This is a genomic window from Chromohalobacter sp. 11-W, from assembly GCF_029889905.1.
Classification (GTDB): Bacteria; Pseudomonadota; Gammaproteobacteria; order Pseudomonadales; family Halomonadaceae; genus Chromohalobacter.
Genome location: NZ_JARANZ010000003.1, coordinates 57,672 through 171,596 on the forward strand (window position 1 = coordinate 57,672; position 113,925 = coordinate 171,596).

Below are 113,925 nucleotides of genomic sequence, written 5' to 3' on the forward strand. Positions count from 1 at the left end.
CCGCGCTCAACTTCGCACTGGTGGTCATCGGGGCCTTCGTGGCGTTGTTCGTCCTGCGACGTATCGCGTCACCGCTATTCCGCAAGCTCAGCCAATGGTCGTCGCAGCGTACCGAGAAAAGTGCCTTGCTGCGCACCCTCATCGCAGTCGTGCTAGCCGCCATCGTAGATGTCGTCGTGGTCATACTGGCCTATGTCGTTGGCAATCTAGTAGCGACCTTTGCTATCGGTGAAGCGGGCAGCATGGAAACGCGTTTCTCGCTGTTCCTTAACGCCTTCTTGATGATCGAGCTGTTCAAGGCCGCGCTGCGCATGCTGTTCTCGTCGCATTACGATGGCCTGCGCCTGATGCCCATCGCCTCGCCACAGGCGTCGTACTGCAATCGCTTCCTCGCTCGCCTGGCCGGCTTCATCGGTTATGGCATGCTGGTGGCCGCGCCCATCATCAATTACAACCTGTCGCCGGCGCTCGGCCAAGGGCTCGGCACGTTGATCATGCTGCTGGCGCTGATCTACGCCGCTACGGTGATCCTCAAACACCGCATACCGCTACGCGACGCCCTGATACAACGCGCCGATAATGCCGACATGAGCGCCACGCGCTTCGCGCTGCGCCTGCTGGGACGCACCTGGCATATGCTGGCCTTGGCCTATGCCTTGGTGGTATTCGCCGTCACCGTGCTGCATCCGCAGACGGCGCTGCCCTTCGTGCTGCTGGCCACGCTCAAGACCGTCATCATCATCGGCATCGGTATGTTGGTCTCGGGCGTACTTACCCAGCTTATCGGCCGCCGCATTCGCCTCTCCGAGGATATCCAGCGCCGCCTTCCCCTGCTGGAAACGCGTCTCAACGCCTACGTGCCGACCAGCCTCAAGGTGATTCGCGCGATCATTTTGATCGCCGTGGCGATGTTCGTGCTCAGCGCTTGGCAGGTCTTCGACCTCGCGGCCTGGTACGCCTCCGAGGCCGGTATACATGTCGTGGGCACCACGCTGAATGTGATCATCATCCTGCTGGTGGCCATCGCCGCCTGGATCGGCCTCGCCAGCCTAATCGAGCATCGCTTGCATGCAGATGCCGGTGCCGGTGAACCTTCGGCCCGCGCCAAGACACTGCTATCCCTGTTCCGCAATGCCCTGGCGATCGCCTTGATCACCATGACGGTAATGATCATATTGGCTGAAATCGGCATCAACATCGGCCCGCTGATCGCCGGTGCCGGGGTTCTCGGCCTCGCCATCGGTTTCGGCTCGCAGAAACTGGTGCAAGACGTCATCACCGGGGTCTTCATCCAACTGGAAAACGCCATGAACACTGGCGATGTCGTCACCGTCGGCGGCACCACCGGTACGGCGGAACGTGTCGGCATCCGCTCGGTGGGGATTCGCGATCTCTCGGGCACCTACCACATCGTGCCGTTCTCCTCGGTGGATACCGTGTCCAACTACATGCGTGAATTCGGCAACCACGTCGGCGAATACGGTATCGCCTACCGCGAGAACATCGACGATGCCATCGAGCAATTGCAGGCCGCCTTCGACGCCCTCAAGGAGAGCGAGCACGGCTACAAGCTACTTGAGCCGCTCAGCGTAGCGGGCGTGACCGCGCTGGCCGACAGTTCGGTCAACATCCGCGTGATCATCAAGACCACGCCAGGCGATCAGTGGGGCGTGGGCCGTGCCTACAACCGCTTGGTCAAGATGTACTTCGACGCTGCTGGCATCGAGATTCCGTTCCCGCACACCACGCTTTACTTCGGGCAGGAAAAGGATGGCAACGCACCGCCCGCCAATCTGCGCATCCTGTCCCAGAAGGGCGAAGTGGTGGACGAGAAGCCGGACTCGCGGAACGCACCGCTCACACCCGATGCGCCGGCCGACAGCAATACCAATCCGGAGCATACCAAGCCGGACCGCGACAACGACGAAGGCTCCAGCTGAGCCTGGCACGCCACCGAAAGCACAGTGGCGCTTTGCTAAAAAGGGCCGCCCCGGATGGGGCGGCCCTTTTGCGTCAGACGGCGAGCAAGCAGACAGCACTACCTCACTGCATCGTCACCAACATGATCGCGCAGAGTACCGCCGTCACCCACATGGCGGGCTTGATCTCGGCCAGACGCCCCGTACAAAGCTTGATCGCCACGAAACTCAAGAACGCGAAGGCGATGCCCAGCGTGATCGAGTAGGTCAGCGGCATGACGATGATCGCCAAAAACGCCGGAAAGGCCTGATCCATCTTCTGCCACTCGATACGTCCCACCGGTGCCAGCATGAAGACGCCGACCATGACCAATGCCGGCGCGGTAGCGATCGCCGGCACCAGCGACAGCAACGGCGACAGGAACAGGAACGGGAGAAACAGCAACCCACAGACGACCCCGACGATTCCCGTGCGCCCGCCCTGGGCAACGCCTACTCCAGACTCGATGAATGTCTGTGCGGCACTGGTCCCCAGCGGCGCGGCAATCATCGAGGCAAAGGCATCCACGGTCATCGAGCGCTTGAGATTACGCGGCTGTCCGTTGTCGTCCTTGAGGTCGGCGGCTTCCGAGAGCGCCAGGAAGCATGACAGCGCATCGAAAAAGTTGGTGAACAGCATCACGAAGATGAACGGCCAGTAAGCGACCTTGAGCGCGCCCCACAGATCCACCTGCCACATGACGCTGAAATCCGGCCATGCCGCCAGACCGCTCCATGCCACGATCACATCCGTGCCCCACAGACGTCCCATGGGTATCGCCACCAGCGTGGTGATGACGATGCCCAATACCAGCGCGCCGTTGACGCGCAATGTGACCAGAACCGCGGTCAGTAGCATCCCGGCAATGAAAGTGATCAACGCTGGGTCCAGACCCCCTAGCGATATCAGCGTAGCCGGGTCATCAACCACGAAGCCGGCGTTCTTGAAGCCGATGAAGGTAATGAACAACCCAATGCCACAGGTGATGCCATAGCGTAGCGAATCGGGAATCGCCTCGACGATCGCCTTGCGCACGTTGAAAAATGCCAGCAGCGCAAACAGTACGCCCGACCAGAACACGCAACCCAGCGCCACTTGCCAAGGCAAACCCGCCCCCTGTACCAAGGTATAGGCGAACAGCGCATTCATACCCATGCCGGGCGCGACGAGAATCGGGTTACGCGCGTACAACCCCATCGCCAGGCTGCTGAGGAAGCTGATCAAGACAGTTGCCGAGAGCCCCGCCGAGAAGGGAATGCCTGCATCGCTCAGTATCGAGGGATTGACCACGATGATGTACATCGCCGCCAGGAAGGTCGCCAAGCCAGCCAACAGCTCGGTGCGCAGGGTCGAGCCATAGCGGCGGATGCCGAAGTAACGCTCCAGGGCGCCGTCCTGTTGCGTGGTCGATGACGTGGCAGCACGTCGGTGGGGAGTCTGCGCCATGATGTCGTTCCTATATGTGTCATTGTTGTCATGAAGGACGCCCTAACGTTACCCATATCTTGACCGATTGGACAAGGGCGTAAAAACACCAACGGCCCACAGGCCACCCCGATAAGGCGCCTGCAGGCCGCGATTCGCCCTTCATGACGGACGATAAAAAAGGGCGCCCGCAGGCGCCCAGGAGAGCAAAAAACGTTGGCTAGCGCGTGCGTTCGCTAGGCTGCGGTAACGCCGGCAACGAGCGATCGAGCAGCTCCACGCTCTGGCGATAGAAGAGCTGGCTCTTCTGATGCTCGCCCAAGTTGGCGTAAAGCCGCGCCAGCTCGGCGCATACCACCCCGCTGGGGCGCTGACGCTGACTGGCTTCGAAGTATTCCTGCGCCTTGCCCCAATAAGCATTGCGCAACGATAAACGCCCCAGGCTCAGCAGTAAATCGGGATCGTTGGGGCGCTCCTGCAGCCATTTCTCGGCATATGCCAGTTGGCGCCCAGCATCCACGTTGAGCAAGCCATAACGCAGCACCAGGCGCGTGTCCCAGTGCTCCTTGAGGGAATGACGCAGCAAGCGCTCAGCCATCGCTTCCTCGCCATCCTTGACCAGCGCTTCGGTATACAAGACCACCAGCTCGACATCGCTACGCAGATAGTCAGGCATGTCGGCCCACAGGTTGCGCACGCGGTTGGCGTCGGCATTGGGCTGGCGCTGGACCGCCTGCAAGATCAACTCGCGATAGGCACGCTGCTCCAGCTCACGGCGCTCTTCCTCGGTGATCAGCTGCTGCTTGTCGAGCTTGGGCAGCAAATGACGCAGCCCTTCCCAGTCGTTGACGCTGAGATAGGCCTGACGCAGCAGCTTGAGCACCTGCGGATGATTGGGCAGTTGCTTTTCGAGGCGCGTCAGCGTCGCCAACGCCTCTTCGAATTGCTGGCGATCGAGCATCAGCTGCGCTTGCACCATGCCCACCGCGTTATCGGCCCCCTCGGTACTGTGATGGGCCCGCTTGAGTAGCGTATCGGCATGCTCGAAACGCCCTTGATAATGCGCCGCCAGCGCCGCGGAAAGGTAATTGACCAGCGGCGTGCTGGAATCGTCAGCTGCCTTGACCAGATCCTTCTCGGCACGCTTCCAGCGGCCTTCGGCGAGCGCCACCAAGCCTCGCACGGTACGCTTCATGGCATTGCGATTGCGCGTACGACTATTCCAGACCTTGAGCCGGCTTACCGGACGGCGCAGACGGTGGAGGACGCGCAGCAGGAAATGCAGGGCCAGAAATACCGCCAGCAATATCACCAGGCCCAGCCAGAACGAGGTCTGGATCGAGGTATCGCCCACGCGCACCAGCCAGTAACCGGGCATCGACTGCATCAACTGGCCGAATAGCGCACCGACGGCCAGCCCCACGACGATGAGAAGAATCAGTTTTCTCATTCACTGTCTCCTTCATCGTTCTGACGTTGCTCGCCACCACCGTCATCGTTGCCATTCTGGAAACGCTTCTCGATGAAGGCCTTGAGCGTCTGCTGCGACTCGCTGATATCCGGCAGCTCGGGCCGAATGGTCTTGTCACGCAGCGACTCGAGACGCTCGAGGGAATTTTTCACCGCATCGCGCTCGGTGTCGTAGTAGCGATCGATCAGCGTAATCGCCTTGTCGAGGCTGGCTTGGTAAAGCTTGGGCTCGGTCTTGAGCAAAGCCAATTGAGCCTGCTCGAGCAAGAGACGCACGTTCTGGCGCAGGTAGGACTCCTGCTCGGGCGTCACCAAGGCCTCCAGCGCTTCATCGTGACGGCGTATGACGACGAGATCCTTGAGCTCGCCGCCCAGGCGAGAGAGCTGTTGTTGCCAGCCACCCTCGAGCGAGGAATCGTCGTCGTTGTGAGCAGCCATTTCTTCCACATCCTGCTTGAGTGGCAGCCCCGCCAGTTGTTCCTGCTGCGCCATCAACGCCAGATACAGCCCGGTGCGATCCACCGTGGGCACCGAATCAAGCGCCGCCAGCTCGGACTGAATCGCCCGGCGCACCGGAATCAAGGCCGGGTTGTCGGCATCGGTCAAACGCTCATCAGCGGCCTTGAGCAATGCCTTGGCGCCCTTGACGTCTCGCTCGAGCTGCAAGCGCTGGTTGGCCAGGCGCAGCAGATACTCGGCCTCGGCGTGCAACCACTCGCGCGGGTCGGCCTCCTGCTCGTCGGCCAGCTCGGCGAGTACCTTGTCGAGATTTTTGTCGATGTCTTGACGATAGTCCTGAAAATCGCCTTTAAGCGATTCGAACGCTTGCTGCCGCTGGTCGAGACGCTCGCGCAACGTGGCGAGGGTCTGCGCGTTCTCATCGCTGGCGCTGGCCAGTTCGGCCTGTTGCGTCTGCAGGCGTTTCCAGCCGTATCCCAGCCCCAGCGCCACGACGATGGCTACGATCACGGCGATGATCAGCGCCACGATGGCCAAGCCACGCCCGTTGCCACCGCCGCCACCGTGCGACGCTTGAGTGGAGGAAGGCGAGGTGCCGTTGCCGGCGCCGCCGGCTTTACTCGACGTCGTCTTGTCATGCGCGGCCGTCTTGTCGTGCGCGGTAGTGCCCGCCGATGTCCCACCGGCCGACGATGCGCGCGTGCCGCCGGTCCGGGTCTTGCCCGTGTCCTTGGCCGGGGTGTCCGTCGCTTTTTGCTGGGACTTGGTGCTTTGCTGGGACTTGGTGCTTTGCTGGGACTTGGTGCTCTGTTGGGACTTAGCGTCACGCTTGGCGGTGGACGTCGATGCGCCGGCCCCGGACGTCGTTGCGCTCGCCTTGCGCGACGCAGCGTCCGCCTTTTCATCCGTCTTCGGCGTCGCATCGGAAGAGGTCTGTGACGCCGCGGCGCCGGTCGTCGATGCCTTGGACGACGCGGCGTCCGCCGCCTTGTCCGAGGCACCGCGCGTCTCGTCGGCTACCTCGCCGCTGGCGTCGGTGTCGGCCTTGTGAGTCTCGGAGGAGGCCGGCGACTGAGGCGTCTCGTCGGCGGACGTCGACGCATCGGTGGGCGTGTTCTTGTCATCCTGATCCTGTCGTTTGCTCATGTGTCGCTAGCCCTTTTCAAACTCATCGTGATCAACGTCGGCGCGTCACGTGTCGCCTACTTCCTGTACGGCGGTCACCAAGGCTTCGGGGGTCGCACCCTGCGCCACGTGTAGCGAAGCGAAGCCCATCGTGTCTGCCAGTGTAGCCAAACGCTGACTGGAAACGATTAGCGGTTTGTTCAACGCCGCCTGTCCGCACCAGATAACCAGATGCTCGAGCAATTCGCCACTGGTCACGGTCATGGCCGTGAAATCGCCCGTGGCGAGCCAGCCGGCAGCGGTCGTGTCCGGCGCCGTATAAACGCGCCGATAGAGTGCCAGCTTGGTGGCCCGGGCGCCACGTGCCTCGAGCGTCTGAGCAAGCGCCTGGCGCCCGCCCACTCCGCCGACGACCAGCGCACGCTGACCGTCGAGCCGGGCCAGCGAGCGCATCGCCAACAGCGCCTCGCTGGTCATGCCCAGGCCGGGGTCGGGCACACTCGCCTTGACGCCCAGGCCGCGGTAAAGCGTCGCCGCCGTTGCCACACCCAGCGCATAGAAACGCGGCCCCTGCGGCAATTGCGGCCAATAGCGATCGAGCCACTCGACCAGGCACTCGGCAGCGAAAGGGCTGGTCACGACCACCACGTCGTACTGATCGACATCCAGCAGGGGCGTGCGCTTGACCTCGTCGATGTCGAGCGGCTGCAAGTGAATCAACGCCGGGCGGGCGGGCGCGAACCCCGCCTCCGACAAGGCCTTGACTAGGCGTTCGCCGCCCTCGCCGGGGCGCGTCACCAGGATGCGTGACGCGGCGCTCATTCACCTTGGCCGTAGATATCCGCGAGAATCTCGCCGGCCCCCTGCTCGAGCAGCGACTCGGCGATACGCACACCCAAGGCCTCGGGTTCGGAAGCCGAACCACGCCCCTCGGCACGCAACACATGCGAGCCATCCGGATCACCGACCAGCGCCCGTAGCCATAGCGTGCGGTCGCCATCCTCGAGCACAGCGTAGCCGCCGATGGGCACCTGGCAACCGCCGTCCAGGCGCGTGTTCATGGCACGTTCGGCGCGCACACGGGTGGCCGTCTGCGAATGATCGAGCGGCGCCAGGATCTCGAGCAGCGTTTCATCGTCATAGCGACATTCGATGCCCAGGGCGCCCTGGCCGCAAGCCGGCAGGCTGACTTCCGGCGGCAGCTCTTGGGTGATGCGATGGCCAAGCTCGAGACGTTCGAGCCCCGAGGTCGCCAGAATGATCGCCTCGAACTCGCCGCCGTCCAGCTTGCCCAGGCGAGTCTGCACGTTGCCACGCAGATTGAGCACCTCTAGATCGGGGCGCGCCTCCTTGACCTGCAGGCCCCGGCGCAGGCTCGAAGTACCCACACGCACGCCCTCGGGCAAGGCGTCCAAGGTCGCGTAATCGTTGGAGACGAAGGCATCCGTGGGTGCGCCGCTCTCCAGAATCACCGATAGCCCCAGCCCTTCGGGGAAGTGCATCGGCACATCCTTCATCGAGTGCACGGCGATATCGGCACGCCCGTCCAGCAGCGCCTCCTCCAATTCTTTGACGAACAGCCCCTTGCCGCCGACCTTGGACAGCGGCGAATCGAGAATCTTGTCGCCACGCGTCGTCAGGGCGACCAGCTCCACCTCGAGTCCAGGATGTAGCGCCATCAGACGAGCCTTGACGTGCTCGGCTTGCCATAACGCAAGGCGGCTCTGTCGGGTGGCGATGCGCAGTGTCTGCATGGCGGGCATTGAACTCTCCTAAATGGGCGCACACCGATTCGGCGGCGGGATAACTATCATCATAAAGCAGTCCCCGGTCGAGGAAAAATCCCGCCCCCAGCGTTCCCGTGCCCTGTCCCACCTCGCCAGCGGCGCCGACTCTGGTACACTCAGGGCATCACCATCTCGACCAAGCAGGACGCCACGCCCGATGAGCAATACGACCAACCAATCCTGGGGCGGACGCTTCAGCGAACCCACCGACGCCTTCGTCGCGCGCTTCACGGCGTCGGTGGACTTCGACCGGCGCCTCTATCATCACGACATTCGCGGCTCCATCGCGCATGCCACCATGCTCGAACGCGTCGGCGTACTCACCTCTGATGAGCGCGAGACCATCGTGCAAGGCCTCGGTGAAGTCGAGCGGGAAATCGAGGCCGGGCAGTTTCCCTGGTCGGTGGAACTCGAAGACGTCCACATGAACATCGAGGCCCGGCTGACCGAAAAAATCGGCATCACCGGCAAGAAGCTGCATACCGGGCGCTCGCGCAACGACCAGATCGCCACCGATATCCGGCTTTATCTGCGCGACGAGATCGATGTCGTCGCGGCCGAGATCGCCCGCCTGCGTGAAGGGCTAATCGAGCTGGCCACGCGCGAGGCCGATACCATCATGCCCGGCTTCACGCACCTGCAGACCGCCCAGCCGGTAACCTTCGGCCACCACCTGCTGGCCTGGCAGGAAATGCTCGCCCGCGACCACGAACGCCTGCTGGACTGCCGCAAGCGCGTCAACGTGATGCCGCTGGGTGCCGCCGCGCTGGCCGGCACCACCTATCCCATCGACCGCCACGTCACCGCCGAGCTGCTGGGCTTCGAACGCCCCGCCGAGAACAGCCTCGACGCGGTCAGCGATCGCGACTTCGCCATCGAATTCGGCGCCTTCGCCAGCGTACTGTTGATGCACCTGTCACGCATGAGCGAGGAGCTGGTGCTGTGGACCAGCGCCCAATTCGACTTCATCGACCTGCCCGACCGTTTCTGCACCGGCTCGTCGATCATGCCACAGAAGAAGAACCCAGACGTGCCAGAGCTGGTGCGCGGCAAGACCGGGCGCGTCTACGGCCACCTGATGGGGCTTTTGACGCTGATGAAGTCGCAGCCGCTGGCTTACAACAAGGATAATCAGGAAGACAAGGAACCGCTTTTCGATACCCTCGACACCGTGCAGGGCTGCCTCAAGGCGTTCGCCGACATGGTGCCGGCCATCGAGGCCAAGACGGACAACATGTTCGAGGCCGCGCGCAAGGGCTTCTCCACCGCCACCGATCTAGCGGACTACCTCGTGCGCGCCGGTGTGGCCTTTCGCGATGCCCACGAAATCGTCGGCCAAGCCGTGGCGTTGGGCCTGCGCGAGCAGAAAGACCTTTCAGAGATGTCCCTCGACGAGTTGCGCCAGTTCTCCGATGCCATCCAGGCCGACGTCTTCGAAGTACTGACGCTGGAAGGTTCGGTGGCAGCGCGCAATCACATCGGCGGCACCGCGCCGGATCAGGTCCGCGCCGCTGCCCAACGCGCCCGCGATGCGCTCGCTACGCTGCAACAGGAGGCATGATGCGCTTACTTCCCATGCTGGCCATTCTCGGCATAGCTGCGTTCACGCTCGCCGGTTGCGGCCAAAAGGGGCCGCTTTACATGCCCGATGACGAACAGGCCAGCGAGCAGTACGATCCGGCGAACGCCTATGAAGACGACGCCGACCAAGGCGAAGAAGGCGCCGCAGACGACGCTTCTTCTCAATCCGACAGCGACGCAGACTGACGATGGATCATTTCAACTACCGCGACGGTCAACTCTACGCTGAAGACGTCCCAGTGGCCGACATCGCCGAGCGTTTCGGCACGCCCTGTTACGTGTATTCACGGGCGACCTTCACGCGCCACTTCAAGGCCTATAGTGACGCGTTGGGCGAGCATCCGCACCTGATCTGCTACGCGGTGAAGGCCAATGCCAACCTTGCCGTGCTCGACCTGTTGGCGCGCCTCGGCGCGGGGTTCGATATCGTCTCCCAAGGCGAGCTCGAGCGTGTGCTGGCCGCTGGCGGCGACCCCGCCAAGGTGGTATTTTCCGGCGTCGCCAAGCAGGCCAGCGAAATGGCACGCGCACTGGAAGTGGGCATCAAGTGCTTCAACGTGGAATCGCTGCCGGAACTCGAGCGCCTGAGCCAGGTAGCAGGCGAATGCAGCCAGGTGGCGCGGGTCTCGCTGCGCGTCAATCCCGACGTCGATGCCCGGACGCATCCCTACATTTCCACCGGCCTCAAGGCCAACAAGTTCGGCATCGCCGTCGATGACGCCTTCGAGGTCTATCAGCGGGCCGCCGAACTGCCGAACCTTGAGGTCGTCGGTCTGGATTGCCACATCGGTTCGCAGCTCACCGAGCTTTCGCCCTTCCTCGACGCACTGGATCGCCTACTGGTGCTACTCGACCGCCTGCACGAGGCAGGTATTACCATCGAGCATCTCGACCTCGGCGGCGGCCTCGGCGTGCCCTATCAAGACGAGCAACCGCCCGCGCCCTATGATTACGCTCGCGCTCTGCTCGAGCGTCTCGGTGGCCGCAACCTGACACTGCTCTTCGAACCGGGCCGCTCGATTGCCGCCAACGCCGGTGTGCTCGTGACGCGCGTCGAGTACCTGAAGCCCGGCGAGACTCAGCATTTCGCCATCGTCGACGCCGGCATGAACGACCTGATTCGCCCCGCGCTGTATCAAGCATGGCAGCGCATCGTCCCGGTCGATACCCGCAAGTCCCGCGAAACGGCACTCTACGACGTGGTCGGCCCAGTCTGTGAAACCGGTGATTTTCTGGGTAAGGCGCGTGAACTGGCCATCGCGCCGGGCGACCTGCTCGCAGTCCGTTCGGCGGGTGCCTACGGCTTCGTGATGGCCTCCAACTACAATAGCCGGCCGCGTCCCGCCGAGATCATGGTCGACGGCGATAGCGCGCAGGTCGTGCGCGAACGCGAGACGCTCGCCGACTTGTGGGCCGGCGAGCACCGCCTGGCGGAGACTTCCTGATGCTGCTGCATTTCACCAAGATGCACGGGCTCGGCAACGACTTCATGGTGGTCGACCTAGTCACCCAGCGGGCGCGGCTCGACACCGAACGCATACGGCAGTTGGCCGACCGTCATCTCGGCATCGGTTTCGATCAGTTGCTGCTGGTCGAACCGCCGCGCGACCCCGAAATGGATTTCCGCTACCGCATCTTCAACGCCGATGGCCACGAGGTGGAAAATTGCGGTAACGGCGCCCGCTGCTTCGCGCGTTTCGTGCGCGAAGCGCGCCTGACCCACAAGCGCGAGATTCGTGTCGAAACCCAGGCCGGGCCTCTGACCCTTCGCGTCGAGGAAGACGAGCGAGTTCGCGTGAACATGGGCGTGCCGCGTTTCGCGCCCGAAGCCGTGCCCTTCGACGCCCCGACCGATGCGCCCACGCATACCCTGGAAGTCGACGACGCACGCTGGGAGATCGGCGTGGTCTCGATGGGCAACCCCCATGCCGTGCTCGTGGTCGACGATGTCGCTACCGCGCCGGTGGCACGCCTGGGTCCGCTCATCGAACGCCACGTGCGCTTCCCCCGGCGCGTCAATGTGGGCTTCTTGCAGGTCGTCTCGCGTCACGAGGCGCGCCTACGGGTTTTCGAACGCGGCAGCGGCGAAACGCTGGCCTGCGGCACCGGCGCCTGCGCGGCGGTGGCCAACGGCATCCGGCGCGGGTTGTTCGAAAGCCCTGTCGATGTTCATCTACCCGGTGGCACGCTAACCTTGGAATGGCCCGCCGAGGATGCCCCCATGGTGATGATCGGCCCCGCCACCAGCGTCTTCGAGGGGCGCATCGCGCTACCTTAGCAGCATTGCCGAGTGCCCGGAGAACCTTCAAACAACGACACGGCACGCAAGACGGAAACACAGGAGAACATACGCATGTCCCAAGCCCAGGCGCCCGAGCCGCGCACTACGCTCGACCCAGAGCGTGTCGCGCATTGGCTGGCCCGTCATCCCGACTTCTTCGTCGGCCGAGAGGGACTGCTCCAACAGCTAAAGGTGCCGCACCCCCAGACTCAGGGCGCGATTTCGCTGCTCGAACGCCTCGTGCACGACCTGCGCGAGCGCGCCGAGACCGCCGAATGGCGCCTCGAGCATCTGTTGGAGACGGCGCGCCACAACGAGGCGCAGTACCAACGCACACGCGCGCTGATCCTGGCGTTGCTCGAGGCGGAAAACGTCGACGCGCTGGGCGAGGCCCTCTCGACCCAACTCAGCGAGCAATTTCGCACCCAGGCGGTCGCGTTGTGGCTGGACTCGCCCCACGACGACAGCGCCGTACAGCCACCCCAATTGCGTCTCGATGACGCCGCGCGCGCGACACTGGAAGAGCTTCTCGACGGCCACAACAGCCGCTGCACCCAGCTCTCGCGAGAAGCGTGGTGTAAGCTCCTCCCGCATTCCGAGCCACCCGAGAACAGCGGTTCATGCGCCGTGACGCGCCTCACCATGGGCGAGCCGCTCGGCTACCTGCTGCTTGCCAGCCAGGAGAGCGAGCACTTTCGTGCCACGCTCGACACCCTGTTCACCGATTACCTCGGCGAAATCGTCGGGCGCTTGCTGATCCGGCTGGATACCGAACATGCACGCCGCGATTGAAGATTTTCTGCGCGGGCTGGCAGGGCATGCCAGCCCCGCGACGCTGGATGCCTATCGGCGCGACTTGGCCGCGCTGGCGCATTTCCTCGAGGCGCATGACATCGACGACTGGTCCACGCTGGATGTCGCCCTGGTGCGTCGCTTCTTGGGCGCCGAGCGCACCCGTGGCCTGGCCCCACGCAGTCTCGCCCGGCGCCGCGCCGCGCTATCGCGCTTCGCCGATCATCTGGTGCGCAATGGCGTGCTCGCTCACAATCCCGTGGCCTTGACTCAGACCCCGCGTCAGCCTCGGCACCTGCCGCGCCCGGTGGATGTCGATCAGTTATCGCGCTTTCTGGACACCCCGCACGACGACACCCCGCTCGCCGTGCGCGATCAGGCCATGCTGGAACTGTTCTATTCCTGCGGGCTGCGTCTAGCGGAGTTGACGGCACTGGACGTCACGGACCTGGAGGCTCGGCGTGTGCGGGTCATAGGCAAGGGTAGCAAGCCGCGCCAGATGCCCCTCGGCAGCCGTGCCGAAGCGGCGCTGGCGGCATGGTTCAAGGTCCGTGGCCAACTCGCCGACGCGGAAGAACACGCGCTGTTCGTCGGTCAACGCGGCGTAAGGCTCGGACATCGCGCGGTGCAAAAGCGCCTCGTGCATCTTGCCCGCGAGCGCGGCCTGCCCGAACACCTGCACCCGCATCGCTTGCGTCACTCCTTCGCTAGCCATCTGCTCGAATCGAGCCAGGACCTGCGCGCCGTGCAGGAGTTGCTGGGGCATGCCAATCTGTCCACCACGCAGATCTATACACGCCTCGACTGGCAGCATCTCGCCGATGCCTACGATCAGGCACACCCGCGTGCCCGGCGTCACGAGACGTCCGATGATCGCTGACAAACCCGGCTCTGGAGACAACCCACATGGCGATAACCGCGCTGACCTTCGACCTTGACGACACGCTGTGGAACAACCGCCCGGTCCTCGAGCGTGCCGAAGCCGGTCATTATCAATGGCTCAGCGACGCACTCGCCGCCGCCTCGCCAGACACCGACAGCGCGTTCATGACGCACTATCCTTTGAGCGCATATCAGAAGCACCGCGCCGATGTGGCGCAGCGTTTTCCGCTCAAGCGCGGCGATTTCACTTGGATTCGCGAACGTGCGTTGTTCGAGATGGTGGAAGCCTACGGGCTGCCTCGCCTTCGGGCGCGCCTGTGGGCGGCACACGCCATTGCGCATTTCCTCGACCTGCGTCATGACCTAACGCCCTACCCCGAGGTAGCGGCCATGCTCGACACGCTACGCCGGCACTATCGGATCGCCGCGATCACCAACGGCAACGCCGATCTCAAGCGCCTGGAGCTGGCCGACCATTTCAGCGTCATGATCGCCGCGGGCGAGCTGCACGCCCCCAAACCCGACCCGCGCGCCTTCCTCGCGGCGCTGGCAAGGCTCGGTGCCCAGCCGGCGCAGGGGCTGCATGTCGGCGACTCCTGGCGCGAGGATGTACTACCCGCGCAGCGCCTGGGCATGCAGGTGGCCTGGATCGACGCCAAGAACGAAGGCCCGTGCGAGCTGCCACCCGGCGTGCATCGCCTCACGCATGTGCGTGAACTGCCCACCCTACTCGCTAGGTTGGCGGGCTAGGTTTACGCGTCATCCCTCTCGCATAGCCAGGCATCCATGCGCGCGCATGCCTCGTCGACACCTTGCCGTTTGAGCGCAGAGAAGAGCTGCACACTGACCAGGTCTTCCCACTCGGCGAGTTGGCGGCGCACCGCCAGAAGCGAAGACTTGGCCGCCCCGGGCTTGAGCTTGTCGGCCTTGGTCAACAGGATGTGCACGGGCATCGCTTTCTCGTCGGCCCAGCCCAGCATCATCTGGTCGAACTCGCTCAGCGGGTGCCGCACGTCCATGACCAACATCAAGCCCCTGAGCGCCTCACGCTGGTACAGATACTCGCTCAAGTGGCGCTGCCACTCCAGCTTGACCTGATCCGGCACCTTGGCGAAGCCGTAACCGGGCAGATCCACCAACCGGTACGCCTCGTCGTTAGCGAGGGTGAAGAAGTTGATCAGCTGCGTGCGCCCCGGCGTCTTGGAGGTACGCGCCAGTGCCTTCTGCTGTGTCAGCGCATTGATCGCACTGGACTTGCCGGCATTGGAGCGCCCGGCGAACGCCACTTCCGCGCCCGTGTCAGAAGGGCACAAGGCCAAGCGCGGCGCACTGATCAAAAAACGCGCGGTCTGATAGTTGATCTTGCCATCTTGCATGTTGGTTCTCGACTGAGCTGCCGCCCATGAGCGGCGAATGATCCATGAAGGACGTTTGCGCCACAGTGTATCATTGCGTGGACGCCGCGCATGCGGGCAAAGCCGCCACCGATAGTCCTCGCACCCTTTCCATGGCGATGCTTGGAGTGGTATCACTAAAGCATGTGTTCACATTGGCCGTTCGGGAACCCTGGTTGCCGTCGCGGTTCAAACGTTCATCAGGGTGGGCAACGAACGCTCACCGTCTGTTTTTCTGCTGTTTATGCAAGGCAAGGAGAGATGCATGTTGAAGTCGTTGTTAGTACTGGTCGCCGGTCTGGGTATGTCAACGCTGGTCATGGCCGCCGGCCCGGTCGCGGGAGAAGATTACAATGTGCTCGACGAACCCGTGAAGACCGAAGTCCCGGATGGCAAGATCGAGGTCAACGAGGTGTTCTGGTACGGTTGCCCGCATTGCTACGCCCTTGAAGAGCCGCTCAATGCCTGGGTCGACGAACTGCCCGACGACGTTGCCTTTCAGCGCATTCCAGCCACCATGGGCGATACCTGGACCAAGCATGCGCGCGCCTTCTACGCCGCCAAGGCGTTGGGCATCCAGCAAGAAATGCACAGTGACTTCTTCGATGCCATCCACGAGAAAGGCCAGCGCCTCACCGAACCGGACGCCATTGCCGAATTCTTCACTCACTACGGCGTCAGCAAGGACGATGCGCTCGAGGCCCTCGAGTCCTTCGGCGTGAAGAGCCAGATCAATCGCGCCAACGCCAAGATGCGTAGCTACAAGATCATGGGAGTTCCCGCCCTGATCGTCGACGGTCATTACGTGATCACGCCCAGCAGCGCCGGCTCGCTGGAGAACATGCCCAAGATCGCCGATGCCCTGATCGACAAGGTACGCAGCGAACGCAATGAGTAACGCCACCGCCGCGGCGCCTGCTTCCCAGGCGCCCCGCTCGCTACGCCTGCTGACCTGCAACCTGCAGGTCGGTATTCATACCTCGGCCTACCATCACTACCTGACGCGCAGTTGGCAGCACCTGTTGCCGCATCCCAAGCGTCAGGGACGCCTCGATCTGATCGGCGATACACTACGCGACTACGATATCGTCGGCCTTCAGGAGGTCGATGGGGGCAGTTTCCGCTCGGGGCACGTCAATCAGGTCGAGTATCTCGCCATGCGGGCCGAGTTTCCTCACTACTACCAGCAGCTCAACCGCAACCTGGGGCGTGTCGCCCAGCACAGCAACGGCCTGCTGTCGCGCCTGACGCCGCGCCAAATAGACGAGTATCGCCTGCCCGGCACGTTACCGGGACGCGGCGCCATTCACGCGCGCTTCGGCGACGGCCCCGATGCCTTGCATCTGGTCGTGGCGCACCTGGCTCTGGGACATCGCGCGCGTACCCGGCAACTCGACTACTTGAGCGAACTCATTCAGCCGCTACGCCACGTGGTCGTGATGGGCGATCTCAACTGCACGCCGGATCAGATCAATGCCCACCAGCGCTTCTGCCATGCGCTGCCGCTGCACCCCGTGGCGATGCCGTTGTCATATCCCGCCTGGCAGCCGCGCCGCGCGCTCGATCACATCTTGATCTCCGACGCCTTGCACGCCGAACGCTTCGAGGTACTCGACCGGCTGTTTTCCGACCATCTGCCGGTGGCGGTGGACATTCAACTGCCCACCGCCTGCCTACGCAGCATGCCCGACGACAATGCCGCCTCATGAGCGACCGGCACCACGCTGGTAAGACCGCGACGCTTACGTCGCGGCCATGAGACGTATCCAGTCGATCATCGGCGCAGGATAGACCCCCAACAGCACGACCAAGGCCGCCAGCGCCAGCACCACCACACCGCCGGCGCGTTGCGCCCAATCGGTGGTAGCGTCACGGCGCTGCATGCCCGGCTCGGGCAAAAAGAGCGTCACCATCACGCGGAGATAGTAGAAAAGCCCGATGGCGCTCCCGGCCACCACGCCGCCGACCAGCCACCAACGACTGGCTTCGACCCCCACCGCGACGATGTAGAACTTGCCGATGAAGCCCGCGGTCAGGGGAATGCCGGCCAGCGACAGCATCATCACCGTCAGCACCGCCGTCAGGTAGGGCCGCCGCCAGAACAAGCCTCGATAATGGTGCAAACGGCTGGCATCGGCGCCACCGTAAGGGCTCGACAGAAGCGTCACCACACCGAACGCGCCCAGCGTCGTCAGCACATAGGTCACCAGATAGATACCTGCGGTTTCCACCGCCAGCCCCTCGTTGATCACCAGCGCCACCAGCAAATAGCCGAAATGCGCGATCGAGGAATAGCCCAGCAGGCGCTTGAGATCTTGCTGCATCAACGCCAGCAGGTTACCGGCCAGCATCGTCACGAAGGCGAGTACGGCGAGCAGGCTGTGAAACCAGGCATCCTGGGTCACCGGGGCGGATTGTAGCAGGCGCAGCAAGACGATCAGCACCGCCACCTTGCTGGCCGAGGCCAGAAAGGTGGCCGCCGGCGCGGGGCTTCCTTCATAGACGTCCGGCGTCCACAGATGGAACGGCACGATGGAGAGTTTGAAGCCCAGCCCGATGAGCATCATGCCTATGCCGGCCAGCAGCCATCCATCGCCTCCTGCCGACGCCAATGCCCCACCCAATCCGGCGAAATCGAGATGTCCGGTGCGCGCGTATAGAAGTGCCATGCCGAATAGCAAGAAGGCCGAGGCTGCCGCGGAGAGCACCATGTACTTGATCCCCGCTTCCAAGGCACCACGCTCGCGATAGGTGTAGGCCAGCATGCCGTAAAGCGGCATCGACAACAGTTCCAGGCTGAAGAACAGCGAAGCCAAGTGGCGACTGCTCACCAGCGCAATCCCACCAGCGGCAGCACACAACAACAGCAGGTAATATTCCTCGCGTGGACCGCGCGCGCCTTCGAGGTAAGCATGCCCCAGCGTGGCGCAGGCCAGCGTCGCGACGAGAATCAATACACCGCCGAAGATCGACAGGCCGTCCACCGTCATCAGCGACGTCACGTCGAGCGGCGCCTGCCACCAGGCCAAAAGCTGTGCCGCCAGCGCCAGATTGAGACCAATCACGGTCAGCGTGGCCGTCAGGTCATAACACCGACGCCACGCAATGGTCAGCATTACGACGATGGCCGTAGCGCAGACGAGAATCAGTGGTGAAAGAGCAAGCAACGACGTCATGGCGTCTCCTCAGGCATGGCAGGCGTTTCTTCCAGCGTCATGATGTGCTCAACGTTTTGCATCGCCGCCTCCGAGGTATCCAGCAACGGACCAGGGTAGAGCCCGACCCACAACACCAGGGCCAGCAGGCCGAGCATCATCACGATTTCGCGGCCATCGAGCCCACCCAGAGGCGTGTCTTCTTTGGCCGGACCGAAGTAGACGCGTTGCATGATGAAGAGCGAATAGATCGCCGCCAGTACGAAGCCGCCACTGGCGACCACGACCACCCAGGGCCAGGTATCGAAGGTGCCGAACAATACCAGGAACTCACCCACGAAATTGGCCGTCCCCGGAATGCCCATCGAGGCTGCCACGAAGCACAGCGCAATGCCCGGCAGCCCCTTGATGCGTCCCCATAGGCCACCCATCAGGCGCATGTCGCGGGTATGCAGACGCTCGTAGAGCTGGCCACTGATAATGAAGAGTCCCGAGGCCGAGAAGGCATGCGCGACCATCAGCACCACCACGCCCTGCAGCGCCAGCTCGGTGCCACTGTAGATGCCGATCAGTACGAAACCCATGTGGGAAATGCTGGAATAGGCCACTAAGCGTTTCAGATCATGCTGGCCGCAAGCCAGGATCGCGCCGTAGAAGATCCCCAGGATGCCAAGCCCCATCGCGACCGGCGCGAAAGCCTGGGAGGCCTCGGGAAACAGCGGCAAGGCGAAACGCAACATACCGTAAGCGGCCGTCTTGAGCAGAATCCCTGCCAGGTCGACGCTCCCCGCGGTCGGCGCCTGGGCGTGCGCGTCGGGCAGCCACCCATGCAGCGGCACCACCGGCATCTTGACCGCGAAAGCGATGAAGAAGCCCAGCATCAACCACCATGCCATCTGAGGGGAAAGCTCGTTCTGGGCAGTATGGCGCAGCGCCTCGTAGCTGAAGCTGTATTCCCCGGTGGCGGCGTGATGTGCGAACACCAGGCCGAGAATGGCCACCAGCATCAGAAGCCCGCTGGCCTGGGTGTAGATGAAAAACTTCGTCGCCGCCTGAATGCGCGTGTTGCCTGTGGAACCGCTATGCCCCCACAGCGCGATCAGGAAGTACATGGGGACCAGCATCATCTCCCAGAAGAAGAAGAACAGGAACAAATCGATGGCCAGGAAGACGCCGACCACGCCACCCAGAATCCATAACAGGTTGAGATGGAAAAAACCGATGCGGCGCGAGATCTCGTGCCATGAGCACACCACCGCCAGCACGCCAAGCAGCCCGGTGAGCGCGATCATGATCAACGACAGGCCATCCAGCGCCAGGTGGACCTCGATGCCGAAACGCGGGATCCAAGCGGCGCGCCACTCGAGGACCCAGTCCGAGGCCCCCTGCGCGGAGTTCAAGCCGTAATCGCCATGCCACCACACGCCCAAGACCAGCGCCAATTCGAGCAGCATGGTGCCCAGGGCAATCCAGCGCGGCGGTTGCTCGCCGAAACGCTCGGCTTGCCAACACAGCAACCCGCCGATGAAGGGAATCAGAATCAAACAGACAAGAATCATCAGCGCTGCGCCCCCTCAGCTTGCCACGTTAGCCTTCTATCCCCGCCACCGGTGTCTTTCTTCAAGTCGTACATCGCTTACCCCAAAGCCAGGAAGATCAGCACCACGGTCGCGCCCAGCGTCATCGAAACGGCATAGTGGCGCAGCCGCCCCGTCTGGGAACGCGTCAACAACCAGCGCAGGCCGCGCGCCAGCAACGGCACTAGATTGCACAATCCATTGATCCAGTCGCTACGCCACAGCCACACCAGGCCACGGAACGGCTTGACCAGCACTGCGTCGAACAGGGCATCGAAGCCCCAAGCGTGATGCCACAAGCGCCACAGGCGGGCGCCTTCGGGCAGGGCGACCAGGCGCGCCACCAACTCGCGGCGCCACGCGAACAGCCACAGCGCCACGGCCACACCGCCCACGGCGACCAGCATGGCCCCGATCTCCAGCGCATGGCGTCCGGCTTCCTTCGCCGCGCCGGGGCTCGCCGGCAGCACTTCGTCGAGCGGTGGGTGAATCCAGGCGCCGACCAGGGTCGAGAGTACGATCAGCACGACCAGTGGCAGGCCATGCACCAGACCGCGCCCGCCCTCGGCATGGCGGCTATGATCGCTTCCCGGTGTGCCGTGGAAAGTGCCGACGATCAAGCGCACGGTATACAGCGAGGTCAGCAGCGCGCCGACCAGGCCCGCCATCAGCAAACCGATATGCCCGGACGCCAGCGCTTCCCAGAGAATTTCGTCCTTGCTGTAGAAGCCAGCCGTCACCAGCGGCAATGCCGCCAGCGCCGAGCCACCGACCACGAACCCGGCATAGGCCAGTGGCAACTTGCGCCACAGCCCACCGAGGCGCCGCATATCCTGTTCGTGGTGACAGGAGACGATCACCGAGCCGGCCGAGAGGAACAACAACGCCTTGAAGAAGGCGTGAATCATCAGATGGAAAATGGCCGCATCGAAGGCCCCCACGCCCAGGGCCAGGAACATGTAGCCGATCTGGCTCATCGTCGAATAGGCCAGCACGCGTTTGATATCGGTCTGCGCCAGGGCGGCGAATCCGGCCATCAGTAGCGTCGCCGCGCCGATCCAGCCCACCAGCGTCAGAACATCCGGCGCCAGCAGGAACAGGCCATGCATACGCGCGATCAGATACACCCCGGCGGTGACCATGGTGGCCGCGTGGATCAGCGCCGAGACCGGCGTGGGGCCGGCCATGGCATCGGCCAGCCAGGTGTGGAGCGGCAACTGTGCGGACTTGCCCAGCGCCCCGCCCAGCAGCATCAACGTGGCCAGCTCGACCATCAGATCGCCGCGCGCCCAGACCTCCGGCGCCCGCGCCAACAGCGTCTGGATATTCAGCGTGCCCAGCTCGACGAACAGGATGAATAGCCCGATCGCCATCAGCACATCGCCGATACGCGTCACCAGGAAGGCCTTGAACGCCGCCCAGCCATTGGCTGATTCATGGTAGTAGTAGCCGATCAACAAATAGCTACAAAGACCGACGCCCTCCCAACCGAGATACAGCAGCAGCAGGTTGTCGCCCAGCACCAGCAGCACCATGCTGAACACGAACAGGTTCATGTAGGCATAGAACCGGCGGACACCGGTGTCGCCGCGCATGTACCAGGCCGCAAACAGATGGATCAAAAAGCCCACGCCGGTGATCACGCCGAGCATCGTCAGCGACAGCCCATCGACCAGCAGTCCCATCGACGACTGGAAATCGCCCACGTCGATCCAGGTCCAAAGCTCCATGACCTGCGCCGCCGAGCCATGCTCGAGGAAGTCGAGGCCCACCCACACGGTCGTGGCCGCCGCCAGTCCCAGCACGGTGACCCCCACCGTCGCCGCGCCACGCAACGACAGTCGATCACCGCTCAGCGCCAGGACGAGACACCCCAATAGGGGAAACAAGAATGTCAGAGTGAGTAGATTCATCCGCGCAACCTGCTTGCCGCATCGATATCAAGGGTCTTGAAGCGCCGATAGAGCTGCAACAACAGCGCCAGTCCCACGCTTGCCTCGGCCGCTGCCAGAGTAATCACCAGCAGGAACATTACCTGGCCGTCGGGCTGCCCCCAGCGCGTCCCCGCGACGATGAAGGCGAGCCCCGCCGCGTTCATCATGACTTCCAGGCTCATCAGCACGAACAGCATGTTGCGGCGCATCATCAGCCCCACCAGCCCCAGCGCGAAGAGGATCGACGCCAGGATCAGGCCGTGTTCCATGGGAACGCCATTCATCGTGAATTCTCCTCGCTTGAGGTGTCGTCACCGAGCGCTCGCTCGCTGGCGGCGCGCCCGCGGCCATCTGCGGTGCGCTTGCTCGGCACTTGGCGTACTGCATGTGACTCGTCATGCGCCTCGCTGCGCCCCAGATGAGACGCCGCCACCAGCGCCGCCAGCAGCAGCATAGCGGCGAGCTCGACGACGATCAGATAAGGCCCGAACAACAACGTACCCACCGCCTTGGCGGTCAAGGTCTCGCCCCCGATACGGCCGCCCACATCGGCGCCGATCAAGGTCACCAACAGCACCAGCAGCAAGACCCCGCTGAGTATCGCCGGCCCTAGCCAGGTGCTCAGACGCAACCAGGCGCGCTCCTGCTGCGCGGCGGCCTCACCCAGGTTGAGCATCATCACCACGAACACGAACAGCACCATGATCGCGCCGGCGTAGACGATGATCTCCAGCGCCCCGGCGAAGGGCGCACCCAGCGCAAAGAACACCATCGCCACCGCGATCAGCGAGACGATCAGGTAAAGCAAGGCATGTACCGGGTGCCGCCCGGTGACCACCCCAAGCGTCGCGAGCACGGCGACCACGGCGCTGAGATAGAAGGCGATTTCCATGGTGTCTCCCTATCCTAGTAAGGGCATCCCTGATCAGGGCATCAACGACTTGACGTTGATCGGCTCGGCTTCGTTCTGCGCCTCACCCTTGTCTTTTCCGGCGATCGACAGCCCCGCCACGCGATAGAAGTTGTAGTTATGGTCCTTGCCCGGCCCGGAGATCAGCAGGTCCTCCTTCTCGTAGACCAGTTCCTGGCGCCGAAACTCGCTCATCTCGAAATCCGGCGTGAGCTGGATCGCCGAGGTCGGGCAGGCTTCTTCGCACAACCCGCAAAATATGCAGCGCGAAAAATTGATGCGGAAGAATTCCGGGTACCAGCGGCCATCGTCGCGCTCGTCTTTCTGCAACGAGATGCACGCTACCGGGCACGCCACCGCACATAGATTGCACGCCACGCAGCGCTCCTCGCCGTCGGGATCGCGGGTCAGCACGATGCGCCCGCGATAGCGCGGCGACAGATAGACCGGTTCTTCCGGGTACTGCAGGGTCTCGCGCTTGCGGAAGGCGTGCATGAACACCATGCCCAGCGTCCGCAGCTGCGACCATGTTCCCGCGAGCAGTGATTTAATCGTCACGGTCTCCTCCAGTCTCGACGCTTAGCCACCGGCAGGGCTGAATATGAGAATCAGCGCGCCGGTCAACAGTAGATTGATCAGGGTCAGTGGCAGGCAGATCTTCCACCCGAAGCTCATCACCGCGTCATAACGGGGACGCGGCAGTGCCGCGCGCAGCAGCACGAAGAAGCCCACGAATATGGTGGTCTTGAGCAGGAACCACACGATAGGCGGCAGCCACGGGCCGTGCCAGCCACCCAGGAACAGCGTCACCATCAGCGCCGATACCAGCACGATGCCCACGTACTCGCCGATGAAGAACATGCCCCATTTCATGCCCGAGTACTCGACGTGATAACCGTCGGCCAGTTCCTGCTCGGCCTCGGGCTGGTCGAACGGGTGACGGTGCGTCACGGCAATGCCGGCGACCAGAAAGGTACAGAAGCCGAAGAACTGCGGCACGATGAACCATATCGTGTCCTGGGCGGCGACGATCTCGCGCATGTTGAACGAACCGGCCATGGCCACCACGCCCATCAGCGACAAGCCCATGAAGACTTCGTAGGACAGCGTCTGTGCCGAGGCGCGCATCGCCCCCAGCAAGGCGTACTTGTTGCCGCTCGACCATCCGCCGAAGAGCACCGCATAGACGTTGATACCCGCCATGGCGAAGAAGAACAGCAAACCGATGTGCAGATCGGCCACCCCCCAACTGGGCGTGATGGGGATGATCATGAAGCTCAACAACAATGACGCCATGGCGATCGCCGGCGCCAGCACGAAGAAGGTACGATCGGCGAACGGCGGGATCCAGTCCTCCTTGAAGAGGATCTTGAGCATGTCGGCGAGGATCTGCAGCACCCCAAACGGCCCGACGCGGTTGGGACCGTAACGATCCTGCCATAGGCCCAAAAGACGCCTTTCCACCATGGTCAGTAGCGCCCCTGCGCCCACCGCAGCGATCAGGATCACCAATGCTTGAAAAAGCGCGAACGCGATCGCCTCGACCTGTGGCGTCCACCAGCTCATGCGCTCACCTCCTGGGGTTCGAGATGAGCCCACTCAGGCGCAGCCAAGGGCAGCCCCGACTGATCCGGCACGCCGATCACACCATCGGGCCACGCATCGCTGATCGCCACCGGTAATGTGAGCCGCCGCTCCCCTAGGTTGAGCGTCAGTGGAGCGTCCGGCGACATCCGCAACCGCTCGGCGGCACCGCGCGACACGGTAAAGCGCGTCGCGTCCATACGTGCCTGGATCGGCTCGGCCCGCGCCGAGGTTTCGTCGCCTCCAAACAACCGCGCCTGAGGCACCGCCAGCCATTGATCGTCACGCGCAGCGAAGCGTGCCGGCAACGTTCGTGCATAGTCGTAATCCCCGGGCAGCGGTCCCAATAACCGCACGCCGGGATCGCCAGCCCGCAGATGCCCACCGACCTCATCCTGGAACTTGTTCCAGGCTTGCGGCGAGTTCCATCCCGGCGCCCAGGCGAAAGCCACTTCGCGACGCGGTTCGGCGTAACCGGCATAGCCCTCCATGGAGAACGCGAACGGTGTGTCGGGATCCTGCGGTGCGCGGGGTTCACTGACATCGAGGTTGGCGCGCATCGCCGTGCGACCGCTATAACGGTGAGGCTCGCGCGCCAAACGTAGCCCATGTACGCGATAGGCGGCGCTCAAACCGGCATCGCCGGCCGGCGCCAGGGCGGGGTACGTCATGGCCATGTCACGCGTCACCTCATCGAGCGTGAGCGGTGTCATCGCCTGACGTTCGACGCTGACCTTGAGCGCGTTGAGCCACCGCCAGCTTTCGCGGATGCGCGTTTCGGGGCGGATATAGCTGGGCTCGAAGACCTGATAGAAACGCTGGGCCCGGCCCTCCAGGCTGACCAAGGTGCCATCGCTTTCGGCGAAGCTCGCCGCCGGGAGTCCGATATCCGCCTTGTCCCAGGTCGCGGTGCGCTGATGATCGAGCGTGACGATGCAGTCGGCACGCTGCAGGGCGGCATCGACCTGACCCGCATCGGCACGTACGTACAGGTCGTTTTCGAGAATCACCACGCCATCGGCCTCACCGCTGGTCAAGCATTCCAGGGCCCAATCCAGCGATTGCCCGCCGAGTAGCGACAGGCCGGTGCTGTTGGCCTCACGGCGCACCAACGACAACGCTCCGGGCCGTGTCCGACGCGCCAGGGCGCGCGCCACGTTGCCGGCCGCCTCGAGCACCGCCGGTGTTCCCAGCGAGCCACCCGAGACCACCAGCGGACGCTGAGCCGTCATCAAGGCCTCGGCGATACGGCTTGCCAGCGCTGTGGTCACATCGTCAAGCGCGTCCGGGCACGGCGCCTCGGGATCGATATAGTGCGCCACGGCGAAGCCCAGCCGCGCGATATCGTCCGGCGCGGCGTTGTAGGTCTGCTCCGCCAATGCGTCCAGCTCGGTCGCATCCGGCGTGGCCTGGAAAAAGGGATGATGCGCTTCTTGCGCCAGCGTTTTCACCGCCTCGGCGTTCCAGGACGGGATACCGCGCTCGGCGGCCAGCGCCTCGCCTTTGGCGTTGACCGCCTGGCGAATGGCCAGCGCCATGCGCGCGGCACTGTTGATGAGATCTTCGCCGAGCACGAACACCGCGTCACAACTTTCGATCTCGCGCAGGCTCGGCGACGGCAGGCCACAGCGAGTATTGAGCTCGTTCATGCGTACCAGCAACTCGAGCTCACGGGCGGCGATGCCTGTGGAGAAGTTGGCGTCCCCCACCAGCGTGCGCAGCATATGATTGCTTTCCAGGCTCGCCCGTGGCGAACCGATGCCGATCACGCGGCGCGCGTTGCGCAGTCCATCGGCGGCACGGTCCAGCGCATCGTCGATTTCCAGGCTGATGGTGCCGGCGACCACGCCCGTTTCACCGGACTCGGCGCCGACACGTTGGCGCTCGCGCCATTCGGGAACGCGCGGGCGGTCCTCGCGGTTCACGTAGCCATAGCCGAAACGCCCGCGGTCACACAGGAAGTAGTGATTCACTTCACCGTTGTAGCGATTCTCGATCCGTCGGATATCGCCGTAGCGCTCGCCGGGGCTGATATTGCAACCCACCGCGCATTGATGGCAGACGCTGGGCGCGAACTGCAGGTCCCACTTGCGCGTGTATTGCTCGGAGTGGGTCTGGTCGGTGAATACCCCGGTCGGGCACACCTCGGTGAGGTTGCCAGAGAAAGGACTCTCCAGCGTGCCTTCTTGAAAGCGCCCGAAATAGACGTTGTCGTGCGCCCCGAAGGCGCCCAGATCACCGCCGCCGGCATAATCCTGATAGAAGCGCACGCAGCGGTAACAAGTGATGCAGCGGTTCATCTCATGTCCGATGAACGGCCCCAGGTCCTGGTTCTGGTGGGTACGCTTACGGAACCGGTAACGGCGGCTGTCATGGCCGGTCATCACCGTCATGTCCTGCAAATGGCAGTGACCGCCTTCCTCGCATACAGGACAATCATGCGGGTGGTTGATCATCAACCATTCGATGACGTTGGCGCGAAACGCCTTGGCCTCATCGTCCTCGATGGAGATATAGGCATCGTCCTGCACCGGCGCCATGCACGACATGACCAGCATGCCCTGAGTGTCGTCGGCATTCTTGTACTGCTTGACCGCGCACTGGCGACACGCACCGACACTGCCCATGGCCGGGTGCCAGCAGAAATACGGAATATCCAGCCCTAGCGACAGGCACGCGTGCAGCAGATTGTCGGCGCCGTCGACCTCGTAATCCCGGCCATCCACGTGAATCGTTGCCATTATCGCTCCTCGCCCGTCGTCATCGTCACGTCGTTCATACGCTACCCACCGGGATCGGGTCGGCATGCGCCTTGCCCTGGCCACGCGTGACGCCACGCTCGAACTCATCGCGGAAATAGTGAATCGCCGACGCCATTGGCATGGCCGCGCCTGGCGCATGCGCGCAGAAAGTTCGTCCCGGCCCCAGGTCCACCGCCAGCGATTCCAGCAAGTCGATGTCCCCTCGCTCGCCCTCGCCGGCCTCCAAGGCCTGCAGGAGCTTGACGCTCCACGGCAGCCCATCGCGGCACGGCGTACACCAGCCACAGGACTCGCGGGAGAAGAATTCCTCCAGGTTGCGCGCCAGCGATACCACGCTTTGATCGTCGGCCACCACCGCGATCAGCCCGGTGCCCAGACGGCTGCCGGCATTGCCGATGGTGTCGAAATCCAGCGCCAACTCGAGATGCTCGGGCAGCAGAAAGCCGGTACTCCCGCCACCGGGTAGCCAGGTCTTGAGCGTATGGCCATCGCGCATGCCGCCAGCGCGCTCCATCAGCTCGTTGCCCGTGGTGCCCATCGGCAACTCCCACAGGCCGGGCCGCTTGACCTTGCCGGAGACGCCGTACAGCTTGGTGCCGCCATCGCCGCTCTTGCCCTGAGACAAACCTTGATACCAATCCGCCCCGTGCAGCACGACGGACGGCACATTGCACAGCGTCTCGACGTTGTTGACGACGGTGGGCTTGCCCCAGGCCCCGCTTTGCCCCGGAAAGGGCGGCTTGGCCCGGGGATTGGCACGCTTGCCTTCCAGCGAGTTGATGAGCGCGGTTTCCTCACCGCAGATATATCGCCCAGCCCCCGTATGCAGGGCGATATCGAAGTCCCAGCCACTGCCGGCCACATCACGGCCCAGCCAGCCGGCAGCACGCGCTTCTTCCAGCGCGCGCTGGACCGTCCGCGCGGCATCGACGTATTCGCCGCGCATGAAGATGTAGCCCTGGTACGCATTGTTGGCGAAGCCGGCGAGAATCATGCCCTCGATGAGCAGGTGTGGCTGCTGCTCGAGCAACAGGCGATCCTTGAAGGTGCCGGGCTCCATTTCATCGGCGTTGCAGACGATATAACCGCGCGGGATGCCCTCACCCTGCATGGTCAGGCTCCACTTGAGCCCGGCGGAGAACCCGCCGCCACCGCGTCCGCGCAGATTGGCGGTCTTGAGCTCGTCGATCAGCGTCTTCGACGTCAGGTCACTAAAGGCCCGCTCGACGCTGGCGTAACCCTGCTGCTCGCGATAGGCGTCGAGCATCACCGGCGTGCCGTCGTCGTTGAGCCGAAAGGTCAGCGGATGCGTTTCAGGGCGGCGTTCGTCGCGGTCTTGCAGAATCCGGCTCATGCCTCGTTCTCCCAGTTCATGCATACCCCTCCAGCAGCGTGGGGATCTCCTCGGGCGTCACCGGCCCGTAGGTATCGTCACCGATCATCAGCGCCGGACCACGGTCACAGGCACCGAGACAGCACACCGGTAGCAGCGTGAACCGATCATCCGGCGTGGTCTGCCCGAAACCGATGCCGAGATGCGCGAAGAAGGCATCACGCAGGGCTTCGTAATCGGTGAGAAAGCACGAGCTGCTGTCACATATCAGGATCACGTGGCGCCCCACCGGCTGGCGGAAGATCAAGCTATAGAAGGTCGCCACGCCCTCAACGCTCGCCGGCGGCACACCGAGTTCACGCGCGATGGCCTCGATAGCGGCGTCCGGCACCCAACCATGGCGTTTCTGAACGATCTTGAGCGCCTCGATGCTAGCCGCCTGCGGATGTGGGTAATGCTTGCGCTCATGGGCGATGGCCGCCCGGTCCTCGTCGTGCAGCACGAAACCGTCGGTGGCGATGGGCGCGGAGGTAGAAGTCGAAGCGTGTGTCATGTCAGCGGTCCACGTCGGCCATCACGAAATCGATACTCCCCAGATGAGCGATCAAATCCGGCACCAAGGAACCGCGCACCGCTGCTGGGATCTGCTGAAGATGCGGAAAACTGGGCGTGCGGATGCGCGTGCGATAGCTCATGGTGTTGCCATCCGAGGTCAGGTAATAGCTGTTGATGCCCTTGGTCGCCTCGATCATCGACAGCGACTCGTTAGGCTTGAGCACGGGGCCCCAGGAGACCTGCAGGAAGTGCGTGATCAGGGTTTCGATGTGCTGGAGCATCTTCTCGCGCGGCGGCGGCGTGGTCAGCGGATGATCGGCCTTGTAGTCGCCGGCCGGCATATGATCGACGCATTGCTGGATGATGCGCAGGCTCTGGCGCATCTCGTCGATGCGCAGTTGGCCCCGATCGAAGGCATCGCCATTGGCACCCAGCGGCACCTCGAAATCGAAGTTCTCGTAGCCGGAATAAGGGCGCTTCTTGCGTAGGTCGAAGTCGCAGCCGGTGGCACGCAGATTGGGCCCGGTCACCCCCCATTCGAGCGCCTCGCGGGTAGTGAAGGCAGCCACCTGTTTGGTGCGCTCGCGAATGACGGCGTTTTCCATCATCGCGCGCTCGTATTCGACGAGTCGCTTGGGCATCCAGTCGAGAAAACCCTGAACCAGCTTATCCCAGCCATTGGGGAGGTCGTGCGCGGTGCCGCCGATGCGATACCACGCCGGGTGCATGCGAAAGCCGGTGATGCCCTCGATGACCTCATAGGCTTTCTGACGATCGGTGAAGGTGAAGAATACCGGCGTCATCGCCCCCAGATCTTGCAGATAGGTGCCCAGGAACAGCAAGTGGCTGTTGATGCGGAACATTTCCGCCATCATCACACGAATGGTCTTGGCGCGATCGGTGACCTGAATACCCGCCAGTTTTTCCACCGCCATCACATACGGCAGGTTGTTCATTACCCCGCCGGTGTAGTCGATACGATCGGTATAGGGAATGTAGCTGTGCCAGGACTGGCGCTCGGCCATCTTCTCGGCGCCGCGATGGTGATAGCCGATATCGGGGACGCAATCGACCACGACCTCACCGTCGAGCTGCAGGACAATGCGGAAGGCACCATGCGCGGAGGGGTGATTGGGCCCCAGGTTGAGAAACATGTAGTCCGTGTTCTCGTCCTTGCGCTTCATGCCCCAGGATTCAGGATCGAAACGCAGCGCTTCCTGCTCGGTATCCTGACCTTCCACGGTCAGCGTATAAGGGTCGAACTCGGTGGCGCGCGCCGGGTAATCCTTGCGCAGCGGATGCCCGTGCCAGGTCGGCGGCATCAGCAGACGCGTCAGGTGTGGATGCCCGCGGAAGTCGATGCCGAACATGTCCCAGACTTCGCGCTCGTACCAATTGGCATTGGGATAAAGGCTCGCGACGCTGGGCACCTCGAGATCGCGCTCGGAAAGCGCCACCTTGAGCATGATATCTCGGTTTCGCGACACCGACATCAGCTGGTAAAAGACCGTGAAATCCGCAGGGGGCAAATCCGCGCGATGGCTACGCAGACGCTCGTCGATGGCATTCAGATCGAAGAGCATCTCGAAGGGTTCGGGCATGTCCCGCAGGAAGCCGAGCACCTCGAGCAGGTGCTCGCGATCGATCCACAGGACCGGCATGCCGGTGTACGTCGCTTGCTCGACGAACACATGGTTGCCGAAGCGCGCGAATAACGCCTGGACCACCGGGTCATCGGCGTGCGAGTGATTGGCGTATGGCGATTGAACTGCGCTCATGATCGGTTTTCATTCCCCGGCAAGGTGGATCGACTTCGAATAACAGGCGACGGCATCAGGCACGCAGCCTACACCTCATCCGGGGAGCGCAGTTCCGTCACGGCGATACGCCGATCGCGATTCGCCTCGCGTTGCGAAGGCATTTCGGCTTGATACACCCCCTGGTCACCAACCACCCAGGAAAGCGGACGACGCTCTTGCTGGATGGAGTCCTGAAGCAGTTGCAACCCTTGTAGAAACGCCTCGGGACGCGGCGGGCAGCCAGGCACATAGACGTCCACCGGGAGAAACTTGTCGACGCCCTGCACCACTGAGTAGATGTCGTACATGCCCCCGGAATTGGCACAGGAGCCCATCGAGATCACCCACTTGGGTTCGAGCATCTGATCGTAAAGCTGCTGGATGACCGGCGCCATCTTGATGAAGCAAGTGCCAGCGATGACCATGAAATCGGCCTGACGCGGGGAAGCGCGGATGACCTCGGCCCCGAAACGCGCCACGTCATGCGGCGCGGTAAAGGCCGTGGTCATTTCCACATAGCAGCAGGAGAGGCCGAAGTTGTACGGCCACAGGGAGTGTTTGCGCCCCCAGTTGACACTATCGTTGAGTACATCTTCCAGCTTGCCGGTGAAGACGTTGCGATGAACCTGTTCCTTCATCGGGTCATCGGTGGTTTCACGCTTGTCCAGCGGATAGCTTGCGCTACCCGGCGCCGGCTCACTATCCGCTCGCGTCAGGGTATATTGCATGATGCGCCTCGAAGCTCTGAAAAAGAAAATTCGGGTATCTGGCGCTATGCCGGTCGGTGCCGGCTCAAAACCGCCTCTAAGGCGGTACGCTCATCGATCCGTCACGATATCGGGCGATTGACCGCGCTTGCGTGGCGCCCACTCCAGGGCACCGACACGACTATCGTAGATCAACCCCGCCAACAGGATGAAAATGAAAACGGCGGCGCCCGCAAAGCCCTCCCAGCCCACCTCGCGGACCGATACGGCCCAGGCGAACAGGAACACGGCCTCGATATCGAAGATCACGAACAGCATCGCAACCAGATAGAACTTGACGGAAAAGCGTTGGCGGGCATTGCCGGTGCCGACAATGCCAGATTCGAAGGGGAGGGACTTGCTACGACCACGGCTACGACCACCGAGCAGACTCGCGGCACCGATCATCAGGGCACATAACGTGAACACGGCTATTATAAATAGCCCCACGGCCCAATATTCGGCGATCAGCGCGGTTGCCTCATCGGTCATTGCCATGCCTCACAAGCAGCGGATAGCGCGGTAGGGCGCTATCCCAATATTCGTTATCATCGAGGTGCGCACACCTCGTAGCGCCATTCACGTTGCCTGCGTGTGGCGAGTCCCTACGATTCTAGGGGATTTAGCAGCGCCTGTCAGGAAGACCAACGATAAAGTTAGTAAGTTAACGCCATGTCGAGCACCATGATCACCACTCATCGGACTTAGTCCGTAAGTCATCACTTACGTCGGAAGCGTTATTCAGTAAAGATTGTTTTAATTAAGCACGATCCTACGGGGGAGTCTCGCCTCTCGCCAGGCGTCAACGAAAGTCTAAGTTACCCAGGCACATCCCGAGTTGCTGCATCACATGCCCTGTTCGCCGAACGTTTTGCCGGTATCCTACGCACCACGCCAGAATACTGAAGGTTAGCCCATGTCCACCGCTCAGACACCGCCCAATGTCCTCACCATCGCCGGCTCTGACCCTTCTGGTGGCGCCGGGTTGCAGGGAGATATCAAGACGTTTTCAGCGCTGGGCACCTACGCCACCAACGTCATCACGGCGGTCATCGCCCAGAACACGCAAGGCGTACGCGCCGTGCACCCGGTCCCCGCCGAGATGATCGCCGAACAACTCGACAATCTGCTCGGCGATGTGCGCATCGACGCGGTCAAGATCGGCATGGTGGCGAGCATGGACGTCGCCACGACGATTCGCGACGCCCTGACCCGCTACCGGCCACGCTGGATCGTGCTCGATCCGGTGATGGTCGCCAAGAGCGGTGACATCCTGGTCGATCATGCCGGCATTCGCGCGGTGCGTGACGTCCTGGTTCCCCTGGCCGACGTGATCACGCCCAATCTGCCGGAGGCTGCAGTGCTACTGGGCACCGACACCCCGCGCTCCACGCAGGCGATGGCCACATTACTGCCCGAACTGGCGCGTCTCGGCGCCCCGTATGTGGTGCTCAAGGGCGGGCATCTCAGCGGCGAGCACTGCCCCGACCTGCTCGCGACACCGCAGGGTGTAGAATGGCTCGAGGCACCGCGCATCGCCACCCAGAACCTACATGGCACCGGTTGTGCGCTGTCCTCGGCGGTGACCGCCTATCTCGCCCGCCTGCCGGCCGAGGCCAGCGCCCACGCCGATATCCACGCGGCCATCGGCGACGCCAAACGCTGGCTGCATACCGCGCTGGATGCCAGCGTGCATCTCGATGTCGGCCAGGGACGGGGGCCGGTGCATCATTTTCACGCCTGGTGGTGAGAACGCAGAGGCGTACGCTGTGCTTAGCGTCACCCCGTACTTGCAGCCCGTACTTGCAGAGAGCGCCGAGGGCAACCATGCTTTGCTTCACCGCAATGCCCCCATGGCGTCGCGGTCACGACCATCCGGCTCGACGTCAGCGCGGTGTCGCCTGCATTCGCACGCCGCCTTCTCGTAGGAGGGACGTATCATGCCTCAGACCTTATTGCTGGCTTGCGACCTGTCCGCCGAAAACCGTGCCGCTTTCGCACGTGCCGTGAAACTGGCCCATGCCAGTGGCTGCCGCTTGGACATCCTCCACGTCCTCGATCCCTATCTGCCGCATCAGGCGCTGCACGATCTGGAGGCCGGCGTCGTCCACGAGCTCGAGCGTCAGTTGACCGACATTCGCGAGGATTATGCGCTTACCGCACCTGAAACCTTGATACAGACGGTCACCGGGGCACCCTATGCCGAGATAATTCGCGAAGCGCATGATCGCGATGCCACCATGATCGTGCTCGGTACCCACCGTAAACGCGGCCAACACGCACTGGTCGGCGGCACGACCCTGGCCCGCGTGCTGAGCCGCGCGCCGTGCCCGGTACTCACCGTGAGCCACAGCCCCGAGCAAGCGTGGCAAGACGTGCTGGTGCCGGTGGATTTTTCGTTGGCCAGCCGCCATACCTTGCGCGACGTCCTGACCCACTTCCCACAGGCACGCCTGACGCTACTGCATGCCTGGCACTTACCCGGCGACGATGAAATGGGCTCCGACAGCGGCTATGCCCGCTGGCGCGAGCGTGAACTCGCCGCACGGCGCATCCGCTTGGAAGCGGAAATCGACAAACTAATGGAAGAAGTGGGCGATGTACCGGAGCTCGAGCTGGTCCTCGAACAAGGCGATCCCGGAGAGGTCCTGATGGATTATCTGCGTCGCCAACCGCCCGACCTGTTAGCACTCGGCCATCAGGATTTGGCGCTCTTCGGCCGGCATCAACCGGCGCCCTTGATCGAACGACTGCTTGCCGAAGCGCATGTGGACATGATGGTATGCCGGGCCTGGTAGCCACCCACGCCCACAAGGATCCTCATCATGCGAGCCGTCATTCAACGTGTCAGCCATGCCAGCGTCGGTGTCGGCGACCGCACCACGGGCGCCATCGAGCAAGGCGTAATGGCCTTGATCGGCGTGGCGCCCGAGGATACCCAGGCCCACGCTGACAAGATGCTGCATAAACTGCTCAAGCTGCGCATATTCGGCGACGAGGCAGGCAAGATGAACCTCAACGTGCAGCAGGTAGAAGGCGGCTTGCTGCTGGTGCCGCAATTCACCCTCATGGCCAACACCGCCAAGGGCTTGCGACCAGGTTTCGATGGCGCCGCGACACCCGCCCATGGCGAGGCGATATTCGATTACTTGGTGGCGCGAGCGCAGCAGGCTTGGTCACGCGTCGCCACCGGCGAATTCGGCGCCGACATGCAGGTCTCGCTGCTTAACGACGGCCCCGTGACCTTTATCGTCGAGACATAAAGGCCGGTGGCTGGCGGCAGACGTCACTCTCCACGTATCAGGCGTCGTCCGTTAACGCCGCTTCGCGCTCCTCGATCGCCTCTTCGGCCTCCAGCCAGCGCTGTTCGAGCGTCTCGAGACGGCTCTGCGTATCGCCTTGGCGCCCCAGCAAGTCAGTCAACTCTTCCTTGCGCGCGCTGTCCTGGTACAGGCCTTCATCGGCCAGGGCGGCCTCCAGATTCTCCAACTCAGCCTGGGCTTTGCTCATGTCACGTTCGATCTTGTCGCGCTCATGCTTGAGCGGTCGCAACTTGTCACGCAGCTCGGCGGCGGCGCGGCGCGAGGCTTTACGGTCGCCCTTGGGTGCTTCCGCAGTCACCTGGCGCTCGGCCTTTTCCTGGCGCGCATCGCGCCGCTCGCCCTCGAGACGTGCCTTGAGCCAGGCGCGGTAGTCGTCCAGATCGCCATCGAAGGCAGTGACACCGCCATCCACCACATGCCAGAACTCATCGACGCTGGCGCGCAGCAGGTGGCGGTCGTGGGAGACGATGATCACCGCCCCCTCGAACCCGGCCAAGGCCTGCGTCAAGGATTCGCGCATTTCCAGGTCGAGGTGGTTGGTCGGTTCGTCGAGCAACAACAGGTTGGGTTTTTGCCAAGCGATCAACGATAGCGCCAAGCGTGCCTTCTCGCCCCCGGAGAAATTCCCTACGCTGGCGAAGACGTCATTGCCATGAAACCCGAAGCCACCCAGGAAGTTGCGAATCTCCTGTTCGCTGGCCGTGGGCGACAGCCGCTGGATGTGCACGAACGGCGTGGAACTCACGTCGAGATGCTCGAGCTGATGCTGGGCGAAGTAGCCGATCGCCAGGTTATCACCCGGCACGCGCTTGCCCTCCAGCAACGGTTGCTGCGCCGTTAGCGCCTTGATGAGCGTCGACTTGCCCGCCCCGTTGGCGCCCAGCAGCCCGATCCGCTGTCCCGGCAAGATGCTTACGCTGACGTGCTCGAGCAACGGCGTTTGACCATATCCCAGCGTGGCGTCATCGAGCACCAGCAGCGGCGAGGAGGTCTTGTCGGCACTGGGCAGGGTGAAATGAAACGGCGAATCGGCATGCGCGACGGCAATGGTTTCCATGCGCTCCAGCATCTTCAAGCGACTCTGCGCCTGACGCGCTTTATTGGCCTGGGCGCGAAAGCGCGCCACAAAGCGCTCGATTTCCTCGCGGCGAGCTTGCTGCTTGGCCGCCTCGGCCTGGGCACGCGCCTGACGTTCGGCCCGTGTCCGCTCGAACGTCGAATAGTTGCCGCGATACAGCATCAACTGGCGTTGCTCGAAGTGCACGATGTGATCGCACACCGCGTCTAGGAAGTCGCGGTCGTGGGAAATCAGCAACAGCGTGCCGGGATAGCGTGTCAGCCACTGTTCGAGCCATAACAAGGCATCGAGATCGAGGTGGTTGGTGGGCTCGTCGAGCAGCATCAGATCAGACGGCATGAACAGCGTTTGCGCCAAGCTGACACGCATCCGCCAGCCACCCGAGAAGTCCGACAGCGGGCGATACAGGTCATCCTGCGTGAAGCCCAGTCCTACCAGCATCTGCTCGGCGCGCGGGCGCGCGGTATAACCCTCGAGCGCTTCGATTTCGCCATGTAACTCGGCCTCGCGGTGAACCGCTCCGCTCGCCTGAGCCTCGGCCAGGGCACGTTCCGTGGCACGTAACTCGGTGTGACCATCGAGGACATGCTCGACCAGTGCCCGGTCGAGCGCTTCCACCTCCTGCGCCATATGCGCAATGCGCTGCCCACCGGAAAGCTCCACCGTGCCGCGCTCCGGGGTCAGCTCTCCCAGCAACAGCTTGAACAGACTCGACTTGCCCGAGCCGTTGGCGCCCACGACACCCGCCTTGGTACGGTCGTGTAACGTGAGGTCGGCGTTCTCGATCAGCGGCTGGATCCCGCGTTGCAGCGCGAGTTGGCGAAATGCGATCATGCCCGCTCCGGTGGTGATTCGGTGAGTTCCGCCGCCATGCCTGCCAGGACGGCTGGAGATTGCCCATGCATTCTACCCAATTGTGCGATGTCCTGCGGAATCCACCGCTTTGGGATTATGCCTTGGCGTTGTACCAGCGCCCCGGGGTCGCCGACGCCTGCTTGCAGCTACAAGATACGGCAGGGGCGGATGTCTGCGAATTGTTGTGGCGCTGCTGGCTCGATCATCACGCTCTCGTGCCCACCGAGCAGACGTACAGCACGCTGGATGAGATCCGTGCCTGGCAAGCCGAGGTCACACAGCCGATCCGCTACCTACGCCGCATGCTCAAGCCGCGGGCGCGACATGCACATGACGTGGCGACGCTGCGCGATCATCTCAAGGAAGCCGAGCTACTCGCCGAACGCGAAACACTGCGCCAGTTTCAGGCACTCAGCGAGACGTTGCATGCCGTCCGCAAGCGCCGGGCGGACGACGCCAGCCTGACAATGCAGCTAACACGCTGCTTGACCATACACGAGCCAGCGCAAGAAGCCGCGCTGGCAACGCTGACCACCCAAAACACGGCTCACCATCCATAATACGTTATCGCTTCGCCATCAGCTCAACGCTCGAAAAGCGTATATCACGCATGTGCGGACACGCCATTGACGAGTGGCGCTCACCCCGCAAACTCTGTAGGTTTTATAGAAGCCAGTCCGATTGATCGCGACACCTTCACGGCGCGGTACGGACGTCGAGATCCATGCCATTCGCACGACGAATCGGCCATCACAAAAAGGACTCTACGACATGACACCTTCACAGCCTGGCAATAGCGATGAAAAGGCTGAATCACGCAGTGCCTTGCTTCGTGTACTGGGAACTATCGATCATGGCCTAGGCATCATCGAGCGCGTGATCATCGCGGGGGGCGTACTCGCCATGGCCGTGCTCATGAGCGGTCACGTCGTCGGCAATCTGCTATTCGATCAAGGCATCCCCGGCACCTATGAAGTCACCGAGATGCTCATCGTGGTGATTACCTTCGTCGGTGTCGGCTATGCAGCTCGTAATGCCCGCCATATCAGCATGTCGGCGATCTATGACCAGCTCAGCGGCCGCTGGCGCAAGGCACTCCTCATCCTGATTTGTCTGGGCACTGCGGTATTGATGTTCTATTTCGCCGACAAGTCCATCGACTATGTCATGGCCATTCACGATCGCGGTCGTAACAGTGCTTCATTGAACATCCCGCTATGGATCGTCTATCTCGCCCTCCCTGTCGGCTTCATTCTCGCCGGCGTGCAATACCTGCTCACCGCCGTGCGCAACCTGGTCAGTGACGATATCTATCGTGCCTTCAACGAAAAAGAGGAATACGACGAAGTGCCCCCGGAAGCGGAAGAAGGCAATGGCAATGATGCACGCCGCGATGCCTGAACTGCCTCTCCGAAACACGACCGCCATCAACGCGAGGACGTAAAACAATGCTAACTTGGCTAGCCGTGATCATGCTGGTGCTGCTGCTGCTCGGATTCCCCATGATGGTCCCTCTGGCGGCGGGCACGCTGTTCATGATGTTCACCGATATGACGTTTTTCGGGCCCGACCAAGCCGTGAGTTGGATGATCAATGGCATCGGCAGTTGGGTACTCGCCGCCGTGCCCATGTTCATCTTCGCTGCCGACATTCTCACCAAAGGCCATACTGCCAACCGCCTGCTCGATGTCGTCGATGTCTTCACCCGTCATGTCCGTGGGGGGTTGCCCATCACTACCGCCGCCTCGTGCGCCTTGTTCGGGGCTGTATCGGGCTCTACGCAGGCCACCGTGGTCGCCATGGGTGGACCGATGCGTCCTCGTCTCCTGGCGCGGGGCTACCCTGACAGTTTCGCTCTGGCCCTGATCATCAACGCCAGCGATATTGCGCTGCTGATTCCACCCAGCATCGGCTTCATCGTCTACGGCGTGGTCATGAAGACTTCGATCGGCGACTTGTTCCTCGCCGGCATTCTCCCCGGCCTTCTGATCCTGGCCATGTTCGCCGTGTACTGCTATATCGGTGCACGCCTGAAAGGGATCGAACCCGAGCCACGCGCCACCTGGGCGGAACGCTTCAAGGCGGTTCGCAGAGTCATTCTGCCGTTGGGTTTCCCGGTGCTGGTGGTCGGCGGTATCTACGGCGGCTTCTTCAGCGCCGTCGAGGCCTCGGCAGTCGCGGTGGCCTATGCCTTTCTCCTCGAGGTCGTCATCTACCGTCAGGTATCGATCCGTGACCTCGGTAGCCTGGCACTCTCTACCGGCATGATCACCGCCGTGGTCTTCATCCTCGTCGCCATCGGCGCGGCGTTCTCACAGACCCTAGGCACCGCCGGCGTACCGGAGCAAATTCTCGGCCCCATCATCGAGGGTATCGGCGACAACCAGTTTCTGGCACTGCTGCTGATCGCTGCAGCCTTCTTCGTGGGCTGCATGTTCGTCGACCCGATCGTGGTCATTCTGATTCTGGTGCCGATCTTCAAGCCACTGGTCGAAGCCACCGGGTTGGACCCGGTGCATGTGGGCGTGATCGTCACCCTGCAGGCGGCCATCGGCTCGGCCACCCCACCGTTCGGTTGCGATATCTTCACCGCCATCGCGGTATTCCGCCGCCCTTACATGGACGTCATTCGCGGCACGCCGCCCTTCATTGCCATCCTGGCCTTGGCAACGATCATCTTGATCATGTTCCCCCAGATATCGCTGCTCCTCCCCTCGCTCGGCGGCGACTGAGTGCGCCCGGCCCGGCCTTCGCCGGGCTAGTACGTCGTGGCGCGACATTACTGACTCACCACTATCCGCTAGGCACATAAAAACCCCGGAAGCTTGCGCTTCCGGGGTTTTGCATGCGGCATGTCAGTACTTCAGACGCTGACAGTCAGGCTTACTCCGCCTTGTCGCCGGACTGATTGACATGATCCAGCACGATGTCCAGCGCTTTCTGACCACGTTCGCCGACCATGTCGACGTAGGTCTGACGCACCGGCTCGGCCAGCTTACGGAAGGCATCACGCTCATTTTCGTCCAGATGGACGATGTTGATGTCGCTTTTTTCCTTGATGGTCTCGAGACGCTCGGAGTTGAACTGAGTCTGGATGTCGTGGCCCTTCTGAACCATCTCGTCGAGCGTCGACTCGAGCATCTCGCGCTGATCGTCAGACAGGTCGTCGTACCACTCTTCGTTGCCGATGAAGTTGGCGATGAACTGCGACTGATCGGCGAAGATCATGTAGTCCTGTACTTCGTAGAAGCCCATGTTCTCATGAGCGAAGACCGGCTGAATGTTACCTTCCGCCTGACCTTGCTGCAGGGCGCTATAGAGCTCGCCGTAAGCGATGGTGATCGGCGAAGCACCATAGGCTTCATAGGTCGAACGTAGCAGGCTGTTATCCATGACACGGATCTGCAGGTTATCCATGTCCTCCGGCGTACGGACCTCCTTGTTCGCAGTCCAGACCTGATACCCTTCGGGCAAGGTGGCCAGCGGTACCAGTCCGCGCTCGCGGAACGAATCCTGCCACGCATCACTCTTGAGGAAGTCGTCGGAGTTGAGAATCTCGGCCGTCTCCAACTGATCGTTCGGCATGACGAAGTTGAGACTCATCAACTGGCTTTCCGGCACGGTACCGCCCAAAAAGCCCGAGCCGAAGCCAAGCGGAATGGCGCCGCTCTGGATGGCGTCATACAACGCCGAATAGCTCGACCCCCATTTGCCATACGGCAGCAACTCGACCGTGATGTCGCCGTCGCTCTTTTCCTCGATCAACTTCTTGAACTCTTCCGCATAGCCGTACTGCACGCTACCTTCAGTCTCCTCGAGACCGAAACGCCAGGTATCGGCGGACGCCGTGGAAGCGACACCGACCAAGCCTAAAGCCGTGATACTCAGAACGATATTGCGCAGTTGCATAGAGTTCCCTCTTTCTTATCAATGTAGATTCAGAGAAGAGCAAAGTCGCTTCGATGTCAAGCCGTCGCCCTTCGCGCAGGTGCGCAACGGCACCGGTGCTGGTACAGTCGAGGGGCGGTGTTTGTTTATTTTGTTAAGGAGTTTTCATGAAACGTTTGATGACGGCTGTGGCATTCGGCGGCCTCGTAGCGACGCCGCTGCTGGCCATGGCTGCCCCGCAGAGCGACGAAGCCAAACTCAGCTATAGCATTGGCGCAACGCTCGGCCAGAGCATTAAGCAGGACATCTCGGATCTCGATACCGACGCCTTTACCCAAGCGGTTGAGGACGTTTACGCCGGCGGTGACCTGCAGATGAGCGATAAGGAGATCGCCGCCACGCTCTCTGACTTCCAGAAGCAGAAGATGGCTGAGCAGAAGAAGGAAAAGGCGCAGTCAGCCGAAAAGAACCGCAAGGCCAGCGAGGCATTCCTTGAAGAGAACGCCAAGAAAGACGGTGTGAAGGTCACCGACTCGGGGCTGCAGTACAAGGTTCTCGAATCCGGCGACGGCGAAACCCCAAGCGCCGACGATACCGTGAAGGTCAACTACGAGGGCAAGCTGCCCGACGGTACCGTGTTCGATAGTTCCTACGAGCGCGGCGAACCCATCACCTTCCAGGTCGGCCAGGTCATCGAGGGCTGGCAGGAAGCGCTGCAGAAGATGCAGGTCGGCGATACCTGGATGCTCTACGTGCCCGCCGATCTCGCTTACGGCCAGGGCGGCACCGGGGGCCCGATCGGTCCCAACCAGGCACTGACCTTCAAGATCGAGCTGCTGGGTATCGAAGCCGGCGACGACCAAGAAACGTCGACCGACGAGTAAGCGCTCGTCACGTTAGGCGCCTCGCGGGGCGCCTAGCATCTCTCTTCACGCTGTCCTCGTCTTTCTACGCATGGCCTTCTTGCCGGACGCTCGCGCTGTGCGTTTTCCACACCCCATCGCCACTACCGCCTGTGGATAGTTTTGTGGAGCGTCTGTGGCTTGGCGGTGAAAACCGGCTTTCCTGCCCCCGCTGCGCCCTTGCATGACGCTCGCCTGTAGTCAAGCACACCCCACCACCGCATCAAAAATTAAACATTAAGCTATTGTTTTAATTAATTTTTTAATAAACACCACTCCCTAGAGGCAAACACGGAGTAAGCGTTGGCTTACCCACAAGCCGCACGGTAAGCGCAATTGTCATAATGTGGACAAACGTCACGTGGGATGCCGTGCCTAGCGGTGAATATCGAAGTCGAACCAGCTCCCCTCTTGCCCCTCAGGGGTTGTGAGAATCACTTGTGCCCGCCACGGCATGACCGTTTCCGTGCAAGGACGGAGCTCGCCCACGCCTCGGAAGTGGCCATCACCGACCTCTTCCAGCTCGACCCGAGTAAGGCCCATATTCATGTCACGTCCGACGAACTCCACGACCGCCGACGCCACCTCGATACCGGATGTCTGCACATCCAGCGTCAACGGCTCGTACGAGGCGAAGTCGCCGTGTATCTCGAAACGCAACGTCCCACTCAAGCCGATATCGGTACGGCACGCCCCGTCGCGTAGATCGCAATGCATACGCGGGGGATACCAGGTGACGTTCTCGCGCGAATCACGCAGGTAATAGTCGGCGAGATAACCAGCCGCTACCAGAACCGTTATCAGCGTTACTAGCGTCAGTAGATTGAGCAGCGGCGATCTTACCGGATCTTCATCATGATGTTGCATATCGTTAGGTCGAATCCCATTACCCAGGGGCATCGCGCTAAGCTTACCAGTTCGTGTCCCGGCGAGCTTGGCTGCAGTCAGCGTCCGGTGTCCATGAAGTTGCTCAAGCGGAGGCACAATGAGCGGTGTCACTGGGGCCCTGGGCCCTCTGTTTTTACTGATTCTACTCGGCGCCCTGCTGGGTTGGCGGCGTTTTCCCGGAGGCGATTTCTGGCCCGCGATGGAACGGCTGATCTACTTTCTGCTGTTCCCCGCCATGCTGGTCTCGACGCTGGCTACGGCGAATGTGGCGCAGGTGCCGGTCATCCGCCTGGCCGTGGTATTGATGGGCACCATGGCACTGTTCGCGCTGGGGCTCTGGTGCGCGCGTCATCGCCTCGCGCTGGCGCCATCGGCGTTCACCTCGGTGCTACAAGGCACGCTGCGCTTCAATACTTACGTAGGAGTCGCCGGCGCCGCCGCGCTACATGGCCAAGCTGGGGCGACGGTAGCCGCAGTCGCCGTTGCATTGATGGTCCCGCTGGCCAACATTCTCTGCGTGAGCGGTTTCATCGCCGCGGGCACGCTGGGGCCTTCTAGCTTGGGGCGCAGCCTGGCTGCCCTGTTGCGTAACCCCCTGATCCTGGCCTGTGTACTCGGTATCGCCCTCAATGTCACCGGCATCGGTCTGCCGGGTTGGCTGGGCAGCACCGTCGAACTCACTGGCCGTGCCGCCCTCCCGCTAGGGTTGATTGCCGTAGGCGTGGCACTGCGACCCAGTGCCCTTGTCGGCAGCGGGCATGCGTTCTGGTACTCGGCCACGCTCAAGCTTGTCGCCACCCCCGTGATCGTACTGGCCCTAGCCTGGCTGACCGGGCTCGACCCAGTGAGCCGCGACATCGCTCTTCTGTTCGCCGCCTTACCCACCGCCACCTCGGCGTATATCCTCGCCCGCCAGCTAGGCGGTGACGCCGAGCTGATGGCGGCGCTAATTACCGGCCAGACCCTGCTGGCCATGGTGACGCTGCCAGCATGGATGGCACTGGCGAGTTGAGCCTCCCGACGAGACTAATTGAAAAATATTCTCGTTACGCTTGACGATTCAAATGAGAATGGTTTACCTTAACAACCGTGGCGCCGCCAAGCGCCACTGACCTAAGCAGCGAATGTCAGGTTCCTGCCCATGGTTATCTCCTCATCAAGCTAGTCACGGTCTTTAAGCCGCCCACCCGGGCGGCTTTTTTTAGATTCATCGCAGAGCGGCATGAAATGAACAGGACCAAGGCAGGCAGCACTTTGCCAGCGTCTTGCTCGCCGTGACGTGATTCAGATCAGCCAGAATCGAAAAAACCGCTGCAAGCAGCGGTTTTCGAGGAAATCAGCGTTCTGTGTTGAAAGTGTTCTGTGAGAGCGGTGCTGCAACGTGCGCTCATCCGTCCTCACGGGCATAGATCAAATCCCAGACCCCATGGCCAAGCTTTTCGCCACGGCTCTCGAACTTGGTCAGCGGGCGGAATTCCGGGCGCGGCACATAGGGCGCGCTCTCAGCCGACGCCGTGTTGCGATAGCCCGGCGCCGCCTCCATGACCTCGACCATGTGCTCGGCGTAGGCTTCCCAATCGGTCGCCATGTGCAGATACCCGCCAGGCGCCAGACGCGTGCGTACCAGTTCGACGAAGGCCGGCTGCACGATGCGCCGCTTGTGGTGCTTCTTCTTCGGCCAGGGGTCGGGGAAAAACAGCTGCAGCCCCGTTAGGCTCGACTCGGGTAGACACTTACCGAGCACTTCCAACGCGTCCTCGCGGTACACGCGCAGGTTGGTCAGGCCGCGCTTATCCGCTTCGTCGAGCAGCTTGCCAACACCCGGCGCATGCACCTCGATGCCGATGAAGTCGGTCTCGGGATGTGTACTTGCCTGTTCGACCAGCGACTGCCCCATGCCAAAGCCGATCTCCACGACACAAGGCGCCTGCCGGCCGAACAGCGTCTCCAGCGACTGGCGGCCATCGGCCACGTTTAGCCCCAGGCGGGGCCAGACCTCTTCGAGCCCCCGCGACTGGGCAACGGTCATGCGTCCGGCGCGCAGTACATAACTCTTGATACCGCGCGGTGGGCGCGAGGATGACGCCGAGCCCGCCTCAGGGGCGTTCTCGGGGGAAGACGATGGTGAATCACTCATGGGCAAGTCTGCGTTATCGATCAGGTAGCGAAGCAGGCCGTGCGGGCCGCGAAAGGGTTCAGGCGTTGATGCGCCCGGCGAAGGGCGACGACGGGCTCGCCGATGCCCGACGTGGCATGCGTTCGGCGAGATACGCCTCGCGCCCCGCCTCCACCGCCAGTTTCATGGCATGCGCCATGCGCACCGGTTGTCGGGCGTTGGCGATGGCCGAGTTGATCAGCACGCCGGCGCAGCCCATTTCCATGGCCAGCGCAGCATCCGAGGGCGTGCCGATACCGGCATCGACGAGGATCGGCACCTCGGCATTGCCGAGGATGATCTCAAGCGTTGCCGGATTGAGCAGGCCATGCCCCGAGCCGATCAATGAGCCCAGCGGCATCACCGCGCAACAGCCGATGCGCTCCAACTCCTTGGCGACGATAGGGTCATCGCTGGTGTAGACCATGACATCGAAACCGTCGTTGACCAGCGTCTCAGCGGCCTTGAGGGTCTCGACCACATTGGGGTAAAGCGTGCCATCGTCGCCCAGCACCTCGAGCTTGACCAGGTTGTGGCCGTCGAGCAGCTCGCGTGCCAGCTTGCAGGTCCGCACCGCGTCCTTGGCGGTATAGCAACCCGCCGTGTTGGGCAGGATCGTGTAACGGCTCGTCGGCACAGCGTCGAGCAGGTTGGGCTCATCGGGATTCTGGCCCAAGTTGGTGCGGCGCACCGCGACGGTGACGAGCTCGGTGCCACTCGCCTCGACGGCGGCGGCGGTCTCGTCGAAATCCCGGTATTTGCCGGTACCCACCAGCAGGCGTGATGAGAAGACGCGACCGGCGACGGTCAATGGGATGTCCTGGCGCTGCTCAGCGGACATGACGAACCTCCTGGCGTAAAGGGAGCCGCCGACGCGGGTGGCCGCTTAGTGGCTCCGCGCGTCGGCGAGCGAGTAACATCAGCCGCCGCCGATGGCATGCACGATTTCCACACGGTCGCCCGGGGACAGGCGCGTCTCGGCATGCTGGCTGCGCGGCACGATTTCCTCGTTGACTTCGACGGCGATGCGGCGCCCGGTCAGTGCAAGCTGATCGATCAACTCACTGATCGTCAGCTGGGACGCGAGCTCGCGATGATCGCCGTTGAGCTGAATGTGCATGGCGGCCTCTCACGTTAGGTGGGGAGAGGCCGCCATTATAACGCCAAATGCCGTGTTCAAGAATCCTTGGACGGCCATACGTCGTCATCTACCTGGTCGGGGCGCTTGAGGATCTTGGGGTCGAAGCGCGGCTCCTTGACGCCTTCGCGACGCTGGCGCTCGTAGTCCTTGAGCACACGCATGGCGATCGGCGCCAGGATCAGGATCGCGATCAGGTTGGTGGTCGCCATCAGCCCCATGGACAGATCGGCGAAGTCCCATACGAAGGTCAGTTGCGACACCGAGCCGATCATCACCATGGCCAGCACGGCCAGGCGCAACGCTTGTACCGCGCCCTTGGCATGGCGCTTGAACATGTACTCGATATTGACCGTGGCGAACGAGAAGTTGGCGATGATCGAGGTGAAGGCGAACAGCAGAATCGCCACGGCGATGAAGACTTCACCGAAGCCGCCGAAGTGATCCGCCATCGCATCCTGGGTGAGCTGGATGCCGACGATGTCCTGTCCCGGCGAATTGGCCATCAACTTCTCGTAGACGCCGGAAAGCAGGATCACCACCGCCGTGCAGCTGCAGATGACCAGGGTATCGACGAACACGCCGAACGACTGCACCAAGCCCTGCGCGGCAGGATGCTTGACGTTGGCCTGGGCCGCCGCATTAGGCGCCGAGCCCATGCCGGCCTCGTTGGAAAACAGGCCACGCTTGATGCCGTTCTCCATCGCCGTCTTGATGGCATAGCCGGCCGCGCCGCCCACTGCGGGCCCATAGCCGAAGGCACTCTTGACGATCAGCGCCAGCATATCCGGCACTGCGGTGATGTTGAGCGCCAGCACCACCAGCGCCACCAGCAAGTAGGCGATGGCCATGATCGGCACGATCTTCTCCGCCGTGCGCGCGATGGACTTGAGCCCGCCATAGATGACCACGGCCACGACACCGACCAAAATCAAACCGGTGACCCAATTGGGCATGCCGAAAGCCTGGTTCATGCCCTGGGCGATGGTGTTGGCCTGGGCGCCGTTAAACGCCAGACCATAGGCCACCAGCAGAAAGAAGGCGAACAGCAGACTCATCCAACGCCAGCCGAGCGTGCGCTCGATATAGTAGGCGGGACCGCCGCGGTACACACCGTCTTCGTGGCGCTTCTTGTAGACCTGCGCCAGGGTCGACTCGACGAACGAGGTGGCGAACCCGACCAACGCGGTGATCCACATCCAGAAGATCGCCCCCGGGCCGCCGATCCACAACGCGATGGCCACACCAGCCAAGTTCCCGGTGCCCACGCGCGCCGCCAGCGACGTGGCAAATGCCTGGAACCCGCTGACGCCTTCGCCCGCGCCACGGCTATTGAAAGTCACGCGCGCCATGTGACCGAACAGCCGAAACTGCATGCCACGCGTCAGCACGGTGAACAACACCCCCGCGCCTAACAAGAGATAAACGAGAATATACGACCAGATGAAATCGCTGACAGGGGTCATCACCGCGTAGATAGCATCGTGCAGCGGTGCGACGAGACTGGCGAGAGAGTCCATGGATTAATGCTCCATTATGATTCTTGAGATCGGCAAGGCCGCGACGATACGCCATCCCGAGAGGCTTGTCATGGCGTAAGCGACGCCATAGGGTAAGCGCCAGCGCGGCGATACCGGGCCCCGGGATGACATTCCGGCGCTCACTCACCGTTTCAGCGTAGTCAGTGATAAAGGATGAGACATGCACAACTGTCGTGGCTGGATACTCGTCGCCTTGAGCGGCTTCGTGGTCGTGGTGGCGGGCGCGTTCGGCGCCCACGCGCTGGGCGGCACGCTCTCGCCCACACGACTCGACGCCTTCGACACCGGCGTGCGTTACCAAGCCTGGCACACCCTGGCCGCCATGGCGGTACTCATCTGGCGGGTACAGCAACCGCTGAAAGGGCAGCGGGCAGCGCTCTGGCTATGGAGCATGGGGATGGCGGCGTTTTCCGGCTCGCTGTATCTACTGGCCCTGACCGGCGCCCATTGGCTGGGGCCCATCACGCCGCTCGGCGGACTGTTGCTGATGGCCGGCTGGCTGACGTTGGCGGTATGCGCCTGGCGTCAGCGCCTCGCTGATTGAGCCGACGTCAGTCGTCGTCATGCTCGGGTAGCGCATAGGTCGCGGTGACGGTTGCCACCGGTTCCTCGTCGCCAGCGGGGAACAAACGCACTTCGCCTACCGCCAGGCGCTCGCCCAGCTTGACGACGTGCGCATTGGCGATGAGATCGCGGTCGCCGCGCGCGCGGCGCAGGAAGTGGCAGTTGAAGTCCGTGGTCACCGCCATCGGCTCCGGGCCGATCTGGGCCAGAATCGCCACGTACAGGCAAACATCCGCCAGCCCCATCAGCGTGGGCCCCGAGACACAACCACCGGGGCGCAAATGTTCATCCTCGATGGCCAAGCTCATGGTCGCGCGCATTTCGCCCACGCCTTCGATGGTGCCTTGTCGCTGTGGAAAGACCTCGTCGAGGAACTCCTCTATGGCGGCGGCGGTCATCACGGTCATGGCAAATTCTCCCCTGGCAATGGTGCTCGAGACGGCAGCGCAGTGATCAAGGTAGCGCAACATCATCCGAACACACACTACCGTGCGCCCCTCACCGGCTCACCGTCCCCCCAAGACGTATTTGCGCCAAAGCTCATGCACTTCCAAAACACCATCTGACATTACCCTGAATCCGCCGGAGGGCTTATAAGATTAACCTGACGCCCGCAACTACGCCGGTATCTTCGGTCCTGTCCCCACCTGCACGGGAAAAATCCGCAGTATCGCCATACTCTTTTTCCCAGTAAGCGCCCACGTAAGGCGCGACGCGGCGGGTCACCTCATAACCCAAACGCATGCCGACACGCACGGAGTTTAGCCCTTCGCCAACGCCAAATTCTTTGACTTCATTGGCGGCCATGGCGATTTCCGTGCGTGGCTGTACATAGAGTCGCTGAGTAAGTCGAAAGTCATATTCTCCCTCGAAACTAGCAGATACATCTCCTTCGTCACTCACTTGCAAGGCTACATCGGTCTCAATTTCATATGGCATAACCCCTTGCAACCCAACGACACCGTAGGTTCGCTCTTCATGATCATCAGAGAACACACCCCCTTGGTAACCCACGCCACCCTGCAGCTCCCAAAAATCGGCAATCAACCGGCTATAGAGTAGCTCCAGGGACTCAAACTCGGCGTCTTCACCGTCTCCCTGAATATTTTCACCTTCCGATTTTACGTACATACGGTTAACGTCGCTGCCGTACCACCCCTGGAAGTCCCATACCATGGCATCCTTACCATTCTCCGGAATACTATATTCAAGCCGATCAAATTGTGCCGTGCCTTGATTATGCTCCACGATAGGGGATGGCCAGCCATCAGGAGCATCGTAACCATCATCAGCTTTAGCCAAGGAAGCAAAGATGAATGCCGCACTCACACCCACGAGGTAAAGTTTTATCTTCATACTGCCTCCTCAAGAAACCTGAACAACGCGGAACATGCCAGCTTCCATGTGGTAAAGAAGGTGACAGTGAAAAGCCCAGCTTCCTTCCGCATCTGCCGTGATAAGCGCGGAGACCCGCTCACCGGGCTTCACGTTCAGGGTATGCTTGCGTGGAATTAACTCACCCTGGCCGTTTTCCAGCTCCATCCACATACCGTGAAGATGAATGGGGTGCTCCATCATGGTGTCATTGATCAAGATCAGGCGCAGACGCTCATCCTTTTCAAAGTGGATAGGGCCTGAGACTTCGCTGAATTTCTTGCCATCGAACGACCACATGTAGCGTTCCATGTTGCCGGTCAAATGCAGCTCCAGCTCGCGGCCGGGGCCGCGCCGGTCAGGCCATGGGGTGAAGGCTTTCAGGTCGCGGTAGACCAGCATACGGCGCTCGTCGGGGTCGATGCCGATGCCTGCCTCGCCATAGCGTGAGCCCGGCTGGGCCTCACCGGCCACAAGCATGCCATTCTCGCGCGTCTTGGCTTTTTCTTTCGCCATGCCGTCGCCGCTGCCGTGGTCCATGCCCTCCATGTCTCCGCCGGACATATTGGAGTGGTCCATGCCCTCCATGTCATCTCTGGACATGCCGGAATGATCCATTCCTTTCATGCCCACCATTGCGCCAGCTGCCATCCCTTCCATCCCGCGGTCGGCAATTTGGCGGCGCTTGGGGATTTCAGCCTGCATGCCATCACGTGGGGCCAGGGTGGCACGGGCGTAGCCGCTGCGATCCATTGATTCAGCAAAGATCGTATAAGCTTGATCGTCTTCGGGGGAGACCAGCACGTCGTAGGTCTCGGCCACACCAATGCGGAATTCGTCCACAGGCACGGGTTGCACTGGCTGGCCATCGGCGGCTACCACGGTCATTTTCAGGCCGGGAATGCGCACATCGAAATACGACATCGCCGAACCGTTAATCACTCGAAGGCGCACGCGCTCACCCGCCTTGAACAACGCCGTCCAGTTCTCCTCGGGGGCGCGGCCATTTAGCAGGTAAGTGTAAGTGCTGCCAGTCACATCGGCGATATCCCGCGAACTCATGCGCATTTTTGACCACATTCGGCGCATTTCCACCGTGTCTGAAAAGCCTTCACGTCGAACATCGGCAAAGAAATCAGCCATCGTGCGCTCTTGGAAGTTGTAATAGCCTTCCATGGTTTTCAAATTACGAAATACCGACGCAGGATTTTCGAAAGTCCAGTCAGTCAAAAGCAGCACATGCTCGCGGTCATAGCGGAAGGGTTCACGCTCGGCGGCATCAACAATCAGCGGCCCCACATGCCCCACCTGTTCCTGAAGGCCCGAGTGGCTGTGATACCAATAGGTGCCGTTCTGGCGTACGGGAAAGCGGTAGGTAAAGGTCTCGCCTGGCTCAATACCGGCAAAACTGACGCCCGGCACGCCGTCCATGCCGGAAGGAAGAATCAAACCGTGCCAGTGGATTGAGGTGGGTTCGTCGAGCAGGTTGGTGACGCGTAATACGGCGTCCTGGCCTTCCTTAAGGCGGATCAGCGGGCCGGGGCTGCTGCCGTTAATACTAAAGGGGCGAGCCTCTTTGCCGTCAATCGGAATGGACTCACGGCGAATGGCTAATGCCACCTCTGGCCCTTCTTCAACGCCTTTGGAATAGACGTTTGTGCGCCCCCAGGGATTGGCCCAGGCAGGACTCATGCCCATAGCGGCTGCGGAGCCCAGCCCAAGCGCAGCCCCCCCTTTCAATATCTGGCGGCGCGAGAAGGGGCGCGATACAACAGGTGAGCGTGCCATGTACAACTCCCGTTAGGTTTTACATGGCCCTATCCTGCCAGAACAAGCTGAATCAAAACTGAACGAACTGTTACCTCGCCCCCTCTGCCAAGGTCAGCGTCACCTTAGCGCGCAACCCACCAAGTGAGCTATGGGAAAATTGTGCGTATCCAGCATAGCGCGCAGCTAGCTGAGTCAAGATGGACAACCCCAAGCCATACCCCGGATGGCGCTCGTCCAAACGCTTGCCCCGCTCGCCCAACCTAGGCAAATCGCTTTCCACCACACCAGGGCCATCATCATCGACGGTTATCACTAGCATTTCTGTTAATAACCTTATATCACAGCAAATATAGTATTTCGCCCATTTACCTCCATTATCTAATAATATACCGAGCATTTCCGAAAAGTCGTGGGGCTCTATGGGTATCTGATCCCGGTCAACATTAGAATACGTTATTTGGAACTCTTTTTCCGGGTAAAGACCACGAAACATATCTATAAGGCGAGGACTATCGTTCATTAAATGAGTCACCCTCCCCATATTGGGACCCGCGATTCGAGAGCGGCGCAGCTCAGCATCAAGCTGAGCATTAATACTTTCTATCCTTACGAGCAACTTGAGGCGTCGATCATCATCAATTGGCCGATTCCCACGAAGCACCTGTGTCACGGCAGCCAATGGCGTCTTCAACGCGTGAGAAAGATTCGCCGCCGACTCACGCGAGTGCTGTAAGCGTGAATCTATATCATCCATGAAACGGTTGAGCTGCTCGACGAGGACATTCAATTCGGAAGGTACCAATACTGAGAACCGCCGACGCTGCCCCGCTTGTAGTGCATCAAGTTGTTCGCGTAGTTCCCTCAATGGCTTCAAGCCACGATTGACTGCCAACATGTTAAGCACTATCAATACTATTAACAAGGCTCCTGCGACCGCCCCCACCCACCAATGCAAGGTTGCAAGCCCAGCCTCCACTTGTGAAAAGTCTTCCCCAATAAGCAAAACACCGTTACTATCTTCCCAGCTAAAATGGCGACGATAGACCAGTAAGTGGCGCCCCCCTTCTTCTACTTCTACCAAGGAATCACGGTCACTTGCGAGCAGTGGAGAAAGTCTTGTCTGCCACTTCGGATCCGAGGCACTAACACTATCGCCAATAGACAGCACATACAGGTGGTGAAAAACCTGATAACTTTTGCTCACAGACTGTAATGACTCAGGGACCAGGGAACGTTCTTCACCCAACTGAGAAACAGCATGATCGGCCTCTCTACGCAGGCGCTCACCAAGAAAGTCCTTGGCGATACTTTCCAAAAAAAAGCCGTGCATCAACCATGTCACGACCACGACTATAAGCGCCACGCTTCCTAGCCAAGCTAGCAGGCGAAACCGCAAGCTATGCCAATCAATGCGATACAAATAAGTACCCCTGGCCGCGGCGTGTTTGTATCAACGCCTTACCTAAATACCGGCGCAGCCGGGCAACATACACTTCCACCAGATTAGACTCAGCTGCATCTTGTTCAAGCGCATAAAGTTGATCGAGCAAATGATCTTTAGAATGCACACGATCGGGATGGTGCATTAGATAACGCAACAGTCGAAATTCAGTTGCCGTTAGCGAACGCCAAGGAAGACTTTCTGTACAAACCGACTGCCCAGCCTCATCTAAGGAAACCCCGTTAACTGTCAATATTTGAGATACACTACCAGAGCGACGCCTAAGCAATGCTTTAAGTCTCGCCAATAACTCGGCCTCATGAAACGGCTTTGTCAAATAATCATCTGCGCCAGTTTCTAATCCAGACACTTTATCTTCCCAAGTATCCCTTGCCGTAAGAACCAAAATAGGCATGTCACGATTTTGCTTATGCCAATGTGCAACCAATTCAAGCCCAGAACCATCAGGCAGCCCAATATCGACAACAGCCAGTTCATAACATTCGGTTGCCGCAAGCGACGTGGCCGCCTTTATAGAGTCGGCCACGTCAACGAGGTAACCGTTGTCCTTCAAGCTTTCCGCCAGGCTTTCGGAAAGCAGATCATCATCTTCGAGAAGCAACAGTCTCATATATTCACATCATTTTACTGTAACATTACCATACATGCCTGACTCATAATGACCTGGGATGTTGCAGGCATACTCTAAGCTTTTATCACTGTCAGGAGCTGTCCAAACCAGCTCTTTGGTCTCACCGGGTTCAATGGTCACCGAAGCCATGCCATCACCACCTTCCGACATATGGTGTCCCCCATCGCCTTCACTCATTTCTTGCATCATATCACGATGTTCCTCTTGAGCAGACTCGTCTCCGATTGTGAACTCGTGTTCTATACTACCCGTGTTAGTGATCTCGAATTTAATGGTTTCCCCGGTAGAGGCCTCAATGTCCTCAGGATCAAACCACATGTCTCCCGCTTCCACCGTGATGGTGCGATCAACGTCAGCGTCACTCACCTTTTCGCTATTTCCATGCCCGGCCGAGGCCCAGGAAGCCGCCGCCAGCGTACTCAACGAGATTGCCAAAAGGCTTGATACCAGATGCTTCTTATACATCAGTGTTCTCCTACAAAAGTGGATGTCTACCCTTTATAGAGGCACAACCTGAAATGATCCTGAATACATCTACTTAGTTTGCTAACAAACAAGCCATGATCATTTCTACAGCTTGACCTTTGGGCTACACAAAGGCTGTACTCTTTACCTTAGGATAGCACTGCCAAGAGGATTTTCATGATGAATTCAGAATGTTTCGCTTTAATGGGCTCAATGGGATGGATAGGGTGGCTTATGCCACTAACATTACTTTTGCTTATTGGATTAAGCATTGCTTCTCTTATTAAGTACCTTTTCAGGGGGCCTCATGAAGGATACAGGCATTAAACAACTCCTTGCTTCACTACTGGCATGTAGTTTCTTGGCAACAGGGGCAGTGTCGGCAAACGACCTACCTGATGAAGCAATTCTTTACAAAGACCCCAGGTGCGACTGTTGTACAGCTTATGCACATTACCTTGAAACGCAAGGTGTCAGGATCACGATCGTGGATGATGTTGCGCTGGATAGCATCAAGAAGCGAGCAGAAGTGCCCAAGAATTTGGCTTCATGCCATACCCTTAAAATGGGTAAGTATTGGATCGAGGGTCACGTTCCTAAGAAAGCACTAGCAACGCTTTTCTCTAAACAACCAGATATAAATGGCATTGGCCTTGTCGGCATGCCGAAAGGATCCCCAGGCATGCCCGGGGCTCAAGAAGCACCCTTTAAAATCTATGAATTTAAAAATAATAAAGACCATTCTTTCATGACTTTTTAGAAAATATTTTCATCGCAGCCTGGCTTTTAGAGGGGGGCATCTCCCCTCCTTTTTTACACACGACAAATTCTTAACCAAAGCTATTGATTTTTCCCTATCATTTTTTCCCAAGTTCCGTCACGATGTACTAGGCGATGCAATATCGCCATAAACACATGTCCTGCAATCAACGCTGTCAGTATATAAGCAAGTGGGCCATGCAGCTCCTGAAAAATCGTATCCCATTTTGTGTCAAGACCTTTTGTCAGAAGAGTATCAAAAACTAAAACGGGATAACCTTGCAATAAGCCACTCAACGGGATAGCGATCAGAACAACGTATATACTAAAATGCCCAAACCTTACCATTATACTTCTACTTCGTGGCCTATGCTTTCTCTGCACCAACAACCAGATCATGCGGAGCAACATTACCCCCAAAATAGAAACCCCTATCGTCATATGCCACGGCTGTACATACTGACTAAAAATATTCTTGGGGTCCCAACTACGCATATATACATCGGCTAGCTGTATAATGACCAATATTGCAGTTATCCAATGCAATACGCGACTAACAACACCATAGTATTTATATGAGTCCGTTGCCTTCATTATCCACACCCCATGCTATTTTAGGATTGCACACTACAAGAAGAACCGGCCAACCCCAATCAGCCGGCCCTTAATTTACCATGCATCACTTATTGATATTGGGTGTGGAGTTGGTAGATATTCCGACTTTCATGAGCGCCTCCCATGGTAGTGCTTCCAGTAACCATAAGCTGATAATCTCCTGGCTCTAATGACCTGACAAGAGAAAAGTGCCCATCAGGATCTGACGCTGCGGCAACCATTTCTCCTGATGCGTCATAGAGCACCGCCTTCAGATAGTTTCCACGGCTAGAGCTACCAGCATAGTGCTCACTTGTTACTGTTAAAGTAGTCGGCTTATCAATAGGCACGGTGTATCGGTTTTCGTTGCCATTGCTAATCATCTGACTCGATGAAATACCATCTTCTAGCACGGGAACGCCACCGTCATGACCAACGCTCGCAACAGCAGGAATTGCTAACACGCTGGAGATAAAAGCTGTCAATGCAATCATTTTCACTTTCATGGCACACCTCATTTCATTGGGTACAAATACTTTATATCCCATAAAGCTGAAATGAGTATTAAAAACACCCTTACACTATGCGGCAACCATGTGCAGCCTGACGAGCGACGTAGCTCGCCAAACTTTTGCGTTCAAAATCGGCAAAAAGCCTGACATGACAGAAAGCGGGATGCCAGGCTCAGATGGTGAGCGCCGAGGAAAGAGTTAGCCTCGGCGCCCAGTTCAGATCAACCCAACTTGGCCTTGTGCACCGCTCGCCAATGGTGCAGCAGCGGTTCGGTGTAGCCGGCCGGTTGCTCGCGTCCCTTGACGATCAGGTCGGATGCCGCCTGGAAGGCGCTGGACTCCGCCAGGTGCGAGGTCATCGGCGTATAGTCGGGGTCGTGGGCGTTCTGGTCGTCGACCACCTTGGCCATACGCTCCAGCGTCTCGCGCACCCGCGCTTCGCTGACGATGCCGTGATGCAGCCAGTTGGCGATGTGCTGACTGGAGATACGCAACGTCGCACGATCCTCCATCAGCCCCACATCATGGATGTCCGGCACCTTGGAGCAGCCCACACCGTGCTCGACCCAGCGCACCACGTAGCCGAGGATCCCCTGGCAGTTGTTATCCAGCTCCTGCTGAATCTCGTCGTCGGCCCAGCTCGGGTTCTTGTTAGCACCCGAAGCCGCGCTTTTGACCACCGGCACGCTGAGTAGATCGTCGAGCAGGTCGTCGCTCGGCTTGGCTTCCAGTTCACGCTGAATCGTCGCGACATCGACCTGGTGATAATGCAGCGCATGCAGCACTGCCGCTGTAGGCGAGGGGACCCAAGCCGTAGTCGCACCCGCTTGGGGATGACCGATCTTCTGCTCGATCATCGCTGCCATCAGCTCCGGCATCGCCCACATGCCCTTGCCGATCTGCGCCCGACCGCGCAGACCGCATGCCAGACCGGTCTGGACATTGTTCTTTTCGTAGGCCGCAATCCACTTGGTGCCCTTCATCTCCCCCTTGCGCAGCATGGGACCGGCTTCCATGGCGGTATGCATCTCGTCGCCGGTGCGATCCAGAAAGCCCGTGTTGATGAATGCCACGCGCGAGGCGGCTTCAGCGATGCACGCCTTGAGGTTGATCGAGGTGCGACGTTCCTCGTCCATGATGCCCATCTTGAGGGTATCGCGCGGCAGGCCCAGCATGTCCTCGATGCGCATGAACAGGCTGTTGGAGAAGGCGACTTCCTTGGGCCCGTGCATCTTCGGCTTGACGATATAAACCGAGCCCGTCCTCGAGTTACTTGCGTCACCTTCGCGCTTTTTAAGGTCGTGGATCGCCAGCAGGCTGGTAATTACGCCATCCAGTATGCCCTCGGGGATCTCGTTACCCTCGCCGTCGAGCACCGCCGGGGTCGTCATCAGGTGGCCGACATTGCGCACGAACAGCAGCGAGCGCCCGGGCAGACGCACCTGGCCACCCTGCGGCGCCGTGTAGTCGCGATCCGGATTGAGACGCCGCGTCACGGTCTTGCCACCCTTGTCGAAGCGCTCTTCGAGATCGCCTTTCATCAGCCCCAGCCAGTTGCGATAGAGCAGCGTCTTATCCCCGGCATCGACTGCGGCCACGGAGTCCTCGCAATCCATGATCGTACTCACCGCCGCTTCGACCAGGACGTCCTTAACGTGCGCCGGATCGGTCTTGCCAATGGGATGCGTAGCGTCGAACTGCACTTCCAGATGCAGACCGTGGTTGGCCAGCAGTACCGCAGTGGGTGCTTCCGTCTCGCCTTGATAACCCACCAGTTGGGCGGGACGCGCCAGCGTCGTCTCGCTGCCCCCCTGCAACTGCACCACCAGCTTACCGTCGCGGATGCTGTAGCCACTCGACTCGGCGTGCGAGCCCTCGGCCAGCGGCGCGGCCTGATCGAGTACGCCACGCGCATAGGCGACGACCGCTTCACCACGCTTGGGATTGTAGTCCTGACCCTTCTCGGCGCCATCGGTCTCGGGAATCACATCGGTGCCGTAGAGCGCGTCGTACAGGCTGCCCCAGCGCGCGTTAGCGGCGTTGAGCGCGTAGCGCGCATTGCTCACCGGCACCACCAGTTGTGGCCCGGCCTGGATAGCGATCTCGTCGTCGACATGGGCGGTCGTCGCCTGCACCTTCGCCGGCGCCTCGACCAAATAGCCGATGTTTTTCAAGAAGGCGCGATAGGCGTCCATGTCTTGCACCGGGCCAGGGTGAGCCTTGTGCCACGCATCCAGCTCAGCCTGTAACCGCTCGCGTTCGGCCAGTAGCGTCTGATTGGTGGGCGTAAGGTCGTGGACCAAGGCATCGAACCCGGCCCAGAAGGCCTCGGAGTCGACACCCGTACCGGGCAAAGCTTCGTCGTTGATGAAACGATCGAGCTGGCTGGCCACCTGCAAACGATGGCGTGTCGTACGGTCTGTCATGCGGCTCTCCTCGGGTGTCGCCTCAAACGTGGAAAATAATTCCACAAATTAGACGTAAATCCTCGCGCTGTCATCTCCACCATTGGTCTGAGCGTCGTTTTTCGGCACGGAAGAAAGCGATGCCAATGCTGACAAATGCCGTGCAAGACCTGAAAAAATGGGCCCGGCAATCACTTCCCTATAGCCTCGGGGACCGCGCGGACGCTAGCATGGAACGCACCGGGAGAATTGAATGACCGACTTTACCCCCTTGAAACAGCTAGGCCTGCTGACGCCGATGGCACGCCCCGTGTCGCCGGCTATGAATGCCTATCTCGAGCACTATCGCTTAGCGTCGCTGTTGACAGAGAATACCGATCTACATGCCGGCTTCTTCGAGGCTCGGGGGTTTCAGTTGTGGGCTCAGGTATGGAGCCCGCCCAAACCGCAAGGCACGGCGTTCGTCGTGCACGGCTACTTCGATCACCTAGGGCTCTACCGCCATCTTCTCAAACTGCTGCTGGCGCGTGGCTGGCGCGTGGTGATGTGGGATCTCCCGGGGCACGGGCTCTCCAGCGGCGCGCGCGCTTCCATCGACGACTTCGGCGACTATGTCGGCTGCCTGAGCGCGCTGACTGAGGAGGTCACGCGTCTCGGCCTGGCCGATGGCCCTTGGATCGGCATCGGCCAAAGCACCGGCGCGTCGATTCTCGCCACCGACGCCCTGACCCACGGCCATCAGACACGCTGGGACGGCCTGGCGCTACTGGCACCGCTGGTGCGCCCCTGGGGCTGGCAGCAATCCAGTTGGCTGCACCGTGTGGTCAGTCCTTTCGTGCGCTCGGTGCCGCGCCGGTTTCGCCCCAACACCACCGATCTTGGCTTCGCCGATTTCCTGCGCCGCGGCGACCCCTTGCAGCCGGACCGCCTGGCCTTGACCTGGGTCAGCGCCATGCGCGACTGGATCCCCCTGCTGATGTCCATGCCGCCCAGCGAATTGCCGGTGCTGATCCTCCAGGGCGAACAAGACTTCACCGTGGACTGGCAGTGGAACCTGGAAACGCTGACGGACAAATTCCCCAATGCCGATGTCCATCGGCATCCGGAAGCCCGTCATCATCTGGTCAACGAGGCCAAGCCGATTCGCACCCCTCTCTTCCATGAACTGAGTGGTTTCCTGGCGGGTTACGAGCGCCGGCTCGACCCGCACGACGCGCTATCCAGTGCCGACCCTTGCCCGCAGGAAACACCATGAAGCATGCCCACGCCGCTGGCATCATCGCACTCTGCCTGCTGTTGGCGGGATGCGCTGGGCTCGGCGACGCCCCGCCCGAGGACATGCGCCAGGCGGTATATGGCATGAGTAGCCAGGCCGCCGAGGCACTGCTCGAATCGCCGCCCTGGTCGGGTGAAGCGCAGGATATGGTGGTGATGCTGGCACCACCGACGGTATCACCAGCGCTGGGTATCGCACCGGGACGACTCACCGAAACCTTGGGCCGCGCCCTACTGGCACAGGCAGAGGGCCCCCAAGTCCTCGATTGGACGCCGGGCATGCTGGCCGACGATGCGCCGGACAATCACTGGGTACTCGAGAGTCGGCTCCAAGGCAACGGCGTACTGCGCCTCTCCGATCGAGAGTTGCGTCCCTATCAGTGGGAAATCACCTTGCGCCGTCCCGGCCAAGACGCCCCCAGCTGGCGCGCCACGCTCTCCGGAGCCCTGGACGCCAGCGCGTTGTAATGCGTGCGTGCGAGGCATCGGACGTATGCGTGTCACGTTGTGCCCAGCGCGTCTCGGTCGCACAATGAGCCTTTTGCGTTTCAGGAGTCTCGCATGTCGCGTCACGCTCGCCACCTTGATCGTTCCGGGCCGTCCAATCCGTTCCCCGGCCTCAAAGCGCTGGAACGCAAGCTAGGCCGTGAGGTGCCGCATCGCCTGGGCTCCAACGAAGGATTGGACATGCCCCACCAGGCGCTCAAGGCGCGTTTTGGCGATGAGGTCGCCACCCTGGCCCGCGCCTACGGCGACGCCGAGGCCATGGATGTACGCCAACGCCTGAATGCCCTGCTCGGCACGCCACTGGAGGCGCTGATCATCGATGCCGGCGCCGACAGCCTGATGGCGCTCGCCCTGCGCACGCTGTGCGATCCCGACAGCACGGTCATCGCCAGCGCGGGTACCTATCCCACCTTTCGTTACTTCGCCGAGGGTCAGGGCTGTCGGCTGGTCGAAGTTGACTATCACGACGCGCCCAGCGTGCTGGCGCCGGACCTCGACGCCCTGGCCGACCGCGCGGTGCGCGATAACGCCCGCGTGGTCTACCTGGCCAATCCCGACAACCCCAGCGGCCACCTGCACAGCGACGCCGATATCCTCACGCTGCGCGATGCTCTGCCCGAGGACTGCACGCTGTTGCTCGACGAGGCCTATCACGACTTCCGTGACGATGCCGACGCTCCCGCTGCAGGCGAAGTCTGGCCCGGCGTGGTGCGCCTACGCACCTTCTCCAAGGCACACGGCTTGGCCGGCTTGCGGATCGGCTATGCCATCGCCGAACCGGCGCTGATCGAGGTGATGCACAAGGTGCGTATTCATTACGCGGTCTCATCGCTGGCACTGGCCGCCGCCGAGACTGTGCTCGACCACCCGGAGGAAACCACGCAGCACGTACGCGACGTGATCGCCCGCCGCGAAGCACTGGCCGGCCATCTACGAGTTCTCGGCGCTGACGTGCCGCCCAGTGCCACCAACTTCATCGCCGTGCGCCTGCCGGAGGCGGAGCTCGCCGCCCGCATCCATCGCGAACTGCTCGAGGCCGGCACGCTCGTGCATCGTCCCGCGCATCCCGCGCTGGGCCACGTGCTGCGCATCAGCACGCTCGAGGACGCCCTGGCGCCCGGTCGACTGGCCGCGCTGGAACGCGCGCTCGAGGCACAGCACTGATCATGGCACGTCCCGGCTGGCTTGCCTCACTATGGCACTGGCTCATCGCCGGCGTGCTGGCACTGCTCATCGTCGCCAGCAGCGGCTGGGCGGTGCTGGCGCTGTGGTATCGCCTTCCCGGTCCCACCGTGCTGCGTTACGGCGTGGCGGGGCTGTGGATCATCGCCGCGCTGGCATGCTGCATGGGGCTGTTCCTCAAGGGCTGGCCGGCACGCGCCCTACTCGGCTATCTAGCCATGTACCTCGTGCTCGGCATCTGGTGGTGGACGATCCAACCCGCCACCGAGCGCGACTGGGCGCCGGATGTCGCGCATATCGTCAGCGGCACACAAGAAGACGACAACCGCGTCACCGTCAACAACGTGCGTAACTTCCAATGGCGCACCCCGCAGGATTTCGATGAGCGCTGGGAAACCCGCCACTACGACCTGGACCAGCTACGCTCGGTCGATCTGCTGGTGTCCTACTGGATGGGGCCGGCCATCGCCCATACGCTGGTCAGCTTCGGCTTCGACGACGGGCGCTACCTGACGTTCTCGGTGGAGATACGCAAGGAGCGCGGTGAGGCCTTCTCCACCTTGGGCGGCTTCTTCAAGGAATACGAAGTCAGCATCATCGCCGCCGACGAGCGCGATATCGTGCGCGTGCGCACCAACACGCGCGGCGAGGACGTCTATCTATATCGCGTGCAGATGCCCAAGCCGGTCATGCAGGATCTGTTTCGCGCCTACCTCGACGAGGCCCACCAGTTACAACGCGAGCCGCACTACTACAACACGCTGACCTCCAACTGCACCACGCTGGTCTACGCCATGATGAAGCGCATCGTCCCCGGTCTGCCCTTCGACTACCGACTGCTGCTATCCGGCTACCTGCCCGAGTACGTGCACAGCGTCGGCGCGTTGGCACCCGGCGTTCCCTTCGCCGAACTCAAGGCCAAGGGGCATATCAACGCCCAGGCCCTGAAAACGAACGGCGCCGACGGCTTCTCCGCCCGCATTCGCGAGGGCATCCCCGGCACCGACACGCCTTCCTACGACGCCGACAACTAAGCCCCTCCATTGCCACCGATCAGCCGATCCAACTGACGATAGCCGATGGCTTCCATCAGTTGCGGCTGGCGGGGGCGGGGCTCCTCGGCAAGATCGGCGAGCGTCAGGGCGACGCGTAGCACGCGATGATAGGCGCGGGCGGAGAGGTTGAGGCGGTTGAGCACGTCGGCCAGCCAGGTGCGTTCCTGGCCATCCAGGGCGCAGAGGTCCTCCAGCGCGCTGCTGGGTAAATAAGCGTTGAGCGCGCCGCGCTGGGCTTGGCGCTGGCGCGCAGCGAGAACACGCTGGCGAACGACCTCGGAGCTTTCGCCGCTGCGTTGTTCGGTGAGTTGTGCGGCGGGCAATGCGGGGACTTCCACCTGCAGATCGATACGGTCGAGCAGTGGGCCCGAGATACGGGCCTGGTAGCGCTGCACTTGGGCCGGCGTGCACACACAGGCTTTGCGCGGGTCGCCGAGATGTCCGCACGGGCACGGATTCATTGCCGCGACGAGTTGAAAGCGAGCGGGAAAGCAGCTCTGCATCAATGCCCGCGAGACGACGATCTGGCCCGATTCCAGCGGTTCGCGTAGCACCTCCAGCACACGCCGGTCGAACTCCGGCAATTCATCCAGAAACAGCACCCCGTGATGCGCCAGTGAAATCTCCCCCGGGCGTGGCTTGCCGCCACCGCCGACCAAGGCCACACCACTGGCGGTGTGATGCGGCGTACGAAACGGCCGTTGCCCCCAGCGTTCTAGGATCGGCAGGCCGCATACCGAGCGCACGGCGGCCACTTCCAGCGCTTCATCTTCTTGGAGGGGTGGCAAAATCCCGGGTAATCGACTGGCGAGCATGGTCTTGCCGGTACCCGGCGGGCCAGCGAACAAAAGATTGTGGCCACCGCTGGCGGCAACTTCCAGCGCCCGCCGGGCCTGCTGCTGGCCACGCACCTCGGCGAGGTCGGGCTCGGCCAAGCGCGGTGCAGGCCGCTCACCAAGTTGGTGCGGCGTAATCGGCGATTGTTTGAGCAAGTGGGCGACGACTTGTGGCAGGTCGGCGGCGGGGAGAACGTCCAGGTCGCCGGCCAACGCCGCTTCATCGGCATTGCTCTCGGGCAGCAACAGAGCACGCCCGGCGCGACGCGCTTCCAGGGCCGCCGGCAGCACCCCGCGCACGGGGCGCAACTTGCCATCCAGCGCCAACTCGCCCAGGCATTCGAGATCCGCCACCGCCTCGCCGGGAATCTGCCCTGAGGCCACCAGAATGCCCAGCGCAATGGGAAGATCGAAGCGTCCGCCTTCCTTGGGGAGATCCGCCGGGGCGAGGTTGAGCGTGATGCGTCGCGTGGGAAAGTCGAAACCGGCATTAATCAGAGCGCTGCGCACCCGCTCGCGGCTCTCTTTGACCGCCGCCTCCGGCAGTCCGACGATCGCCAGCCCGGGGAGGCCGTTGGTGAGATGCACCTCGACCAGCACATCCGGCGCCTCCAGCCCCAAGCCGGCACGCGTATTGATGATGGCAAGCGCCATGCAGCCTCCTTCCGGTCACATCAAAATATGCGTATACACTAATTGATTGACTACGGTAACGCACGCGCTGCGAAAGGCGGCGAGAGGGCCTATCGGCAAGAAAGAGGCAAAAGGCGCGATGCCGTCTCGACCGAGACGGCATTCGTGATCGAGCGGCGTTCAGCTCTTGCGGGAAGTGTCGGACGCGCTCGACTCGTCGGCGTCGTCCTTGGCGTCGTGTGCGGTCGCCGGCTCGGCGCCTTCGGCGGCGGCCACCGGCGCACTCTGGCCCACGTCCAGCGCCGCTTCCAAGGCCGTGACCTGCGCCTCGAGGGATTCGACACGCGAACGCGTGCGCTGCAGCACTTCCATCAAGATATCGAAGTCCTCACGCGAGACCAGCTCCATGCGATCGAAGGCGCCGCGCATCACACCCTGGACGCTGCGCTGAATGTCTTCCGGCGCGTGCGAGGCGTCCTGGAGCCGGTCGCCGACTTGCTGTGCGAGACGTGAGAAGAGGTCGTGTGTCGCCATGAGAGTTCCCTCGGATTGAACGTTTCCTTCTCGCCACAGCATACGCAAGGCCGACGAAATACGCATGCGCCATATTGGTGCAGCCATGCCAGCGTCACGCACCAAAAGCTGGCGCGGCGTGTTCCATGTTTGGGCACCACATAATGCTACGGCTCCCCGCCCCTCTGTAACCGGCTGTTTTTAATGATACATAGCCAATATGGCATGGCTTCTGCGTACGTCCCGAGAGGCGAAAGCCGACAACGGGAGAACTGGCATGAAGCTCATTACCGCCATCATCAAACCTTTCAAGCTGGATGATGTCCGCGAGGCGCTGGCCGACAACGGCGTCCAAGGTATCACCGTCACGGAAGTGAAAGGTTTTGGGCGCCAAAAGGGTCACACGGAACTCTACCGCGGCGCCGAATACGTCGTGGACTTCCTTCCCAAGGTAAAAATAGAAATCGCCGTGGAAGAAGACCGACTGGAAAGCGTGCTGGAGGCGATCAGCAATGCCGCGAATAGCGGCAAGATCGGCGACGGCAAACTATTCGTCACGCCACTCGAAGACGTCATTCGTATCCGTACCGGTGAACGCGGAGCCGACGCCGTTTAAGGCAAGGGCTGAAGGGAGACACAATAAATGACTGAAGATATTACACAGCTATCGTACGCGCTCGACACCTTCTATTTCTTGATCGCCGGTGTGCTGGTCATGTGGATGGCCGCCGGCTTCGCCATGCTCGAAGCGGGCCTGGTCCGCTCCAAGAACACGGCGGAAATCCTGACCAAGAACGTGGTGTTGTTCGCCATCTCTTGCACCATGTATCTGCTGTTCAGCTACCACTTGATGTATTCCAGTGGCGCTGGCGGCTTCCTGCCGAGTCTGGGCTTTCTGCTCGGCGGCGAGAACTCCGTCGATCAGGTAATGGGCAGCAACGGGGATATCTATTATTCCAACCGTGCCGACTTCTTCTTCCAGGTGGTGTTCGTCGCAACCGCCATGTCGATCGTCTCCGGGGCCGTGGCAGAACGCATGAAACTCTGGGCGTTTCTGGCCTTCGCCGTGGTGATGACCGGGATCATCTATCCGACGTCCGGCTATTGGACCTGGGGCGGTGGCTGGCTCTCCGAGCTGGGCTTCTCCGACTATGCCGGTTCTGGCATCGTGCATATGGCGGGGGCATCGGCCGCATTGGCTGGGGTGCTGGTACTCGGGCCGCGCAAGGGCAAGTACGGCAAGAACGGCGCGATCTATGCCATTCCCGGTGCCAATCTGCCGCTGGCGACGCTAGGTACCTTCATTCTGTGGATGGGCTGGTTCGGCTTCAACGGCGGCAGCGAGCTGATGGTCTCCAACATCGACTCCGCCAATAACATGGCGCAGGTGCTGGTCAATACCAATGCCGCGGCTGCCGGGGGCGTAATCGCCGCGCTGATTCTCGCCAAGATCTGGTTCCGCAAGGCTGACCTGACCATGGCGCTCAACGGCGCAATCGCTGGTCTCGTCGCGATCACCGCCGATCCACTGTCGCCCAGCGGCTTGGGCGCCACCCTCATCGGTGCCGTCGGCGGGTTGCTGGTCGTCTTCTCCATCGTGGCGCTGGATAAACTGAAGATCGACGATCCGGTCGGTGCCATCTCCGCGCACGGCGTGGTGGGTCTGTGGGGTGTATTGGCAGTGCCTATCACCAATGCCAGTGCCTCCTTCGGTGTACAGATCATCGGCGCCCTCGCCATCTTCCTGTGGTGCTTCATCGCCAGCTTGATCGTGTGGCTGATCATCAAGGCTGCGATGGGTGTCCGGGTCAGCGAAGAGGAAGAATACGAAGGGGTCGACCTGGCCGAATGTGGCCTGGAAGCCTACCCCGAGTTTGCCTCCAACAAGACGTAAACCTTGTTGGAGTACCGAGTGAGCTGGCGTGCTCCCCTGGCCCCCTTCGGGGGGCTTTTTTAATCCCGCGACCAGCGGTGTATGCTTGAAAGCATGATCGTTGGGCATAATCGAGGGTGGTAAGCGCCACCCGCATATACGATGCGAGGAGAAAGACGATGAAACTGGTGACCGCCATCATCAAGCCGTTCAAGCTCGACGACGTGCGTGAGTCGTTGTCCGAGATCGGCGTTCAGGGGATTACCGTCACGGAAGTGAAGGGCTTCGGCCGTCAGAAGGGTCATACCGAGCTGTATCGCGGGGCCGAATACGTGGTCGATTTCCTGCCCAAGGTCAAGCTCGAAGTCGCCGTCGACGACGACATGATCGAGAAGGTGATCGAGGCCATCACGCAGGTAGCCAATACCGGCAAGATCGGCGACGGCAAGATATTCGTCTCGCCGCTCGAGCAGGTCATCCGTATCCGCACCGGTGAGACCGGCAAGGACGCGGTGTAAGCCACGCTCCGCCAACACGACGATGCGACGATGCCCCTCGCAGCTCCTCGATGTCAGGGGCCGCGAGGGGCGTCATCGTTTCCGGGGTCGTGTTCGAGCGGTCGTGATCAAGAAACGCTTAGACGGCATCGAGCATCGCGGGTGTGCGTGTCGCGCCCATTGCCGAGGCGAGTTCGCTGGCCGTCATGCCGCGGCTTTCGGTGGCACGCGGGTCGGCGCCTTGAGCCAGTAGGAAGTCGACGACCTCGGCGTTGTCGAACATGGCGGCAAACATCAATGCCGTCTTGTCGTCGGGAGAGCGGGCATGGACCGAGGCGCCATGCGACACCAGCAGCTCCGCCATGGCCAGGTCGCCCTTGAAGGCCGCGCCAGAGAGTGGATGATGGCCGTTGTCGTTGTACATCTCGGGATCGGCGCCCTGCTCGAGCAGCAGTTGCGTGGCTTCGAGATGCCCATGATAGCTGGCCAGCATCAACAAACTGTCGCCCTTGTCGTTGCACATATTGGGCGGCAGCCCTTGGGCCAGCCAGCCGCGTAGCTTTTCCGCCTCGCCGTTGCGCGCGCTATTGAAAATCTCCGTGGCCAGGCGAATCGTGGCCTCATCCAGCTCGGCGTTGCCGGTGTCATTATCATCCGACATCGTGTCGTGCTCCTTGTGGCATCTAGCATCGAGCGTAGCATGTCGTTTCACGCGACGCGTCACCCTCCAAGAGACCCGAGAGTCCCATGCTGGATATCAAGTATTACGTATTGATCGACGCCATTGCCACCCACGGCACCGTGCACGATGCTGCCGCCGCCATCGGCATCACCCAGCCTGCGGCGACGCATCGCATTCGGGAGATGGAACGCCGCCTGGGCGTCGCTCTTTTCCACCGCGAAGGACGCCGGCTGACGCTTTCCGCCTCGGGCGAGCGTCTGCTCGAAACCGCGCACGAAGTGCTACCCCAGCTACGCAGCGCCGAGCTCGAGGCGTGGCAATTGGCACGTCGGGCCGAACCCGCCTTGCGTTTGGGCATCGGCCCTTACGACACCTTCTCGCGGGCGATTCCGCATCTTTATGATCAGCATGCGCGCGACATCGATCTGGTCCGCCTGCCCATGGCGGACATGACCACGGCGCTACTCGCCAGCCGCGTCGACATGATCTGCATGATCGAGGTGCCCTCGCAGCGCGGCATCGCTCATCAGCTATTGTTCGAGGAACCGCTGGTGGCCGTTTTGCCGCCCGAGCATCCTTATGCACAGAGCGATGGGGTACCCGCCGAGGTTTTCGACCAGGGGCGGCATTTCACCTACAGCATCACGCCCGAATCGGGTCATGAGTTCGAGCATTTCTTCCAGCCGGCCGGCGTCTATCCTTCGCACATGGTGCAGATCGAGTCGGTGGCCTTGATCCTGGAACTCGTCGCCGCCGGCAAGGGCGTGAGCATTCTCTCGCGCTGGGCCGCGCGGGATGCGCATCAGGCAGGGCGCGTCGTCATGCGTCCCCTGGCCGGCGAGCTGCCACGCATCCCCTGGTATCTGGCTTATGCACAGACTCCTCACATCACCGCTGCTGCCGAGTCGATGGCGGCCACGCTGCGTCATCTCTACCGCACCGACGACTGAAACAAGACGCCATCCGCTGCAACGCACGCGATCGATAAGAATCTCGTCGCAGATGGCCGGACATTCTCATTAGTTTCACGCCCTCCCTCCTTTTACCGTATCGCTACTCCTTATCAAGGACTCCCAATCAACGACTCCCAACCAACGAGTCCCGATCAACGACCGCACAGGAGGGCGATCTCATGTCACAGGCCACGCTCGCAACTCAAACCACCGCGCAGGACGTCACTGCCGAGCATCATCCCCTGGCGCGTTTCATCGACCTCGAACGTTATCCGATCCTGGAGCGCGATAGCGACGCCTACCGGGCCACTGTCGAGGGTGTGCGCGATCAACTGCGCACCGACGGCTGCGCCCTGTTGTCGAAGTTCATCCGCGAGGACCTCATCGAGCCGCTGCGCGAGGAAAGCGAGGCCCTGGCACCCAAGGCGTTCTACTCGGACAACAACGTCAATCCCTACGTCACGCCGGACGATCCGTCGCTGCCCGAGGATCACCCCGCTCGCTTCTTCCAGCACTACACCAATGGCTTCGTGGCGCGCGACCTGATCCCCGAGGACGCCATCGTCCAGCAGCTCTATCGCGACCCCGACTTCCAACGCTTCGTCGCCGACTGCCTCGAAGAGCCGGTGATCTACGAGTTCGCCGACCCTATCGCGGGGCTGGTCATCAACGTGATGCCCGACGACACCGAGCTGCCCTGGCACTTCGATACCAACGAATTCATCGTCAGCCTGATGACGCGGCGCCCCAACGAAGGCGGCGAATTCCAATACGCGCCCAGCATCCGCCGTCCCGGCGAGGAGAACTTCGCGGCCGTGAAACGCGTGCTCGAGGGCGACCACACCGACGTCGAATCGCTGACGCTCAACACCGGTGACCTGCAGCTCTTCAAGGGGCGCTACTCCATGCACCGCGTCGCCGCCGCCAAGGGGCAGCGTCTGTGCACCCTGCTCGGCTACGCCAAGACGCCCGACATGATGGGTAGCCTGGAGCACACCCGGCGCATCTACGGTCGCGTCACCCAGCAACACATCGATGCTGACAATCAGCGCCGTCACGACGCGCTCATGGGCTAACACCGCCTCGCGTACGTCACCAAGCGTCTCGTTCACTCTTTACAAGGATGCCTTTCAATGGGCGATATCGTATCACTCGCCGGGTCCGTCCCCACGGGCGGCCCCTACACCGACGGCGGCTTCCGTCACGCCACGCTCGACGCCGCGCTGCTCTCGCGCGTCGAGCGCTACCGGCTGCAACGCCTGCGCCAGCAGATGAAGCATCACGAACTGGACGCGGTGATCCTGTTCGATCCCATCAACATTCGCTATGCCTGCGGCGTGCGCAACATGCAGGTTTACTCGCAGCGCAACCCGGCGCGCTACCTCTACGTCGCGGCGGACGGCCCGGTGGTGCTGTTTGAGTTCAGCGCCTGCCTGCACCTGGCGGCCAACGCCGAATTGCTCGACGAGGTGCATCCCGCCCGCGCGGTGATGCCGCAATACAGCGGCCCGCGCTGCGCGGCGCATACCCAGGCCTTCGTCGACGACATCCGCGGTCTATTCGAGCGTTCGCATACCCAGGGGCAACGCCTGGGCATCGAGTCCGCGCCCACCGGCGCCATCGAGGCACTGGGCCAGGCTGGCTTCGAGCTGACCGATGCCGCCACCGTGGTCGAGGGCGCCAAGTCGATCAAAAGTGTCGACGAGCTGGCGCTCATCCACCGCTCCGTGACCCTGACCGAAGCCGCGATGACGCGCATGGAAGCCGCCATTCGCCCCGGCATGAGCGAAAACGAGCTGTGGTCGATCTTCAACCAGCATGTGCTGGCGACCGGTGGCGAGTACGCCGAGACTCGGCTTCTCAGCTCCGGCGCGCGCACCAATCCGTGGTTCCAGGAATGCTCGGACAAGGTCATCGCCCCGGGTGAGCTAGTGGCCTTCGATACCGACATCGTCGGCTGCTTCGGCTACTACACCGACTTCTCGCGGACCTTCCACGTGCCCGGCGCAGGCGCGCCCAACGCCGAGCAGAAGGCGCTGTATCGCATGGCCGCCGACCAGCTCGAGCGCAACATCGCCTTGCTGCGCCCTGGCATGAGCTTTCGCGACTACTCGCAACAAGCGTGGCCGATCCCCGACGGCTATCGTGAAAATCGCTACTTGGACATCGTCCACGGCTGCGGCATGACCGGCGAATGGCCGCTTATCGCCCACGACATGGACTGGGACGAGGTCGGCTACGATGGCGCCATCGAGCCCGGTATGACGCTCTGCGTCGAGGCCTATATCGGCCACCGTGACGGCACCGAGGGCGTCAAGTTGGAAGAACAGGTGCTAATCACCGAAGATGGCATCGAACGCCTCTCGACCTACGGCTATTCCGACACGCTGATGGCAGAATGACGCCATAGCGCAGCACCCTTTCTCATCCCTTTCGATTCACCCACACAAAAAGGACGCGTATGAAACCGTTGACTTCCCTTTTCGTCGCCTGTGGCCTGGCCGGTATCTCGATGACCGCCACGGCCAACGACACGCTGACCATCGGCACCAACAACTGGTCGGAAAACATCGCCGTCTCGCACATGTGGCAGCAATTGCTCGAAGAGCAAGGCTACGACGTCAACCTGACGACTACCGGCAAGAGCGTGCTCTTCAGCGGACTGGCGCAGGGCGATCTGGATATCTCGTTGGAAGTCTGGCTGCCGCATGGCGACGCCCAGTACATCAAGCCCTACGAGGACAAGATCGACGTTCACGATGCCTGGTTCGACGGCGCCCAGGACGAACTGGTGGTGCCGGCTTACATGGAAGACATCGACAGCATTAGTGACCTCAAGGACAACGCCGAGCGCTTCGTCTACCAGAATGAACCGACCATCATCGGCATCGAATCGGGCTCGGCCATCTCCGGCGAGACCGAAAACGCCATCGAGAGTTACGATCTGCCGTTCCGCCAGTTGAACAGCTCCGGGCCCGCCATGCTCGCGGCCCTCGAGGAAGCCTATGCCAACGAAGAGCCCGTCGCCGTCACGCTATGGCAGCCGCACTGGGCCTACGCGCAGTACGATCTCAAAGCGCTGAAAGATCCCAAGAAGAGCTATGGCGGCGGTGACGACATCATGTGGATGTCGCCCAAGGGCTTTGGCGAGGAGCACCCCGAAGTCACCAAGATGCTCGATGCCTGGCACATGAGCCACGCCCAGTTGGCCGATCTCATGTTGACCATCGAAAACGTCGGCGACCCGACGCAAGGCGCCAAACAGTGGATCGAGGAACATCGCGATCTCATCGACGGCTGGCTCGTCGAGGACTGATCCCATTCCGGGCCGGTCGTCAGGACCGGCCCACCTCCAAGCCTTGCCTATTTTCTTCCCGCTCTCGCTGACGCGACCCGCAAGCCCTCGGCAATCGAATTTGCTATCGTGAGCGCATCGCGCGCCTCGGCGCGTCACCGTTCGCCGCCTGAGTCGCTACCGCCACGGGGGAGAGATGCGTCTACATTATGCCGGGGCGTTTCCCGAGCCCATCGGCTTTCTGCTATTGCCGCGTTTCTCGATGATGGCATTCTTCTCTGCCATCGAGCCGCTGCGCATTGCCAACCGCATCGCTGGAGAGCGCCTGTTCACCTGGCGCGTGATCGGCCTGGACGGCGCCTCGGTCACCGCCAGCAACGACATGACCCTGCTCGCCGACGACACCCTCGCCTCGGCACCGGCACTGCCCAGCATCGCCATCTGTGCCAGCTTCGAGCCCGAGGAGCGCCTGACCCACCACTTGCTGCATTGGCTGCATCAGCGTCATCAAGGCGACTGTGTGTTGGGCGGCATCGACACCGGTAGCCTGATCCTAGCCCGCGCCGGCTTGCTCGAGGGGCAGCGTGTCACTCTGCACTGGGAAAGCTTACCGGCGTTTCGCGAGCGCTTCCCCGAGATCAACGCCGTCGAGTCGCTGTTCGAAGTCGGCCCACGCGGCTTCTCCTGCGCCGGCGGCACCGCCGCGATGGACATGACACTAGACCTGATCGCCCGCCGCCATGGCGATGAGCTGGCCGCTGACGTTTCCGAGCAGTTGATTCACGCTCGCATGCGGCCTCGCCACGACCACCAGCGTCATGATCTGACTCAGCGCCTGGGGACCCACAAGCACAGCGTGATCGAGGCCGTCGCCCTGATGGAGCGCCACCTCGAGACACCGCTGACACTCGCCCAACTCGCCGCGCGTATCGGTATCTCACTGCGCCAACTACAGCGGCTCTTCGAACAGGAACTCGGCGAGCGGCCACGCGATCACTATCTGCGTCTACGCTTGCAGCATGCCCGCCAGCTATTGCGAGAAACCGACCGCGATATTCTCAGTATCGGCCTGGCCAGCGGCTTCACCTCGGCCTCCAGTTTCTCGCGGGCCTACAAGCAGCATTTCGATACCAGCCCGCGTCAGGCACGCCGTCCGCTCCCGGACGACACAACATGACGACTTGCGGCAAGAAGCCGTCGCTGCCAACTTGTCGAATACAGCTCTTTTGCACCTAATGGCCCAAGCAGTTAGCCCGATAACGCTGACTGTCGGCACCCAATGTCACTTGTTCACTGACCTTACTGTAGAAGAACACTCTGCCGCTGCCCGCCGACGATGCAAGAGCGTATTCCCCGCAGATGCCATAGCCTTTATTGACTTCATGGGTGGCCATCAGCTCGACGTTGAGCCTACCTTGGTGCTCTTCTTCGAGTGAGGCGGCGATGGCCTGCTCGATATGATCGTCGAGCTGACTGTCGGTAAAAGCCTGGTAGCCTAAAATCGTGGCAAAGGCAATGACGTAGGTAACGAGCGGGATGATCAGATTGTGCATTGGATATTTCCTGATGGTCGATACAGGACCGCTACGCTCATTTCATTACCCGCGCAACTCGGCTACCAGAGCATCAGCGAACGACTCCGTGGTACCTGTACCGCCCATGTCCGCCGTAATCATATCGCGCCGGTTTTCCAGAACGGTGCGTATGGCCGCGCGAATCTCGGCTCCCTTTTCCCTTAAGTCCAAGTGATCCAGCATGTCGGCCGCCGCCAGTAACAAGGCGCAAGGATTGGCCATGTTCTTATCGGCGATATCGGGGGCCGATCCATGTACTGCTTCGAAAATTGCCGCCTGATCACCGATATTTGCGCCCGGCGCCAGGCCCAGACCGCCAACCAACCCCGCGCACAGATCGGACAGAATATCGCCAAATAGATTGGTAGTGACCATCACATCGAACTGGTGAGGATTCATCACCAATTGCATGCAAGCGTTATCCACGATCATTTCCTGGAATTCTATCTCAGGATATTCACGGGCAATTTCTCGCGCCACATCTAGAAAAAGACCGGAGCTGGTCTTGATAATATTCGCCTTGTGAATCGCCGTGACTTTCTTGCGCCCTTTGCTGCGCGCCAATTCAAAGGCATAACGCACAATACGCTGCGAACCGCTGCGCGTCACCTTGATCTTGGCTAGTGCTGTCTCGCCATCTTCAGATACTTCCTGGCCCTCGGATAGGTAAGCACCTTCAGTGTTTTCACGGATGGTAATCAGGTCTATATCCTTGAAGCGTGAGCTTGTACCAGGAAAACTGATGGCTGGGCGCACATTGGCATACAGGTCGAAATGACGACGCAGCTGCACATTAATCGAGGAGAAGCCCTCACCGATCGGCGTTGTCAGCGGCCCTTTCAAGGCGATGCCGTGCTTGGCGATGGTGTTCAGGGAGTGTTGAGGCACAAGCAGTCCATGCGTTTCCAGGGCGCTCATCCCAACATCCACAAACTCATATTCTAGATCACACTCCAGAGCATCGAGTACTCTCAGGGTGGCATCCATGATTTCCGGGCCGATACCGTCACCTTTGATTACCGCAATGGTCTGGCTCATGTTTTTCTCCTTTCGGGTAGAGGTAAGATATTCGGCCTGGCCCAGCTCTTTTTTATCTCAGTCTTTTTGTGTGGGGGAGGCCATCTGAGTTTCGTACTCGACTCCATGACTACGGAGATAGTCCCGGATTAATTGGCGGACTACCTGCGAAGATGTCAGATCTTGGGATGCACATAGCTCTTCGAAGGCTTGCTTCTTGTGAGGATCAATCATCAAGGTAAGGCGAGCTGTCTTTTTCTCCATTGTCGGTCCTCCTTAAAATATTAACATTATATGTTAATGCTTCTACCTACCCTGAGCAATTACCGGCTCGAAAACCTTCTCTTGGCTTCCACTCCAACGCAGTGAGACGCCAACAAGCCTTGGACCACTATACCGTCTTGATTGGAATAATACTAACCGCATGTTAATGTATTTATCATTCAAGATGCATTGACTGATAAACGTTTTAACCTATGCCCATGCCGAACCCTGGGCAAGGTTGCAAGGGCCCCTGTGTATGTCTCTGAATGTTCCCAAGATTGCTACCGGTTTACGCGCAGCATGGCGAGAGGGTTACGGACTCACCGACCTGCGTAAGGATGTGATGGCAGGCCTGACCGTTGGCACTGTGGCCGTGCCACTATCGATGGCGTTGGCGATCGCCACCGGCGTGCCTCCCCAGCACGGGCTTTACACAGCCATTGTTGCCGGTGTCATCATTGCGTTGACTGGAGGGGCGCGTTTCAACGTCTCCGGGCCGACGGCAGCTTTCGTCGTTATCCTCTTTCCCATCGTTCAGCAGTACGGCCTAGGTGGCTTGTTGATTGCCTCGATGATGGCTGGTGTCATCCTGGTGGCATTGGGTGTCACACGCATGGGACGCCTCATTGAGTTCGTACCTTACCCAGTAGTGCTGGGCTTCACGGCAGGAATTGCAGTCGTGATCGCAGTCTTGCAAATACCTGATTTTCTGGGCTTGAGTGTGGGCCAGCTCAGCGAACATTTTGTCGAGAACCTGGGACGAATTGCCACCTCGCTCCACACCATCAACCCACTTGAACTGAGCATCGGGGTATTGACGCTCACCGTCATGCTGCTGTGGTCACGCCTGCATCTGCCCCTTCCGGCACCTCTGGTTGGTTTGGTCGTCGGTGCCATCACAGCTTATGGCATCAACCAATGGTTCGGTGGCCCCGGTAACGAAAGCGTTGTGGAAACAATCGCCTCACGCTTTACCTGGGAGGCGCAAGGTGAAGTCGGCAGTGGCATTCCGCCAATAGCACCGACATTCATGGCCCCTTGGCTATTGCCCGGACCGAAAGGAGAGCCGCTTGAGCTAAACTTCGAGCTCATACGGGCGCTACTGGGACCTGCCTTTGCGATTGCCATGCTGGGCGCCATAGAGTCATTGTTGTGTGCCGTGGTATCGGACGGTTTGACGAAGACTAAGCACGACCCGAATGCCGAGCTGATTGGTCAGGGCCTGGGCAACATCGTCGCACCACTCTTCGGTGGTATTACGGCCACCGCCGCCATTGCGCGAACCGCGACCAATATTCGTAGTGGCGCCCGTTCTCCCATCGCTGCCGTGGTGCATGCGGTGGTGGTGTTACTGGCCATCATTGCGCTGGCAGGGCTGCTGGGGCTGGTACCGATGGCTGCACTGGCAGCACTGCTGTTCATCGTCGCCTGGAACATGAGCGAGGTACGCCACTTCCTGCATACCCTGCGTTCAGCGCCACCGGGAGACGTGACTATCCTGGTCATCTGCTTCAGCCTCACGGTTTTCTTTAACATGGTATTAGCCGTGGCCGTGGGCATCGGTCTCGCTGCGGCACTGTTCATCCGGCGCATGGCCCAATTGACGCAAACCGAGCGCATTAATATCGAGAATGAACCTTCTATCAATGGACTTCCTGCCGAAGTGGCCGTCTACGATATCAATGGACCATTATTTTTCGGCGTTGCCGAGAAAGCACTCCAGTCACTGCACTTAGTGGATCCCAAGATTCAGACAATCATTATCGACATGCACGATGTGCCTAGTATGGATGGTACGGCTATCGTCGCTCTCCAATCCCTCATCGACGATATGCATCACGAAGGGATAGCGCTAGTGTTGGTGGGGTTACCGACAAGAATCATCGTCAAGCTACGCCGGGCAGGCATTCGGAAAATCTCGGGCAGGCTGACGTACTGTCATGATCTGAAACGAGCAACAAAAATTGTGGAGCGTTGGCAGCAATAATGCATCTAACAAACTAATGTACTTAGCCATCCGAAATAAATGATCGCGCCGCCCCACAGGCTCAGTCTCCATCGACACATCGTCTGCAACATGACGACTTGCGGCAAGAAGCCGTCGCTTGGGGTGTAAAGCTAGACGACGAGTCAGGCCATGCTAGGGCTACGTTTTGTAGCCAAGGATGCCGTCATGACCCTCTCCACGCCTGCCACCACGTCTGCGAATACGCCCAGCGACGCGCTCCCCGCGACGCCGGATTACGACGCCTGGCCGGTCGAGGTCGCCATCGCCGAGGTGTGCCCGACCCCGCGCCAGGTGGAAGTGCGCTGGGAGGACGGTCGCACCAGCCAGTACCACAGCGTTTGGCTGCGTGAGAACGCCGCCGATGCCAGTACCGTCAACCCCGATACCCGCGAGCGTATCCTCGATCTTTCACGCCTCGAAGATTGGCCCACCGTCAGCGAGGCACATCTCGACGACGCGGGCGCGCTGGTGGTCGTCTTCGCGCCGGAGCAACGCCGCTTGCGCTTCCACCCCGGCTGGCTGCGCGCACACGACTATACGCATATGGCGAAGCTCGACGCCCCGCTCCCCCCCGCCACGATATGGAAAGGCAGCGAGCGCGACGCGCCCACGACACTTGATGCGCGCGGCTGGCTCGACACCGACGCCGATCCCCTGGCGTTGGATACCTGCCTCGAACAAGCGCTGGAAGCCGTCATTGGCGAAGGCCTGGTGCGGCTACGCAACCTGCCCACCGAGCCCGGAAGTCTCGACGCCATCGCCCGTCGCATCGGTCCGCCGCGCGCCACCAACTTCGGCACGCTGTTCGACGTACGCGCCAAGCCGGACCCCGACTCCAACGCCTATACCTCGATCGCTCTGCCGCCGCACGTCGACCTGCCCACCCGCGAATATCAGCCGGGCTTGCAGTTACTGCACTGTTTGGAAAACGACACCGTCGGCGGCGAAGCAGTGATGATGGACGGTTTCGCCGTAGCCGAGGCCCTGCGCGAGCGTCATCCCGAGCACTTCGCGACGCTCGTCCGCGTGCACTGGTGCTACGCCAACACCGCCCGGACCACCGACCATGTGTGGTACGCACCGATGATCAAGCTCGATGACCACGGCGACTTCGACGAAGTGCGCATCGCCGATTTCCTGCGCGGCCCCTTGATGGCGCCGTTCGAGGATGTGGAGCCCGCCTACGCCGCCTTGATGGCCCTGCAGCGCCTGTTGCGCGAACCCGAGTTCGCGCTGCGCTTCACCTACACGCCCGGCGACCTGGTGATCTTCGACAACCGCCGCCTGCTGCATGCCCGAGACGCCTTCGATGTCGGCCAGGGCGGCCGGCGTTGGCTGCAAGGCTGCTATCTCGAGCGTGACGAAGCCCGCTCGCGATTGCGCATGCTACGCCGCGCCCACCGCCAACAACGCGTCGAGGGTCTCGGCCAAGGCTGATCCAGTCGCACAGCGACATCTGCCAATACGAACGAACCCGCCCATGGTATGCCATGGGCGTTCATTTAAAGTGTTGCCTAGTGCACATTCAGCCGTGTGATAACCCGACACGCTCCCAGCAATGGGGCCGGCGGATAGCAACTCACCCCTTGCTAACCGGCTCGGGAAGCTTCCAACCGGTCGATAATAGACTGCCGAAAACGGCCAGCTTTCAGACGTCCCGAAAATTACTATGGTCCGATAATTCTGACGTCTGGAGAGATCCATGCCACTGCCTGCCTTGACTCGCTTACTAGTACTTTCAGCACTATGGGGAGCAAGCTTTCTCTTCATGCGGATTACCGCTCCCGAACTAGGCGCTTTCTCGACGGCTTTCTTTCGAGTGTTGTTTGGGACGATCGGACTAATCGCGATTCTCGCCGCACTGAGAGTACCTTGGAACTTTCGAGGCAAAGCTGGCGCCGCGTTATTGATCGGTGTCGTCAACTCGAGGATTCCTTTTGCCATGTTCAGTCTTGCGGCTCAGGTTCTGCCCGCCGGCTACTCCGCTATGTTCAATGCAACGACACCCTTGATGGGTCTTTTGATTGGTGCGGTCCTGTTCGCCGAACCACTGACATGCGAACGCGTAATCGGCGTCGGCTTTGGTTTGGTGGGGGTCGGTGTTCTCGTTCAGATGGGGCCGGTACCATTGAGTACGTCGCTGCTGCTCGGCGCCTTAGCTTGCCTCATCGCAGCGAGCGGTTATGGCCTCGCCGGGTTTCTTGTCAAACGCTTCATCACTGATCGTGGTGGATTGGATTCTCGTCTCCTTGCTCTGGGTAGTCAGATTGGCGCGAGCCTAGCGCTGGCGCCCTGGATGTTAGCCGAAACCGCAACACGTGAGTCCCATGGAGCGTGGACCCAGCTCAACATATGGGCAGCAATGCTGGTGCTGGGACTCGCTTGCACTTCGCTCGCCTATCTCCTCTATTTCCGCTTACTTCAGGATCTGGGGCCGGTCAAACCACTCACCGTCACCATGCTGGTTCCGCTGTTCGGCGTTTTCTGGGGAGCGCTTTTCCTCGACGAGACGATAACGTTCGCTCATGCCCTTGGCGGCCTACTAATCGCCATCGCACTATGGCTAATCCTATTCAAAAAGAATTCAACACTTGATGTCTCGAAGCGGGGTCGCTAGAAGAGTTGAGCTCCCGGCCCCGCCCTGACCAACACGGACCGGGCGCTTCCGATTTCTCCCAGCTCGTCGGCGGCAATTCGACTGCCCAAGTTCTGCGAACACGTTCTGATCGTACGATCTGCCAAGAAATTCTCCGGGCGACAACACCCTCCCGCCTTTGCAGCTAGGGAGGACGTAATGGTATGCCATGACGCTCGATTCGCCGCCAGCGCCTGGTCGATAACGAGAGTGAATAGCCCTATAAACGAAGCCCCCGCCATCGAGGCGGGGGCTTGAAGGAAAGCGTCTGGGCCGAGCCCATTTATGCGGTGTAATCTCCAATGCTACCGCCACGCCCCACCAATCGCGTACGCACCATATCGAGACGCTCGATAAGCGCAGATTTGTTCTGCCACGTCGCTGGCGCGATTTCGAACTCCTGGGTCTCGTCGTCCATTTCCACGGTGAAGCGATCGAAATCTTCATTCTTGGCTTCATGAAACTTGCAAAGATAGGGATGCACTGCGCGGCTGATGATGTCCTTGGCCTGATCTTTATTGAGCGCTTCGGTTGACATGAATCCTCCTGATTACCTGTCTGGATATCTCGTCCATTGAGGCGCTCGATAACGGCCGCGACGTGATCGCGACCGGAGCACCACTTTATAAAATAGCCGTGACCCGGCCAGTTGTTAAGTCCAGTCTTTAGCTAAACCTGGCCTGAACCGCTCGAGCCCACCAGGTCCATGAACCGGCTCAACCTCGACGAATACCAATTTTGCGACCCGCAGCGCTCGGCCACGTTTCGCCAGCGGCGGGCAACGTGGCGACCGCAGCCGCGACCGGCTCGGGGAATGGCCCCGGTCGGCCGCTAGCGATATCGATGCCCATCAGCATCTGCTCGCTGGTCGCCAGCGGGTCGCCAGCGGCGTTGCGCAGGGTGAAGAAGACGTGCAACCGCTTGGCATCATGATCGAGCAGCGTCAGTTCGACCGCCAGCGCCTCGCCACGATGCGCTTGTTGTCGGTAGCAGAGATGCGTTTCCAGGGTATAGAGCGTGTAGCCATGCTCGGCGCGCCCCGCCACATCAAGGCCGATACGCGCCATCAACGCCTCGACGGCCAACGAGAACACCCGCGCGTACTCGGCATCGTTCATGTGGCCGTTGTAGTCGACCCAGGTGTCGGCCACCCGGGTTTGAAACAGTGGGTCGAACAGTGGACTGGCTGGCGTCTGGCTCATCAGATGCGCCCCTCGAGCCCTTCCGCTTCCGGCCAGTACTTGCGCGTCAACGCCAACAGCTCGGTGAGGAAGGCGTCACGCCGCGTTTCCAGTTCAGCGACACTGCGCCCGGCGGCCTGATGCTCGCAACCGTCGGCGACCTTCTCGATCAGCTCATCGGTCAGTTCCGGCGCTTCGAGCTTGGTCCACGGCAACTTCAGCGCCGGCCCGAACTGATGCAGCATGTGGCGCATGCCACCCTCGCCACCGGCCAGGTGGAAGGTCAGGAAGGTGCCCATCAGCGACCAGCGCAAGCCACAGCCATAGACCACGGCGGCATCGATTTCTTCGGTGGTGGCGACGCCGTCGTTAACCAGATGCAGCGCCTCGCGCCACAGCGCTTCCATCAGACGGTCGGCGACGTGCCCCTCGATCTCGCGGCGCACAACCAGTGGCCGCATGCCCAGCGCGGCGTACTGCGACCGGGCGCGCGCGGTGACGACTGGCGCAGTATGCTCGCCACCCACCAGTTCGACCAACGGCAGCAGATACACCGGATTGAACGGATGCGCGACGATGACGCGACCGGGGTCGCGCGTGCAGGCCGCCTGCAGCTCGCTAGGCTTGATGCCGGACGTCGAGGAGCCGATGACCACGCCCTCGGGCGCATGCGCATCCAACTCCGCCAGGACGTTATGCTTGATCTCGAGGCGTTCGGGCACGTTCTCCTGGATCAGCTCGGCGCCCTCGACGGCTTCGGCGGGCGAGGCCGCGAAACGCAGCTTGGCCGGGTCCGCCGTGTCGGCGAGCCCCATCGTCGCCACCGAATCCCAGACACGCGCGACGAACTCACGCGTCGTCGCCTCGGCGCCGGGGGCCGGGTCATAGGCGACGACCTCGCAGCCCGCCGCCAGGGCCCGCACGATCCACCCGTTGCCGATCACGCCGGTGCCGATGACCGCGACGCGTGCCGGCGTGGCACTTTGTGCGGCCGTGCTTTGTTCAGCAGTCTGTTGAGACATCACGCTCTCCTTGTCGCTCACGGTTGACGCAGATCGAGCGTCTGGCGAGTTTCGGCCGGCGTCTGGACACGCCCGCCCAGATTTTCGGCGATCGTGGCGGCACGCTCCACCAACTGCGCATTGGTGGCGAACACGCCTCGGCTGAGATAGAGGTTGTCCTCGAGCCCCACGCGTACGTGGCCGCCGAGCAGCATCGACTGCGCGACCATGGGCATCTCGCTGCGGCCGATGCCAAACGCCGACCAATGGGCGTTGGCGGGCAGCTTGTTGCGCATCGCGAGCATGGTCTCGGTGTCCGCCTCGGCGCCCCAGGGGATGCCCAGACACAGTTGAAACAGCGGATCGCCTTCGATCAGGCCTTCCTCGATCAACTGCCGCGCGAACCACACATGCCCCAGATCGAAGCACTCCAGTTCGGGTTTGACGCCGGCGTCTTTGACCAGCCGGGCATGCTCACGCAGCCAGTCGGCGGTATTGAGATAGACCATGTCGCCGAAGTTGAGGCTGCCACAATCCAGGGTGCAGATTTCCGGCAGCAGTTCACCGACCGGCGCGTGGCGCTCCGCCGGTGTCTGCAGATCGGTGCCTTCTAGGCCATGGATAACGCCATCGCGCACCTCGGGGAAGAGATCGCCCCCGCCCCCTGCGGTGATATTGATGACCGCATCGACATCCGCCTCGCGGATGCGCCCCACCGCCTCGCGGAAGTACTCGCTGGAATGGCTGACGCCGCCGGTTTCCGGATCACGCACGTGCAAGTGCACGATGCTCGCCCCGGCGCGCGAGGCCTCGATGGCGCTATCGGCGATCTGCTTGGGCGTAATGGGCAAGTCGGGATGCTTGTCGGCCGTATCACCGGCACCGGTGATGGCACAGGTGAGGATGACGTTTCGATTCATGATGTCTTCCTGAGCGTCTAAATGGCGGCGCGATGCCGTCGAACGCCCTCATTATCGAAAGTCCGGCGAAAAAGGGATTGCCATGACACGTCATGCGGTTGGCGTTTTACGTCGCAAGCCTTAGTCCCGTAGCGGTCCTGTATTGCCCGAGGTCAAAACCCACACCCAAACAATGTCCAAAAACCGGCGACGCGACATTGGTCCAAAGACGTATTGTGTCGTCACCGCGCTATTTATAATGTTGTCTGACAAATCCATCAGGGCAACACCGCCATTAGTCGGAGACGCCCCGCACCACCGATGCGAGGCTCGCACCACGCCTGGCGGCGACGAACGAAGGAGAAGGAATAGCGGTGATCACGAACCACGAGACCCAACCGACCCGTGGCGTCCAACTCTCGGAGCAGGTCGCACGACAACTGACGCACGCCATCCATACGGGCGAGATGCGTCCCGGCGAACGTCTGCCCACCGAGGCCGCACTGGGCGAACGCTATGGCATCAGTCGTTCCGTGGTACGCGAGGCCATTTCCATGCTGCGTAACGCCGGCCTGGTGACATCGCGTCGCGGCAGCGGCAGCTTCGTCGCCGAGGTGCCCACCGTGGCGTTGCGCCTGGCGATTCCCGACCCATCGCTGCAATCGGTCATCCGTCTTCTCGAACTGCGCCGGGCCCTGGAGGTCGAGGCGGCGCGTCTGGCGGCGCAGCGCCGCACGCCGTCCCAATTGCGCCGAATCCGTAATGCCATGGCCGATATCGACGAGGCCGTCGAAGTCGGTGCCGATGGTGTCGATCAGGACATGGCCTTTCACCGCGCCATCGCCGAGGCGTCGAACAACACGCACTTCACGGCAATCATCGACTTCTACAATCGCTTCCTGCATCACGCCATCACCGTGACACGGACCAACGAGTCGCTACGCGAAACGTTCATGGCGCAGGTCATCGAGGAGCACCAGGTGATCGTCGATGCTATCGCTCAAGGCGACGAAGAGGCCGCCGCCCAAGCCGCCGGGCGCCACCTTGAGCATGCCGAATGGCGCCTGCGCCAGGCGCCGACGGATCTGCTGGAACGTATCGAAGACACCGGAGCTGATACGCCGTTCTAATCAACGGCCGTTCTAACCAACGACAAGGAACGCGAGATGACACAAGCACAGCGTGCACGCGTGGGGATCATCGGCCTGGGGTCGATGGGGATGGGCATGGCGACGTCATTGGTCGATGCCGGCTTTACCACCTGGGGGTGCGATCTGCGCTCCGACGCCAGGCAAGCATTCGAGGCCCACGGTGGCCGTGCAGTCGCCACGCCCGCCGAGATGGCCGCCCACGTCGATGTGGTCATCAGCGTGGTCGTCAACGCCGAGCAGACCCGCGAGGTACTGTTCGGGCCGCACGGCATCGTCGACGGCCTGGCGTCCGGTAGCGTGGTCGTCTCGTGCGCTACCTGCGCGCCGGATGCCGTGGCCGCCTTGGGCGACGAGCTCGCCAGCCGTGGCCTGCGTCTGCTCGACGCACCGATTTCCGGCGGTGCGGCCAAGGCCGCGCAAGGCGCGCTAACGATCATGGCCTCGGGGCCTGACGATGTCTTCGACAGCGTCGAGGACGTCCTCGACGCCCTTGCTGCCAAAGTCTTCCGCCTCGGCGAGGCGATGGGGCAAGGCTCGCAGGTCAAGCTGGTCAACCAACTGCTGGCGGGGGTGCACATCGCCGCCGCCGCCGAAGCCATGGCCTACGGCATTCGCGGCGGCTGCGATCCGCAGGTGCTTTATGAAGTCATCACCCAGAGCGCCGGCAATTCATGGATGTTCGAAAACCGCGTTCCGCACATTCTCGAGGACGATTACACGCCGCGTTCGGCGGTGGACATCTTCGTCAAGGACCTGGGCCTGGTCCACGACACCGCCCACCGCGACAAGTTTCCCCTGCCGCTGACCAGTCAGGCACTCAGCATGTTTACCCAAGCCTCGGCACAAGGCCATGGCGGCGACGATGACGCCGCCGTGATCAAGACCTTCCCGGGGTTCGGGTTACCGTCTCACGCGGCCAACGATGCCAATACAGGGGAGGAGGAATGACGATGCCCATCATCGGATGCATTGCCGACGACTTCACCGGCGCCACGGACGTGGCGAGCATGCTGGTCAGTGCCGGCATGCGCACGCTGCAGACCATCGGCGTCCCCACGACGTCACTGGATGACGACGTCGATGCCGTGGTCGTCGCCCTCAAGTCGCGCACCCTGCCCGCCGACGAGGCCGTGACGCAATCGCTCGAGGCGCTGGCGTGGTTGCAGGCCCAGGGCTGCGAGCAGTTCTACTTCAAGTACTGCTCGACCTTCGACTCCACGCCCGCGGGCAACATCGGCCCGGTAACCGACGCGCTGATGGCGGCGCTCGATACCGATTTCACCGTGGCCTGCCCGGCACTGCCCGCCAATCAGCGTACCGTCTACAACGGCTACCTGTTTGCGGGTGGCGTACCACTCAATGAAAGCGGCATGCAGGACCACCCTCTCACGCCCATGACGGATGCCAATCTGATGCGCGTCCTCGGCGCCCAGACGCACCAGCGGGTCGACCTGATCGACTACGCCACGCTCAACGAGGGCGTCGAGGCCGTCGAGCGCCGCATACAGGCACTGCGCTCAGCGGGCGTGGGCATCGCCATTTGCGACGCCATCGACACCCAGCATTTGCATACGCTGGCACGCGCCTGTCGCGATCTGCCGTTGGTCACCGCCGGCTCCGGCCTGGCATTGGGGCTGCCCGCCAACCTGGCCAACCGATTGCCTGCGGCGGGACAGGCCGATGCGTTACCCACCATCGCCGGGCGAGAAGCGATCTTGAGCGGCAGTTGTTCGCGCGCCACCCTGGCGCAGCTCGAACACGCCCGCGAGCATTACCCCAGCTATCACCTCGACGCCTTGGCCTTGGCTCGCGATTACGATGGCGTCATCGCAGAAGCGCTCCATTTGGCCGAGCAGCATCTCGATAGCGGCCCGGTATTGCTATACGCCAGCGCTTCGCCGGAAAACGTCCGGAAGGCTCAAGACAGCCTCGGCGTCGCGGAGGCGGGTACCCTGGTCGAGCGCGCCCTGGCCGAGATCGCCCAGTCCCTCGTCGAGCACCATGGCGTACGACGTTTGCTCGTGGCGGGAGGCGAAACCTCCGGCGCGGTGGTCAACGCACTTAGCGTGCAAGGCTTGCGCATCGGCCCGAGCATCGACCCCGGCGTGCCCTGGACCACTACCTTTGGCACCCCGGCGCCGCTTGCCCTGACCCTCAAGTCGGGTAACTTCGGCGCTCAGGACTTCATGACCAAGGCATGGAGGATGTTGCCATGAGCCACATCAGCACCACGACCACCGAAAATCGCCTGCGCGAGGAGATCGCCGAAATCGGTCGCTCCTTTCGGCTACTGGGCATGGCGCCGGGCACTTCCGGCAACATCAGCGCCAAGCTCGATGACGGCTGGTTGATGACGCCGACCAACGCCAGCCTCGGCGCCCTCGATCCCGCCGCGATTTCCAAGCTGGACTGGGACGGCAACCTGCTCGCGGGCGAGCCGCCGACCAAGGAGTCGTTCCTGCATCGCGCCTTCTACGATCAGCGTCCCGATACCGGCGGCATCATTCACCTGCATGCCACGCACTCGGCGGCGGTCTCGTGTCTCAACGGCCTCGATGAACGTTCCTGCCTTCCTCCCATCACGCCGTATTTCGTCATGCGTGTGGGGCGTCTACCGTTGATCCCTTACTACCGCCCCGGCGACCCCGCCCTCGGCGACGCGATACGCGAGCATGCCAAAACCCATGGCGCGGTGTTGCTGGCCAACCACGGCCCCGTGGTGGCGGGCAAGACACTGGAGGCGGCCCGTAACGCCATCGAGGAACTGGAAGAAACCGCCAAGCTGTATCTCCTGCTACGCCAGCACGACGTGCGCACCTTGGGCGAAGCGGAGATCGACGAGCTTCGCCAGGCCTTCGGCGCCCGCTGGTAAGCATTTTCTGAAAGGAGCTTCTACATGCCCCGCTTTGCCGCCAACCTGTCCATGATGTTCAACGAGGTGCCCTTCATGGAGCGCTTCGCCGAGGCCGCCGCCTGCGGCTTCGAAGGGGTCGAGTTCCTGTTCCCCTATGCGTTCGAGGCCGACGCCATCGCTGCCGAACTCAAACATCATGATTTGCAGCAAGTACTGTTCAACCTGCCACCCGGCGACTGGGAAGCCGGCGAGCGCGGAATCGCCGCCCTGCCGGGGCGTGAAACCGAGTTCCGCGAAAGCGTCGAAACCGCGTTGCAATACGCGACCGCGCTCGGCTGTCCTCGCTTGCATGCCATGGCAGGGCTCGCGCCCGAGGATGTTTCACGGGAAACATTGCGTGACGTGTATTTGGAAAACCTGCGCCATGCCGCTCGTCGTCTCGCCGAACATGACATCGAGCTATTGATCGAGCCCATCAATACCCGCGACATGCCAGGGTACTTCCTCAATCATCAAGCCGAAGGCCACGCGATTGTGGCCGAACTGGGCGAGCCCAACGTCAAGGTGCAGATGGATTTCTACCACACCCAGATCATGGATGGGGATATCTGGACCACCTACCAGCGCCATCGCGGGGGCGTCGGTCATCTTCAGATCGCCGGCGTGCCCAAGCGCCATGAACCCGATACCGGTGAGGTGAATTATCCGTGGCTGTTCGAGCAGTTGAATGCAGACGGTTTCGAGGGTTGGGTCGGCTGCGAGTACAAGCCGCGCGCCGGAACGCGGGCGGGGCTGGGATGGTTCGAGGCGTGGCAGCGACGAGTCGGCTAGAGGCCGAGACGTTGGCAGGCCCCGGCATTCGCACATGCGCCGGCGCCTACCCAGCCCCCTCAGAATGCGTATGTCAGCGTGGACGTCACGCGCCGTGGCTCGCCATAGACACCGTAGGTGTCGAAATAGCTGTAGTACTTCTCGTCGAACAGGTTCTTCACGTTGACCTGTAGCGCCAGCTGCGGCGTGAACTGGTAACGCCCGAAGACATTCGCGACCGCGTAGCTACTCTGTTCGTAGTCACGCGTTCCGCCACCAGGCGCGGCCTGATCATCGATGAAGGTATCGCTCTGCCACCGGGCCCCGCCGCCAATCGTCAACTGACGCCACTGCGGCACGCGATAGCTGGCGAAGAGGTTGGCCTGAGTACGCGGGCGGTCGGTGTTGAACGAGCCTTCCGCGGACGTCGACGTGTAGTGGGTAAAGCCGACCGTCATATCGAGATCGTCGGTCACCGCGCCGGTCAGTTCGGCCTCGAAGCCTTCGCTGACCACGTCGCTGACAGGCGTCGCGGTGGTGATGAGCGAGCCGGGCGTGCTGACGATATCGGCCACGTTTTCCTGCTCGAGCCGGAACACCGAGAACGAGGCGTTGAGCAATCCATCGAACCAGGCCGCCTTGATGCCGGTCTCGTAGTTCTTGCCCACGAGGGGATCCAGATAGCCGTTACCGCTTGCCAGGCGATAGCTTTGGGGCTGGAAAATCTCGGTATAGCTCAAGTAAGTGGACCAGACATCGTTGATGTCATAGACCAGACCGCCATACGGGGTGATATCGTCTTCATCCTGCGAGTGGTGGCCCAAGCTGCTCGACCAGGTACTGCCATGCCAGTCGGTGTAGCGTGCGCCGACGATCAGCGTCAGCGGCTCGGCCAGCGAGAAGCGTGCGACGCCGTAGACGGCCTGCTGGCAGGCGCTCGCGCTTTCCGATGCCGCGAAATCCGCCCATCCCTCGTTCGGCGCCGAACCATCCCAGTGATTGAAATCGCCGGGAGCAAAACCATCGATGAAGGTGTTCTCGTAATCGTTGCTCTGGTCGCTGTAGCTCCCCCCAACCACCAGTTCATGCTCACGACCGAACAGTGCGAAGGGCCCTTTTGCGTAGCCATCGACCGAGTCCACCTGGCGCTCGCCTCGGTTCCAACCGGTATAGAAGAAAGGTCCTTGTCCCGTCACGGGGTCGGGGGACGAGAAATAGGGCTCATAGTAAGGAGCGGCCAACTTACCATCCATGTCGGTCTCTTCATGCGTCGCCGTGCCGCGCAGCTCCCAGCCGTTGTCGTAGCGATGTTCGAGCTGGGCAAAGACCTTCTTGGATTCGAAATCGTAGTAAGACCAGCCCGGTGCCACGCTGAAGGAGCGACTATAATCCGTCTCGCTGCCATCGCTGTACCAGAGTGGTAGCCCGCCCCAGGTCGGCGATGAGGTGTGTGTGTCCTGATAATCGTAGCCCACCGAGAGGGTAGTACTGTCGGTCACGTCCGCATCGATCACCGCGTAGCCGAACTTTTTGCGCTCCCCATAACGATCGAGTTCACCATCTGCAGTGTCGTAGCCACCGACGAACCGTGCCCGGACATCGCCGGACGGCGTCAGCGGCGTAGTGACATCGACCACGCCGCGACGCTGGTTCCAACTCCCCAGCGTGCCGGATACCGACCCCGTCAGCTCACGACTGTCGGCGTGCTTGCGCACGAAGTTGACCGAGGCACCGGGATTCCCCGCTCCCGTCATCAGGCCGTTGGCACCGCGCACCACTTCGACCCGATCATAGATCGCCGTGTTCTGGGAGCCCTCGCCGAAGTACCAGCGGCTATCCGTGTTGAGCGTGGGAATGCCGTCGTATTGATAGCTGTTGATTCGAAAACCGCGCGAGTAGAACGACACACGGTTGCTATCGATGCGACTGGCGGAGATGCCCGTGGTGTTGGTCAGGACGTCTTCGATGTCCTGCAGATCCTGGTCCTTGATGCGCTGCTCAGTGATGATGCTGAGCGCCTGAGGGACTTCTTTGGGGCTCAGCTCGAAACGCGTCCCGGCCGTCGTGCTGCGGCGGGTATAGCCGACGTTCTCATAGAGATTTTGCGCGGTAATGGTGACCGTCTCCAGCTCATCGGCATCGTTGGACTGGGCCAAGGCTGGCGGGGAGAGCAATACGCTGGCAGAGGAAAAAAGCGCCAGCGACAAGACATGGCGGGGGCATACGCGGGCCTGCGCCCTCCCGCACTCACGGGCCGGCACTGCCAGCCACCAGGACGTATTTTTCATTGTGTTCCCTTGATGACGCGTCATAGGCGCCAAATTTATGGATCGTTTCCAAACGGCGAAGTATGGAAACGCCCACCCCAAGAGTCAATGATTATAATAAATATTCGTATTTACAATCCGCCCTAAAACATGCCTTTACGCAGCCACCGCCACGCCAGTCGATACCTCAGTCGTCGTCTTCCAGATCATCACGCTCGCGTTCGCGGCGCTCCTCGGCCTCTTCGCGGGCATCGTCGATCACCGCCATCAGCTCCATCACATCGACGTCGAGGGTATCAGGCTCGAAATGCCCGGTGAGCCGGCTATCCGGATGCAGCTCGCCAGCCTCATAAAGCGCCCAGATTTCCTTGCCATAGTCGGTATTCAGCAGCGCCGGCTCGAAGCGCCCGAACCAGGCACGCATGTTATCGACGTCGCGCACCAGCAGCATCGGTGCGTTGTTGTTGCCCGCCGCGTCGACCGCCTGGGGCAGGTCGATGATCACCGGACCGTCTTGATCGACCAGCACGTTGAACTCGGAAAGATCGCCGTGCACCAGTCCGGCACATAGCATGCGCACCACGTCGGTGATGATCCGATCATGATACTCGCGCGCCTTTTCCGGGCTCAGCGCCACCTCGCCAAGCTGGGGCGCGACGCCGTCTTCACCGTCGCTGATCAGATCCATTAGCAGCACGCCGTCGACGAAGCCGTGCGGGCGCGGTACGCGCACATCCGCCGCCGCCAATCGATACAGCGCATCGACCTCGGAGGTGAGCCAAGCCGCTTCCTGTTCCTTCTGGCCATAGCGGGTCTTCTTGGCCATCGCCCGGGCACGTCGTGTGTTGCGCGCCTTGCGACCCTCTTGATACTGCACGGCCTGCTTGAAGCTACGCTGGCTGGCTTCCTTGAAAACCTTGGCGCAACGCAGTTCGTCGCCGCAGCGCACGACATAAACCTGGGCTTCCTTGCCACTCATCAACTGGCTGACGACCTCATCAATCAAACCGTCGTCGACCAAGGGCTGGAGTCTCTTGGGTACTTTCATATTACCTTATGTATGGTATGGGCCAATAATCAGCAAAGCATCGCATGGTCATCCATCAATGCAAGCGCCAGAAAAACAGTCTAGGGAGGAAGCGCTGACAAATAGTCGAGCGGGATAAAGCGTAAGGCGCACGGAGCACAGGAACCGGAGCCTATGGGGTATAGGTGAGGATTCCGTCCGGGCTGGCGCTCCAGCACCGCGCAACGCAGCGATTTGTCGGGGACGCCTAGTTCGCGCAGGCATTTGTCAGGGGTTCCTAGCGGGTGACACGGCGCGCCCGGAAAGACCGCCCCTTGATCCGCCCATTGGCGAGCTGATCGAGTGCAGCGCGGACGACCTCGCGCTCGACGGCGACAAAAGCGCTGCGGTCGGTGACTTGGATCTTGCCGACCTGATCGCCGGCGATACCGCCCTCGCCGGTCAACGCGCCGAGGATGTCGCCCGGGCGCACCTTCTGCTTTTTGCCAGCGCCGAGCTGCAATGTCGCCATGCGCGGCGTGAACGGCTGCGGATTACCGCGCAGCGTCGGTAGCGGTTCGCAGGCCAGCTCCTCACCGAGGAAATCGCCAAGCTTGTCGAGCCGATAATATTCGCTCTCGGCGACCAGCGTGCAGGCCACACCACGTCCGCCAGCCCGGCCGGTGCGCCCGATGCGGTGCACGTGGACCTCGAGTTCGCGCGCGATCTGAATATTGAACACCGCGTCCAGCGCGTCGATATCCAACCCGCGCGCCGCGACGTCCGTGGCTACCAGGATCGACACGCTCTTGTTGGCGAACATCGCCAGGATACGATCACGATCGGGCTGCTCCAGGTCTCCATTGAGGGCCAACGCGGAAAAGCCCGCCGCGTTCAGAGCCTCGGCAACCTGCAAGGTCTCGCGCTTGGTATTGCAGAACACCACGCTGGATTCCGGACGGATATTGAGCAACAGGCGTTCTAGTGCCGGTACGCGGGCATCTTCGTTCGCGACGCGGTAGAAATGCTGGCGGATGCTGGTGTCATCGTGCGTCGAGGCGACCTCGACGGCGAGCGGCTCACGCATCATACGCTCGGCGATGGGACGAATGCCCGCACCGTAGGTGGCGCTGAATAATAACGTCTGGCGCGAGACCGGTGTCTGGCCAACGATGGCCTCGATCGCCGCCTGAAACCCCATGTCGAGCATGCGATCGGCTTCGTCCAGCACCAGCGTGTTCAGCGCATCGAGTGTCAGCGAGCCCTTGCGCAGGTGCTCCTCGATGCGCCCCGGCGTGCCCACCACCACATGCGCGCCGTGTTCCAGCGAGTCCCGCTGCGGCTTGAGTGGCGCCCCACCGCATAGCGTCAACACCTTGACGTTGCTGAGCCCACGCGCCAACCGGCGCAACTCGCCGGCGACCTGGTCCGCCAGCTCGCGGGTTGGGCACAGCACTAACCCCTGCACGCAAAATGCCTTGGTCTCGAGCCTTGAGAGCACTCCCAGGCCGAATGCCGCCGTCTTGCCCGAGCCGGTCTGGCCCTGGCCGATCACGTCGCGCCCGGCGAGGATCGCCGGCAGACTCTCGGCCTGAATCGGCGTCATGGCGTGATAGCCCAACGATTCCAGATTAGAGAGCAGTGCGGGCGCCAGCGGCAAGGTGGCGAAATCGGATGATGGCGAATCGGACACGGCGGCAAATCCTGTCGTGAAGCTGGCCACGCCATGCGCGCGAATTAGGCGGCGCGTGAAAGCGAGTGGCAATGGCCAAGGTGGAATGGCGGCAGGATAACAGAATCGCGCCAGCAGCGTGCGCGCAAGCAAATGGTAGCGATCCAGAATCGAAGGGCAAGGAACACCATTATTCAGAAACCGGCAAGCAAGCATGCGTTACCTGGCCCAACTTTCGTCGCGCACCTTTGGTCGCATCACATACAGAAGTGTTTGTAATCGCCCGCTCTCGTTTCATCAATAACTCTTTAAGCATCAAAAACAAGAAATACATATATTAGATAGAATACCAATTAAGCGCTTACGCTTCGCAGGCTCAATAAAGAACCAGCTCTCGGGAGCCCGCGATGCGTAACGCCAAGCTCAGCGTGATGGAGAAGATAGGTTTCGGCATGGGTGACGCCGGCAACAACATGACCTTTGCCGCCGTGGTCATGTATCTCTCCTACTTCTATACCGATGTCTACGGCATCTCGCCGGCCATCGTGGGTACCATCTTCATTTCCATGCGCTTCGTGGATGCCATCACCGACCCCCTCATGGGGGCACTAGCCGACCGCACACGCAGCCGCTGGGGACGATTCCGGCCTTATATTCTGTGCGTTCCCATCCCGCTTGCCGTCGCTTGCGTACTGATGTTCACCACCCCCGACTGGTCGGAGTCGGCCAAGATCGGCTACGCCTTCGCCACTTATTTCGCGATGTCGCTCCTCTACACGGCGGTGAACATTCCCTACTGCGCGCTGGGCGGTGTGATCACCGACGATCACCGCGAGCGAGTATCGTTTCAGTCCTGGCGCTTTATTCTCGTCGGCGTGGCGTACCTGATTCTCAACAGCGGACTGATGCCGCTGGTCGAATTACTCGGTGGCGGCGACGAGGCCCAGGGCTTCCAATACAGCATGGCCATCATGTCGGTGATCGCGCTCGCCATGTTCGGCTTCTGCTTCGCCACGGTCAGAGAGCGCATCCAGCCGCCACCCAAGCAGCAGGAAAAGCTGACGGCCACGCTCAAGGCGTTGGCCAAGAACGAGAAATGGCGAATTATCCTGGGCATCACCTTTCTGCAAGCATTGCAGTTCTTCCTCCGCCAAGGCGCAGCCATCTACTTCGCCACCTATGTGTTGGGTTTGGGGGCTACCGGCATTTCCGTTTTCGTGACTTCCGGTGTCGTCGGAAAGATCGCGGGTACCGCCATTTCCAGCTGGTGCAGCAACCGCATCAGCAAACGCAGTGTCTTCCTGGCCAGCACCTGCGCGCTGATTCTCGCCTCGGTTCTGCTTTATCTGGTACCGGGCAGCCTGACGATCCTGGCCACCGTGCTGTTCGTCATCGTCAATTTCATGCATGGCATCGGCACGCCGATCTCGTGGGCGCTGATGGCTGACGCAGAGGACTACGGGGAATGGAAAACCGGAACCCGCAATACCGGGGTCTCCTTCGCGGGCAACCTGTTCTTTCTCAAGCTCGGCCTCGCCTTTGCCGGCGGAATGATCGGCTATTTGCTTGCCTGGGGGGGATACCAAGCCGGTGTCGAGCAACAAAGCGCCGACGCCCTCAACGCCATCAGCCTGATGCTGACCTTGATTCCCGCCGCCATCAGCGCATTGCTGGCCGTCGCCATCTGGTTCTTCGGACTCGATGATCGTGCCATGGATTCCATTCGCCGCGACCTGGATAACCGCAAGCACGCTAGCGACGCCACCGACCCTGATGCCCCGGCATCCCCGGCTACGGGCTCCGCCTTTTCCTGACTTCATGCCAAGGAGATCATCATGAACACTCGCGTCACCCTGCACCGCGACTTCGTCATCAGCGAGATCGACGAGCGCCTCTACGGCGCCTTCCTCGAGCACATGGGCCGGGCCATCTATAGCGGCATCTACGAGCCCGGCCACCCCAAGGCGGATGACAACGGTTTCCGTCACGACGTGCTGGACATGGTCAAGGAGCTCGCGCCGCCCATCGTGCGCTATCCGGGCGGCAACTTCGTCTCCGCCTACAATTGGGAAGATGGCATCGGTCCCCGCGAGGAGCGTCCGGTACGCCTCGACCTGGCCTGGCACAGTCGCGAATCCAACCAGGTAGGCATTCACGAATTCGCCGACTGGTGCGAGCTGGCCGGCATCGACATGATGCTGGCGGTCAATCTCGGCTCACGCGGCATCGACGCCGCCCGCAACTTCCTCGAATACGTCAATCATCCCGAGGGCAGCGCCTGGAGCGATCTGCGGATCCGCAACGGCCGCCAGGAACCCTGGAACGTCAAACTGTGGTGTCTGGGCAACGAGATGGACGGCCCTTGGCAGGTCGGTCACAAGAACGCCGACGAATACGGCCATCTCGCCAACGAGACCGGTAAGGCGCTGAAGGCCTACGACAGCAGCCTCGAACTGGTCGCTTGCGGCTCCTCCAATCCTGACATGGCCAGCTATCCCGAATGGGAAGCCACCGTGCTCGACCACTGCTACGAGACGGTCGACTACATCTCGCTGCACATGTACTTCACCAACTACGCCGACGATCTGGGCAGTTACCTGGCGCTCAGCGAAAAGCTCGACCGTTACATCGGCTCGATCGCCGGCGTGATCGACTACATCAAGGCCAAGAAGCGCTCCACCAAAGACGTGCACATCTGCTTCGACGAGTGGAACGTCTGGTATCACAGCACCGAGCGCGACAAACGCATCCTGCAGGGTAACGACTGGCCCTTCGCACCGGCGATACTCGAGGACGCCTACAACGCCGAGGACGCGCTGCTGATCGGCTGCGTGCTCAACACTTTCATTCGGCGTTCCGACCGCGTGCGCATCGCCTGCATCGCTCAGTTGGTCAACGTCATCGCCCCGATCATGACCGAGAGTGGCGGCAATGCCTGGCGTCAGACGATCTTCTACCCACTGTATTTCGCTTCTCGCTTCGGCCGTGGCAAGGCCCTGCGACTGGCCGTCGACAGCCCGACCTATCCGGTGGATGAGCTCGGCGACGTCCCCTACCTGGACGTTTCCGCCGTCCACGACGAAGCGCACGCGGCCATCACTTTGTTTATCGTCAATCGCCATCCCAGCGATGCACTCGAATTCGATGTCGACCTAGGCGGTTTCACGTCTTGCCGGATCGTGGATCATCAAAGCATCGACTATCCCGACATGAAAGCGGCCAATACCGCCGAGCGCCCAGATCATGTGCGGCCCATGCCCGGCCAGGGGCTCAGCGTCGACGGCTCCGCGCTCAAGGGCGCGCTCACACCATTGAGTTATCACATGGTGCGTCTGGAAGTAGCCGAGTGAGATACCCGCACCCCAAGCCCTGCTGCAGACACATGAAGATGGAAGCGCATAAACAGAAGGAGGTTGTTGACATTCACACCTATACTGTGATTATCCACTGACGAAATGCCAATCATGGGATCACTGTGAGGCATAAGGCTAATCGCCAGACTGGTCGTATTCCTCTCCCCCGCCCGGGGCTGCCTTTGGTGTGTGCCCCGTGGCATACGTAACGGTGGTTGCCATGAGCTAGTTTTCACAGACCCAACTAAAGGAGTTCAAGGCCAATGTCGCGGGAAGTGTGATTCTCCCCGACGATCCGCAATACGACGACGTTCGCCAAATCTGGAATGCCATGATTGATCGCAGGCCTTCCATGATCGTCCGCTGCACTTCAGCTGCAGATGTGGTCCATTGCTTGCGCTTCATTCACCAGCACGGCTTGCCCTTCTCCATACGCGGAGGCGGTCACAACATCGCAGGCAACGCTGTCTGCGAAGATGGACTGATGATCGACCTCTCGCTGATGAAGGACGTCCACATCGACCCAGAGCGTCAACACGGCTCCGTCGAGCCAGGCTGTACCCTCGCCGATTTCGACGCCGCCGCCCAAGCGTACGGCCTCGCCACACCGTTAGGCATCAACTCCACCACGGGGGTGGCCGGTCTCACTCTGGGCGGTGGCTTCGGTTGGCTCAGCCGAAAGTACGGCATGACCATAGACAACCTACTCTCCATGGAGGTGATTACAGCCGACGGTCAACAATTACACGCCAGCGAATCGGAAAACGCCGATCTTTTCTGGGGACTCCGCGGCGGAGGCGGTAATTTTGGTATCGTGACCCGTTTCGAGTACCAGTTGCATCCTGTGGGGCCGAACGTGCTATGCGGTCTTATCGTTTTCCCCTTCGACCAAGCGAAAGCGGTCATCACACAGTTTGCTCGTTTCACCGAAACGATGCCGGACGAACTCAACGTGTGGATGATCACTCGCCAGGCACCTCCCTTGCCCTTTCTGCCTGAGGAAGTCCACGGAAAAGAGATCGTCGCCCTCGCCATGTGCTACGCCGGCGACCCCGCTGAAGGCGAGAGACACATCACGCCGCTGCGCGAATTCGGCACCGCCTACGGCGAGCATATTGGTGTACAGCCATATACCGACTGGCAACAGGCTTTCGACCCACTGTTGACCCCGGGTGCTCGCAACTACTGGAAAACACATAATTTCTCGACGCTCGACGAAGGGCCGATCGATGCCATCATCGAATACGCCAGTGCCTTACCGTCTTCGCAATGCGAGATATTCATCGGCACGATCGGTGGCCAGACACGCCGAGCACTTCCCGACGCGATGGCCTACTCAAACCGTGATGCCAACTACGTACTGAACGTGCATGCGCGATGGGAAACGACTGCCGAGGACGCCCACTGCATTGCCTGGGCACGTGAATTCTTCACTCGCTCACAGCCCTTCGCCAGCAGTGGCGCCTACGTCAACTTCCTGACCGGGGATGAGAGTGATCGTGTCGCTTTCGCCTACGGTGCGAGCTATGAGCGATTGGCGAAGCTCAAGAAGAAGTTCGACCCGGCAAACATTTTCCGTATCAACCAGAACATCCGTCCGGCCTGAATGCCCTTATGCCCAAACCATTGAGGGTCGTCATCATCCCGAACTGAGGGACTCAAACGGCATCTGTATTGCCACGGCTATTCAGGAGGGGGAATAGAGAAAAGAAAAAGCCCGCGAGATGACTCGCGGGCTTTTAGATATTCTTGGCCCGCCCTGAAGGATTCGAACCTTCGACCTTTGCCTCCGGAGGGCAACGCTCTATCCAGCTGAGCTAAGGGCGGAACGCGGCATATCCTACTGCGTCAGGACAGGGGTTGTCCACCGCGAACGCAGCCAGCTACAACCCCTGGATCGTCGTATCGTGCCACTCTCCTTACACAACGGCCCTAGAAGACGGCTCTAAAAGAAAGCAATGTGTATGGCTAAGCACTCGTTCTATGCGTAACGCTCAATATGGGTCGCCTATTTGATCACACCCTGCTCACGCAGCGCCTTCAAACGCTCGGCGGGCAACCCCAACCCTTGTAGCACCTCATCGGTATGCTGGGCATATACTGGCGCTGGTTGGCGTATAGAAGGTGGCGTCAGCGACAACTTGCTGGGGAAGCCCATCATCTTCATCTTACCGATCACCGGATGCTCGACCTCCTGTACCATGCCACGCGCCTGGTAATGGGGATCTTGTACCGCCTGGGCGAAATTGTTGATAGGGCCGGCCGGGACCCCTGCTTGGTCGCATTTTTCCAACCAGACATGCATGTCATCTGTCACGAAAATTTCTTCCAGAACCGTCTCGAGAGCCTCGACATTCTGGCCACGCTGGTAGTTGGTCGTGAAGCGAGGGTCTTCCAGTAAATCAGGGCGCATGATGACCTCTTGGCATAGCCGCTCCCAAGTACGTTGGTTCGCGCAGCCGAGCATCATATAACCATCACGCGCCTGGAGTGCCTGATAAGGGGCGGATACGCGATGCCGCCAGCCAGTCGGCTGAGGGATGGTGCCATTAGTGAAGTACGCTGCTGCCTCCCAGGAGAACCAAGGCAAGCCACATTCGGCGATGGCAACATCGACCAATTGCCCCTCACCGGTATTCATCTTGTGAATGTAGGCGGCGAGAATGGAGTAGGCTGCAGTGATACCGGCGCCGATATCGTATACGGCGATTCCCGTTTTCAGCGGCCGATGCCCCGGCTCACCGGTCATCGACATCAAGCCGGTCATGCCCTGAGCCACTAGGTCAAAACCGCCTTTGTGACTGTAGGGCCCAGTCTGCCCATATCCCGATATGGAGCAATAGATGATGCCTGGATTGATGGCCTTGAGAGTTTCGTAGTCGATCTTCAGCGACTTGGTGACACCCGGACGGTAATTTTCGACGATGACATCGGCTTCTCTTGCCAGTTGATAGAAAAGCTCCTTGCCCTCGTCCTCCTTGAGATTAAGGGAAATGCTCTTCTTGTTACGATTGATCTGAGCGAAGCACGTCGACTCCTCATTGACGTAAGGACCCATCTGGCGGCTATCGTCACCACCATTGATCTTTTCGACCTTAGTCACCTCGGCGCCGAGGTCGGCAAGCACCATAGTGCAGTAAGGGCCAGCCATAATTTGCGAAATATCCAGCACCTTCATATTCGATAATGCCAGCATGTCCCAACCTCCTGTCTCTTGTTTATCTTTATTTGCCCAGCCAGGTGTGCGTCTTCTTGTGGATAAAGGCATCCACGGCGTTACGGAAATCTTGGCTGGTGTAGCAGAGCGAAATAAGATCCTCATCCATGCCCGGCGCGGGCCGCTGATTGGCTTGGACTCGCCGGATACCCTCCTTGCATGCTTTGAGGGTCAACGGTGCGAAGCTGCTTAACTTATCAGCGACGGCACGCACCTCCCCTTCGATCACTTCCGCCGCAAAGATTTGCGTGACCAGTCCGGCATTACAGCTCTCCTCTGCCTTGAGCAGCCGGGCTAGCATCAATACTTCCTTGGCGCGTGCAGCCCCTACCAACCCGACGATGCGCGCGATGTTGTTCATCGATACGCAGTTGCCCAGAGTGCGCGCGATGGGAATGCCAAACTTGAGCTCCGGCGTCGCGTAGCGAAAGTCGCAGGCCATGGCGATCGCCGCTCCTCCACCGATACAGAAGCCTTCAAGCAGAGCAATGGTCGGCTTCTGGAGTGTTTCCAGACGCTCAATGACGCGATCGATACGTCGCTCGTAGTCGATTGCATCAGCCGCATCATCGAATTGCGTGAACTGCTTGATATCGGTGCCGGCGACGAAGGCCTCCCCCCCCTTGCCGCGCAACACCACGACATCGACGCTATCGTCTTTCTCCAACTCGTCACATAACCGTTCCAGTCCGTCGTACATGCCCCAGGTCATGGCGTTTCTGACTTCGGGGCGATTGAATGTCACCCATGCCAGTCGCCCTTCTCGGGCACACTCGACTTCAGCTTGCTGCTCCATGTTCTTCTCCTTGGTTCTCGGCTGCACGGTGCAAGGCACTGCCATGGATTGACGACCTTCCCCAAGAATGAACACATAATTCATTTTTACAAAATAGACTTTCGTCTAGACGAAAAACGTATCGATAAAAGCTACTTTAAAACAGAGTATTAGCTATAAATGCACGAAAATAAATTAATATTTTGCATTCATAATTTTAAAAGGCGATGCTCAGTCTCCTGGCATCAGGCGGGCCGCGCATCGACAACGACCAGGAGTAATAGATGGCTCTCTACTCGCTAGGGGACGCATCCCCCACGTTCAAGTCAGGCGCATATGTCGCGCCGGAAGCAGTGATCATCGGTACGGTAACGCTGGGAGAGGACGCTAGTGTCTGGCCTGGTGCCGTCATCCGGGGTGACAACGAAACAATCACCGTCGGTAACGGCAGCAATATCCAGGAAAATTGCGTACTGCACGTCGACCCTGGTTTCCCCCTAACCATCGGCGATAACGCCACCGTAGGCCATCTCGTCATGCTGCACGGTTGCACTATCGGTAACGGCTGTCTGGTTGGTATGCACGCCACGGTGCTCAACGGCGCCGTGATCGGAGAAAACTGCCTGGTCGGTGCCGGTGCGATGGTCACGTCAAACAAATGTTTTCCGCCCAACTCACTGATTCTAGGCTCGCCGGCCAGGGTGGTTCGCACACTAAGCGATGAAGAAGTCGCTGGCCTGCGAGAAAGCAGCCAGCATTATGTCGACCGCAAGGAGCGTTATCGCCACGAACTCAAGCGGATCGATACTTAAACGACCTGCGGCCACGACGCACTCGCATCCGACATAACGAGGGCTTGTATCTACCTTTGGGCGCGCGCCATCTAACGGCGCCGCTCTCCTTCAGCGAGAAGGCCGATCAACTCGGGAAGCGCAGCCTCGTCATGCCCTGAACTCCTAGCATCCTCAAGCACCGCAAGAATGCCGTCTGCTGCAACCTTGTTGGCCTGCAGGTCGCCTGCCATGGTCACGTAGTAGCCTAGATCCTTGTGTGCATTGGAAATGCTGAACTGAAAGCCGGAACTGTCGCGTTCCAAGATATAGGGTTGCAGGCGCTGCAAGATAGCACCAGCTCCGCCGCCTTTGGCGAGTACCTCGACTAGCGTCTCCGACGCGACCCCCCCGAGCTGTGCACAGGCAGCGGCTTCCGCCAGAACAGTAGAAAACCCTACCGACACAAAATTGTGCAGCAGTTTAAGTTTGTGTCCTGAGCCCACCGGGCCGGCATAGGTAATGTTTTCGGCGAAGCTTTCTAGTAGCGGCTGATGAGCCTCGAACAACTCGCGCTCGCCACCGACGATAAGGTTGAGTCGGCCTTCTGCGGCCTCTTTCGGCGTACGCGTCATCGGTGCATCCAGAAAGCGCCCGCCGGCTTTCGCTACCGCGTCGGCGATACGCTCAGTGGAGCTGGGAATCGCTGTGGAGCAATCGATCACTACCCCATCCGGCTTTAAACCCTTGAGCACACCATCGTCGCGAAACAATACATCCTCGACCTGCGGCGAGCCGGTCACACAGACAATGACTACGTCACAGTGGGCGGCTAGGTCACGCCCATTGGTAAAGCTCTGGGCACCGCCTGTAACGAGTGCGTCCACCGGCTGGTTGCCGGGATGGTCCAGAAAACTCAGCGACCAGCCGTGCTTCTGAATGTTGCTGGCGATGCCGTGGCCCATTAGACCAATGCCGACCACGCCGACCCGCATACCCGCTCGATCATCATTCATTGCGTTGTCCTCAGCGAAGTTGCGTCCGGGCTCACAGCCCGCCCATGCACATGTACTTGATCTCGATGTAGTCCTCGATGCCGTACTTGGAGCCCTCGCGCCCGATACCGGACTCCTTGACGCCACCAAAGGGCGCTAACTCCGAGGAAATCAACCCCTCGTTGATGCCGACAATGCCGTATTCCAGAGCTTCGGCGATGCGCCATACGCGGCCGATGTCACGACTATAGAAGTAGCAGGCCAGGCCGAATTCAGTGTCATTGGCCTGGCGGATCACCTCGGCTTCGTCACTGAAGCGCAACAACGGCGCCACCGGGCCGAAGGTTTCCTCGTTCATCAACCGGGATTCGGCGGGAACTTCGGTGAGAATGGTGGGCATGAAGAAGGTTCCGCCCCGAGCATGACGCATGCCACCCAAATAGACCGTGGCGCCCCGGGCCCGGGCATCTTCGATATGCTGCTCTACTTTCTCGACCGCGGCCTCATCAATCAGTGGGCCGATGGTCACGTCCGGCTCCAGGCCGTCACCGAGGCGTAATGCATTGACGGCCTGAGACAGCTTGTCGGCGAAGGCGTCGTAAACTTTGTCATGGACAAAGATACGGTTGGCACACACGCAGGTCTGACCGGCGTTGCGGAATTTAGAAGCCATCACTCCAGCCACGGCTTGGTCGAGATCGGCATCATCGAAGATGATAAACGGCGCGTTGCCGCCCAACTCCATCGAGACCTTCTTAACGGTGTTGGCACATTGACCGAGCAGTACCTTGCCCACCTCTGTGGAACCCGTGAAGGAAAGCTTGCGCACGATGGGATTGTCGGTCAGCTCACCGCCCACCATGCGTGCCGAGCCAGTCACAACATTGAAAACGCCTTGAGGTACGCCGGCGCGCGCAGCCAGCTCGGCTAGCGCCAGAGCGGAGTAAGGCGTGCTCGATGCAGGTTTGACGACCACGGTGCAGCCGGCGGCCATGGCGGCGGCAGCTTTACGAGTGATCATGGCGTTGGGGAAATTCCAGGGCGTGATAGCTGCAACCACACCGATCGGCTCCTTGGTGACCACGATACGACGATCGCTAGCATGAGCCGGAATCACATCGCCGTAGATGCGCTTGGCCTCTTCGCCGAACCACTCGATAAAGGACGAGCCATAGGCAATCTCGCCCCTGGCTTCTTGCAAGGGTTTGCCCTGTTCAAGGGTGAGAATGGTAGCCAGGTCATCTTGATGCTCCATACATAGCTCATACCAACGGCGCAGGATCACGGCACGCTCTTTCGCCGTTTTGGCCCGCCAAGCTGGCTGGCTGGTGTTGGCGGCATCGACAGCAGCACGTACCTCTTCCCGGGACAAGCTAGGTACTCTGCCCAAACGCTCTTGGCTAGCGGGATTGACGACATCGATGACCGCGCCATTATCCGCCTCGGCCCAGCGACCACCGATGTAACATTGTTGTTTAAAAAGGCCCTCGTCTTGCAAGTTCATGTGGCTACCACTCCTCATTTGTTGATCTTGTTGGCGCCGATTAGACCTAATGGGGTGCTTACTTTGAGTCGGCACGTTCGCTAAGGTGACTCTCTACGATTTCCCGGAAGTCGTCGTCCCCCGGGAAGCCCAGCCGTTTTGCCTTGTCGGTGCGAAAACGAGCCGGCCAGCTGGCAACGATAGTTTCGATATCTTTATTGTGGTGGTGCTCAACCCGTGCCAAGGCCTGCTCGCCACCATGATGGCGCAACGCCTCCAGCATCTCAGCGACGCTCACTGTAAGGCCTGGTAGCATGAAGCTGCGTGAGGCGCCAAAATCATCTCCGGACACTTCTGCACCGTGGATTAGCGCGGCGACCACCTTGCCCGGGGACATCACAAACATCTCTAGTTCGGTTGAAACCGGGCAGACAGCGGTCTCGCCACCGAGCGGTTCGCGCAAGATACTAGAAGCGAAGCTAGAGGCCGCAGCATTGGGCCGACCCGGACGGATCATTATGGTTGGCAAGCGCAGCACACGACCATCGACCAGACCACGCCTGCTGTAGTCGCTGATTAGCAGCTCACACATCGCTTTTTGGGTACCATAAGAACTCTGCGGCGTTAATGCCGTCATGTCATCGAGCACTTCCGGTAACTCACCTCCGTAAACAGCTACTGAGCTCGTCATGACGAGGCGCGTAGCGGAAAGGGCATAACGACGACAACCTTCCAGCAAGGCACGAGTGGCATCGAAGTTAACCGTCATACCCAGGTCAAGATCGGACTCAGCTTCTGCGCTGACCACAGCGGCCAAATGAAAAATGACGTCGGGCCGCTCACCGAGAGATGCGTCCAAGGCACCGGGGTTGGTAATATCCAGAGCGCGACACTCGACGTCGATGTCGTCGCTCGAAAGTGACTCTGGAACGGGAGCAACTCGATCAACCAATGTCAATCGAGTCAGTGTTTGTCCATCGAGTCGCCCTCGGTCGAGCAGCGCCGTGGTCAAACGCCGCCCTAGAAAGCCAGCAGCGCCGGTTATCAGTACGTGCATAGTCCATTCCTTTCATTGTTTGTCACGCTGTCAGATTGACCAGTAGGCTGCGGCTTCTTCATGCGGCCTTAAACGGCGCCACACCTCTGTCGAAACTACGCATCAAGAGTCTTGCCCCGCTGACTGCTCGGTCCGTGTCGACTCATAAACGCGGTTAGCCAGACCCACCCGCCATTTTTGCTTTAGTCGTCCGGTAGACACTATCGAGATGGGCAAGCATGGCTCGCTCAGCAGCATCCGGATCGCCCCGCTTCAAGGCCTCAACGATGTATATGTGCTCACGATAACTGCGCTCGACCGCGCCAGGCTCGAGCAACACACGCCGTCGCACGTATAGATCAAAGCTGTAGAGTTCATCGGCATACTTAACCAAGATGGCGTTATCGGCATATTCCGAAATCAACCTATGAAACGCCTTGTCCGACATCTGAAAGGGAATCGGATAGACCTCATCACACTCAGATTGGGTCTTGAGCATCTTTTCTAGCTGCGCGATACCATGATCATCGATCTTCAAGGCCGCACGTCGGGCGATCGACGCCTCGATCACCAGCCGGCTCTCATAAACGCTATCGATGTCATAGCGAGCCTCCTGGGAAGCGTCGTCCGCCTCATCGCCCTGCATAAGCCGGTAATGCTGAAGCGCCGACTCATCGGCACACACGCGTGTCTTACTACCATGCGACACGCTAACCATTCCCAAGGCCGCCAGGTGAGACACTGCACCACGAATGGTCTCTCGACTTACGCTGAACAGCTGCGCCATCTCACGTTCGCTAGGCAATTCATCACCATCTTGAAGCAACCGATTGCGAACCATGTCGACCAGCTTATCGGCCAGCAACTCCTTCTTAGTTTTATTTCTCAGTGCCTGCTCAAACGCAAAAGCCGGATTGTCCATCGTACATAACCCCTTTCCAACTGGTCTAATTTCTAGTCCATTGAATGGTATTTAACAACACTATTGCGACCTAAGTATAACAAAAATACAGATATTTAGCCTTGTACGCTCCCATCGCGGCAACTAATCTTGTTGGCAACTGGACTGGTAATACAACCAGAAGACCAGAAAACAACACTGGCGTCATTGTGTGACGCAGGCACGAAAGGACAAATATCCATGACACCGCCCAACGACACCCACAACACTAGTGACCGTCCGCTCATTGGCATCGTTCTCGGCGACCCGGGCGGTATCGGTCCGGAGTTGATCGCCAAGCTTCTGGCAGATCCCGCCACTCAGGAAAGCGGTCATGCGGTATTGGTTGCCGACCCCTGGCTCTGGGAAGAGGGTCAGCGCGTCGCCGGCACCCGTCTCGATTTGCCTGTAGTCGAACGCTTCGCCGAGGCACGCGAACACGCGACGCCCGTGCTGATGCCCATCGATAGCGTCTCTCGCGAGGAAACCCGCTATGGTGAAGCCAATGCTGCGGGCGGACGCTCTGCTCGCCAGGCTCTCACTCAATGTCTAGACGCCGCCGTACGGGGTGATATCGAGGGGATTTGCTTTGGCCCGCTGAACAAGTACGCCATGAAGCTCGGAGGCATGAACTTCGAGGACGAATTGGGATTCTTCGCTGATTATTTGGGTGTCAATGGCTATACCTGCGAATTCAATACATTCGGCAGCACCTGGACCTCACGTATCTCATCACACATTCCCCTGAAGGACGCACCTTCCTACGTCACACGTGAACGCATCCTGAAAGCAACACGCCTCACTGATAAGTCACTACGCTTGGCCGGATTTGACGACCCACGTATCGCCGTCGCGGCATTCAACCCACATGGTGGCGAGAGCGGCACCTGCGGTCGCGAGGAAATTGACACTATTGCCCCGGCAGTGGAAGAAGCCCAAACCGAGGGACTAACGGTATCCGGCCCTCATCCCGCTGACACATTATTTCTCAAAGTACGTGATGGGGAATACGACGCCGTGGTCACTATGTTTCACGACCAAGGGCAGATCGCCATCAAGCTTCTCGGTTTTCATGAAGGGGTCACAGTTCACGGCGGCCTACCCGTGCCTATTACCACGCCAGCACACGGCACGGCCTATGACATCGCCAGCTCAGGGAAAGCCAATCTACGCCCGACCCACAACGCCTTCAAATTGGTATGCCAAATGGCGGCGAGTAACCGACTTTCCAGCTAATTCCCTTCATCACATAACTCTATATGGACAAGGTCATGAAAATCACGCGAGTCAGAGCCCGCGTCTTCGAATGGAAAGGCGAAACGGTGCCGCCGCAGCCACACTTCTGCACCAATGCTATGGACGTATTGTGGGACCGTGGCGATGCGATGGGCAGTTTTCGCTTCCACGGTTGGGCGGTAATCGAGGTCGAAACGGATGAAGGCATCGTCGGGCTTGGGAATGTGGCCTTGGCGCCACGTGTCGCCAAGACGATCATCGATCAGCATCTCGCTCCCTTGGTCATCGGCCAGGACCCGTTCGACTACGAATACCTATGGCAGCGCATGTATCGCGCAACACTGGCGTGGGGACGGCGCGGTATCGGCATGGCGGCGATCTCGGGAGTCGACATCGCCATTTGGGACGTCATGGGCAAGGCGCTCGGCAAGCCAGTATTCAAGTTGCTGGGCGGGCGGACCAAGGAGAAGATCCCGTGCTACGCCTCCAAGCTCTACAACACCGATCGCGAGACGATGCAGCACGAGGCGCAAGCCTACCTCGACCAGGGCTTCACGGCGATGAAGATGCGTTTCGGTTACGGACCCAAGGATGGGCCCAAGGGCATGCGCGAGAACCTCAAGAGCGTAGCGGCAGTACGCGAGGTGATCGGTGAGGACACCGACCTGATGGCCGATTGTTACATGGGCTGGAATCTCGACTATGCCCGACGCATGTTACCCCGCCTCGAACCCTTTGAGTTGCGTTGGTTGGAGGAACCAGTGATCGCCGATGACATCGACGGTTACGCCGAGCTCAATCGCATGGCGCCAATGCCGATTTCCGGTGGCGAGCACGAATTCACCGTGCACGGTTTCCGACAACTCTTGGAGAAGAAGGCCGTATCGGTAATTCAGTACGATACCAACCGTGTCGGCGGTATCAGCGTGGCGCGCAAGATCAATGCCATGGCGGAAGCGTTCGAAGTGCCGGTGATTCCCCATGCGGGACAAATGCACAATTACCATTTGACCATGGCGTCGCTGGCATCGCCGATGTCCGAGTTCTTCCCGGTGCATGACGTCGAGATCGGCAACGAGCTCTTCTACTACTTATTCGAGGGCGACCCGGAACCCACCGATGGGCATCTCGACTTGAGTGACGATATGCCAGGACTCGGGCTCACGCTAAATAAAACTAGTTTCGACCAGTTCCACATCGTCGAGTAATTCATTCTCGACGGTAACATTCACTCTTTCATGCAGAGAGGAGACAAGCAACTTTACGCTCATAAGAACAATCGCTTAGCTCACAGACACATTGGGAGAACCACCATGACTAACACAACAAAACGCAACAGCTTTATACAGATTAGTGGTGCCATAGCGGTAGCCTGTGCATTGGGCTCCGTCACATTCGCAAGTACCGCCCAAGCCCAAGAATCCTCATGGTCCCCATCGCAGCATGTATCGATGGTGGTGCCTTTCAAACCCGGTGGCGGTAGCGACACATTCGGTCGCGCAGCGACGTCAGGCATCAAGGAGGTCAGAAGCGATGTTGAGATCTCCGTCAACAATATTGTGGGTGGATCGGGGGCTATCGGTTATTCAACGCTCCTACAACGAAATGGCAACCCCAACTATCTCCTCGCTTCAGAGACAGGGGCAGCTATCATTCTCCCCCTCATGAACGATGTCCCATACAGTTGGGATAAGCTAACGCCAATTGCTGAAGCTGCCGAGGATCATACGATGATCATCGTCGCCGATGATTCTCCGTATAAATCCATTAGCGACCTAGTGGATGCGGCGAAGCAAGGCCAAGTGAACATCGCCATCTCCGGCAAAGGCAGCCCAGCATCACTAGCCTTCCAACTGATCGAGCAGAACAAAGACGTATCGTTCAACCGTGTCGTCTTCGAATCAGGGTCGGCAAACAACGCAGCCCTGCTCGGCGGGGATGTCGCCGCCGCCGGCGCCAACCCCGGGGAGGCTATTGAGCTTATCAAGGCCGATAAGGTCCGCGCTCTAACCATTTTCAAGGACGAGCGGTTCGGGCAGGGGCCCTTGGCCGAAGTGCCGACAATCGCCGAAGCGGGAATCGATGTCGATGTTACACCTACCCTACAGTTCCGTGGAATACTCGCTTCACCCGGCCTCAGCGAGGCACAAAAAACATATTGGGAGAATGCAATCAAGGCGTGGTCTAAAACCGAAGGTTACAAGACCTATATTGATAATAACTACCTGACACCTAAGGTTCGTACCGGTGATGAGTTCGCCGATTTCCTTGCAAAGCAGCATGACACTATTGCCCCGCTCCTCAATGGAACGGACTGAGAGGTAATGACCATGAAACCGAGAGGAGACTACGTGGGAGCGTTGACCCTCGTCGCAGTAGGGGCGGCGTTTTCCATCCTCTCGCTCGATTACGGCATCTTGGGGGAAGGAGCTCGGATTAGTCCGGGCTTCGTCCCCTTTGTAGTCGGCCTACTATTGGTCGTCTTCGGCGCCATAATCGGCTGGGAGACTTGGCGATCCCGCATTCACGCTACGATAGGGCCATCCGAAAATGACACCGAATCCAAGTCAGAAACTGGCAAAGGAGCACACTACAATACTACAAAATCCGTTGCCTTGGTCTTTGGGTTATTGCTTATAGCAGTCATCTTGGCGCCTATCCTCGGGTTCCTTATCACCTTTTCCATTCTTGTCTTCGTGATCTTGGCCGGTGTAGAGCGTGAACGCATCGGGTTCAGTTTCGCCATCAGCCTAGGTATAGGTCTGCTTGCTTGGCTGATCTTTTACCAATTCATGGGGATCCGTTTACCCCTCGGCATCAGTGCCCCGCTGCTTGGAGGCTGAATAATGGATTTCTTTTCACACCTCATAACGGGATTTGGCACCGCCCTATCCCCAATGAATTTGCTCTACTGCTTCATCGGGGTCTTACTTGGTACGGTTATCGGCTTGCTCCCCGGGCTGGGCTCGGCAACCGGCGTCGCATTACTGTTACCTCTAACACTCACCCTGAGCCCGATCACAGCTCTAATCATGCTCGCTGGCATTTACTACGGTGCGCAGTATGGTGCTACGATCACTTCGGTATTAATTGCAACACCAGGCGACTCAGCCAGCGTCGTTACTGCCATCGACGGCTACCCTATGGCTCGACAAGGCAGGGCTGGGCCAGCGTTGGCCATAGGCGCTGTCTCGAGCTTCGTGTCGGGGATTATCAGCCTGATCCTACTCATGGCGTTAGCGCCGGTCTTCGCATCTCTAGCGCTTCATTTCGGCCCCCCCGAGATCTGTGCACTAATCGTCCTTGGCTTTACAAGTATCGTTGGCTTCAGTGGCACGTCGAGAGTTAAGGGGTTAGCCATGGCAACCTTAGGCGTGGCAATCACCACTGTTGGTCTCGACCCTCAAAGTGGCAGCACGCGCTTCACCTTCGGTTTCATCAATCTTTTCGGGGGAATCGGCTTCTTGCCGGTGGTGATTGGCCTGTTCGCGGTTGCCGAAGTTCTGCACCAAGTCCGTAGCGGCAAAGTCGAGCCAATACGCACACGGTTTCGAGATATGATCCTGAAGCGGGAGGACTGGCGGAGGTGTCGAACTACAATATTCAGCAGTGGGTTACTTGGCTTTTTCATCGGAGTGCTACCGGGGGCCGGGGCCACGCTCGCATCTTTCCTAGGTTACGATCTGGCACGCCACTTCTCTAAGCACAAAAGCGAATTCGGCAAGGGCGCCATAGAAGGGGTGGCCGCACCGGAGGCCGCTAACAGTGCAGCGGTCAATGGCTCCTTCGTCCCAACCCTTACCTTGGGCATCCCCGGCTCGGGTACCACGGCAGTGCTTCTTGGCGCCTTTATTGTTTTCGGTATACAGCCTGGCCCCTTGCTTTTTACCAATGAGCCTGATTTGGTCTGGGGATTGATGGCCTCATTTTTTATTGGCAGCGTAATACTGTTGCTGTTGAATTTGCCTTTAGTACCCCTGTTTGCCTCGATCCTACGGTTCCGCTATGAGCTGATCTACCCTTGCATTTTGTTCCTTTCCTTCATCGGTGCTTACGCCATCGAAAATCGCATGTGGGGGGTCTGGATCGCGCTGGCTTTCGGGATAATCGGTTATTTCATGAAACGCTATGACTATCCCACGGCGCCTTTGGTACTCGGCATTGTCCTTGGCGGAATGTTCGAGAAGACACTAATCCAGACTTCTTCTATGGGAGGCGGCGACCTGACGATCTTCCTTAATCGCCCAATCGCCATGGTGCTTTTCGTTTTGGCCGCACTCATTCTTTACGGTCCGCGCTTGGCCAAGGTGTATAGCAAACTCCGGAGGATGAGCGCCAGAAAAGCCTAGCAGCTCCGTTTAAAACTCAAAAAGCAGGCCACACTAATCTTGAATACGGTGGCCTGCTCACACCAAAAACCAAGTCGAAAATATCACGACAAGCTTTTTGCCTCTGCCATTTCGGCCAAGTAAGACACCTCGACTTTATCACTAAGGTGACGGCGCAGAATTTGGCCCAGCGTTACGCCATCACGCCGACGGAGAGCAGTAATGATATCTTCGTGATCTTGTACCGCTTTAGCCCAGTATTCTTTGCTGAGCTCAGCGGAAAAGCGAACACGCCGCACTCTCTGATTCAGGTTTTTGTAAACATCAATCAGTACGTCATTCCGTGAAGCAACTACGATTGCTTCATGTATCTTCTGATTGGCCAATAGGTATTCGGCCATATTAGCATTCTTGTAGTAAGCCAGCATCTGATAGTGCAACGCTTCTACGCTAGCGAGCTCGGATTCGGAAATATGTGCGCAGGCTAGCTCACCGGATAGCCCCTCAAGGGCGCTCATAACTTCCAGCGTATGCTGTAAAGTATCGATGGTCAGTTTGGAGATACGCGCACCTCGGTTCGGTAGCAACTCCACGAACCCTTCCGAAGCCAATACTTTCAAAGCTTCTCGCAGGGGAGTACGCGAGACGCCAAACTGCTCACAAAGCTGTTTTTCAGGAACCCGGCTTCCCGGTGTCAACGTACCAGCGTCGATCATATCGCGAATACGTACGGCAACTTCCCCATGCAGAGTGTTCTGCTTGATCTTATCCATAGACCTATCCAATGTCCGAGTATACAGCATCGCACTACATGACAAGCAGGCGGCGATCCAGCTAGCTATATGGACACCTCAACTGCACCAGGCTAGCGTATAACGAATTTTATATTTTGAATTCAATCTTTACTGTATTCTATCAATCAAGCTTTGACCCTGCTATCCCATGGCTCTTTTTGCATCATCAATCAATAGCTAAATTGATTGATGATGCGTCGGCTGATCCGGTCCCATCAATATACGCCCGCCTCGTGCTTGGCGAGAATGCCCCGGGCACGGCTGATGACCGGCGCATCGACCATTTGGCCCGCGACGCTGAACGCGCCTGCCTCGCGGCTAGCGCCGTCGACTACTTGTCTGGCCCAGTCGACGTCGGCCTCGCTGGGCGAAAACGCTTGGTTGACCACGGGCAATTGCTGGGGGTGAATGCATAGCATGCCGGCGAAACCCATCTCTTTGGCGTGAACGGCCGTTCGCGCCACGGCATCCGTGTCGTCGATGGCCGGGTGCGGGCTTTCGAGCGGCGCGGCCAGGCTCGCAGCGCGCGAGTGGACCACCAGTTGGTAGCGTCCCTGGTCGAGCATTTGGCGCGCGCCTGGCGTCTCGGGCGTCAGCCCCAGCTCGGTGACCATATCCAGGGCCCCGAAGCTGAGTCGCTCGACACCTGCCATGCCCGCCAGGCTGGGCAACGCCAACAGGCCTTGCGCCGTTTCGATCTGCAGCCACAGCGGCTTGTCGCAGGCAGCGGCCTTTGCCAGTGCCTGGCGGGACTCGGCCTTGGGCACGAACAGGTGCGTGACGGCCGTCTGGCGCGCGCAGAGCGCTAAGTCGGATTCGTGGTGTGGGGAGCCGGGGGCATTGACGCGCACTACGAGCGAAGCCTGAGGATTATCCGCCAGGAATGCCTCGAGCGTGTCCCGGGCGTTGGCCTTGTCACTGTCGGCGACGGCGTCTTCCAGATCGACGATGACGGCATCCGCCGAACTGGCCAGGGCCTTGGCGATGCGGTCCGGCCGGGTGGCTGGCACGAACAGAAGAGAGCGCAGGGCATGCGGGTTCATAACAGGCTCCGTCGGATGACGCGGTTATCTTTTAGATGATGGCGCACTATCCCAGCAACGAACGGATGCCCGCCAGGGCGTCCTTGCCGCGCGCCTGTTTTTTCTCGGGGTCTTCCTTGTCGGCGCGGCCTTCCCATTCCAGGTCGTCCGGCGGAAGCTCCTCGAGGAAGCGGCTGGGGGTGCAATCGAGCAGCTCGCCATAAGTCTTGCGCTGACGGGCCAACGTCAGCGTCAGCGTGCGCCGCGCGCGGGTGATGCCGACATAGGCGAGGCGGCGTTCTTCTTCGATGGTGCCGGCTTCGATCGCGTTACGGTGCGGCAGCAGCTCTTCCTCCAGCCCCATCAGGTAGACATGCGGAAACTCCAGCCCCTTGGAGGCATGCATGGTGAGTAGTTGCACCCGGTCGGAGTCGTCTTCCTCGGCCTGTTGCTCGAGGATATCGCGTAGCACCAGGCGCGATATCGCCGACTGTACATCGTCGGTCTCCTCGGATGCCTCGCCGTCTTCATCGTCACGATGCATCGACTTCTCGAGCTGGTCGACCAGCGTCCACACATTGGCCATGCGACGCTCGGCGACGGTCGGGGCACTGGCGTTCTGGAACAGCCAGGCCTCGTAATCCATATCCCTCAGCATTTCGCGGATCGCCGCGATGGCGTCGCCTTGATCCATGCGCCGGCGCACACCGTCGATGAAGTGCGTGAAGCGCGACAGACGCTCCACGGCACGCGTGGGCAGCACCTGTTCGAGACCGATTTCGTGGCAGGCGGCGAACAAGGAGACATGCCGCTCGGTGGCGTAGTTGGCAAGTTTTTCCAGTGTCCCGGGGCCGACCTCGCGACGCGGCACGTTGACGATACGCAGGAAGGCGTTGTCGTCACCAGGATTGATCAGCAAGCGCAGGTAGGCCATGGCGTCCTTGATCTCGTTGCGCGAGAAGAACGACGTGCCGCCGGAAAGCTTGTAGGGAATCTGATAATGCTGGAGCTTGAGCTCCAATAACCGTGCCTGGAAGTTGCCGCGATACAGCACCGCGAAGTCACGCCACTCGGCGCGCTCCTTGATGCGCCGGGTGAGGATCTCGCTGGCCACACGCTCGGCCTCGGCCTCCTCGTGGCGATTGACGATGACACGAATGGCGTGACCCTGGCCCATCTCCGACCACAGGGTCTTTTCATAGACGTGGGGGTTGTGGCCGATCAGCGTATTCGCCGCGCGCAGGATGATCCCGGTGGAACGATAGTTCTGCTCCAGCTTGATCACGTTGAGGCGCGTGAAGTCCTCACCCAGCGTCACCAGATTCTCGGGCCGCGCCCCGCGCCAGGCGTAGATCGACTGATCGTCGTCGCCGACCACGGTAAAGGTGGCGCGCTCGGCCATCAGCAACTTGACCAGTTGATACTGGCTGACGTTGGTGTCCTGGTACTCGTCGACCAGCATGTAATGGATCTTGCGTTGCCAGCGGGCCAAGGCGTCGGGATTGTCGCGCAGCAGTACCACCGGCAGCAGGATCAGGTCGTCGAAGTCGACCGCGTTATAGGCCTTGAGATGCCGGCTATAGGCTTCATACACGCGCGCCGCGTACTGCGCGTCCTCATCCGCAGCATGGGAAATCGCCTGCCCCTGTAACACCAGGTCATTCTTCCATTGCGAGATCTGGCTCTGCACCGCGTTGATCTGCTCGGCGTCGGTATCCGCTTCCTTCTGCATCAGATCGCGCAGCAGCGCCTTGGCGTCCTCCGGGTCGAACAGCGAAAAGCCCGGCTTGTAGCCCAGCGTCTTCAATTCGCCACGAATGATATTGAGCCCCAGGGTGTGGAAGGTCGAGACCGTCAGGCCGTGGCCCTCGCGTCCCTGGAGCATCTGCCCTACGCGCTCCTTCATCTCGCGCGCCGCCTTGTTGGTAAAGGTCACCGCCGCGATCTTGCGGGCACTCATCCCGCATTCCTGCACCAGATAAGCGATCTTGGTGGTGATCACGCTGGTCTTGCCAGACCCGGCCCCCGCCAGCACCAGGCACGGGCCGTCGATATAACGCACCGCTTCCTGCTGACGCGGATTGAGGCCGGCAATGCGCTTTTGGATCGAGGTGGGAAGGCTCATGCGTGAACCGTTGCCGTCGCGTTGACGCCCGCCAAGGGGGCGGCCCCGGCGAACTCGAGCTGGCGCCAGGCTTCGAAGACCAGAATCGCGCAGGCGTTGGAGAGATTCAGGCTGCGGCTATCCGGCAGCATGGGGATGCGCAGGCGTTGCGCTTCCGGCAGCGCCTCCAGCATCGTCTGCGGGAGGCCGCGGGTTTCGGGGCCGAAGACCAGCGCATCACCTTCCTGATAGGCGACGTCGTGATACCCGGTGCGACCGCGCGTGGACACCGCCAGCACGCGCGCCGGCTGAACGCTGTCCACGAAGGCGTTCCAGTCAGCATGCACCTTGACCCGCGCCCACTCGTGGTAGTCGAGTCCGGCACGACGCAGACGTTTGTCGTCGAGCGCGAAGCCCA

Annotated in this window: 106 protein-coding genes, 1 tRNA gene and 2 pseudogenes (2 of these 109 running past the window's edge); 50 read left to right on the plus strand and 59 right to left on the minus strand. The window is 60.6% G+C overall.

All coding sequences use genetic code 11. From position 1 onward, the window contains the following. Positions 1 to 1,940 carry the 3' portion of a mechanosensitive channel protein gene (ybiO, locus tag OP494_RS05290; protein WP_280539681.1) on the plus strand. 439 nt of this gene lie to the left of the window's left edge, so only the last 1,940 of its 2,379 coding nucleotides appear in the window; its start codon lies off the left edge, out of view; its stop codon occupies positions 1,938 to 1,940. Between the two features lie 103 nt (positions 1,941 to 2,043). Here the strand turns inward: ybiO and OP494_RS05295 are convergent, their stop codons facing one another. The 5 genes from OP494_RS05295 to hemC form a co-directional block, all read right to left on the minus strand. Next, entirely contained in the window at positions 2,044 to 3,405 is a 1,362-nt protein-coding gene (locus OP494_RS05295; protein WP_280539682.1) for an NCS2 family permease, read from the minus strand. A 199-nt stretch (positions 3,406 to 3,604) separates the two neighbouring features. Further along, positions 3,605 to 4,834, minus strand: coding sequence for a heme biosynthesis HemY N-terminal domain-containing protein (locus OP494_RS05300; RefSeq protein WP_280539683.1), 1,230 nt, complete (start codon positions 4,832 to 4,834; stop codon positions 3,605 to 3,607). After that, positions 4,831 to 6,459: a uroporphyrinogen-III C-methyltransferase gene (locus OP494_RS05305; protein WP_280539685.1), complete on the minus strand. Its 1,629-nt coding sequence runs from the start codon at positions 6,457 to 6,459 to the stop codon at positions 4,831 to 4,833. The genes OP494_RS05300 and OP494_RS05305 overlap by 4 nt, the downstream gene beginning before the upstream one ends. A 45-nt stretch (positions 6,460 to 6,504) precedes the next feature. Next, positions 6,505 to 7,260, minus strand: coding sequence for a uroporphyrinogen-III synthase (locus OP494_RS05310; RefSeq protein WP_280539686.1), 756 nt, complete (start codon positions 7,258 to 7,260; stop codon positions 6,505 to 6,507). Then, positions 7,257 to 8,201, minus strand: coding sequence for a hydroxymethylbilane synthase (hemC, locus tag OP494_RS05315; protein ID WP_280539687.1), 945 nt, complete (start codon positions 8,199 to 8,201; stop codon positions 7,257 to 7,259). The genes OP494_RS05310 and hemC overlap by 4 nt, the downstream gene beginning before the upstream one ends. A 181-nt stretch (positions 8,202 to 8,382) precedes the next feature. On the opposite strand from hemC, the gene argH reads away from it, so the two are divergent. The 7 genes and pseudogenes from argH to OP494_RS05350 all read left to right on the plus strand — a co-directional run bounded on the left by argH (position 8,383) and on the right by OP494_RS05350 (position 14,511). After that, a complete protein-coding gene (gene argH, locus OP494_RS05320; RefSeq protein ID WP_280539688.1) occupies positions 8,383 to 9,786 on the plus strand; it encodes an argininosuccinate lyase in 1,404 nt (467 codons plus the stop codon). Next, positions 9,786 to 9,896, plus strand: a pseudogene (locus OP494_RS05325) (lipoprotein); the annotation flags it as partial. The gene argH and the pseudogene OP494_RS05325, both read left to right, overlap by 1 nt. A 98-nt stretch (positions 9,897 to 9,994) precedes the next feature. Next, positions 9,995 to 11,251 (plus strand): diaminopimelate decarboxylase, encoded by a 1,257-nt coding sequence (lysA, locus tag OP494_RS05330; protein WP_280539689.1) that lies wholly within the window; start codon positions 9,995 to 9,997, stop codon positions 11,249 to 11,251. Next, positions 11,251 to 12,084 carry a diaminopimelate epimerase gene (gene dapF, locus OP494_RS05335; RefSeq protein WP_280539690.1) on the plus strand — a complete coding sequence of 278 codons (834 nt, stop codon included), beginning with the start codon at positions 11,251 to 11,253 and terminating at the stop codon, positions 12,082 to 12,084. The genes lysA and dapF overlap by 1 nt, the downstream gene beginning before the upstream one ends. Positions 12,085 to 12,159: 75 nt before the next feature. Beyond that, positions 12,160 to 12,879, plus strand: a complete 720-nt coding sequence (locus OP494_RS05340; protein ID WP_280539691.1) for a DUF484 family protein — start codon at positions 12,160 to 12,162, stop codon at positions 12,877 to 12,879. After that, entirely contained in the window at positions 12,863 to 13,759 is an 897-nt protein-coding gene (locus OP494_RS05345; protein WP_280539692.1) for a tyrosine recombinase XerC, read from the plus strand. The genes OP494_RS05340 and OP494_RS05345 overlap by 17 nt, the downstream gene beginning before the upstream one ends. Before the next feature lie 26 nt (positions 13,760 to 13,785). Next, on the plus strand, positions 13,786 to 14,511 hold the full coding sequence (locus OP494_RS05350) for an HAD family hydrolase (protein WP_280539693.1): 726 nt from the start codon (positions 13,786 to 13,788) through the stop codon (positions 14,509 to 14,511). A 2-nt stretch (positions 14,512 to 14,513) separates the two neighbouring features. Here the strand turns inward: OP494_RS05350 and yihA are convergent, their stop codons facing one another. After that, the gene (gene yihA / locus OP494_RS05355; RefSeq protein ID WP_280539694.1) at positions 14,514 to 15,137 is read right to left on the minus strand and encodes a ribosome biogenesis GTP-binding protein YihA/YsxC; all 624 of its coding nucleotides are present in this window, start codon (positions 15,135 to 15,137) and stop codon (positions 14,514 to 14,516) included. Between the two features lie 283 nt (positions 15,138 to 15,420). On the opposite strand from yihA, the gene OP494_RS05360 reads away from it, so the two are divergent. Then, positions 15,421 to 16,053, plus strand: a complete 633-nt coding sequence (locus OP494_RS05360) for a thiol:disulfide interchange protein DsbA/DsbL (protein ID WP_280539696.1) — start codon at positions 15,421 to 15,423, stop codon at positions 16,051 to 16,053. Then, complete coding sequence (locus OP494_RS05365) at positions 16,046 to 16,864, plus strand: endonuclease/exonuclease/phosphatase family protein (protein WP_280539697.1); 819 nt, start codon at positions 16,046 to 16,048, stop codon at positions 16,862 to 16,864. Before OP494_RS05360 ends, OP494_RS05365 begins: the two co-directional genes overlap by 8 nt. A 33-nt stretch (positions 16,865 to 16,897) precedes the next feature. On the opposite strand, the gene nuoN is transcribed toward OP494_RS05365, so the two are convergent. The 13 genes from nuoN to OP494_RS05430 all read right to left on the minus strand — a co-directional run bounded on the left by nuoN (position 16,898) and on the right by OP494_RS05430 (position 32,002). Next, on the minus strand, positions 16,898 to 18,331 hold the full coding sequence (gene nuoN, locus OP494_RS05370) for an NADH-quinone oxidoreductase subunit NuoN (RefSeq protein ID WP_280539698.1): 1,434 nt from the start codon (positions 18,329 to 18,331) through the stop codon (positions 16,898 to 16,900). Then, entirely contained in the window at positions 18,328 to 19,869 is a 1,542-nt protein-coding gene (gene nuoM / locus OP494_RS05375; protein WP_280539699.1) for an NADH-quinone oxidoreductase subunit M, read from the minus strand. The genes nuoN and nuoM overlap by 4 nt, the downstream gene beginning before the upstream one ends. Positions 19,870 to 19,946: 77 nt before the next feature. Next, positions 19,947 to 21,800 (minus strand): NADH-quinone oxidoreductase subunit L, encoded by a 1,854-nt coding sequence (nuoL, locus tag OP494_RS05380; protein WP_280539701.1) that lies wholly within the window; start codon positions 21,798 to 21,800, stop codon positions 19,947 to 19,949. Then, on the minus strand, positions 21,797 to 22,105 hold the full coding sequence (gene nuoK, locus OP494_RS05385) for an NADH-quinone oxidoreductase subunit NuoK (protein WP_075369724.1): 309 nt from the start codon (positions 22,103 to 22,105) through the stop codon (positions 21,797 to 21,799). The genes nuoL and nuoK overlap by 4 nt, the downstream gene beginning before the upstream one ends. Continuing rightward, positions 22,102 to 22,713, minus strand: a complete 612-nt coding sequence (nuoJ, locus tag OP494_RS05390) for an NADH-quinone oxidoreductase subunit J (protein WP_280539702.1) — start codon at positions 22,711 to 22,713, stop codon at positions 22,102 to 22,104. Before nuoJ ends, nuoK begins: the two co-directional genes overlap by 4 nt. A gap of 33 nt (positions 22,714 to 22,746) precedes the next feature. After that, the gene (nuoI, locus tag OP494_RS05395; RefSeq protein ID WP_348521697.1) at positions 22,747 to 23,283 is read right to left on the minus strand and encodes an NADH-quinone oxidoreductase subunit NuoI; all 537 of its coding nucleotides are present in this window, start codon (positions 23,281 to 23,283) and stop codon (positions 22,747 to 22,749) included. Between the two features lie 27 nt (positions 23,284 to 23,310). Continuing rightward, positions 23,311 to 24,297, minus strand: coding sequence for an NADH-quinone oxidoreductase subunit NuoH (gene nuoH, locus OP494_RS05400; protein ID WP_280539704.1), 987 nt, complete (start codon positions 24,295 to 24,297; stop codon positions 23,311 to 23,313). Continuing rightward, complete coding sequence (gene nuoG / locus OP494_RS05405) at positions 24,294 to 27,056, minus strand: NADH-quinone oxidoreductase subunit NuoG (RefSeq protein ID WP_280539705.1); 2,763 nt, start codon at positions 27,054 to 27,056, stop codon at positions 24,294 to 24,296. Before nuoG ends, nuoH begins: the two co-directional genes overlap by 4 nt. Before the next feature lie 34 nt (positions 27,057 to 27,090). After that, positions 27,091 to 28,431, minus strand: a complete 1,341-nt coding sequence (gene nuoF, locus OP494_RS05410) for an NADH-quinone oxidoreductase subunit NuoF (RefSeq protein ID WP_280539706.1) — start codon at positions 28,429 to 28,431, stop codon at positions 27,091 to 27,093. 16 nt (positions 28,432 to 28,447) lie between these two features. After that, complete coding sequence (gene nuoE / locus OP494_RS05415; RefSeq protein WP_280539707.1) at positions 28,448 to 28,963, minus strand: NADH-quinone oxidoreductase subunit NuoE; 516 nt, start codon at positions 28,961 to 28,963, stop codon at positions 28,448 to 28,450. 1 nt (position 28,964) lies between these two features. Then, positions 28,965 to 30,743: an NADH-quinone oxidoreductase subunit C/D gene (nuoC, locus tag OP494_RS05420; RefSeq protein ID WP_280539709.1), complete on the minus strand. Its 1,779-nt coding sequence runs from the start codon at positions 30,741 to 30,743 to the stop codon at positions 28,965 to 28,967. A gap of 68 nt (positions 30,744 to 30,811) precedes the next feature. Then, positions 30,812 to 31,492 carry an NADH-quinone oxidoreductase subunit B family protein gene (locus OP494_RS05425; protein ID WP_280539710.1) on the minus strand — a complete coding sequence of 227 codons (681 nt, stop codon included), beginning with the start codon at positions 31,490 to 31,492 and terminating at the stop codon, positions 30,812 to 30,814. Positions 31,493 to 31,582: 90 nt separating this feature from the next. Then, positions 31,583 to 32,002, minus strand: a complete 420-nt coding sequence (locus OP494_RS05430; RefSeq protein WP_280539711.1) for an NADH-quinone oxidoreductase subunit A — start codon at positions 32,000 to 32,002, stop codon at positions 31,583 to 31,585. A gap of 424 nt (positions 32,003 to 32,426) precedes the next feature. On the opposite strand from OP494_RS05430, the gene thiD reads away from it, so the two are divergent. The 3 genes from thiD to dtd all read left to right on the plus strand — a co-directional run bounded on the left by thiD (position 32,427) and on the right by dtd (position 34,773). Then, positions 32,427 to 33,260, plus strand: a complete 834-nt coding sequence (gene thiD, locus OP494_RS05435) for a bifunctional hydroxymethylpyrimidine kinase/phosphomethylpyrimidine kinase (RefSeq protein ID WP_280539713.1) — start codon at positions 32,427 to 32,429, stop codon at positions 33,258 to 33,260. 190 nt (positions 33,261 to 33,450) lie between these two features. Beyond that, the gene (locus tag OP494_RS05440) at positions 33,451 to 34,308 is read left to right on the plus strand and encodes a universal stress protein (RefSeq protein ID WP_075369734.1); all 858 of its coding nucleotides are present in this window, start codon (positions 33,451 to 33,453) and stop codon (positions 34,306 to 34,308) included. Positions 34,309 to 34,335: 27 nt separating this feature from the next. Next, positions 34,336 to 34,773: a D-aminoacyl-tRNA deacylase gene (gene dtd, locus OP494_RS05445; RefSeq protein WP_280539715.1), complete on the plus strand. Its 438-nt coding sequence runs from the start codon at positions 34,336 to 34,338 to the stop codon at positions 34,771 to 34,773. A gap of 37 nt (positions 34,774 to 34,810) precedes the next feature. Here dtd and OP494_RS05450 read toward each other — a convergent pair whose 3' ends face one another. Further along, the gene (locus OP494_RS05450) at positions 34,811 to 36,745 is read right to left on the minus strand and encodes an ATP-binding cassette domain-containing protein (protein WP_280539716.1); all 1,935 of its coding nucleotides are present in this window, start codon (positions 36,743 to 36,745) and stop codon (positions 34,811 to 34,813) included. A 65-nt stretch (positions 36,746 to 36,810) separates the two neighbouring features. On the opposite strand from OP494_RS05450, the gene OP494_RS05455 reads away from it, so the two are divergent. The 3 genes from OP494_RS05455 (at position 36,811) to OP494_RS05465 (ending at position 39,498) form a co-directional block, all read left to right on the plus strand. Continuing rightward, positions 36,811 to 37,326: a TIGR02444 family protein gene (locus OP494_RS05455; protein WP_280539717.1), complete on the plus strand. Its 516-nt coding sequence runs from the start codon at positions 36,811 to 36,813 to the stop codon at positions 37,324 to 37,326. 211 nt (positions 37,327 to 37,537) lie between these two features. Continuing rightward, positions 37,538 to 38,167 (plus strand): TRAP transporter small permease, encoded by a 630-nt coding sequence (locus OP494_RS05460; protein WP_280539718.1) that lies wholly within the window; start codon positions 37,538 to 37,540, stop codon positions 38,165 to 38,167. A 47-nt stretch (positions 38,168 to 38,214) separates the two neighbouring features. Next, a complete protein-coding gene (locus OP494_RS05465) occupies positions 38,215 to 39,498 on the plus strand; it encodes a TRAP transporter large permease (RefSeq protein ID WP_280539719.1) in 1,284 nt (427 codons plus the stop codon). A gap of 151 nt (positions 39,499 to 39,649) precedes the next feature. On the opposite strand, the gene dctP is transcribed toward OP494_RS05465, so the two are convergent. Then, positions 39,650 to 40,675: a TRAP transporter substrate-binding protein DctP gene (gene dctP, locus OP494_RS05470; protein WP_247621041.1), complete on the minus strand. Its 1,026-nt coding sequence runs from the start codon at positions 40,673 to 40,675 to the stop codon at positions 39,650 to 39,652. A gap of 146 nt (positions 40,676 to 40,821) precedes the next feature. Here dctP and OP494_RS05475 point away from each other — a divergent pair, with 146 nt between their 5' ends. Further along, positions 40,822 to 41,538, plus strand: coding sequence for an FKBP-type peptidyl-prolyl cis-trans isomerase (locus tag OP494_RS05475; protein WP_280539722.1), 717 nt, complete (start codon positions 40,822 to 40,824; stop codon positions 41,536 to 41,538). Between the two features lie 393 nt (positions 41,539 to 41,931). Here the strand turns inward: OP494_RS05475 and OP494_RS05480 are convergent, their stop codons facing one another. Further along, the gene (locus tag OP494_RS05480) at positions 41,932 to 42,423 is read right to left on the minus strand and encodes a hypothetical protein (RefSeq protein ID WP_247621039.1); all 492 of its coding nucleotides are present in this window, start codon (positions 42,421 to 42,423) and stop codon (positions 41,932 to 41,934) included. A 118-nt stretch (positions 42,424 to 42,541) separates the two neighbouring features. Here OP494_RS05480 and OP494_RS05485 point away from each other — a divergent pair, with 118 nt between their 5' ends. Beyond that, positions 42,542 to 43,456 carry an AEC family transporter gene (locus tag OP494_RS05485; RefSeq protein WP_280539724.1) on the plus strand — a complete coding sequence of 305 codons (915 nt, stop codon included), beginning with the start codon at positions 42,542 to 42,544 and terminating at the stop codon, positions 43,454 to 43,456. Positions 43,457 to 43,831: 375 nt separating this feature from the next. Here the strand turns inward: OP494_RS05485 and trmB are convergent, their stop codons facing one another. The 4 genes from trmB to OP494_RS05505 all read right to left on the minus strand — a co-directional run bounded on the left by trmB (position 43,832) and on the right by OP494_RS05505 (position 47,257). Then, positions 43,832 to 44,581 carry a tRNA (guanosine(46)-N7)-methyltransferase TrmB gene (trmB, locus tag OP494_RS05490; protein ID WP_280539726.1) on the minus strand — a complete coding sequence of 250 codons (750 nt, stop codon included), beginning with the start codon at positions 44,579 to 44,581 and terminating at the stop codon, positions 43,832 to 43,834. Positions 44,582 to 44,639: 58 nt separating this feature from the next. Beyond that, entirely contained in the window at positions 44,640 to 45,440 is an 801-nt protein-coding gene (locus OP494_RS05495; protein ID WP_277810259.1) for a thiazole synthase, read from the minus strand. Between the two features lie 78 nt (positions 45,441 to 45,518). Next, positions 45,519 to 45,719, minus strand: a complete 201-nt coding sequence (gene thiS, locus OP494_RS05500) for a sulfur carrier protein ThiS (protein ID WP_040240072.1) — start codon at positions 45,717 to 45,719, stop codon at positions 45,519 to 45,521. A gap of 56 nt (positions 45,720 to 45,775) precedes the next feature. Continuing rightward, positions 45,776 to 47,257, minus strand: a complete 1,482-nt coding sequence (locus OP494_RS05505) for a sodium:alanine symporter family protein (RefSeq protein ID WP_246942459.1) — start codon at positions 47,255 to 47,257, stop codon at positions 45,776 to 45,778. Between the two features lie 181 nt (positions 47,258 to 47,438). On the opposite strand from OP494_RS05505, the gene OP494_RS05510 reads away from it, so the two are divergent. Next, on the plus strand, positions 47,439 to 47,822 hold the full coding sequence (locus tag OP494_RS05510) for a DUF423 domain-containing protein (protein ID WP_097021401.1): 384 nt from the start codon (positions 47,439 to 47,441) through the stop codon (positions 47,820 to 47,822). 7 nt (positions 47,823 to 47,829) lie between these two features. On the opposite strand, the gene OP494_RS05515 is transcribed toward OP494_RS05510, so the two are convergent. From OP494_RS05515 to OP494_RS05540, 6 genes are all read right to left on the minus strand, one after another. Beyond that, positions 47,830 to 48,249 (minus strand): PaaI family thioesterase, encoded by a 420-nt coding sequence (locus OP494_RS05515; RefSeq protein WP_097021402.1) that lies wholly within the window; start codon positions 48,247 to 48,249, stop codon positions 47,830 to 47,832. A gap of 184 nt (positions 48,250 to 48,433) precedes the next feature. Beyond that, positions 48,434 to 49,198 (minus strand): copper resistance protein B, encoded by a 765-nt coding sequence (locus OP494_RS05520; RefSeq protein ID WP_097021403.1) that lies wholly within the window; start codon positions 49,196 to 49,198, stop codon positions 48,434 to 48,436. A 9-nt stretch (positions 49,199 to 49,207) separates the two neighbouring features. Next, positions 49,208 to 51,004 (minus strand): copper resistance system multicopper oxidase, encoded by a 1,797-nt coding sequence (locus OP494_RS05525; protein WP_097021404.1) that lies wholly within the window; start codon positions 51,002 to 51,004, stop codon positions 49,208 to 49,210. A gap of 70 nt (positions 51,005 to 51,074) precedes the next feature. After that, positions 51,075 to 52,406 (minus strand): ATP-binding protein, encoded by a 1,332-nt coding sequence (locus OP494_RS05530; protein ID WP_245846281.1) that lies wholly within the window; start codon positions 52,404 to 52,406, stop codon positions 51,075 to 51,077. Next, positions 52,393 to 53,058 (minus strand): response regulator transcription factor, encoded by a 666-nt coding sequence (locus OP494_RS05535; protein WP_097021405.1) that lies wholly within the window; start codon positions 53,056 to 53,058, stop codon positions 52,393 to 52,395. Before OP494_RS05535 ends, OP494_RS05530 begins: the two co-directional genes overlap by 14 nt. 9 nt (positions 53,059 to 53,067) lie before the next feature. Further along, positions 53,068 to 53,544 (minus strand): plastocyanin/azurin family copper-binding protein, encoded by a 477-nt coding sequence (locus tag OP494_RS05540; RefSeq protein ID WP_097021406.1) that lies wholly within the window; start codon positions 53,542 to 53,544, stop codon positions 53,068 to 53,070. Positions 53,545 to 53,851: 307 nt separating this feature from the next. Here OP494_RS05540 and OP494_RS05545 point away from each other — a divergent pair, with 307 nt between their 5' ends. After that, positions 53,852 to 54,304: a DUF411 domain-containing protein gene (locus OP494_RS05545; protein WP_097021407.1), complete on the plus strand. Its 453-nt coding sequence runs from the start codon at positions 53,852 to 53,854 to the stop codon at positions 54,302 to 54,304. 80 nt (positions 54,305 to 54,384) lie between these two features. Here the strand turns inward: OP494_RS05545 and OP494_RS05550 are convergent, their stop codons facing one another. The 3 genes from OP494_RS05550 to OP494_RS05560 form a co-directional block, all read right to left on the minus strand. Next, positions 54,385 to 54,897, minus strand: a complete 513-nt coding sequence (locus OP494_RS05550; protein ID WP_097021408.1) for a cytochrome b — start codon at positions 54,895 to 54,897, stop codon at positions 54,385 to 54,387. Between the two features lie 89 nt (positions 54,898 to 54,986). Next, on the minus strand, positions 54,987 to 55,403 hold the full coding sequence (locus OP494_RS05555; RefSeq protein WP_143748557.1) for a hypothetical protein: 417 nt from the start codon (positions 55,401 to 55,403) through the stop codon (positions 54,987 to 54,989). A 227-nt stretch (positions 55,404 to 55,630) separates the two neighbouring features. Continuing rightward, positions 55,631 to 57,835, minus strand: a complete 2,205-nt coding sequence (locus tag OP494_RS05560; RefSeq protein WP_280539732.1) for a malate synthase G — start codon at positions 57,833 to 57,835, stop codon at positions 55,631 to 55,633. Positions 57,836 to 58,067: 232 nt separating this feature from the next. Here OP494_RS05560 and OP494_RS05565 point away from each other — a divergent pair, with 232 nt between their 5' ends. The 4 genes from OP494_RS05565 (at position 58,068) to OP494_RS05580 (ending at position 61,812) form a co-directional block, all read left to right on the plus strand. Continuing rightward, positions 58,068 to 59,069 (plus strand): alpha/beta hydrolase, encoded by a 1,002-nt coding sequence (locus OP494_RS05565; protein ID WP_097021410.1) that lies wholly within the window; start codon positions 58,068 to 58,070, stop codon positions 59,067 to 59,069. Continuing rightward, positions 59,066 to 59,557, plus strand: a complete 492-nt coding sequence (locus tag OP494_RS05570) for a hypothetical protein (protein ID WP_040240092.1) — start codon at positions 59,066 to 59,068, stop codon at positions 59,555 to 59,557. The genes OP494_RS05565 and OP494_RS05570 overlap by 4 nt, the downstream gene beginning before the upstream one ends. Before the next feature lie 93 nt (positions 59,558 to 59,650). After that, positions 59,651 to 60,760, plus strand: a complete 1,110-nt coding sequence (locus tag OP494_RS05575) for an aminotransferase class I/II-fold pyridoxal phosphate-dependent enzyme (RefSeq protein ID WP_246942472.1) — start codon at positions 59,651 to 59,653, stop codon at positions 60,758 to 60,760. Positions 60,761 to 60,762: 2 nt separating this feature from the next. After that, positions 60,763 to 61,812, plus strand: a complete 1,050-nt coding sequence (locus OP494_RS05580; protein ID WP_246942474.1) for a DUF4105 domain-containing protein — start codon at positions 60,763 to 60,765, stop codon at positions 61,810 to 61,812. Here OP494_RS05580 and OP494_RS05585 read toward each other — a convergent pair. Next, complete coding sequence (locus OP494_RS05585; RefSeq protein WP_247621029.1) at positions 61,809 to 63,323, minus strand: YifB family Mg chelatase-like AAA ATPase; 1,515 nt, start codon at positions 63,321 to 63,323, stop codon at positions 61,809 to 61,811. The two genes, OP494_RS05580 and OP494_RS05585, sit on opposite strands and share 4 nt — an antisense overlap. Positions 63,324 to 63,482: 159 nt before the next feature. Then, positions 63,483 to 63,836, minus strand: coding sequence for an accessory factor UbiK family protein (locus OP494_RS05590; protein WP_280539734.1), 354 nt, complete (start codon positions 63,834 to 63,836; stop codon positions 63,483 to 63,485). 256 nt (positions 63,837 to 64,092) lie between these two features. On the opposite strand from OP494_RS05590, the gene OP494_RS05595 reads away from it, so the two are divergent. The 3 genes from OP494_RS05595 to glnK all read left to right on the plus strand — a co-directional run bounded on the left by OP494_RS05595 (position 64,093) and on the right by glnK (position 66,206). Then, positions 64,093 to 64,431 (plus strand): P-II family nitrogen regulator, encoded by a 339-nt coding sequence (locus OP494_RS05595; RefSeq protein WP_011508451.1) that lies wholly within the window; start codon positions 64,093 to 64,095, stop codon positions 64,429 to 64,431. Between the two features lie 27 nt (positions 64,432 to 64,458). Continuing rightward, positions 64,459 to 65,709: an ammonium transporter gene (locus OP494_RS05600; RefSeq protein WP_040240105.1), complete on the plus strand. Its 1,251-nt coding sequence runs from the start codon at positions 64,459 to 64,461 to the stop codon at positions 65,707 to 65,709. Positions 65,710 to 65,867: 158 nt separating this feature from the next. Next, a complete protein-coding gene (gene glnK, locus OP494_RS05605; RefSeq protein WP_075368779.1) occupies positions 65,868 to 66,206 on the plus strand; it encodes a P-II family nitrogen regulator in 339 nt (112 codons plus the stop codon). Positions 66,207 to 66,324: 118 nt separating this feature from the next. Here the strand turns inward: glnK and OP494_RS05610 are convergent, their stop codons facing one another. Continuing rightward, positions 66,325 to 66,846, minus strand: a complete 522-nt coding sequence (locus tag OP494_RS05610) for an ankyrin repeat domain-containing protein (RefSeq protein WP_280539735.1) — start codon at positions 66,844 to 66,846, stop codon at positions 66,325 to 66,327. 86 nt (positions 66,847 to 66,932) lie between these two features. Here OP494_RS05610 and OP494_RS05615 point away from each other — a divergent pair, with 86 nt between their 5' ends. The 5 genes from OP494_RS05615 to OP494_RS05635 all read left to right on the plus strand — a co-directional run bounded on the left by OP494_RS05615 (position 66,933) and on the right by OP494_RS05635 (position 72,292). Further along, positions 66,933 to 67,817 (plus strand): LysR family transcriptional regulator, encoded by an 885-nt coding sequence (locus tag OP494_RS05615; RefSeq protein ID WP_280539736.1) that lies wholly within the window; start codon positions 66,933 to 66,935, stop codon positions 67,815 to 67,817. 182 nt (positions 67,818 to 67,999) lie between these two features. After that, the gene (locus OP494_RS05620) at positions 68,000 to 68,896 is read left to right on the plus strand and encodes a hypothetical protein (RefSeq protein ID WP_246942484.1); all 897 of its coding nucleotides are present in this window, start codon (positions 68,000 to 68,002) and stop codon (positions 68,894 to 68,896) included. A gap of 57 nt (positions 68,897 to 68,953) precedes the next feature. Then, positions 68,954 to 70,222, plus strand: a complete 1,269-nt coding sequence (locus OP494_RS05625) for a Xaa-Pro peptidase family protein (RefSeq protein WP_040240112.1) — start codon at positions 68,954 to 68,956, stop codon at positions 70,220 to 70,222. 59 nt (positions 70,223 to 70,281) lie between these two features. Next, positions 70,282 to 71,136: a glycine betaine ABC transporter substrate-binding protein gene (locus tag OP494_RS05630; protein ID WP_246942489.1), complete on the plus strand. Its 855-nt coding sequence runs from the start codon at positions 70,282 to 70,284 to the stop codon at positions 71,134 to 71,136. A 175-nt stretch (positions 71,137 to 71,311) separates the two neighbouring features. Continuing rightward, a complete protein-coding gene (locus tag OP494_RS05635) occupies positions 71,312 to 72,292 on the plus strand; it encodes a GlxA family transcriptional regulator (protein ID WP_280539737.1) in 981 nt (326 codons plus the stop codon). Between the two features lie 55 nt (positions 72,293 to 72,347). Here OP494_RS05635 and OP494_RS05640 read toward each other — a convergent pair whose 3' ends face one another. The 3 genes from OP494_RS05640 to OP494_RS05650 are packed head-to-tail and all read right to left on the minus strand — an operon-like array spanning position 72,348 to position 73,970. After that, entirely contained in the window at positions 72,348 to 72,668 is a 321-nt protein-coding gene (locus OP494_RS05640; protein WP_280539739.1) for a hypothetical protein, read from the minus strand. Positions 72,669 to 72,713: 45 nt separating this feature from the next. After that, a complete protein-coding gene (locus OP494_RS05645; RefSeq protein WP_280539740.1) occupies positions 72,714 to 73,727 on the minus strand; it encodes an isocitrate dehydrogenase in 1,014 nt (337 codons plus the stop codon). A 57-nt stretch (positions 73,728 to 73,784) separates the two neighbouring features. Continuing rightward, complete coding sequence (locus OP494_RS05650; protein WP_280539741.1) at positions 73,785 to 73,970, minus strand: CopG family transcriptional regulator; 186 nt, start codon at positions 73,968 to 73,970, stop codon at positions 73,785 to 73,787. Positions 73,971 to 74,226: 256 nt separating this feature from the next. Between OP494_RS05650 and dauA the strand changes: the two genes are divergently transcribed. The 3 genes from dauA (at position 74,227) to OP494_RS05665 (ending at position 78,595) form a co-directional block, all read left to right on the plus strand. Beyond that, positions 74,227 to 75,957, plus strand: a complete 1,731-nt coding sequence (gene dauA, locus OP494_RS05655) for a C4-dicarboxylic acid transporter DauA (protein WP_280539742.1) — start codon at positions 74,227 to 74,229, stop codon at positions 75,955 to 75,957. Between the two features lie 186 nt (positions 75,958 to 76,143). Then, positions 76,144 to 77,415 carry a TauD/TfdA family dioxygenase gene (locus OP494_RS05660; RefSeq protein WP_280539744.1) on the plus strand — a complete coding sequence of 424 codons (1,272 nt, stop codon included), beginning with the start codon at positions 76,144 to 76,146 and terminating at the stop codon, positions 77,413 to 77,415. Positions 77,416 to 77,680: 265 nt separating this feature from the next. Continuing rightward, on the plus strand, positions 77,681 to 78,595 hold the full coding sequence (locus OP494_RS05665) for a DMT family transporter (RefSeq protein ID WP_280539745.1): 915 nt from the start codon (positions 77,681 to 77,683) through the stop codon (positions 78,593 to 78,595). Positions 78,596 to 78,896: 301 nt separating this feature from the next. On the opposite strand, the gene OP494_RS05670 is transcribed toward OP494_RS05665, so the two are convergent. From OP494_RS05670 to OP494_RS05685, 4 genes are all read right to left on the minus strand, one after another. Then, positions 78,897 to 79,151: a hypothetical protein gene (locus OP494_RS05670; protein WP_280539746.1), complete on the minus strand. Its 255-nt coding sequence runs from the start codon at positions 79,149 to 79,151 to the stop codon at positions 78,897 to 78,899. A gap of 178 nt (positions 79,152 to 79,329) precedes the next feature. Continuing rightward, a complete protein-coding gene (locus OP494_RS05675) occupies positions 79,330 to 79,815 on the minus strand; it encodes a thioesterase family protein (protein ID WP_280539747.1) in 486 nt (161 codons plus the stop codon). Beyond that, positions 79,815 to 80,816, minus strand: a complete 1,002-nt coding sequence (locus OP494_RS05680) for a 3-hydroxyacyl-CoA dehydrogenase NAD-binding domain-containing protein (protein ID WP_280539748.1) — start codon at positions 80,814 to 80,816, stop codon at positions 79,815 to 79,817. The genes OP494_RS05675 and OP494_RS05680 overlap by 1 nt, the downstream gene beginning before the upstream one ends. A gap of 17 nt (positions 80,817 to 80,833) precedes the next feature. Further along, positions 80,834 to 81,715, minus strand: a complete 882-nt coding sequence (locus OP494_RS05685) for a 3-keto-5-aminohexanoate cleavage protein (RefSeq protein ID WP_280539749.1) — start codon at positions 81,713 to 81,715, stop codon at positions 80,834 to 80,836. A gap of 353 nt (positions 81,716 to 82,068) precedes the next feature. Between OP494_RS05685 and OP494_RS05690 the strand changes: the two genes are divergently transcribed. The 5 genes and pseudogenes from OP494_RS05690 (at position 82,069) to otnI (ending at position 86,530) form a co-directional block, all read left to right on the plus strand. Continuing rightward, positions 82,069 to 82,824, plus strand: a complete 756-nt coding sequence (locus tag OP494_RS05690) for a FadR/GntR family transcriptional regulator (protein WP_280539750.1) — start codon at positions 82,069 to 82,071, stop codon at positions 82,822 to 82,824. Positions 82,825 to 82,857: 33 nt separating this feature from the next. Beyond that, positions 82,858 to 83,793 (plus strand): annotated as a pseudogene (gene ltnD / locus OP494_RS05695) (L-threonate dehydrogenase); the annotation flags it as partial. A 2-nt stretch (positions 83,794 to 83,795) separates the two neighbouring features. Beyond that, on the plus strand, positions 83,796 to 85,061 hold the full coding sequence (otnK, locus tag OP494_RS05700; RefSeq protein ID WP_348521695.1) for a 3-oxo-tetronate kinase: 1,266 nt from the start codon (positions 83,796 to 83,798) through the stop codon (positions 85,059 to 85,061). Continuing rightward, on the plus strand, positions 85,058 to 85,717 hold the full coding sequence (gene otnC, locus OP494_RS05705; RefSeq protein WP_280539752.1) for a 3-oxo-tetronate 4-phosphate decarboxylase: 660 nt from the start codon (positions 85,058 to 85,060) through the stop codon (positions 85,715 to 85,717). The genes otnK and otnC overlap by 4 nt, the downstream gene beginning before the upstream one ends. A gap of 24 nt (positions 85,718 to 85,741) precedes the next feature. Beyond that, positions 85,742 to 86,530, plus strand: a complete 789-nt coding sequence (otnI, locus tag OP494_RS05710; protein ID WP_280539753.1) for a 2-oxo-tetronate isomerase — start codon at positions 85,742 to 85,744, stop codon at positions 86,528 to 86,530. 59 nt (positions 86,531 to 86,589) lie between these two features. On the opposite strand, the gene fhuE is transcribed toward otnI, so the two are convergent. The 3 genes from fhuE to dbpA form a co-directional block, all read right to left on the minus strand. Next, positions 86,590 to 88,797, minus strand: coding sequence for a ferric-rhodotorulic acid/ferric-coprogen receptor FhuE (fhuE, locus tag OP494_RS05715; RefSeq protein WP_280539754.1), 2,208 nt, complete (start codon positions 88,795 to 88,797; stop codon positions 86,590 to 86,592). A gap of 166 nt (positions 88,798 to 88,963) precedes the next feature. Beyond that, on the minus strand, positions 88,964 to 89,824 hold the full coding sequence (locus tag OP494_RS05720; RefSeq protein WP_280539755.1) for a PA4780 family RIO1-like protein kinase: 861 nt from the start codon (positions 89,822 to 89,824) through the stop codon (positions 88,964 to 88,966). 256 nt (positions 89,825 to 90,080) lie between these two features. Then, on the minus strand, positions 90,081 to 91,475 hold the full coding sequence (gene dbpA, locus OP494_RS05725) for an ATP-dependent RNA helicase DbpA (protein WP_280539756.1): 1,395 nt from the start codon (positions 91,473 to 91,475) through the stop codon (positions 90,081 to 90,083). 71 nt (positions 91,476 to 91,546) lie between these two features. Here dbpA and OP494_RS05730 point away from each other — a divergent pair, with 71 nt between their 5' ends. From OP494_RS05730 to OP494_RS05745, 4 genes are all read left to right on the plus strand, one after another. Then, the gene (locus OP494_RS05730) at positions 91,547 to 91,795 is read left to right on the plus strand and encodes a hypothetical protein (RefSeq protein ID WP_280539757.1); all 249 of its coding nucleotides are present in this window, start codon (positions 91,547 to 91,549) and stop codon (positions 91,793 to 91,795) included. A gap of 66 nt (positions 91,796 to 91,861) precedes the next feature. After that, on the plus strand, positions 91,862 to 93,268 hold the full coding sequence (locus OP494_RS05735; protein ID WP_280539758.1) for an MFS transporter: 1,407 nt from the start codon (positions 91,862 to 91,864) through the stop codon (positions 93,266 to 93,268). Between the two features lie 21 nt (positions 93,269 to 93,289). After that, the gene (locus OP494_RS05740) at positions 93,290 to 94,804 is read left to right on the plus strand and encodes an alpha-N-arabinofuranosidase (protein ID WP_280539759.1); all 1,515 of its coding nucleotides are present in this window, start codon (positions 93,290 to 93,292) and stop codon (positions 94,802 to 94,804) included. Between the two features lie 334 nt (positions 94,805 to 95,138). Then, entirely contained in the window at positions 95,139 to 96,413 is a 1,275-nt protein-coding gene (locus OP494_RS05745; RefSeq protein WP_280539760.1) for an FAD-binding oxidoreductase, read from the plus strand. Between the two features lie 144 nt (positions 96,414 to 96,557). On the opposite strand, the gene OP494_RS05750 is transcribed toward OP494_RS05745, so the two are convergent. The 3 genes from OP494_RS05750 to OP494_RS05760 form a co-directional block, all read right to left on the minus strand. Continuing rightward, positions 96,558 to 96,634, minus strand: a tRNA-Arg gene (locus OP494_RS05750). Positions 96,635 to 96,815: 181 nt separating this feature from the next. Next, positions 96,816 to 98,003: a CoA transferase gene (locus OP494_RS05755; protein WP_280539761.1), complete on the minus strand. Its 1,188-nt coding sequence runs from the start codon at positions 98,001 to 98,003 to the stop codon at positions 96,816 to 96,818. Between the two features lie 28 nt (positions 98,004 to 98,031). After that, entirely contained in the window at positions 98,032 to 98,820 is a 789-nt protein-coding gene (locus tag OP494_RS05760) for an enoyl-CoA hydratase/isomerase family protein (protein WP_280539762.1), read from the minus strand. Between the two features lie 263 nt (positions 98,821 to 99,083). Here OP494_RS05760 and OP494_RS05765 point away from each other — a divergent pair, with 263 nt between their 5' ends. Beyond that, positions 99,084 to 99,611: a gamma carbonic anhydrase family protein gene (locus OP494_RS05765; RefSeq protein WP_280539763.1), complete on the plus strand. Its 528-nt coding sequence runs from the start codon at positions 99,084 to 99,086 to the stop codon at positions 99,609 to 99,611. Positions 99,612 to 99,682: 71 nt separating this feature from the next. Here the strand turns inward: OP494_RS05765 and OP494_RS05770 are convergent, their stop codons facing one another. The 4 genes from OP494_RS05770 to OP494_RS05785 all read right to left on the minus strand — a co-directional run bounded on the left by OP494_RS05770 (position 99,683) and on the right by OP494_RS05785 (position 104,005). Continuing rightward, positions 99,683 to 100,711: an NAD(P)-dependent oxidoreductase gene (locus OP494_RS05770; RefSeq protein ID WP_280539764.1), complete on the minus strand. Its 1,029-nt coding sequence runs from the start codon at positions 100,709 to 100,711 to the stop codon at positions 99,683 to 99,685. Then, positions 100,617 to 102,068 (minus strand): NADP-dependent succinate-semialdehyde dehydrogenase, encoded by a 1,452-nt coding sequence (gene gabD / locus OP494_RS05775; RefSeq protein WP_280539765.1) that lies wholly within the window; start codon positions 102,066 to 102,068, stop codon positions 100,617 to 100,619. The genes OP494_RS05770 and gabD overlap by 95 nt, the downstream gene beginning before the upstream one ends. A gap of 58 nt (positions 102,069 to 102,126) precedes the next feature. Further along, positions 102,127 to 103,104, minus strand: coding sequence for a D-erythronate dehydrogenase (denD, locus tag OP494_RS05780; protein ID WP_280539766.1), 978 nt, complete (start codon positions 103,102 to 103,104; stop codon positions 102,127 to 102,129). A gap of 154 nt (positions 103,105 to 103,258) precedes the next feature. Then, positions 103,259 to 104,005 (minus strand): FCD domain-containing protein, encoded by a 747-nt coding sequence (locus tag OP494_RS05785; protein ID WP_280539767.1) that lies wholly within the window; start codon positions 104,003 to 104,005, stop codon positions 103,259 to 103,261. 219 nt (positions 104,006 to 104,224) lie between these two features. Between OP494_RS05785 and OP494_RS05790 the strand changes: the two genes are divergently transcribed. From OP494_RS05790 to OP494_RS05810, 5 genes are all read left to right on the plus strand, one after another. Continuing rightward, positions 104,225 to 105,259 carry a 4-hydroxythreonine-4-phosphate dehydrogenase PdxA gene (locus OP494_RS05790; RefSeq protein ID WP_280539768.1) on the plus strand — a complete coding sequence of 345 codons (1,035 nt, stop codon included), beginning with the start codon at positions 104,225 to 104,227 and terminating at the stop codon, positions 105,257 to 105,259. Between the two features lie 35 nt (positions 105,260 to 105,294). Continuing rightward, positions 105,295 to 106,467, plus strand: a complete 1,173-nt coding sequence (locus tag OP494_RS05795; protein WP_280539769.1) for an L-rhamnonate dehydratase — start codon at positions 105,295 to 105,297, stop codon at positions 106,465 to 106,467. A gap of 105 nt (positions 106,468 to 106,572) precedes the next feature. After that, on the plus strand, positions 106,573 to 107,577 hold the full coding sequence (locus OP494_RS05800; protein ID WP_280539770.1) for a tripartite tricarboxylate transporter substrate binding protein: 1,005 nt from the start codon (positions 106,573 to 106,575) through the stop codon (positions 107,575 to 107,577). 33 nt (positions 107,578 to 107,610) lie between these two features. Next, positions 107,611 to 108,102 (plus strand): tripartite tricarboxylate transporter TctB family protein, encoded by a 492-nt coding sequence (locus OP494_RS05805; protein ID WP_280539771.1) that lies wholly within the window; start codon positions 107,611 to 107,613, stop codon positions 108,100 to 108,102. 3 nt (positions 108,103 to 108,105) lie between these two features. Next, positions 108,106 to 109,608, plus strand: a complete 1,503-nt coding sequence (locus OP494_RS05810) for a tripartite tricarboxylate transporter permease (RefSeq protein WP_280539772.1) — start codon at positions 108,106 to 108,108, stop codon at positions 109,606 to 109,608. An 83-nt stretch (positions 109,609 to 109,691) separates the two neighbouring features. Here OP494_RS05810 and OP494_RS05815 read toward each other — a convergent pair whose 3' ends face one another. The 4 genes from OP494_RS05815 to trmL form a co-directional block, all read right to left on the minus strand. Further along, positions 109,692 to 110,360, minus strand: a complete 669-nt coding sequence (locus OP494_RS05815; RefSeq protein WP_280539773.1) for a GntR family transcriptional regulator — start codon at positions 110,358 to 110,360, stop codon at positions 109,692 to 109,694. A 236-nt stretch (positions 110,361 to 110,596) separates the two neighbouring features. After that, positions 110,597 to 111,424: a CoA ester lyase gene (locus OP494_RS05820; RefSeq protein ID WP_280539774.1), complete on the minus strand. Its 828-nt coding sequence runs from the start codon at positions 111,422 to 111,424 to the stop codon at positions 110,597 to 110,599. A 46-nt stretch (positions 111,425 to 111,470) separates the two neighbouring features. Beyond that, the gene (rep, locus tag OP494_RS05825) at positions 111,471 to 113,528 is read right to left on the minus strand and encodes a DNA helicase Rep (RefSeq protein ID WP_280539775.1); all 2,058 of its coding nucleotides are present in this window, start codon (positions 113,526 to 113,528) and stop codon (positions 111,471 to 111,473) included. After that, positions 113,525 to 113,925, minus strand: the 3' portion of a protein-coding gene (gene trmL / locus OP494_RS05830; protein WP_280539776.1) for a tRNA (uridine(34)/cytosine(34)/5-carboxymethylaminomethyluridine(34)-2'-O)-methyltransferase TrmL. Its footprint extends 103 nt past the window's final position; 401 of the gene's 504 nt are visible here — the last part of the coding sequence; the start codon falls outside the window, past its right edge; it ends in the stop codon at positions 113,525 to 113,527. Before trmL ends, rep begins: the two co-directional genes overlap by 4 nt.

Coding starts and splice junctions, on each gene's coding strand:
- dapF (WP_280539690.1), top strand. CDS start 11,251: ATGCTGCTGCATTTCACCAAGATGCACGGGCTCGGCAACGACTTCATG.
- OP494_RS05665 (WP_280539745.1), top strand. CDS start 77,681: ATGCCACTGCCTGCCTTGACTCGCTTACTAGTACTTTCAGCACTATGG.
- OP494_RS05815 (WP_280539773.1), bottom strand. CDS start 110,360: ATGGATAAGATCAAGCAGAACACTCTGCATGGGGAAGTTGCCGTACGT.
- OP494_RS05310 (WP_280539686.1), bottom strand. CDS start 7,260: ATGAGCGCCGCGTCACGCATCCTGGTGACGCGCCCCGGCGAGGGCGGC.
- OP494_RS05675 (WP_280539747.1), bottom strand. CDS start 79,815: ATGAGCCAGACGCCAGCCAGTCCACTGTTCGACCCACTGTTTCAAACC.
- OP494_RS05730 (WP_280539757.1), top strand. CDS start 91,547: ATGGCCAAGGTGGAATGGCGGCAGGATAACAGAATCGCGCCAGCAGCG.
- OP494_RS05345 (WP_280539692.1), top strand. CDS start 12,863: ATGCACGCCGCGATTGAAGATTTTCTGCGCGGGCTGGCAGGGCATGCC.
- OP494_RS05650 (WP_280539741.1), bottom strand. CDS start 73,970: ATGGAGAAAAAGACAGCTCGCCTTACCTTGATGATTGATCCTCACAAG.
- OP494_RS05720 (WP_280539755.1), bottom strand. CDS start 89,824: ATGAAAGTACCCAAGAGACTCCAGCCCTTGGTCGACGACGGTTTGATT.
- OP494_RS05795 (WP_280539769.1), top strand. CDS start 105,295: ATGAAAATCACGCGAGTCAGAGCCCGCGTCTTCGAATGGAAAGGCGAA.
- OP494_RS05570 (WP_040240092.1), top strand. CDS start 59,066: ATGAAGCATGCCCACGCCGCTGGCATCATCGCACTCTGCCTGCTGTTG.
- OP494_RS05440 (WP_075369734.1), top strand. CDS start 33,451: ATGCCTCAGACCTTATTGCTGGCTTGCGACCTGTCCGCCGAAAACCGT.
- OP494_RS05545 (WP_097021407.1), top strand. CDS start 53,852: ATGAAGGATACAGGCATTAAACAACTCCTTGCTTCACTACTGGCATGT.
- OP494_RS05460 (WP_280539718.1), top strand. CDS start 37,538: ATGACACCTTCACAGCCTGGCAATAGCGATGAAAAGGCTGAATCACGC.
- OP494_RS05550 (WP_097021408.1), bottom strand. CDS start 54,897: ATGAAGGCAACGGACTCATATAAATACTATGGTGTTGTTAGTCGCGTA.
- OP494_RS05480 (WP_247621039.1), bottom strand. CDS start 42,423: ATGCAACATCATGATGAAGATCCGGTAAGATCGCCGCTGCTCAATCTA.
- thiD (WP_280539713.1), top strand. CDS start 32,427: ATGTCCACCGCTCAGACACCGCCCAATGTCCTCACCATCGCCGGCTCT.
- lysA (WP_280539689.1), top strand. CDS start 9,995: ATGGATCATTTCAACTACCGCGACGGTCAACTCTACGCTGAAGACGTC.
- nuoJ (WP_280539702.1), bottom strand. CDS start 22,713: ATGGAAATCGCCTTCTATCTCAGCGCCGTGGTCGCCGTGCTCGCGACG.
- thiS (WP_040240072.1), bottom strand. CDS start 45,719: ATGCACATTCAGCTCAACGGCGATCATCGCGAGCTCGCGTCCCAGCTG.
- OP494_RS05735 (WP_280539758.1), top strand. CDS start 91,862: ATGCGTAACGCCAAGCTCAGCGTGATGGAGAAGATAGGTTTCGGCATG.
- OP494_RS05765 (WP_280539763.1), top strand. CDS start 99,084: ATGGCTCTCTACTCGCTAGGGGACGCATCCCCCACGTTCAAGTCAGGC.
- nuoC (WP_280539709.1), bottom strand. CDS start 30,743: ATGAGCGCAGTTCAATCGCCATACGCCAATCACTCGCACGCCGATGAC.
- OP494_RS05340 (WP_280539691.1), top strand. CDS start 12,160: ATGTCCCAAGCCCAGGCGCCCGAGCCGCGCACTACGCTCGACCCAGAG.
- denD (WP_280539766.1), bottom strand. CDS start 103,104: ATGCACGTACTGATAACCGGCGCTGCTGGCTTTCTAGGGCGGCGTTTG.
- argH (WP_280539688.1), top strand. CDS start 8,383: ATGAGCAATACGACCAACCAATCCTGGGGCGGACGCTTCAGCGAACCC.
- OP494_RS05495 (WP_277810259.1), bottom strand. CDS start 45,440: ATGTCCGCTGAGCAGCGCCAGGACATCCCATTGACCGTCGCCGGTCGC.
- OP494_RS05670 (WP_280539746.1), bottom strand. CDS start 79,151: ATGTCAACCGAAGCGCTCAATAAAGATCAGGCCAAGGACATCATCAGC.
- dtd (WP_280539715.1), top strand. CDS start 34,336: ATGCGAGCCGTCATTCAACGTGTCAGCCATGCCAGCGTCGGTGTCGGC.
- glnK (WP_075368779.1), top strand. CDS start 65,868: ATGAAACTGGTGACCGCCATCATCAAGCCGTTCAAGCTCGACGACGTG.
- OP494_RS05600 (WP_040240105.1), top strand. CDS start 64,459: ATGACTGAAGATATTACACAGCTATCGTACGCGCTCGACACCTTCTAT.
- OP494_RS05625 (WP_040240112.1), top strand. CDS start 68,954: ATGGGCGATATCGTATCACTCGCCGGGTCCGTCCCCACGGGCGGCCCC.
- OP494_RS05295 (WP_280539682.1), bottom strand. CDS start 3,405: ATGGCGCAGACTCCCCACCGACGTGCTGCCACGTCATCGACCACGCAA.
- OP494_RS05520 (WP_097021403.1), bottom strand. CDS start 49,198: ATGAAGATAAAACTTTACCTCGTGGGTGTGAGTGCGGCATTCATCTTT.
- OP494_RS05740 (WP_280539759.1), top strand. CDS start 93,290: ATGAACACTCGCGTCACCCTGCACCGCGACTTCGTCATCAGCGAGATC.
- OP494_RS05360 (WP_280539696.1), top strand. CDS start 15,421: ATGTTGAAGTCGTTGTTAGTACTGGTCGCCGGTCTGGGTATGTCAACG.
- OP494_RS05560 (WP_280539732.1), bottom strand. CDS start 57,835: ATGACAGACCGTACGACACGCCATCGTTTGCAGGTGGCCAGCCAGCTC.
- OP494_RS05565 (WP_097021410.1), top strand. CDS start 58,068: ATGACCGACTTTACCCCCTTGAAACAGCTAGGCCTGCTGACGCCGATG.
- OP494_RS05525 (WP_097021404.1), bottom strand. CDS start 51,004: ATGGCACGCTCACCTGTTGTATCGCGCCCCTTCTCGCGCCGCCAGATA.
- OP494_RS05820 (WP_280539774.1), bottom strand. CDS start 111,424: ATGAACCCGCATGCCCTGCGCTCTCTTCTGTTCGTGCCAGCCACCCGG.
- OP494_RS05745 (WP_280539760.1), top strand. CDS start 95,139: ATGATTGATCGCAGGCCTTCCATGATCGTCCGCTGCACTTCAGCTGCA.
- hemC (WP_280539687.1), bottom strand. CDS start 8,201: ATGCCCGCCATGCAGACACTGCGCATCGCCACCCGACAGAGCCGCCTT.
- nuoN (WP_280539698.1), bottom strand. CDS start 18,331: ATGACGTCGTTGCTTGCTCTTTCACCACTGATTCTCGTCTGCGCTACG.
- otnK (WP_348521695.1), top strand. CDS start 83,796: ATGCCCATCATCGGATGCATTGCCGACGACTTCACCGGCGCCACGGAC.
- OP494_RS05425 (WP_280539710.1), bottom strand. CDS start 31,492: ATGCAATATACCCTGACGCGAGCGGATAGTGAGCCGGCGCCGGGTAGC.
- nuoG (WP_280539705.1), bottom strand. CDS start 27,056: ATGGCAACGATTCACGTGGATGGCCGGGATTACGAGGTCGACGGCGCC.
- OP494_RS05450 (WP_280539716.1), bottom strand. CDS start 36,745: ATGATCGCATTTCGCCAACTCGCGCTGCAACGCGGGATCCAGCCGCTG.
- OP494_RS05350 (WP_280539693.1), top strand. CDS start 13,786: ATGGCGATAACCGCGCTGACCTTCGACCTTGACGACACGCTGTGGAAC.
- OP494_RS05575 (WP_246942472.1), top strand. CDS start 59,651: ATGTCGCGTCACGCTCGCCACCTTGATCGTTCCGGGCCGTCCAATCCG.
- OP494_RS05580 (WP_246942474.1), top strand. CDS start 60,763: ATGGCACGTCCCGGCTGGCTTGCCTCACTATGGCACTGGCTCATCGCC.
- OP494_RS05640 (WP_280539739.1), bottom strand. CDS start 72,668: ATGCACAATCTGATCATCCCGCTCGTTACCTACGTCATTGCCTTTGCC.
- OP494_RS05785 (WP_280539767.1), bottom strand. CDS start 104,005: ATGGACAATCCGGCTTTTGCGTTTGAGCAGGCACTGAGAAATAAAACT.
- nuoH (WP_280539704.1), bottom strand. CDS start 24,297: ATGAGCTGGTGGACGCCACAGGTCGAGGCGATCGCGTTCGCGCTTTTT.
- fhuE (WP_280539754.1), bottom strand. CDS start 88,797: ATGAAAAATACGTCCTGGTGGCTGGCAGTGCCGGCCCGTGAGTGCGGG.
- OP494_RS05515 (WP_097021402.1), bottom strand. CDS start 48,249: ATGACCGTGATGACCGCCGCCGCCATAGAGGAGTTCCTCGACGAGGTC.
- OP494_RS05760 (WP_280539762.1), bottom strand. CDS start 98,820: ATGGAGCAGCAAGCTGAAGTCGAGTGTGCCCGAGAAGGGCGACTGGCA.
- nuoE (WP_280539707.1), bottom strand. CDS start 28,963: ATGACACACGCTTCGACTTCTACCTCCGCGCCCATCGCCACCGACGGT.
- nuoK (WP_075369724.1), bottom strand. CDS start 22,105: ATGAATGGCGTTCCCATGGAACACGGCCTGATCCTGGCGTCGATCCTC.
- OP494_RS05455 (WP_280539717.1), top strand. CDS start 36,811: ATGCATTCTACCCAATTGTGCGATGTCCTGCGGAATCCACCGCTTTGG.
- yihA (WP_280539694.1), bottom strand. CDS start 15,137: ATGCAAGATGGCAAGATCAACTATCAGACCGCGCGTTTTTTGATCAGT.
- OP494_RS05475 (WP_280539722.1), top strand. CDS start 40,822: ATGAAACGTTTGATGACGGCTGTGGCATTCGGCGGCCTCGTAGCGACG.
- OP494_RS05620 (WP_246942484.1), top strand. CDS start 68,000: ATGTCACAGGCCACGCTCGCAACTCAAACCACCGCGCAGGACGTCACT.
- otnC (WP_280539752.1), top strand. CDS start 85,058: ATGAGCCACATCAGCACCACGACCACCGAAAATCGCCTGCGCGAGGAG.
- OP494_RS05610 (WP_280539735.1), bottom strand. CDS start 66,846: ATGTCGGATGATAATGACACCGGCAACGCCGAGCTGGATGAGGCCACG.
- OP494_RS05430 (WP_280539711.1), bottom strand. CDS start 32,002: ATGACCGATGAGGCAACCGCGCTGATCGCCGAATATTGGGCCGTGGGG.
- OP494_RS05680 (WP_280539748.1), bottom strand. CDS start 80,816: ATGTCTCAACAGACTGCTGAACAAAGCACGGCCGCACAAAGTGCCACG.
- otnI (WP_280539753.1), top strand. CDS start 85,742: ATGCCCCGCTTTGCCGCCAACCTGTCCATGATGTTCAACGAGGTGCCC.
- OP494_RS05800 (WP_280539770.1), top strand. CDS start 106,573: ATGACTAACACAACAAAACGCAACAGCTTTATACAGATTAGTGGTGCC.
- OP494_RS05590 (WP_280539734.1), bottom strand. CDS start 63,836: ATGGCGACACACGACCTCTTCTCACGTCTCGCACAGCAAGTCGGCGAC.
- OP494_RS05300 (WP_280539683.1), bottom strand. CDS start 4,834: ATGAGAAAACTGATTCTTCTCATCGTCGTGGGGCTGGCCGTCGGTGCG.
- nuoL (WP_280539701.1), bottom strand. CDS start 21,800: ATGAATCTACTCACTCTGACATTCTTGTTTCCCCTATTGGGGTGTCTC.
- OP494_RS05365 (WP_280539697.1), top strand. CDS start 16,046: ATGAGTAACGCCACCGCCGCGGCGCCTGCTTCCCAGGCGCCCCGCTCG.
- OP494_RS05505 (WP_246942459.1), bottom strand. CDS start 47,257: ATGGACTCTCTCGCCAGTCTCGTCGCACCGCTGCACGATGCTATCTAC.
- OP494_RS05615 (WP_280539736.1), top strand. CDS start 66,933: ATGCTGGATATCAAGTATTACGTATTGATCGACGCCATTGCCACCCAC.
- OP494_RS05645 (WP_280539740.1), bottom strand. CDS start 73,727: ATGAGCCAGACCATTGCGGTAATCAAAGGTGACGGTATCGGCCCGGAA.
- OP494_RS05585 (WP_247621029.1), bottom strand. CDS start 63,323: ATGGCGCTTGCCATCATCAATACGCGTGCCGGCTTGGGGCTGGAGGCG.
- rep (WP_280539775.1), bottom strand. CDS start 113,528: ATGAGCCTTCCCACCTCGATCCAAAAGCGCATTGCCGGCCTCAATCCG.
- OP494_RS05535 (WP_097021405.1), bottom strand. CDS start 53,058: ATGAGACTGTTGCTTCTCGAAGATGATGATCTGCTTTCCGAAAGCCTG.
- OP494_RS05305 (WP_280539685.1), bottom strand. CDS start 6,459: ATGAGCAAACGACAGGATCAGGATGACAAGAACACGCCCACCGATGCG.
- OP494_RS05510 (WP_097021401.1), top strand. CDS start 47,439: ATGCACAACTGTCGTGGCTGGATACTCGTCGCCTTGAGCGGCTTCGTG.
- dauA (WP_280539742.1), top strand. CDS start 74,227: ATGTCTCTGAATGTTCCCAAGATTGCTACCGGTTTACGCGCAGCATGG.
- OP494_RS05595 (WP_011508451.1), top strand. CDS start 64,093: ATGAAGCTCATTACCGCCATCATCAAACCTTTCAAGCTGGATGATGTC.
- trmB (WP_280539726.1), bottom strand. CDS start 44,581: ATGAGTGATTCACCATCGTCTTCCCCCGAGAACGCCCCTGAGGCGGGC.
- nuoM (WP_280539699.1), bottom strand. CDS start 19,869: ATGATTCTTGTCTGTTTGATTCTGATTCCCTTCATCGGCGGGTTGCTG.
- OP494_RS05755 (WP_280539761.1), bottom strand. CDS start 98,003: ATGCTGGCATTATCGAATATGAAGGTGCTGGATATTTCGCAAATTATG.
- gabD (WP_280539765.1), bottom strand. CDS start 102,068: ATGAACTTGCAAGACGAGGGCCTTTTTAAACAACAATGTTACATCGGT.
- OP494_RS05465 (WP_280539719.1), top strand. CDS start 38,215: ATGCTAACTTGGCTAGCCGTGATCATGCTGGTGCTGCTGCTGCTCGGA.
- OP494_RS05485 (WP_280539724.1), top strand. CDS start 42,542: ATGAGCGGTGTCACTGGGGCCCTGGGCCCTCTGTTTTTACTGATTCTA.
- dctP (WP_247621041.1), bottom strand. CDS start 40,675: ATGCAACTGCGCAATATCGTTCTGAGTATCACGGCTTTAGGCTTGGTC.
- OP494_RS05555 (WP_143748557.1), bottom strand. CDS start 55,403: ATGAAAGTGAAAATGATTGCATTGACAGCTTTTATCTCCAGCGTGTTA.
- OP494_RS05810 (WP_280539772.1), top strand. CDS start 108,106: ATGGATTTCTTTTCACACCTCATAACGGGATTTGGCACCGCCCTATCC.
- OP494_RS05790 (WP_280539768.1), top strand. CDS start 104,225: ATGACACCGCCCAACGACACCCACAACACTAGTGACCGTCCGCTCATT.
- nuoF (WP_280539706.1), bottom strand. CDS start 28,431: ATGAGCCGGATTCTGCAAGACCGCGACGAACGCCGCCCTGAAACGCAT.
- OP494_RS05660 (WP_280539744.1), top strand. CDS start 76,144: ATGACCCTCTCCACGCCTGCCACCACGTCTGCGAATACGCCCAGCGAC.
- OP494_RS05540 (WP_097021406.1), bottom strand. CDS start 53,544: ATGTATAAGAAGCATCTGGTATCAAGCCTTTTGGCAATCTCGTTGAGT.
- OP494_RS05635 (WP_280539737.1), top strand. CDS start 71,312: ATGCGTCTACATTATGCCGGGGCGTTTCCCGAGCCCATCGGCTTTCTG.
- OP494_RS05685 (WP_280539749.1), bottom strand. CDS start 81,715: ATGAATCGAAACGTCATCCTCACCTGTGCCATCACCGGTGCCGGTGAT.
- OP494_RS05630 (WP_246942489.1), top strand. CDS start 70,282: ATGAAACCGTTGACTTCCCTTTTCGTCGCCTGTGGCCTGGCCGGTATC.